This window comes from Candidatus Enterovibrio escicola (assembly GCF_002464935.1).
GTDB lineage: Bacteria > Pseudomonadota > Gammaproteobacteria > Enterobacterales > Vibrionaceae > Enterovibrio > Enterovibrio escicola.
On the sequence record NZ_NBYY01000031.1, the window covers coordinates 1 to 81,966 of the forward strand.

At 39.5% G+C, this 81,966-nt stretch carries 58 protein-coding genes, 2 tRNA genes, 1 other RNA gene and 24 pseudogenes; 33 read left to right on the top strand and 52 right to left on the bottom strand.

The window, feature by feature from the left end; all coding sequences use genetic code 11:
- Positions 1-1,126: 1,126 nt before the first annotated feature.
- From BTN49_RS14190 to BTN49_RS13360, 9 genes are all read right to left on the bottom strand, one after another.
- Complete coding sequence (locus tag BTN49_RS14190; protein ID WP_158523728.1) at positions 1,127-1,282, bottom strand: hypothetical protein; 156 nt, start codon at positions 1,280-1,282, stop codon at positions 1,127-1,129.
- Positions 1,260-1,859 carry a 5'-deoxynucleotidase gene (gene yfbR / locus BTN49_RS10000; RefSeq protein ID WP_097357063.1) on the bottom strand — a complete coding sequence of 200 codons (600 nt, stop codon included), beginning with the start codon at positions 1,857-1,859 and terminating at the stop codon, positions 1,260-1,262. Before yfbR ends, BTN49_RS14190 begins: the two co-directional genes overlap by 23 nt.
- A 507-nt stretch (positions 1,860-2,366) precedes the next feature.
- On the bottom strand, positions 2,367-4,259 hold the full coding sequence (locus BTN49_RS10005) for a SurA N-terminal domain-containing protein (RefSeq protein WP_097357064.1): 1,893 nt from the start codon (positions 4,257-4,259) through the stop codon (positions 2,367-2,369).
- Between the two features lie 206 nt (positions 4,260-4,465).
- Positions 4,466-4,651: an HU family DNA-binding protein gene (locus BTN49_RS10010; protein ID WP_146679365.1), complete on the bottom strand. Its 186-nt coding sequence runs from the start codon at positions 4,649-4,651 to the stop codon at positions 4,466-4,468.
- Positions 4,652-4,858: 207 nt separating this feature from the next.
- Positions 4,859-7,222: an endopeptidase La gene (lon, locus tag BTN49_RS10015; protein WP_097357066.1), complete on the bottom strand. Its 2,364-nt coding sequence runs from the start codon at positions 7,220-7,222 to the stop codon at positions 4,859-4,861.
- 200 nt (positions 7,223-7,422) lie between these two features.
- Positions 7,423-8,703, bottom strand: coding sequence for an ATP-dependent protease ATP-binding subunit ClpX (gene clpX / locus BTN49_RS10020; protein ID WP_097357067.1), 1,281 nt, complete (start codon positions 8,701-8,703; stop codon positions 7,423-7,425).
- Positions 8,704-8,841: 138 nt separating this feature from the next.
- Positions 8,842-9,465, bottom strand: coding sequence for an ATP-dependent Clp endopeptidase proteolytic subunit ClpP (gene clpP, locus BTN49_RS10025; protein ID WP_097357068.1), 624 nt, complete (start codon positions 9,463-9,465; stop codon positions 8,842-8,844).
- 108 nt (positions 9,466-9,573) lie between these two features.
- Entirely contained in the window at positions 9,574-10,875 is a 1,302-nt protein-coding gene (gene tig / locus BTN49_RS10030) for a trigger factor (RefSeq protein ID WP_097357069.1), read from the bottom strand.
- 925 nt (positions 10,876-11,800) lie between these two features.
- A complete protein-coding gene (locus BTN49_RS13360; RefSeq protein ID WP_146679367.1) occupies positions 11,801-11,992 on the bottom strand; it encodes a hypothetical protein in 192 nt (63 codons plus the stop codon).
- A 13-nt stretch (positions 11,993-12,005) separates the two neighbouring features.
- On the opposite strand from BTN49_RS13360, the pseudogene BTN49_RS10035 reads away from it, so the two are divergent.
- A pseudogene (locus tag BTN49_RS10035) lies at positions 12,006-12,888 on the top strand (IS982 family transposase).
- Positions 12,889-12,935: 47 nt separating this feature from the next.
- On the opposite strand, the pseudogene BTN49_RS10040 reads toward BTN49_RS10035, so the two are convergent.
- Positions 12,936-13,751: pseudogene (locus tag BTN49_RS10040) on the bottom strand (IS5 family transposase).
- A 278-nt stretch (positions 13,752-14,029) separates the two neighbouring features.
- Between BTN49_RS10040 and folD the strand changes: the two are divergent.
- Positions 14,030-14,884, top strand: a complete 855-nt coding sequence (folD, locus tag BTN49_RS10045; protein WP_097357070.1) for a bifunctional methylenetetrahydrofolate dehydrogenase/methenyltetrahydrofolate cyclohydrolase FolD — start codon at positions 14,030-14,032, stop codon at positions 14,882-14,884.
- 319 nt (positions 14,885-15,203) lie between these two features.
- Positions 15,204-16,087 (top strand): annotated as a pseudogene (locus BTN49_RS22565) (IS982 family transposase).
- Between the two features lie 113 nt (positions 16,088-16,200).
- On the opposite strand, the gene BTN49_RS10055 reads toward BTN49_RS22565, so the two are convergent.
- A complete protein-coding gene (locus tag BTN49_RS10055) occupies positions 16,201-16,452 on the bottom strand; it encodes a transposase (RefSeq protein WP_146679369.1) in 252 nt (83 codons plus the stop codon).
- A gap of 818 nt (positions 16,453-17,270) precedes the next feature.
- Here BTN49_RS10055 and BTN49_RS10060 point away from each other — a divergent pair.
- Positions 17,271-17,768: pseudogene (locus BTN49_RS10060) on the top strand (transposase); the annotation flags it as partial.
- 362 nt (positions 17,769-18,130) lie between these two features.
- On the opposite strand, the pseudogene BTN49_RS18310 reads toward BTN49_RS10060, so the two are convergent.
- Together BTN49_RS18310 and BTN49_RS10070 are read right to left on the bottom strand one after the other, a co-directional pair.
- Positions 18,131-18,448: pseudogene (locus BTN49_RS18310) on the bottom strand (transposase); the annotation flags it as partial.
- A gap of 116 nt (positions 18,449-18,564) precedes the next feature.
- Positions 18,565-19,731 carry a nucleotide sugar dehydrogenase gene (locus BTN49_RS10070; RefSeq protein WP_097357074.1) on the bottom strand — a complete coding sequence of 389 codons (1,167 nt, stop codon included), beginning with the start codon at positions 19,729-19,731 and terminating at the stop codon, positions 18,565-18,567.
- A gap of 537 nt (positions 19,732-20,268) precedes the next feature.
- Here BTN49_RS10070 and BTN49_RS22570 point away from each other — a divergent pair.
- Positions 20,269-20,904: pseudogene (locus BTN49_RS22570) on the top strand (IS982 family transposase); the annotation flags it as partial.
- Between the two features lie 149 nt (positions 20,905-21,053).
- Here BTN49_RS22570 and cspE read toward each other — a convergent pair.
- The gene (gene cspE, locus BTN49_RS10080) at positions 21,054-21,263 is read right to left on the bottom strand and encodes a transcription antiterminator/RNA stability regulator CspE (protein WP_097357075.1); all 210 of its coding nucleotides are present in this window, start codon (positions 21,261-21,263) and stop codon (positions 21,054-21,056) included.
- Between the two features lie 382 nt (positions 21,264-21,645).
- Between cspE and BTN49_RS21225 the strand changes: the two genes are divergently transcribed.
- Complete coding sequence (locus tag BTN49_RS21225) at positions 21,646-21,849, top strand: IS1-like element transposase (RefSeq protein ID WP_150139685.1); 204 nt, start codon at positions 21,646-21,648, stop codon at positions 21,847-21,849.
- A gap of 229 nt (positions 21,850-22,078) precedes the next feature.
- Here BTN49_RS21225 and BTN49_RS16195 read toward each other — a convergent pair whose 3' ends face one another.
- The 6 genes from BTN49_RS16195 to BTN49_RS16220 all read right to left on the bottom strand — a co-directional run bounded on the left by BTN49_RS16195 (position 22,079) and on the right by BTN49_RS16220 (position 24,219).
- The gene (locus BTN49_RS16195) at positions 22,079-22,786 is read right to left on the bottom strand and encodes a transposase (protein WP_199399538.1); all 708 of its coding nucleotides are present in this window, start codon (positions 22,784-22,786) and stop codon (positions 22,079-22,081) included.
- Positions 22,755-22,943 carry a transposase gene (locus BTN49_RS16200; protein WP_199399539.1) on the bottom strand — a complete coding sequence of 63 codons (189 nt, stop codon included), beginning with the start codon at positions 22,941-22,943 and terminating at the stop codon, positions 22,755-22,757. Before BTN49_RS16200 ends, BTN49_RS16195 begins: the two co-directional genes overlap by 32 nt.
- Positions 22,944-22,946: 3 nt before the next feature.
- Positions 22,947-23,147 carry a transposase family protein gene (locus tag BTN49_RS16205; RefSeq protein ID WP_199399540.1) on the bottom strand — a complete coding sequence of 67 codons (201 nt, stop codon included), beginning with the start codon at positions 23,145-23,147 and terminating at the stop codon, positions 22,947-22,949.
- Positions 23,144-23,425 carry a transposase family protein gene (locus BTN49_RS16210; RefSeq protein WP_199399541.1) on the bottom strand — a complete coding sequence of 94 codons (282 nt, stop codon included), beginning with the start codon at positions 23,423-23,425 and terminating at the stop codon, positions 23,144-23,146. The genes BTN49_RS16205 and BTN49_RS16210 overlap by 4 nt, the downstream gene beginning before the upstream one ends.
- Before the next feature lie 47 nt (positions 23,426-23,472).
- Positions 23,473-23,880, bottom strand: coding sequence for a hypothetical protein (locus BTN49_RS16215; RefSeq protein ID WP_199399542.1), 408 nt, complete (start codon positions 23,878-23,880; stop codon positions 23,473-23,475).
- A 141-nt stretch (positions 23,881-24,021) separates the two neighbouring features.
- Complete coding sequence (locus BTN49_RS16220) at positions 24,022-24,219, bottom strand: hypothetical protein (protein WP_199399543.1); 198 nt, start codon at positions 24,217-24,219, stop codon at positions 24,022-24,024.
- 209 nt (positions 24,220-24,428) lie between these two features.
- Here BTN49_RS16220 and BTN49_RS16225 point away from each other — a divergent pair, with 209 nt between their 5' ends.
- Positions 24,429-24,596: a hypothetical protein gene (locus BTN49_RS16225; protein WP_199399544.1), complete on the top strand. Its 168-nt coding sequence runs from the start codon at positions 24,429-24,431 to the stop codon at positions 24,594-24,596.
- Between the two features lie 63 nt (positions 24,597-24,659).
- A pseudogene (locus BTN49_RS18315) lies at positions 24,660-25,040 on the top strand (transposase).
- A 281-nt stretch (positions 25,041-25,321) separates the two neighbouring features.
- Here BTN49_RS18315 and BTN49_RS10100 read toward each other — a convergent pair.
- From BTN49_RS10100 to BTN49_RS10135, 7 genes and pseudogenes are all read right to left on the bottom strand, one after another.
- Positions 25,322-25,690, bottom strand: a pseudogene (locus BTN49_RS10100) (transposase); the annotation flags it as partial.
- 393 nt (positions 25,691-26,083) lie between these two features.
- Positions 26,084-26,332 carry a hypothetical protein gene (locus BTN49_RS10105; RefSeq protein ID WP_097357077.1) on the bottom strand — a complete coding sequence of 83 codons (249 nt, stop codon included), beginning with the start codon at positions 26,330-26,332 and terminating at the stop codon, positions 26,084-26,086.
- A 121-nt stretch (positions 26,333-26,453) separates the two neighbouring features.
- Positions 26,454-26,630 carry a transposase gene (locus tag BTN49_RS21230; RefSeq protein WP_097357108.1) on the bottom strand — a complete coding sequence of 59 codons (177 nt, stop codon included), beginning with the start codon at positions 26,628-26,630 and terminating at the stop codon, positions 26,454-26,456.
- On the bottom strand, positions 26,630-26,872 hold the full coding sequence (locus BTN49_RS10115) for a hypothetical protein (protein WP_097357078.1): 243 nt from the start codon (positions 26,870-26,872) through the stop codon (positions 26,630-26,632). The genes BTN49_RS21230 and BTN49_RS10115 overlap by 1 nt, the downstream gene beginning before the upstream one ends.
- A 1,051-nt stretch (positions 26,873-27,923) precedes the next feature.
- Positions 27,924-28,020, bottom strand: an RNA gene (ffs, locus tag BTN49_RS10125) — signal recognition particle sRNA small type.
- Positions 28,021-28,213: 193 nt separating this feature from the next.
- Positions 28,214-29,020, bottom strand: a complete 807-nt coding sequence (xthA, locus tag BTN49_RS10130) for an exodeoxyribonuclease III (RefSeq protein WP_097357080.1) — start codon at positions 29,018-29,020, stop codon at positions 28,214-28,216.
- A 203-nt stretch (positions 29,021-29,223) separates the two neighbouring features.
- Positions 29,224-30,060 (bottom strand): annotated as a pseudogene (locus BTN49_RS10135) (IS982 family transposase); the annotation flags it as partial.
- A gap of 16 nt (positions 30,061-30,076) precedes the next feature.
- On the opposite strand from BTN49_RS10135, the gene BTN49_RS13375 reads away from it, so the two are divergent.
- The 3 genes from BTN49_RS13375 (at position 30,077) to pflA (ending at position 34,018) form a co-directional block, all read left to right on the top strand.
- Positions 30,077-30,262, top strand: a complete 186-nt coding sequence (locus BTN49_RS13375; protein ID WP_146679376.1) for a hypothetical protein — start codon at positions 30,077-30,079, stop codon at positions 30,260-30,262.
- 548 nt (positions 30,263-30,810) lie between these two features.
- The gene (pflB, locus tag BTN49_RS10140; protein ID WP_097357081.1) at positions 30,811-33,087 is read left to right on the top strand and encodes a formate C-acetyltransferase; all 2,277 of its coding nucleotides are present in this window, start codon (positions 30,811-30,813) and stop codon (positions 33,085-33,087) included.
- Between the two features lie 190 nt (positions 33,088-33,277).
- Positions 33,278-34,018, top strand: a complete 741-nt coding sequence (gene pflA, locus BTN49_RS10145) for a pyruvate formate lyase 1-activating protein (protein WP_097357082.1) — start codon at positions 33,278-33,280, stop codon at positions 34,016-34,018.
- Between the two features lie 514 nt (positions 34,019-34,532).
- On the opposite strand, the gene BTN49_RS16735 is transcribed toward pflA, so the two are convergent.
- Positions 34,533-34,688: a hypothetical protein gene (locus BTN49_RS16735; RefSeq protein ID WP_206746264.1), complete on the bottom strand. Its 156-nt coding sequence runs from the start codon at positions 34,686-34,688 to the stop codon at positions 34,533-34,535.
- Positions 34,689-34,870: 182 nt separating this feature from the next.
- On the opposite strand from BTN49_RS16735, the pseudogene BTN49_RS18320 reads away from it, so the two are divergent.
- Positions 34,871-35,656 (top strand): annotated as a pseudogene (locus tag BTN49_RS18320) (IS5 family transposase); the annotation flags it as partial.
- A gap of 1,251 nt (positions 35,657-36,907) precedes the next feature.
- Here the strand turns inward: BTN49_RS18320 and BTN49_RS22575 are convergent.
- Positions 36,908-37,668, bottom strand: a pseudogene (locus BTN49_RS22575) (IS982 family transposase); the annotation flags it as partial.
- Between the two features lie 307 nt (positions 37,669-37,975).
- Here BTN49_RS22575 and BTN49_RS21240 point away from each other — a divergent pair.
- The 3 genes and pseudogenes from BTN49_RS21240 to BTN49_RS10185 all read left to right on the top strand — a co-directional run.
- A pseudogene (locus BTN49_RS21240) lies at positions 37,976-38,266 on the top strand (IS30 family transposase); the annotation flags it as partial.
- Between the two features lie 165 nt (positions 38,267-38,431).
- Positions 38,432-39,276 (top strand): annotated as a pseudogene (locus BTN49_RS10180) (IS5 family transposase).
- 188 nt (positions 39,277-39,464) lie between these two features.
- Entirely contained in the window at positions 39,465-40,304 is an 840-nt protein-coding gene (locus BTN49_RS10185) for an endonuclease/exonuclease/phosphatase family protein (RefSeq protein WP_097357086.1), read from the top strand.
- A gap of 67 nt (positions 40,305-40,371) precedes the next feature.
- Here BTN49_RS10185 and BTN49_RS19385 read toward each other — a convergent pair whose 3' ends face one another.
- On the bottom strand, positions 40,372-40,500 hold the full coding sequence (locus BTN49_RS19385; protein WP_263363911.1) for a hypothetical protein: 129 nt from the start codon (positions 40,498-40,500) through the stop codon (positions 40,372-40,374).
- 44 nt (positions 40,501-40,544) lie between these two features.
- Here BTN49_RS19385 and BTN49_RS22580 point away from each other — a divergent pair.
- Positions 40,545-41,263, top strand: a pseudogene (locus tag BTN49_RS22580) (IS982 family transposase).
- A gap of 604 nt (positions 41,264-41,867) precedes the next feature.
- Here BTN49_RS22580 and BTN49_RS10195 read toward each other — a convergent pair.
- A complete protein-coding gene (locus BTN49_RS10195; RefSeq protein WP_097357087.1) occupies positions 41,868-42,383 on the bottom strand; it encodes a VC2046/SO_2500 family protein in 516 nt (171 codons plus the stop codon).
- Between the two features lie 356 nt (positions 42,384-42,739).
- Positions 42,740-43,064 (bottom strand): annotated as a pseudogene (locus BTN49_RS18340) (IS5/IS1182 family transposase); the annotation flags it as partial.
- Positions 43,065-43,515: 451 nt separating this feature from the next.
- Here BTN49_RS18340 and purM point away from each other — a divergent pair.
- Positions 43,516-44,559: a phosphoribosylformylglycinamidine cyclo-ligase gene (purM, locus tag BTN49_RS10200; protein WP_097357088.1), complete on the top strand. Its 1,044-nt coding sequence runs from the start codon at positions 43,516-43,518 to the stop codon at positions 44,557-44,559.
- Between the two features lie 2 nt (positions 44,560-44,561).
- A complete protein-coding gene (gene purN, locus BTN49_RS10205; RefSeq protein ID WP_097357089.1) occupies positions 44,562-45,197 on the top strand; it encodes a phosphoribosylglycinamide formyltransferase in 636 nt (211 codons plus the stop codon).
- A gap of 81 nt (positions 45,198-45,278) precedes the next feature.
- Here purN and BTN49_RS10210 read toward each other — a convergent pair whose 3' ends face one another.
- The 5 genes and pseudogenes from BTN49_RS10210 to dnaQ form a co-directional block, all read right to left on the bottom strand.
- Positions 45,279-46,058, bottom strand: coding sequence for a class II glutamine amidotransferase (locus BTN49_RS10210; protein ID WP_097357090.1), 780 nt, complete (start codon positions 46,056-46,058; stop codon positions 45,279-45,281).
- Positions 46,051-46,665 (bottom strand): D-sedoheptulose 7-phosphate isomerase, encoded by a 615-nt coding sequence (gene lpcA / locus BTN49_RS10215; protein WP_097357091.1) that lies wholly within the window; start codon positions 46,663-46,665, stop codon positions 46,051-46,053. Before lpcA ends, BTN49_RS10210 begins: the two co-directional genes overlap by 8 nt.
- 417 nt (positions 46,666-47,082) lie before the next feature.
- Positions 47,083-47,929: pseudogene (locus BTN49_RS10220) on the bottom strand (IS982 family transposase).
- Positions 47,930-49,144: 1,215 nt separating this feature from the next.
- Complete coding sequence (locus BTN49_RS10225; RefSeq protein ID WP_241896503.1) at positions 49,145-50,398, bottom strand: TIGR03503 family protein; 1,254 nt, start codon at positions 50,396-50,398, stop codon at positions 49,145-49,147.
- 23 nt (positions 50,399-50,421) lie between these two features.
- Positions 50,422-51,144 carry a DNA polymerase III subunit epsilon gene (gene dnaQ, locus BTN49_RS10230; protein ID WP_097357092.1) on the bottom strand — a complete coding sequence of 241 codons (723 nt, stop codon included), beginning with the start codon at positions 51,142-51,144 and terminating at the stop codon, positions 50,422-50,424.
- Between the two features lie 51 nt (positions 51,145-51,195).
- On the opposite strand from dnaQ, the gene rnhA reads away from it, so the two are divergent.
- Positions 51,196-51,663, top strand: a complete 468-nt coding sequence (rnhA, locus tag BTN49_RS10235) for a ribonuclease HI (protein ID WP_097357093.1) — start codon at positions 51,196-51,198, stop codon at positions 51,661-51,663.
- Here the strand turns inward: rnhA and BTN49_RS10240 are convergent.
- On the bottom strand, positions 51,660-52,409 hold the full coding sequence (locus BTN49_RS10240; RefSeq protein ID WP_097357111.1) for a methyltransferase domain-containing protein: 750 nt from the start codon (positions 52,407-52,409) through the stop codon (positions 51,660-51,662). The two genes, rnhA and BTN49_RS10240, sit on opposite strands and share 4 nt — an antisense overlap.
- 29 nt (positions 52,410-52,438) lie before the next feature.
- Between BTN49_RS10240 and gloB the strand changes: the two genes are divergently transcribed.
- The 6 genes from gloB (at position 52,439) to glyA (ending at position 58,448) form a co-directional block, all read left to right on the top strand.
- The gene (gloB, locus tag BTN49_RS10245; protein WP_097357094.1) at positions 52,439-53,197 is read left to right on the top strand and encodes a hydroxyacylglutathione hydrolase; all 759 of its coding nucleotides are present in this window, start codon (positions 52,439-52,441) and stop codon (positions 53,195-53,197) included.
- 67 nt (positions 53,198-53,264) lie between these two features.
- Complete coding sequence (locus tag BTN49_RS10250) at positions 53,265-54,833, top strand: lytic transglycosylase (protein ID WP_097357095.1); 1,569 nt, start codon at positions 53,265-53,267, stop codon at positions 54,831-54,833.
- Between the two features lie 236 nt (positions 54,834-55,069).
- On the top strand, positions 55,070-55,432 hold the full coding sequence (locus BTN49_RS10255; RefSeq protein ID WP_097357096.1) for a transposase: 363 nt from the start codon (positions 55,070-55,072) through the stop codon (positions 55,430-55,432).
- Between the two features lie 407 nt (positions 55,433-55,839).
- On the top strand, positions 55,840-56,058 hold the full coding sequence (locus tag BTN49_RS10260) for a hypothetical protein (protein ID WP_097357097.1): 219 nt from the start codon (positions 55,840-55,842) through the stop codon (positions 56,056-56,058).
- Between the two features lie 509 nt (positions 56,059-56,567).
- Positions 56,568-56,714 (top strand): hypothetical protein, encoded by a 147-nt coding sequence (locus tag BTN49_RS14205; RefSeq protein ID WP_158523734.1) that lies wholly within the window; start codon positions 56,568-56,570, stop codon positions 56,712-56,714.
- Positions 56,715-57,197: 483 nt separating this feature from the next.
- Complete coding sequence (gene glyA, locus BTN49_RS10265; protein ID WP_097357098.1) at positions 57,198-58,448, top strand: serine hydroxymethyltransferase; 1,251 nt, start codon at positions 57,198-57,200, stop codon at positions 58,446-58,448.
- A 611-nt stretch (positions 58,449-59,059) separates the two neighbouring features.
- On the opposite strand, the pseudogene BTN49_RS22585 reads toward glyA, so the two are convergent.
- Both BTN49_RS22585 and BTN49_RS14210 read right to left on the bottom strand, forming a co-directional pair.
- Positions 59,060-59,855 (bottom strand): annotated as a pseudogene (locus BTN49_RS22585) (IS982 family transposase); the annotation flags it as partial.
- A gap of 215 nt (positions 59,856-60,070) precedes the next feature.
- Positions 60,071-60,226: a hypothetical protein gene (locus tag BTN49_RS14210; protein WP_158523735.1), complete on the bottom strand. Its 156-nt coding sequence runs from the start codon at positions 60,224-60,226 to the stop codon at positions 60,071-60,073.
- Positions 60,227-61,102: 876 nt separating this feature from the next.
- On the opposite strand from BTN49_RS14210, the gene BTN49_RS10275 reads away from it, so the two are divergent.
- Positions 61,103-62,188 carry a DUF2066 domain-containing protein gene (locus tag BTN49_RS10275; RefSeq protein ID WP_223823715.1) on the top strand — a complete coding sequence of 362 codons (1,086 nt, stop codon included), beginning with the start codon at positions 61,103-61,105 and terminating at the stop codon, positions 62,186-62,188.
- 294 nt (positions 62,189-62,482) lie between these two features.
- Here the strand turns inward: BTN49_RS10275 and BTN49_RS22590 are convergent.
- Positions 62,483-63,328 (bottom strand): annotated as a pseudogene (locus BTN49_RS22590) (IS982 family transposase).
- Between the two features lie 206 nt (positions 63,329-63,534).
- Here BTN49_RS22590 and BTN49_RS10285 point away from each other — a divergent pair.
- Positions 63,535-64,074 carry a transposase gene (locus BTN49_RS10285; RefSeq protein WP_097357100.1) on the top strand — a complete coding sequence of 180 codons (540 nt, stop codon included), beginning with the start codon at positions 63,535-63,537 and terminating at the stop codon, positions 64,072-64,074.
- Positions 64,075-64,422: 348 nt separating this feature from the next.
- On the opposite strand, the gene BTN49_RS10290 is transcribed toward BTN49_RS10285, so the two are convergent.
- Complete coding sequence (locus BTN49_RS10290; RefSeq protein WP_097357101.1) at positions 64,423-65,538, bottom strand: Rossmann-fold NAD(P)-binding domain-containing protein; 1,116 nt, start codon at positions 65,536-65,538, stop codon at positions 64,423-64,425.
- Positions 65,539-66,308: 770 nt separating this feature from the next.
- Between BTN49_RS10290 and BTN49_RS13395 the strand changes: the two genes are divergently transcribed.
- Complete coding sequence (locus BTN49_RS13395; RefSeq protein WP_146679382.1) at positions 66,309-66,617, top strand: transposase; 309 nt, start codon at positions 66,309-66,311, stop codon at positions 66,615-66,617.
- 16 nt (positions 66,618-66,633) lie between these two features.
- Here the strand turns inward: BTN49_RS13395 and BTN49_RS21255 are convergent.
- The 6 genes and pseudogenes from BTN49_RS21255 to BTN49_RS16280 all read right to left on the bottom strand — a co-directional run.
- Positions 66,634-66,968 (bottom strand): annotated as a pseudogene (locus BTN49_RS21255) (IS1-like element transposase); the annotation flags it as partial.
- A 531-nt stretch (positions 66,969-67,499) separates the two neighbouring features.
- A tRNA-Trp gene (locus BTN49_RS10300) sits at positions 67,500-67,576 on the bottom strand.
- Between the two features lie 1,062 nt (positions 67,577-68,638).
- Positions 68,639-68,714 (bottom strand) — tRNA-Ala (locus BTN49_RS10305).
- Between the two features lie 404 nt (positions 68,715-69,118).
- Positions 69,119-69,870: pseudogene (locus BTN49_RS21260) on the bottom strand (IS5/IS1182 family transposase).
- 421 nt (positions 69,871-70,291) lie between these two features.
- The gene (gene gmhB / locus BTN49_RS10310) at positions 70,292-70,846 is read right to left on the bottom strand and encodes a D-glycero-beta-D-manno-heptose 1,7-bisphosphate 7-phosphatase (protein ID WP_097357103.1); all 555 of its coding nucleotides are present in this window, start codon (positions 70,844-70,846) and stop codon (positions 70,292-70,294) included.
- Positions 70,847-71,276: 430 nt separating this feature from the next.
- Positions 71,277-71,663: a hypothetical protein gene (locus BTN49_RS16280; protein WP_199399552.1), complete on the bottom strand. Its 387-nt coding sequence runs from the start codon at positions 71,661-71,663 to the stop codon at positions 71,277-71,279.
- 385 nt (positions 71,664-72,048) lie between these two features.
- On the opposite strand from BTN49_RS16280, the pseudogene BTN49_RS21265 reads away from it, so the two are divergent.
- The 5 genes and pseudogenes from BTN49_RS21265 to BTN49_RS10340 all read left to right on the top strand — a co-directional run bounded on the left by BTN49_RS21265 (position 72,049) and on the right by BTN49_RS10340 (position 76,861).
- A pseudogene (locus BTN49_RS21265) lies at positions 72,049-72,809 on the top strand (IS982 family transposase).
- Positions 72,810-72,829: 20 nt separating this feature from the next.
- Positions 72,830-73,138, top strand: a pseudogene (locus BTN49_RS16300) (IMP dehydrogenase); the annotation flags it as partial.
- Positions 73,139-73,488: 350 nt separating this feature from the next.
- The gene (locus BTN49_RS22595) at positions 73,489-73,851 is read left to right on the top strand and encodes a hypothetical protein (protein ID WP_097357104.1); all 363 of its coding nucleotides are present in this window, start codon (positions 73,489-73,491) and stop codon (positions 73,849-73,851) included.
- Positions 73,852-74,078: 227 nt separating this feature from the next.
- A complete protein-coding gene (locus BTN49_RS10335; RefSeq protein WP_097357105.1) occupies positions 74,079-75,794 on the top strand; it encodes a proline--tRNA ligase in 1,716 nt (571 codons plus the stop codon).
- Positions 75,795-76,001: 207 nt separating this feature from the next.
- Positions 76,002-76,861, top strand: a pseudogene (locus BTN49_RS10340) (IS5 family transposase).
- Between the two features lie 191 nt (positions 76,862-77,052).
- Here the strand turns inward: BTN49_RS10340 and BTN49_RS18355 are convergent.
- From BTN49_RS18355 to dnaE, 4 genes and pseudogenes are all read right to left on the bottom strand, one after another.
- Positions 77,053-77,214, bottom strand: a pseudogene (locus BTN49_RS18355) (IS982 family transposase); the annotation flags it as partial.
- Between the two features lie 421 nt (positions 77,215-77,635).
- Positions 77,636-78,961, bottom strand: coding sequence for a tRNA lysidine(34) synthetase TilS (gene tilS, locus BTN49_RS10355; protein ID WP_097357106.1), 1,326 nt, complete (start codon positions 78,959-78,961; stop codon positions 77,636-77,638).
- Positions 78,962-79,056: 95 nt separating this feature from the next.
- Positions 79,057-80,019, bottom strand: a complete 963-nt coding sequence (accA, locus tag BTN49_RS10360; protein ID WP_097357107.1) for an acetyl-CoA carboxylase carboxyl transferase subunit alpha — start codon at positions 80,017-80,019, stop codon at positions 79,057-79,059.
- Positions 80,020-80,237: 218 nt separating this feature from the next.
- Positions 80,238-81,966, bottom strand: a 1,729-nt coding sequence (gene dnaE, locus BTN49_RS10365; protein WP_146679384.1) for a DNA polymerase III subunit alpha, incomplete at its 5' end; no start/stop codon positions are given.

Genomic DNA, 81,966 nt, shown 5'->3' on the forward strand with positions numbered 1-81,966 from the left:
GTCCCAAGCAAAAGCTACCGAGGGTTAATACGATACCTAACCAACTATTTGTCATCCCTGCCGATAGGCTTATCTAAGATAGTTGGATATGGCGGTCATCAAGTCAGGTATTATTATCAATAACATAAAATAAAGTTGAAAACGTATGAGACAGTGGATGCTCAGGTATTTGTTGGCAGGCTGGTTTAGCACATTCTGCCTAAAGGATTTTAACGAGTGAGATATTATTACCTTCAAGCGATAGCGAGCTTTAAGAAGTGGTATGAAGTGATAGTGAGGACAGCAGGAGTGGTGGATGAATGATGAGCTACACTAAACGTATCAGCTATCTAGAGCTTTTCGAAGAGGTAGCAGGTCGTAATCCCTTAAAATGTGTGTTTTGTGGGAGAGAGATAGATTTGATTATCTTCTCCCATCTAAAGCATGGTGTACTCTTCAATTTATTTGCTTCCAATAATAGTTAATTGATATAATTTTTGTTCTTGATATCCCCAATTAAAACCATTTTTCATCCACTTCTCAGATAATCGACACTGCCGTACTCATCTAGATGATGAGGGTTAGACACCTCGGTATGAGTTTCTTAAAGCCAGACAATCGAACAAATAATAACCTATAGTATTAAAAGGATCGCGGATACTGACATTGTTCATGGCAAGCTCAATAATTTATCTTTTACCCTCGCCTAACAAGCCCTGTATACTAGGTCGAAAGGTTCTGTCAATAGATGCCTAACCTTTCCGGTGCAGTATTTCTGAACAGTCCTTGTTTACTGATAAAACGACATTTAACGTCAAGGGACCCACCACAATCAGCCTAACACCTTAACAGGTAGGAGTTTTACACAAAAAAACGTATTGGATACATGAGCCTCCTTACCTCAGAAACTGTTATGGTCGTGCATCCAGTAGTTCAGCGTAATTTCACCACCGTAATCAATAACGTGATCGAAGCGAATTATCCATCAAATTGGAGAAAATAATACAAGAAGGTAATCATCTACCTTCCTTCAACTATATCATAATTTTCGTATCAATTTGTGATATGCCAGTCAAAGACGCTTGTCGTCTACGGTAAAGCTCATAGTATTCACCTTTCAACACTTGGATTTTAGCTCGTTTTCCCTTCAAGGTACTTCTGAGGACAGAATTACCCACATCTTGGCTGAAACATAGCTTGGCTGAAACATAGCAAACTTTTCATTACCTAACAGTTTATTTTCTACAACAAATCGAATGGCACAATCGAGTACTTTCAGATCAGGGTTCATCACTAATCTCATCAAGACTTAAGGAAAAACTGGTCGCAAACGTCGCCATGAAATAATCCGAAGCATAGGTTCTGCGATCTTCCATCGTCTTTTCAATTCGTCTTTTTGCTTGGAAAAATTCGTGATTTCCCGCTGAAAGCTCTTCTAAGCATTTAAGATAAGCACATATTGCATCCGCTTGTTTTACCAGTCTATATTCCTCTTGATCGATCTCATTGGTATCAATGAGTGGGCGGTAGTCCTCTCGAAACGCTTCAGGTAACATAGATACAAGCTTATCTTCAGCTATGCGCTCTATTTTTTTATATTCATCAGCAATGGCTAAATTGAAGTATTTAATGGGAGTAGGTAAATCTCCAGTTAAAACCTCACTACAATCATGAAACATAGCCAACAACGCAACACGCTCAGGAACACAGCAACCTCCAAACTTTTTATTCTCGATCAGAGATAACGCGTGTGCAACAAAAGCAACTTGTAAACTATGCTCGGAGATATTTTCGTTAATGACATTACGCATCAACGGCCAACGGTAAATGAGTTTCATCCTCGCTAGATAAGCAAAAAAGTGACTGACTTGCTGACTCATAACATTCTTGACCTAAATAAGAAAAATATCGAATAATCATTTTAATTGGACTAACGTAGTTCCTCGAGATTTTTGCTTAAAAATCATACTGAGTGAAAGAATAAAACGGAATAATCAACACCGTTATATAAAGCAGGAGCTTGAATGCCCTGCAAATAATTCTACGTAACAGTCATACGTTCCGTTGTACACAGTTTCTTGACCTGTTTCCAAACTTTATCAGAAAACAATTTACACCTTAGTTCCAAGGATGTATATACGAAGAAATCTTCTGGGAAATCTTTTTTTCTTATCTAATTCACAGCAGTTTTTCCGACCGATGAGTCAAAAAAATTAACATTTCTTAGTTGATATCCAGTAAACAAATTGTAAATTTAAAATAGGTGTCTGGTTGCCAGTGAAAGAAGTTTCATACGGAATTCTTCAGCTACAATTTATAAATTACATCCGTAAACTTGACTTGATCAAGTGTACGTGATTACCCCGTCCATAATTCTTTGTGAATTATTATTCCATCGTTTGAAGTGAGTAATTCACATTTGTGCTTGCCCTGAGTTGATCAAGCGTCGCGGTCAGTTCAGTATTTACCATGGTACTCACAACACGTTTAGCCATTTCACTGTCTAGGCTAATATCCATTTTGTCTGGATCTGTAACACTATCCAAAGCCACCAGAAGTACATCACCGTTAAGTAGATTCACCATATCAAATTTACTCGTGTCAACCTCTGGAATGGGAATTGTAAACGCCAGCGCCACCAATTCTCGATCTGTTGATATACGGCTAAGTACACTCGGTTTGCTGAACTGATAACCCAAATCATTAAAACGTGTATGATTTCCTGTATTTAGCTCTTCAACCAATAGACTCGCAAGAGTTTGGACTGCTTGCAACCCTTTTTGGTGCCTCAGTTGTATAGTCACCAAATCTTCAACTTCTTCAAAAGGAAGTATGACTTCAGGACGAACATCTCCTACACGTACAACAACAACGTGCTCTGGTGAAATATCAATTATATTTGAGTTCAAACCCTCTTCACGAACCTCAGGCAACTGTAACGCTTGCACTACACTGGGATTTGCTAAGGTTCCATTAAGTTCTGACAATGAAACGAAATCTGTATGCTGCACCCTACCATTTACAGCATTCGCTACATTTTCCAAGTCATTTAGCATTTCGAAAGATTTTTCTGCCAAGATCTTTGACAGTGAAGAGAAATTCTCAGTGGCTTGCTGCTGCTTTAAAAATCTAACTATCTGATCATGCACACTTTCAAACGATTCGGAATTTGAAACCTTTGTGTCATCTAGCTTTATGATGTGATAACCAGAACTTGATTTCACTATACTTGAAAGGCTACCTTTATTTTTCAAGGCAAATGCGGCTTCTTCGAACGTAGTGTCCATAACACCAGACTCGAACCAATCAAGTTGACCACCCAACCCTGCACTTAAGGTATCATCTGAGTGAATTTCCGCCAATTTAGAAAAGTCCACACCAGCGCGTAGCTCTGTCAGTATTGCTTCTGCTTTTTCTTTTGAAGCATCACCATGGCCTTTAATCATGATATGGCTAACTTTAACTTGCTGAATTGTACCCCCACCATAAGAAGCAAAATTCTCGTCATAGTAGGATCTCGCTTCATTTTCAGTAACATTCAGAATGTCACCCATGCTGTCTACGGAAAGCTCTATGTATGAGATTTTGAACTGCTCAGGGCGGATAAATTGAGAAAAATTTTGCTGATAGTATTCTTGCTTTTGTTTATTAGTGACCTCAGCTTTTTGAGAAAAATCAGCCAATGAAAGAAACAGTGTACGTACTGAACGGGTTTGCCCTTCCAGTTTATGCATTGCTTCAAGTTCACCTGTTAACGTAAATTCACTATTTTGAAGTGCATTCACCAACTGCTCACGCACCAAATATTTCCGCATATATTCTGCAAATTGGTCTGGTGTAAAGCCATTACGGCGGATCCCTGCCAAATACAGATCATTGCTAAACACACCCTTGGTTTGGAATGCTGTCATAGTACGGATCGAGTTTTTTATTTGCTCTTCACTAACACGGAGACCAAGAGAATCAGCTTGTTGATTCAATAGAGTTTGATTTACCATGCGATCAAGAACATTACGGCGGAATTGTGCTAGATAGTTTGCATCGCTTAACAGCGTTGAGAAACGGTTACCGACCTGTGTTTCCATATGTACACGCTCATTTTGGTAGGCATGTTCGAATTGATTTCGGCTAATTTTTTGATCACCAACCTCGACTGCAGGCTTTTCACCAGTAACCAAAAAGTAACTACTAACGCCAGCAAAAACAAAGGAAAATATAACAAGACTTAAGATGCTCTTAACCACAATGCTATTCACGCCATCCCGTAGTCGCTCCATCATAACTCCTACAAATTACTAATTGAACGTCACTTATGAAACTAAGTAACCTCATATCAAAATTCACTGTGAACCTTGGTTAAACCTAGGTATACGCCCATGCCGTAGATCTTACAGCTTTAAATTTAACCATGTTTTTCGTAATTTTACCATCTTTGAAGTTCGGTACTCTAGCAACATAGCAACCGGAATATCGATTTTTACACCTATTACGACCCACACGCGATAAGACGGTCACGAACAGAGAATGTACCGAAACAAATCACTGCTCCTAGACCGTCATCTTTTAAAGAATCAGAAATAAACTCAATCAGCATACCCAATGTGCAACTAGGTAATACCTTAGACAGGTCAATATCCGCTGAAATTTTATCAATTAACTGTAACTTGTTCACTTTTCCGTACCTTAGTACAAAACGAACGACAAATCCCATCTTCGCGATGTACAAGTGTGCGATAGTTACCATTGTTATTTATATAAAAGAACACAACCTTGATCTGTTATGAATTAAGGTCTAGCAGTATTTATTCCAAAATATCCCTCAATCAAAACACTGACAAACCTCTTACAGACTATCTGTATATTACATTACTTAATTTTACTACACGTCTCTGTTTTGTGGTGTTACACGCTCAATTCCATGCGGATTATTTTGCAGTGCAAGGCTTAATACCTCGTCTATCCAACGAACGGGATGGATGTCCAGATGCGCTTTGACATTGTCAAGGATCTCTTCTAAATCACGTTCATTCTCTTTTGGAATCACAACTGTCTTAATGCCTCCACGCTGCGCGGCTAATAGTTTTTCCTTCAAACCACCAATGGGGAGAACCTCACCCCGAAGAGTAATTTCACCAGTCATCGCAACATCAGCTCTCACTGGGTTACCCGTCAGGCTCGATACGAGCGCTGTACACATCGCAATACCGGCACTTGGACCATCTTTAGGCGTTGCACCTTCCGGTACGTGTACGTGAATATCACGTTTCTCATAGAAATCACTGTTGATACCCAGTTTATCAGCACGCGTTCGAACCACCGTCATAGCTGCTTTTATCGATTCTTGCATCACGTCACCCAGTGAACCTGTTTGCGTTAGTTTGCCCTTTCCTAACATCGATTCTGTTTCAATGGTCAGTAAATCACCGCCCACGGACGTCCAAGCAAGACCCGTAACCTGACCCACTCGATTACTCACATCCGCTTTACCGTAATCAAAACGCTGGACACCGAGATAATATCTAAGGTTATCTTGATTAATAGTGATCGATGTGATCTCTGTATTCAGGAGAATTGCCTTCACAGCTTTACGACAAAGCTTGGAAATTTCACGCTCAAGGTTACGTACACCCGCTTCACGCGTGTAATAACGTATAATGCCAACGATAGCTGAGTCTTCAATAGTCACTTCACTCGGCTTCAAACCATTGCGTTTTACTTGTTTATCCATCAAGTGTTGTTTGGCAATGTTCAGTTTTTCATCTTCGGTGTAACCGGAGAGACGAATAACTTCCATACGATCAAGCAGCGGTCCTGGGATGTTCATGGAGTTCGAGGTAGCCACAAACATCACATCCGACAAATCGTAATCCACTTCCATATAATGGTCGTTAAACGCGTTGTTCTGTTCTGGATCAAGTACTTCTAACAATGCAGATGCAGGGTCACCCCGCATATCAAAAGACATTTTGTCGATCTCATCCAACAGGAATAGGGGGTTCTTCACCCCTACCTTTGCCATTTTCTGAATCAGTCTTCCTGGAAGTGAACCAATGTAGGTACGACGGTGACCACGAATTTCTGCTTCGTCACGTACACCACCCAATGCCATGCGGGTATACTTACGTCCTGTAGCCCTAGCTATCGACTGTCCCAATGATGTTTTACCCACACCAGGAGGGCCAACCAAGCAAAGAATTGGTCCTCTTAACTTATTAACGCGATTTTGTACCGCGAGATACTCAAGAATACGTTCTTTAACACGTTCTAGGCCGTAATGGTCTTCATTCAGGACTTTTTCAGCCTTTGCCAAATCTTTCTTTACTTTCGTACGCTTCGACCACGGTACAGTAATCATCCAATCAATATAACTACGCACGACTGTCGCTTCTGCTGACATCGGTGACATCATTTTTAGTTTATGGAGCTCTTGCTCCGTCTTTTCTTTTGCTTCCTTAGGCATCTTAGATTCTTCAATCTTGATTTTCAGGCCTTCGAATTCATCTGGTGCATCATCCAGCTCACCCAACTCTTTCTGGATGGCCTTCATCTGTTCATTAAGATAGTACTCTCGCTGACTCTTTTCCATTTGCTTTTTCACGCGACTACGGATACGTTTCTCTACTTGCAGTAAATCAATCTCTGACTCCATCATGGTCATCAAAAATTCGAGTCGCTTAGAAATATCTATTATCTCAAGCGCTTGTTGTTTATCATGCAATTTAAGTGGCATGTGTGCCGCAATGGTATCCGCAAGGCGATCCGCGTTATCAATGCCATTCAACGACGTTAAAACTTCAGGTGGAATTTTTTTGTTCAGTTTTATGAAGCCTTCAAATTGACTGATCACCGTTCGAACTAGCACTTCTTGCTCACGCTCATCCACTTCTGGCGTTTGCATATACTGTGAATCTGCAATGAAGTAATCGTTTTCACTGAATTTCTTAATTTCCGCGCGATAAAGACCTTCCACTAGCACTTTGAGTGTACCATCTGGTAGTTTTAATAACTGAAGAATGGAAGCAACTGTACCCACCTCATAGAGGTCCTGAATAGAAGGGTCGTTTGTAGCGGCCTCTTTTTGAGCTACCAACAAAATCTGCTTATCATTATCCATCGCAGCTTCTAGGCAACGGATAGACTTATCCCTTCCTACAAACAGTGGAATAACCATATGCGGGTAGACAACCACGTCACGCAGAGGTAAGACCGGAATTCCAATGCGCTCGGAACGTTCCAAGTTCATATTATTTTCTCTTCCGTTGCGGATATTAATGACAAATTCATATTGTTCTCCCTTCCGTTTCGGATATTAATAAGTATATGGGGGTTGAATGACAGGATTCAACGGTATAGGCTTCAGATAATAGAAAAGGGAGCTATTGCCCCCTTTTTTTACATAATTTTCTTGTCACATAAAACGCTTATCCTTACGAAATTTTGGGGTCATTCAGCGCTAGCTGCTTGATTCTCCACCACTGCATAAATCAACATAGGATCAGATTCACCTTTGATCACTGATTCATCAATAACCACTTTAGTAATATCTTTACTTGATGGAAGGTCGTACATCGTATCGAGTAGCACTGCTTCCACGATGGAGCGAAGACCACGTGCTCCAGTATTGCGATCCATAGCTCTCTTTGCAATAGCAGTCAGCGCATCATCAAGAAACTCTAGCTCTACGCCATCGATTTCTAGTAATGCTGCATACTGTTTCGTCAGTGCATTTTTTGGCTCACGAAGAATTTGAACCAGTGCATTTTCATCAAGCTCACTCAATGTAGCTATCACAGGAAGACGACCTATAAACTCTGGTATCAACCCATACTTAACAAGATCTTCGGGTTCTACTTTGCTAAACAGATCGCTCAGTGTCGCTGCCTGATCTTTTGTGCAGATTTCAGCACCGAAACCAATACCACTCCTTTTTGCTACACGCTGATCAACAACTTTATCAAGGCCTGAAAATGCACCGCCACAGATAAATAGAATCTTAGAGGTATCTACCTGTAAGAACTCTTGCTGCGGATGCTTCCGCCCGCCCTGTGGTGGAACAGAAGCAATTGTACCTTCAACTAGTTTTAACAGTGCTTGCTGCACGCCCTCACCTGAAACGTCACGCGTGATGGATGGATTGTCTGATTTACGTGATATTTTGTCGATTTCATCGATATACACAATACCACACTCAGCTTTTGCAACATCATAGTCACACTTTTGAAGCAACTTTTGGATGATATTTTCAACGTCTTCACCCACATACCCAGCTTCGGTCAATGTGGTTGCATCCGCCATCGTGAACGGAACATCGAGAAAACGTGCCAATGTTTCAGCCAACAACGTTTTACCGCTACCGGTTGGACCAATTAGTAAAATGTTACTTTTACCCAGCTCAATGCCTCCAGTATTAATGTCACCATTTCTCAGACGTTTATAATGATTATACACCGCTACAGACAGTACTTTTTTAGCCTTATCCTGACCTATGACATAATCATCAAGGTGCGCACGAATTTCCCTGGGTTTAGGAGGATCGTTACTGCTACGGTTAGGCATGACCTTTTTTATTTCTTCACGAATAATGTCATTACACAAGTCAACACACTCATCGCAGATATACACAGAAGGTCCAGCGATTAACTTACGGACTTCATGCTGGCTTTTGCCGCAGAAAGAGCAGTAGAGCAACTTGCCGCTCCCACTGTCTTTTAGCTTATCTGTCATTCGCTAACCTCATTAGACGTACGCCTCTGTTTACCATAATTTGAGTTTACATCAACTCCATAGAAATTTCCGAAGTGATGCATCCTCAATTCAAAAACAGTCGGTGTTAAAAATCTAACCATCTCAGAATTAAAATAGTCAATCTCGCTTATTAAATATCTCATCAATCAAACCATACTCTACGGCATCTTGTGCGGACATGAAGTTATCGCGATCAGTGTCGCGCTCGATTACCTCAAATGGCTGTCCCGTATGCTTGGATAACAGCCTATTCAATCTATCTTTGATCATCAAAATTTCCTTTGCATGAATTTGGATATCTGATGCCTGACCTTGGAACCCCCCCAAGGGTTGATGTATCATCACTCGTGAATTTGGTAAGCAATAACGTTTATCCTTTGCGCCACCAGCCAACAGGAATGCACCCATTGAACACGCTTGCCCCATACATACCGTGCTGACATCGGGTCTGATATGTTGCATGGTATCATAAATTGACATGCCTGCAGTTACAGATCCTCCTGGTGAGTTAATATAAAGAAATATATCTTTTTCTAGATTTTCCGATTCGAGGAACAAAAGCTGTGCAACCACCAAATTTGCCGTGTAGTCTTCAACTTGGCCTGTCAAAAATATCACACGTTCCTTTAGCAATCTGGAATATATGTCATATGAACGTTCACCACGGGAGGTCTGCTCAACCACCATCGGAACCAACGCGTCCCTGATTGAAGGCATTTCGTTATTTACTTGAAAGCTCATAGTGTTATTTCCCTAAAATAAATAGCCAAAATGAATTACTCTCATACGAACCATTATCATCAGAAAAGTAAATTCTAAGTCAAATGTTCACTCAACAACCCTAAGTAGTTAAGCCTGAACTGAGTTCATTAAATCAAAGAAACTTTGTTTCTTATTAGAAACTTGTGCTTTAACCAGTAATACATCGATCGCTTGCTCTTCAAGAGCAAGGTTACGCATGTTTTCCATCATACGTTGATCTTTCTCATAATAAGCAACTACTTCAGATGGATCTTCATAGGCAGAAGCTATTTCAATGATCAGCTCTTTCACACGGGCTTCCTCTGCGTTCAAATTTTCAGATTTGATAACTTCACCGAGAAGAAGACCAACAACTACTCGGTATTTTGCTTGCTCTTCGACCAATTCATGTGACAATTCAGGTGTGTTCTTCATTTGTTCTCCGAAACGATTAACCACTTGCTCACACAAAATGTTAATTTCTTGATCGATCAGAGTAGAAGGTACATCAATACTGTTGTGCTTTACCAAACCATTGATCACTTGTTCTTTAATCAGAATCTTAATAGCTTGCTTCATTTCACGTTCCATATTTCTACGAACTTCAGTTTTAAGTACTTCAACACCACCCTCTTGAATACCGAAACGTGCAACAAATTCGTCAGTCAATTCTGGCAATTCCTGCATTTCAACTTTGCGCAATTTAACATAGAATTTCGCGGTTTTACCTTTCAAAGGTTCAGCCGGGTAATTTTCTGGTAAATTTACTTCAATTGTGAATTCATCACCCACTTTCTTACCAACAAGCTCATCCTCGAAATTTGGAATCATGCTGTTTTTACCCATAATCAGTACAAAGTTTTCTGCTTTACCCCCTTCGAATGTATCGCCATTGATAGAACCTGTGAAGTCGATAGTTACACGGCTATTTTCTTCCACAACAGAGTCAACATCTACCCATAAGGTTTGCTGTTTACGTAAAGTTTCAATCATATACACAACGTCTTCATCTGTTATCTCAGTGTGTGGTTTAACCACTTCAACTTTATCCAAATCTTTCAGATCTATAACTGGATAAATTTCAAAAGAGGCCTTAAAGACGAGGTCTTTACCATATTCAATTTCTATCGGGGTAAACGTTGGTCTACCGGCTGGTTTGATTTTTTCTTTGATGATAGCTTCCATGAAATGACGTTGCATCAATTCACCCAACACATCGCTATGTACTGCTTTGCGATACATACGTGAAACCATTTTAAAAGGTACTTTACCTTTACGGAAACCATCGAAACGACGATTCCTAGTAATATTACGTAACTCAGTAGTAACGATGTCTTCTATATTTGCTGTTAGAACAGTGATAGTCAGCTGGAGTTTCAATTTTTCTATGGTTTCAACCGTAACTTGCATTGTATTTTTAACCTCAAAACTAACTCAGAATAGCTGAGTGATGTTGTCCGTTTCTTCCAATAGCATCCTTTTATGCTGCAGCTATTTATTTGCCAGAGCACCTGAGAAACGGAATAAAAAGCGCCAAACCTCATGGTATCGACATGCCCCATAAGATAGAGGCTAAATGCTAGGACGAGTAATTGTACCGACACCGTCCTTATGAGTCGAGATAGAGCCTGTGAATCATAGTGTTTCTGTGAGATTGGGGCTATAATTTTGCTGTCAAGGGGATACTATTAGAAGAGCGACAGATGTGAGCACGTCACATATAAGAAATATAGGAAAATAAACAGGAGAAAAAAGGAGCAGGCAGTCAAAAGATTGTCTGATCCCTAAATTTTGTGGCGCGCCCTGCAGGATTCGAACCTGCGACCACATACTTCATCGCACTATAGCTTTCGCTACCACCCTTAGGCTTTGTGCGCTGGACTATCCCTTCACCATAACAATGTTATATATTGTCTTAGGTGGATGCCGTCTAGTCTCTACACCTTCCTAACTGTAAAATCAGGCTTGGCTCGGGATTACCGACCAACGGTAGGGTTTCCCCGAATTTGACATCTTACACCTTAAAAGTTTCCAAATAAGGGCCCAAACTAAAATGTAAATAACATGCTTCTAACTATTAGAAGGTACGTGCTCTATCCAACTGAGCTAAGGGCGCACTCTGCTTACACCAGTACAAGTGTAAGACTAAATTATAAGGCGAAGAAATACGCCGTCAACAAATTTTATTTACAGTTTGTATTGAATGGTAAATATATGGAGATATATCTTGTCTTTGGTTCATATTTCAGCCCTATTAACGAACAAATAATAGTCCCTATAACATCCAAATAAGTATTTATTATTTGCTCACTACAGCAGATCATAACAGGAATACTCACTCAACAAATGCATGCTTCATGGATTCTATGCTCCAATACTTTCTCATTACGTCACCTGTTTGCTCTGGTGTCAACGTGAGGTTGTTGATTGTGAGGTTGTTGCTTAAATCCACCTGAGCTGTGCATAAGAAATAAACTAAATCCCCAATTCTAGATCTGAATCGTTTGAACAAAACTATTGATTGCATAAAAACTTGGATATTGAATAACTTAGACGCTATTTTCGTCGATGTTGACGATTTCTACCAGATTTTCCTCCTTCCATGGAAAAATACCTAATTTCTTCAGGTGTCAAACAAAGAAACAAGATTTCTCGCCTCTCAGTTAGCGAAATCATGACGATAGTGATAGCTTTCCATCAATTTGGGTATCGCGACTTCAAAACCTATTACATCCACTTTGTTTACCGCTACCTCACCAACGAATTTCCTGAATTAGTCAGCTACATGCGAATACTTAAGCTCATGCAAGGTATTCTAGTTTCGCTTTATTCTTACCTCATTCACCGTAAGGCAAAGCTGACAGGGATTGCTTTCGTTGATTCCTCCAAGTTACAGGTTTATCACAACCTCCACATTCTCAGACATCAAGTTTTCAAAGGTATCGCTAAGCGAGGAAAAGGAATTATGAGGTGGTTCTACGGCTTCAAATTACACCTCATTATTAATGACCAAAGTGGCATTATTTCAGTCAAAGTAACGACGGCTAACGTGAATGATAGAAAGCCTGTGTCAGAAATGGCTGACGAGCTGTGGGGGATGTTTATACGGAGATAGAGGTTATATCTCTGATCCATTGGAGCGGAAACTTGCAGACACGGGAGTGACACTAATAACGGGTGAAAAAGAATATGCAATCCACAGTGATGAAACTATTGGACCGCCTGATACTCCGGAAACGATTTACTATTAAAACCATTTTTAATCAACTAAAAGACATATCCCAAAGCGAACATTTTTGGCACCGTAATTGTACCAGTTTTATGGTCAACTTGCTGGCGGGGCTCATCGCGTATTCATTCCAACCAAAAAAGCCGAGTATCAAGAGGACTTGGCTTGATAAGCAAGCACTTATGCAGATCTGAGGTTAAAGCAGGCTTATAACGTACTGATCTCAATATTTTTTACAGTTTTAACTTATCTGCTGGCGAACAGGTATACTGAGTCTTAGAACTTTGTTCATCGCTTTCATATTTGCCAGCGCTTCACTAACTTGAGCATTCTAATTACGAAGACTAAGTTTAGGGCTGAACAACTGTTGATAGCGAAACATTGCTGTTTCTGCTAATGAGCGTTTGTGATAACCCCTGTTCTTTCCCCATCCGCCAGTTTATCCTTTTTTAACGCCTTTACAGTTTCATTTTTAGGATGCCCTTTCTCCCAGTACTCTGCGTTGCTTCGAGGTGGAATAATGGGCGTTATTCTTTTGTTTTTCAGCACATGGTGACATATTTTTGTGTCATAGAGTCGGTTAACATTGAATTGCTATATCTTTCATCGTAATGGATTACGCAATGTAGGTAAAACCTCATTGTCACCCACAAAAATTAGGCTAACTTCTGCAGCAATTTTCTCATGAGTATAGACATCAACCGCGAGATGAAGTTTGCGCAAAATACGTCGCTTTTCCTTACCATGTTTACGTGTTCTCCGTTCGCCTTTGCCGTATATATTTAGGCTTGTGGCATCAATAACGACATAGACGACAGCTCCTCGACTCGGTAAATGATACTTAACTTCTACGGTCTTCGAACTCACGAAGTGGCAGTTTTGATATACCTTTCACCATCAGTACCATTTCAATTTCGGCATCGAAAAATATAAACCCACGGCCACGATAACCATAACGCTTTGGACAATACCATGCCCTAGTCGTAATATCGTCTATCCAAAGAATTGCTGAACCACAATTTACTAATGCTTGATTATATTATTTCCAGCTGCTGATCTTTTACTTAGTCTTTCCCATCATCACCTCCCGCTTAATTCCATGATGATCTGATCGTAGAAATTACGATTAGTTCAGATATTTTGGAAAACAACGACGTTTAACATGGTTACAGGTATGTGTTGTGTTGTAGGTTAAGTTGTTTTTCATGATGTGATTATAACGCTTCATCATACTGCTCGAAAAACACTTATCAAGGATTAACGACCCTAGCAATTTCATGTTTTTTTTGTCAAAATAAAACATCTTTTCAGTCTGTATCACACCAAAGGATCGCCATGGTCGCTCAACTCATTGATGGGAAAATAATTTCTCAAACTGTTCGCCAAGAAGTCACAGCTCGTGTAGAAATAAGAAGGGCCGCTGGCTTAAGAGTACCTGGGCTAGCTGTTGTTATGGTTGGAGACGATGCAGCTTCACAAGTATATGTGGATAGCAAACGCCGTGTGTGCAAAGAAGTTGGATTTATTTCAAAATCCTACGATCTACCTGCTGCTACACGTGAAGAAGAATTAATCGCATTAATTGACAAGTTGAACTCAGACATAGAGATCGACGGGGTTTTAGTACAGTTACCACTCCCTGCACAAATTAATCCGACCTCCGTGTTTGAACACATCGACCCCGAAAAAGACGTAGATGGTTTCCATCCCTACAATGTAGGCCGTTTGTGTCAACGGATACCAAGACTTCGTTCATGTACTCCGAAAGGTATCATTACCTTACTAGAGCGCTACAACATCCCAATTATCGGTATGCATGCAGTAATGGTTGGTGCATCCAATATCGTGGGTCGCCCAATGACTATGGAATTACTGCTAGCAGGCTGCACAACAACAACATGTCATCGCTTTACTACAGATCTGGAGAACCATGTCCGCCAAGCAAGTTTATTGATTGTTGCTATTGGTAAACCTAACTTTATTCAAGGTGATTGGATCAAACCTGGGGCAATTGTCATTGATGTAGGTATCAACCGCCTAGAAAATGGTAAATTAGTAGGTGACGTTGAGCATGATATAGCGATAAAGAAAGCCAGTCACATTACTCCAGTTCCAGGTGGGGTTGGTCCCATGACAGTTGCAACACTAATTGAAAATACGCTACTGGCTTGCGAGCAATTTCACTCGTAACCAAATGATAAAACCCACTATACCTCCACCCCCATTAAATTTCTCAATTTATCGGATATTTTAACAGTATAAAGGAAGGAGTTGTTGAGTAAATTAGGCCTATAACGTACTGCTCCCAAATTTTTTACAGGCTTAATTTGTCTGTTAGCAAACAGGCATACCGAGTCTTATAACTTTATTCATTGCTTTCATATTTGCTAGCCCTTCACCAACTTGAGCATTGTAATAACTAACCTGAGCTGCGCTCAAGAAATGAACTAAATGCTAAAGTCGCGATCTAATCGTTTGAAAAAACCATTAATTGCATAAGGACTTGGATATGAATAACTTAGACGCTGTTTTCGTCGATATCGACGACTCCTACCAGACTTTCCTCCCTGCATGGAAAAAACACCTCATTTTTTCCGGTATGAAACAAAGAAACAAGCCTTCTCACCTCTCCGTTAGCAAAGTGATGACGATAGTGATAGCTTTCTATCAATTGGGGTATTGAGATTTCAAAACCTATTACATCAAATTTGTTTGCCTCTGTCTCACCAACGAATTTCCTGAATTAGTCAGCTACACGCGAATGCTCAAGCTCATGCAAGGTATTTTAATTCCGCTTTGTTCTTACCTCACTTACCGTTAGGTAAGACCGACATGGATTGCTTTCGTTCATTTATCAAAGCTACAGGTTTGTCACAACATACGTATTCTCAGACTTCAGGTTTTTAAAGGTACCGTGATGCGAGGAAAAGGAACGATGGGGTGGTTCTACGGCTTCAAATTACACCTTATTATCAATGCCCAAGGTGGCATTATCTCAGTCAAAGTGACAACGGCTAACGTGGATGATAGAAAGCCTGTATCGGAAATGGTTGACGAGTTTTGGGGCTTTTATATTAGAGATTAAAGGTTATATCTATGGTCCATTGGAGCGGGAAATTGCAGACAAGGGAGTGACACTGATAACGGGTGTAAAAAAACATGAAATCCAAAGTGATAAAACTTTAAAACTGCCTGATAATCCGGAAACAATTTATTATTAAAACCATTCTTGACCAACTAAAAAACATATCCCAAATCAAGCATTCTCAGCACCGTAGTTATATCAGCTTTATGGTCAACTTGCTGGCGGGGCTTATCGCGTATTCATTTCAACCAAAGAAGATAAACATCAAGATAACTAGGTTTAATAAGCAAGCGCTTATGCAGATCTGAGATTAATTAGCCCATAAGGTTCTTATCACATATTGACGCGCCGGAAACTCAAGCTCCATTAACTTCAGTAAGTATTTTTGCCAAAATAATCATAACTGAGATAACGATAAATACTAAAACCCTTTCCAATCTTGGTTTGAAGGAAAGAATGCACCTTTAACCAGTATCACATGTAAATGCGGATTGTAGTTGTCATCACGGCTATGGGTATGGATGAAAACAATGACGTCAATTTCACGAACATCAGTCTTAAAGTGCGCCTGAATCAACTCTGATAAACAAGCTTCCACCAAAACCATAAATCCAGAATACAAACGCTTCTGATTGGAGTGATTATGGAAAGGAACACGAAGGTGTCTAGGCAATGTTCAGACAACTTGCCGATAGCTCACTCCAAGAAACAGGCGTACGCCTATTGTAACCATACTCTCCCGTGCATAACGCTTTCCACATTGTGGACAAGCTTTCCCCTTACAACTAAAATTAACCTTATATTTCCCCTTAACCACAACCCAATTATTGATAAGTGGCAAAGCCATTTTCTGCGCTTCCACACTTCATCATTTTAGTGATTTCTGAATAATAATCAGTGTGATAGCTGGGATAACTGGATACGAATATGGTCTAATTCGTAGTGAAAATACGTTTAAATCAAAACAGCTTCGATTTGATACCTTTGAAATTTATTCATGCCTTTTATTTGTTCAATCGTACTAAGTGTATTACAGATAGGGACATGCCTTAATCCCCACCATATATAGTTTTTAGGAGGAAATTCTTACGGTGAAATAACAGGGAGTGGAATCAAGTTTAACAGTACACTGGTTCCACCCTATTTCAATCAAAGCAAAAACATAGAAGAGCTTATCTCTTGGCTCTATCTGAGGGGGATTTTCACGGGCGATATGCAGCCAGTCTTGGGATCGCTCTTAGGTAAGAAAGCAAAGGGTTGTTAGTAAATAGTGTTTCTCGACTCAAGCAGCAGTGGGAAGCAGCATACTAGCAGTGGTGTAAGCGTGACCTAAGTTAATGGTGGTATGTCTACATTTAGACCTATGGTGTTTACTACAAAGATCGGATGGATGAAAAGCTTTGCCTGCTTGTTGTCATCGGCGTCGATGCGGCCAGCCGCAAGGAAGTGGTAACCGTTATCTATGGGTATAGATAGTCAGAGGTCAGTTGGCTTGAAGTTCTGTTAGAGTTAACGTACCAAGGTATCAGTATCACTCCCGAACGCGCCATTGGTGATGAAGCTTTCGGTTTTTGGAATGTAGTGATAAAGCATTGGTCAACGACTCGTCATCAGCGCTGCTGGGTATACAAACCGGTCAATATATTAAATAAACTCCAAAAATCTGTTCAACCAAGAAGGAAAGAAACGCTTCACGATATCTGGATGGCGTATAGACAACAAGAGGCACAGAAAGCTTTTGGACAATTCGGAATACGATATAATGCTACATATCCCAAAGCAGCGGAGTGCCTGACTAAAGAGAAAGTGGAAACGCTGGCATTTCACGATTTCCCCGCCGAGCACTGGACACATATGCGAACGACAAACCCCATTGAATTAATGTTTGCAACGGTGAAACTAAGAACAAACAAAACCAAGAATTATAAAAGCCGAAAAACGATACTGGCAATGGCCTGCAAACTGACGCAAACCACTGAGGTTAACTGATGTAGCCTGCGAGGCTTTAAATTACTCTCAGATATCATCAAAGGCGTGAAATTCAGAGGTGGGTGCATTCGTGAAACAAACCTCCATCATCAGGATACTGCACTGAAAATTGTATACCAGATTTGACCATAGCTCACATTATGGCCTTCAAGCGATAGCGAAGCCAGCAGGAGACTTGGTGGATGCAATGATGAGTTACACCAAACGTATCAACTATGTAGAACTTTTCTAAGAGGGGTAACAAGTCGTAATCCCTTAAAATATGTGTTTTGTGGGAGATAGATGGAGTTGGTTCGGCTCTCCCACCCAAAGCATGGTGTATTCTTCGAATTATTTGCTTCCGATAGTGGTTAACTTTTACTTGTCTTCAAACGTTTACTAATGCAGGTGTATGTAGGGGATTTAAGCGAGACATTCATCAACATAAAAACCGAATTGAGAAAACCCTCTAATCCACGAAGTGGGAGCTTAAAAAGACCTTTTACCATCAGTGCCGTTTCAATCGAGATATCCGAAAATATAAACCCACGGTTACGATGACCGTGATGCTTTAGACAATACTATGCCTTAATGGCAGCGGCATCTATCTAAACAATGACTGAATCTCGGTTTACTAATGCTTGATTATATCGTTCTCAGTTGCTGATCTTGTGCTTGTCTTTCCCATCACCAGCTCCCACTTAACTCCATGATGATCTGATCGTCGAAATTATAATTAGTTCAGATATTTGGGAAACAATGCCGTAAAGAAGTGGAAACTCCTGCTTTTTTGTTTAATGTAGATTATATTGATTGTTCAATCTTGCCAAAATAAATCTCGTGTATATACCTTATGCAAGGTATCTTCTAACGATTCATCTAAACGATTCGAGACAATCACATCAGCACGGTCTTTAAATACGCTTAGATCTGTCAGCACTTCAGAATTAAAAAACGTGTCTTTTTTAAGTGAAGGTTCATAAACAATAACATCAACACCTTTCTCCTTAATTCGCTTCATCACCCCCAAAATAGACGAAGCTCTAAAATTGTCAGATCCAGATTTCATGATTAGTCGATAGATCCCGACAACTTTAGGATTCCGCTTCAAAATTGCTTTAGCGATAAAATCTTTCCGCGTTCGATTAGCATCAACAATTGCACCGATAAGGTTATTGGGTATTTTTTTATAGTTTGCCCGTAGCTGTTTAGTATCTTTAGGTAAACAGTAACCTCCATAACCAAAAGAAGGATTGTTGTAATGATTACCAATCCTCGGATCTAAACATACGCCCTGTATGATTTCGCGCGTTTCCAAGCTTAGCGCTTCAGCATAGGAATCCAACTCATTGAAATAAGCTACACGCATCGCAAGGTAAGTATTAGAAAACAGTTTCACCGCTTCTGCTTCTGTAGAGTGAATAAAAAGAATAGGTACATCTTTACGTTCAGCCCCTTCAAGTAACAATTCTGCAAATATTTTTGCTTGCTTAGTTTTGGCACCTACGATAATTCGTGAGGGATGAAGATTATCATGCAAAGCTTTACCTTCACGTAGAAATTCAGGCGAAAAAATTACATTATCAGTGTTGAACTGCCGTTTAACCAATTCAGTGAAACCCACAGGAACAGTCGATTTAATCACAATTATTGCCATTGGGTTAATACTTACTACTTTTTTGATTACCATTTTTACGGACGATGTATCAAAGAAATTTTTTTTTGGATCATAATTAGTGGGTGTAGCAATGATAACAATACCTGCCCACTCATAAGCAGCAATACTATCCAAGGTGGCATAAAAGCGCAGATCCTTATGAGCGAGAAAATGCTCGATATCACTGTCAGTAATGGGTGACAGCCCTGCATTCAACATATCGACCTTCTCAGGAAGAATATCCACAGCAACCACATGATTGTGTTGAGCTAGGATCATTGCATTAGAAAGCCCGACGTAGCCAGTACCTACAACCGCTATCTTCATTTGATCACTCCATGTCCATAGTCAAAAACTCACCCATCCGACATAGCTCAACACCACTAAAGTATTTTTGATACATAGGAAGATCTATTTCCTCTTAAATATAGAACATGAAAGGAATTTGAAGGTATATTGATGGATTCGCTATCTATGTCTTCAGTCTTACTACCCAATTGCATTGATATTGAAAAGCAGAAGGGATAAGAACTGAAAGGAACGCCAATACTATCAACTAACACGTTACTGATAGTTGCATCGCGGTTAGGTAGATCGTACCAGAATTTAGGCATATCCTATACATTTATACAAGTGCATAAATTTTGCACTAGTGACGGGATAATACAATTCATTAGGCATTATTTTTATATACCGATGATTTCTATTAGATTTTCCTTTATATTGTGAGACACGTATTACTTCTTCATATCCAATATAATAAACAAGTCTACTTAACCTGAGCTGCGCATAAAAAATGAACTAAATACCCAAGTCGAGATCTGATTGTTTGAAATAAATTATTGACTGCACAAGGACTTGTGCATGCATAACTTAGACGCTGTTTTCATCGAAAATGACAACTTCTGATAGACTTTCCTCCCTGAATGGTAAAAACACCTAATTTCTTCCGGTATCAAACAAAGAAACAAACATTCTCTCCTCTCAATTAGCGAAGTGATGACGATAATGATAGCTTTCCATAAATCGGGGTATCGAGACTTTAAAACTTATTACATCCACTTTATTTGTCGCTCCCTCACCAATAAATTTCCTGAATTAGTTAGTTACACGAGGATGCTCAAACTCATGCTAGGTGTTCTGGTTCTGCTTTACTTTTACCTCACTCACCGTCAGGCAAGGCCGACAGAGATGGCCTTTGTTGATTCGTCTAAGTGACAGGTTTGTCACAACCTACGTATTCTCAAACATCGGGTTCTTAAAGGTACCGCGCAGGGAGGAAAAAGAACGATGGGGTGGTTCTACGGTTTCAAATTATACCTTATTATCAATAACCAAAGTGGCATTATCTCAGTCAAAACGACGACGGCTAACGTGAATGATAGAAAGCCTGTATCGGAAATGGTTGACGAGCTTTAGGAGTGTTTATACGGAGATAAAGGTTATATCTCTGATCCATTCAAGCGGGAACTTGCAGACAAGGGAGTGACACTGATAACGGGTGTGAAAATATCCCAAATCGCGTATTCATTTCAACTAAAGAAACCGAACATCAAGATGACTCGGTTTGATAAGAAAGTGCTTATGCAGATCTGAGGCTAATTAGGACGACATAAATGTTATTTAACCATTTATGCCGCATTTTTCAATTACATAGCTACTACGTTAGCTGCTTGTGGACCTTTCTGCCCTTGCTCGACTTCAAAAGACACTTTTTGTCCTTCCGCTAAAGTTTTAAAACCTTCAGAAGCTATTGCTCGGAAATGCACGAATACGTCAGCACCTCCGTTGTCTTGTGTGATGAATCCAAAACCTTTTTCTTCGTTAAACCACTTTACGATACCCGTTGTCTTAGACATGTTGTGTCCCTAATATATATAAATATGAATAATAAATTTTCGCGATAATGCGAGGCACTGGCGCTTGAATTATTGAATGTGACGATGAAGCTAAGGGAAACACTAAGGATAACGACAGTTACGAAGAAATCTTACGGTTTTACTTTGGCTTGAAGTTCCATTAATAAATCTGAACATACAGAGCAGTTACATACTACTCCCCTTACTAAATTAGTAAAGGGCTAATTTCACTTTTAATAAACCCTATCACCATCTACCTATTTTTCTATAGTGATCTTTAATAGCTACCGTTGACGTTAAATGTAGCTCTTACCAGCACACAAAAATGGTTAAAAACCGTAGTGTAGTCCGTGGTGGACACCCATAACTATCATTGCAAGTCATGTATCGAAACTTCCAGTTTGGATATATATACACGGTTTATCAGGTGAGGATAAAAGAGCAACTGGTTGAAGTTATTATGAAGAATGCGGATATCCGAAATTCCTCTCGAGAACTACACATCTGCATTAATGCGGTTGTCTGGGTTTTAAAAAGCTCACACCAAGTTGTATTACCACATTCACTTTTGATGTACCAAAAGTAGTGCTTATCGTCCAAGTAGATAAGAAATGGTCTTTAAGTGGGTAACATAAATAACCTGAGCTACGCATAAAAAATGAACTAAAGGCCAAAATCGAGATCTGATCATTTAAAAAACTATTGCCTGCATAAGGATTTTGGCATGAATAACTTAGACGATGTTTTCGTCGATATCGATGATTTCTGCCTGACTTTCCTCCCTACATGGTAAAAACACCTCATTTCTTCCGGTTTCAAATAAAGGGGTATGCGGATTTAGTGAGTGAAATTGGACTTCTAAAATCCCTTTCAAATTCTTTGATCAAAGTTGATATGCTCGAACCATAGTTCGTTACTATTTTCAGTTCCACAGCCATATCAAACAAGCTAATGGCATCATCAGGAATTGGATCTCGTTGATATAGTGGACGTTTCACTTTTTGGAATCCTTTAGTAAATAGCATTTTAGCCCTAAGAGCTTCAAAGCTATAACCTCGATCAGTACGGTTCATAACTTGAATGAGGTTGTTGAGACTTTCCGTATAAGCATTCGTTATTGGATGATCAAAGTACGCAAAAACTTCATTGTGCCAGTTCCCCATAGCTTTGATCAGCGGATCGAAATACCGCGTCATTTCAGGTGAAACCTGTCGTAGCCAAGCGGAGTAAGCTTGCTGAGCTTCATCACGCGTCTGACTGTTCCAAATGACAACGAAAGACTCTTTAAATTCGTAAGCTTTTCCCATTCTGGGATAGTTAAGTATCCAGCCAGAATAACGTAAGTATTCCGCATCTGAGAGTTCGTGCTTTCGCTTTAGCAGTACAAATCTATCCTTTAGTAGTCCACGGCGCTGTTGTGGCGTAAGTTGGCTACGTATTGCTTTTCTTGCACGCTCTAACGACTCGTTAGCCATTTTGACTACGTGAAACTTATCTATGACGATAGTGGCATTCGGTATCATGGTTTCTACCGTGTCCTTTATAAGGACACCACATGTCCATTGCGACAAATTCAATACGCTCTCTGTCTTCGCGTTTTGTAAAGTAGCGAAGTAGAGTTGATTTATTACGGTTGTTGAATATATCAATGACTGTTTGATGCTCAATATTGGTTAACACGCATCAAGGTTTCTTGATGATATGAATTTCATCAATTCCTAACCATTTTGGCATTTCAAATTTCAGTTGTTCTTCTTCACGCTCGCAGTAATCTTGAAATATGTTACGGATTGTTTTTTCATCCACACCTATATCATCTGCAATACTTAAAAATGTACGTTTCTGGCTCTCTCGCTCGATGTATTCAATAAGCCGTTTAGTCATCCTACGTTTTTATCTTTGCGCGATACAAGCTCGTAGAACGTCTTATTACAACTTTGGCACTTAAAACGTTTATGATTTAGGTGGATGCCGACACGCTTGCCGTGCATGGGTATATCCATAAGAATTTCGGTTCTTTTCCCAAAACCAACGAGATCAGATGTGTAGCAGTGGATGCAAAATGAAGGCGGGTATTTTAGTTCAGCGTAAACCTGATAATCATACTCAGATTCATGAACCTGACTAACATTGTAGTCAGAACAATTCAAAATATTTGTCATAGTCAAAAAGAAAGGGGCCGAAGCCCCTTGCTGTCACTCCACTTCTACTACATCATTAATGCTACCCTCAGCGTACAACTCTTTGGATAGCCAGCGGTGGCCAAAAAACTCTTTAACCTCTTCCAGCGTTTCACAGACCTTGCCGCTAAAACGGTCACGCTCATCTTGCCTTCTAGTGCGACCAACTTGATGACAGATAAATTTTCCGCTTTGGTCTTGTAAAGAGATAACTCTGTCCAACGACCAGTTTGACCGTTATAACTACTGCCAATAGCTTGATTATCAGAACTAGCCGCATTTGCTACCAGTTCACCAGTAAAGCGAACGTTTGGCGCGTTATCAATATCAAGTATAAATGTTTCCATGTCAGAGTCCTCGTCTACGTCAATTATTTGCTCTATCTCAAGTATGCTGTAATTAATGCTGCTGAAATCAGAATCCAGATAGTCAGCCAATTCGTGTGCATTCAGCTTGTCACAATCTTCATCAACAACCGTAACGCTTTCTACAGACCAAACAGCATCCTGTCCCTCGGTTCCTGTAAACAGAGAATCGGAGTCGCATTCGTCGTAGTTAAAGCCTTCGGTGTAAGTAATTTAGATACCATCTAAGGTTGAGGTTTTAGAAGCCAAACCAAAAACGTGAGGAATATCGTTCAGATCAAAAGATTCGTTTTCTTCGTTCCACTCTTCAACCTGACGATCAAGACGCTCTAAAACTTCGCAATCTTGTTCTCTCTGCCAGTCGTTGCGAGCTACCAGAGTTTCAAATTCAGCAATAGAGATAGTTTTCATGGTTAAATCCTTGTCTTCTCAGAGTCGCCGCTAAGTTCGGCTGTGGATGTCTCCACATTCTTAGTACAAGAGTATTTGGTTTATGATATCAATTATTAAATCCGATTTTAACCAATTAATACATCCTGTGAAAATCAATCACTAAATCCGCATACCAAAATAAAAGAAACAAACGTTCTCGCCTTTCAGTTAATAAAATAATAACGATAGTGATAGCTTTCCATCAATCGGAGTATCGAGACTTTAAAACTTATTACATCCACTTTGTTTGTCGCTACCTCACCAATAAATTTCCTGAATTAGTTAGTTACACGAGGATGCTAAAACTCATGCAAGGTGTTCTGGATCTGCTTTACTCTTACCTCACTCACCGTTAGGCAAGGCCGACAGCGATTGCCTTTGTTGATTCATCTAAGTGACAGGTTTGTCACAACTTACGTATTCTCAGACATCAGGTTTTTAAAGGTACCACGCAGCGAGGAAAAGGAATGATGGGGTGGTTCTACGGTTTCAAATTACACCTTATTATCAATAACCAAAGTGGCATTATCTCAGTCAAAATGACGACGGTTAACGTGAATGATAAAAAGCCTGTATCGTAAATGGTTGATGAGCTTTGGGGTGTTTATACTGAGATAAAGGTTATATCTCTGATCCATTGGAACGGGAACTTGCAGACAAGGGAGTGACACTGATAACGGGTGTGAAAAAATATGAAACCCAAAGTCATGAAACCTTGGAACCGCCTGATTCTCCGGAAAAGATTTATTATTGAAACCGTTTTTAACCAACTAAAAAATATTCCAAATCGAGCATTCTAGGCACCGTAGTTGTATCAGCTTTATGGTCAACTTGCTGGCGTTGCTTATTGCGTATTCATTTCAACCCAAGAAGCCGATCATTAAGATGACTAGGTTTGATAAGCAAGCGCTTATGCGGATCTGAGGTTAATTTAAATCCTCTCAGGCTACATCAGTTAACCTCAGTGGTTCGCCTCAGTTTGCAGGTCATTACCAGTATTGTTTTTCAGTTTCCATAATTCTTGGTGTTGTTCGTTCTTAAGCTTCACTGTTACAAACATTGATTCAATGGGGTTTGTTGTTTAAATATGTGTCCAGTGCTCGGCGGGGAAATCGTGAAATGCCCGCGTTTCCACTTTCTCTTTAGTCAGGCACTCCGCTGCTTTGGGATATGTAGCATTATATCGTATTCCCAATTGTCCAAAAGCTTTCTGTGCCTCTTGTTGTCTATACGCCATCCAGATATCGTGAAGCGTTTCTTTCCTTCTTGGTTGAACAGATTTTTGGAGTTTATTTAATATATTGACCGGTTTGTATACCCAGCAGCGCTGATGACGAGTCGTTGACCAATGCTTTATCACTACATTCCAAAAACCGAAAGCTTCATCACCAATGGCGCGTTTGGGAGTGATACTGATACCTTGGTACGTTAACTCTAACAGAACTTCAAGCCAACTGACCTCTGACTATCTATACCCATAGATAACGATTACCACTTCCTTGCAGCTGGCCGCATCGACGCCGATGACAACAAGCAGGCAAAGCTTTTCATCCATCCGAGCTTTGTAGTAAACACCATAGGTCTAAATGTAGACATACCACCATTTACTTAGGTCGCGCTTACACCACTGGTTGTATGCTACTTCCCACTGCTGCTTTAGTCGAGAAACACTGTTTACTGACAACCATTTGCTTTCTTACCTAAGAGCGATTCCAAGACTGGCTGCATATCGCCCGTAGAAATCCCCCTCAGACTAGAGCCAAGGGATAAGCTCTTTTATGTTTTTGGTTCGCTTGAGATAGGGCGGAACCAGTGACTTTTGAACTTGATCTAGCTCCCTGTTTTATATCCAATCTTTGGGACTTTGACGGTTAATGTCGCCGAGCCTAGTAAGTAGGTGCGGCTCAGGCAAATGACCATTGCGAACCACTCCCTGCCTTCCGTTAGCTTGGAGTGACATAAAATTATTGAGCAAGGATTTAACCTCGGCTTCTATAGCTTGAGACAACAACTGCTGTGCGCCTTGTTTCAGCAGTTCATTAAGTGGGTTTTTTAGTTTATGAAGCTTGATAACGTTATGATTATTGTCCATGCTGTGTATTCCTTATTAGTTGTTAATCTGGCGATATTAATCAACAGGTTACACCGCATTATTTCCTACCCACACACCAGGAATCACTATAGCTCCATAATATATAACTCGTTGAAATACTTTAGGAAAACTGTTCTGAACCAGCCTCCCATATAAATACCTGAGCATCCATTGTCTCATCCATTTTCAACTTAGTTTTATGTAATTGATAGTAATACCTGATTTCATGACCGTCATACCCAACTATCCTAGATAAGAATATCGGCGGAGATGATAAATATTTGGTTAGATATCGTATTAACCTTTGGTAGCTTTAATCCTTGGGACTTTATTTTTACGACCCTTGCCAAGATGGGCATAAAAATCCTCAGTATCATTAGCCCATAAGGTTATAATCACATATTGACGCGCCAAAAACTCAATCTCCATTAACTTCAGTAAGTGTTTTTGCCAAAGTAATCGTAGTTGAGATAACGATAAATACTGAAACCATTTCCAATCTTGGTTTGAAGAAAAGAATGAACCTTCAGCCAGTATCATTGGTAAATGTGGATGTAGTTACCATTACAATTATAGGTATGGATGAAAACAATGATGGCTATTTTATAGGCATCAGTCTTAAAGTTCGCCTGACTCAACCCTGATAATAAGGCTTCCACCAAGACCATAAGCCAAGAATATAAACACTTCTGATTGGAGTGACTATGGAAAGGAATACGAAGTTATTCAGACAATGTTAAGACAATTTACCGATAGCTCAATCTAGGAAACAAGCGGATTCCTATTTTGGACATACTCCCCCGTGCAGAATGTTTTCCACATTACGAATAAGTGTTCCCCTTACAACTAAAGTTAACTTTATGTTGCCCTTAAACGCAACCCAAGAATTGGTAAGTGGCAAAGCCATTTTCTGATCTTTTACACTTCAGCATCTTAGAGATTCCTTAATGATAATAATCGGTGTCATAGCGGGGATCACTGGATATAAATATGACCCAATTCATAGTGAAAACACGTTTAAAGCGAAGCAACTTAGATTTGATACCTTTGAAATTCATTCATGCCTTTTCTATGTTCAATCGTGCTAAATGTATCACAGAAAGGGACATGCCTGAAGCCCCACAACATATAGTTTCTGGAAGGAAATTCCTAGGTGAACGAACAAAGTTATAAGACTCAATATGCCTATTCGCCAAAAGACAAATTAAGACTGTAAAAAAATTGGGATCAGTGCGTTATAGGCCTGATTTAATCAACAACTCCGGTTCAAACAGCACCCTTTCAAGTTGTGGTGTATATGGAGCAGTAATTTAGCGTCATACTGCACAATCACGGGTATGCATATACTTAAATAACTTGAAGCTGTTCAATTCCAGAGGTCATCAGGATGTTCAATCCTAGGCAATTCCTCACAGGAATAATCAGTCTATGTCTTAATGCTGGGATCCAGCTATTTAATTTTATAGTTTGAAAGTTCTGAGAAAGGAGATACTAAACCGTATTGTACTTCAACCAAAAATGCCATTCGAATCTAAAAACCTACAGTAAAGTAAGAGGGTTAAAAATATAGAAAAAACATGTTGGGTGGAGGTCTCCCCAGCTACATCCCTACACACACAGAACTCACGCGAGCTGCTTCCTTCCAGATCTGACTCCGTTCATAAGTTAGCATTGCAGGAGAACCAAGGAAACCTCCAAGGATTTTATACACAATATCTTTCTATTGATGAAGGAAACTCTTTCACAATGAAATATTATGTGAAAATACCGCGACTAATGCAAGAGAGAATTTCATATTAGTTATTTTGGAAACAAGGCTGAAGGGAAAGATCGTTAAATTTCCTTTCTATTATACAAGAATCCCTCACTAGCATCTAGCCTTTATTTAAACTCCGCCCAAATCGGCGCATGGTCCGAGGGTTTCTCAATTCCACGGAGTTCATAATCAATACCCGTATCCACGCATTTATTAATCAAGGACGCCGTCACAAAAATTACGTCAATACGTAAACCTCGATTATCATCAAAGCCACGAGAACGGTAATCAAACCAAGAGTATTTGTCGTCTACATCGGGAAATTGTTGGCGGAAAGTATCACTAAAGCCCCAATTCATCAAGGTTTCCAGCATTTCACGTTCTTCTGGTTGGAAAGAGCACTTACCTGTTTTCAGCCATCGTTTTCGGTTTACATCACCGATACCAATATCACAGTCCAGCGGACTAATGTTAACATCTCCCATCATAATGACATGCTGATCATTACTGTGATAGTCATTTAAGTATATCATCAAATCTTTATAAAACTTACGTTTCGTCGGATATTTTATTTTGTGCTCGATGTTTTCACCTTGAGGGAAGTAACCGTTTAGTACGGTTACCTCACTTCCATCTGGTTGCTTAAACGTAACCATGATCATGCGTCGTTGTGCGTTTTCCTCATCGGTAGGGAACCCTTTTTGTATTTTTATCGGTTCTTCCTTGCACAGGATGGCGACACCATAGTGAGCTTTTTGCCCATAGGAATATACTTTATAACCCATAGATTCGACAGCTGCTAGGGGGAAAGCATCATCATGCACTTTGATTTCTTGTAGTCCAATGACCTCAGGCTGATGTTTGTCAATTAATGCTTGCAGTTGGTGAAGGCGAGCACGTAGTCCATTAATATTGAATGATATGACTTTCATGCGATTATTATTTTCTCTCTCGTGTGGAACGTAACAATGATATTAATCATATTATAGGGCGTCGTTTCCTAAATATCTGAACTAATCGCAATTCCTACGATCAGATCATCATGGAGTTAAACGGAAGGTGATAAGAGCTATAGTGATTTCTGGTGTATGGGTAGGAAAGAATTAGGTGTAACATGTTGTTTAATATCATAAATCTATATAATTTCTTGCTTATCCAACCTAGTTGTCTTGGTTTTCGGCTTTTTTGGTTGAAATGAATAAGCAATCATCCCCGCCAGCGTGTTGGCCATACAGGTGATACAACTACGGTGCCGAGAATGCTCAATTTGGGATATGTTTTTTAGTTGGTCAAAAACGATTTCAATAATAAATCGTTTCCGGAGCATCAGGCGGTTCCAAAGTTTCATCACTTTATGGTTCCATATTTTTTTGCACACCCATTATCAGTGTCACTCCCTTGTCTGCAAATTTCCGCTCCAATGGACCAGAGATATAACCTTTATCTCCGAATAAACACCCCAAATCTCGTCAACCATTTCCAACACTGGCTTTCTATCATCCATGTTAGCCATCGCCACTTTGGTCATTGATAATAAGGTGTAATTTTAAACCCTAGAACCACCACATAGTTCTTTTTCCTCGCTTCTAGATACCTTTAAAAACTTAATGTCTGAAAATACATAGGTTGTGACAAACCTGTAGCTTGTACGAATCAACGAAGGCAATCCCTATCGGCCTTGCCTTACTATGAGTGAGGTAAGAGCACAGCGGAACCAGAACACCTTGCATGAGCTTGAGCATTTGCGTGTAGCTAACTTAGTAAATTCATTGGTGAGGTAGCGACAAACACAGTGGATGTAATAGGTTTTGAAGTCTAGATACCCCGATTGATGGAAAGCTATCACTATCATCATAACCTCGCTAACTAAGAAGCGAAAAGGCTCATTTCTTTGTTTAACACCGGAAGAAATTAGGTGTTTTTTCCATTCAGGGAGGAAAGTCTAGTAGAAGTCGTCAACATCGACGAAAACACCATCTCAGTTATTCATGCCAAACTCCTTATGCAGACAAGAGTTTTTTCAAACGATCAGATCGCGACTTTGGCATTTAATTAATTTCTTATGCGCAGTTCAGGTTAATGACAATGCTCACGTTAGTGAAGAACCAGCAAAAGTGAAAGCGATGAATAAAGTTCTAAAACTCGGTATGCATGTTCACCAGCAGACAAATTAAGACTGTAAAAAAGATGGAGATCAGTGTGTTATAACCCTGCTTTAATCAACAACGCTTATGCCTGCCATTATTAAAAACTGGTAGGGTCAATGGTGACAAGCATTAAGGATTTACAGTCGGAAGGTTTTTGTATTTTCAAATTAATAGTGGTCGAATCTGTACTTGCTTTGCCACTGATAAAGCTTATTCAACAAGAATGACCATACTTGGCGACAAGAAATCCACGAAGCGACTTACCTTCATCAAATATATTCTGATGTCAACTTAGATGCTTAGCCATATGTTTCTTTGCCATGTTAGCAACATGGCATTAGGAATTTTAGGAAATCCAATTTATATCCCATATTTGCTGTAAATAATCTATAAACAGTCCTTCTCGCTGTTAATTTATGTCTAATAAAGCATACAATCAAACATGTTTATTTAAGGTAATCGATATTTGTTTTTACTTTTGCAATTTTCGATAATCAGGTATTACCAACTCACTGGTAGTGGGTGACATACCAATATTAACTAGTTGTTTCACTACTAAATAAGGTAGGTACATTATGTCTAAGAATTTTTCTAAAGCATGGAAAGGTTTCATTGAAGGCGAATGGCAAGAAGAAGTTAACCTTCGTAACTTCATCCAGAAAAACTACACTCCTTACGAGGGTGACGAATCGTTCCTACAAACTAAAGGTACTGAAGCGACTAACGCGCTTTGGGATAAAGTGATGGAAGGAGTTAAAATCGAAAACACTACTCACGCACCCGTTAACTTTGATACCTCACTTATCTCTACCATTACTGCTCACAACGCAGGCTATATCATCAAAGATCTGGAGAAAATAGTAGGTCTTCAAACTGATGAGCCTCTGAAACGCGCGCTTATCCCTAATGGAGGGGTACGCATGATCGAGAATTCTTGTAAGGCTTATGGCCGTACTCTAGACTCGATGGTTTCTAAAATTTACTCAGAATACCGAAAAACACACAACCAAGGTGTATTCGATATCTACACTCCAGATATCCTGAACTGTCGTAAATCAGGTGTTTTAACTGGTTTGCCCGATGCTTACGGCAGAGGACGCATTATAGGTGACTACCGGCGCGTTGCGCTGTACGGTATAAACTTCCTGATAAAGGATAAAGTCACTCAGTTCAATTCACTACAAGAAAAACTGGAAACTGGCGATGACCTGCAAATGACAATGCAACTGCGCGAGGAAATTCAAGAACAATCCCGTGCTCTAATACAGATAAAAGAAATGGCAGCAAAATACGGCTGTGACATTTCGGATCCTGCGACTAATGCACAAGAAGCAGTTCAATGGGTTTACTTCGGCTACCTTGCCGCAGTAAAATCCCAAAACGGTGCCGCAATGTCTCTAGGTCGAACTTCTACATTCCTAGACGTGTACATTGAACGTGACATTGCTGAAGGCAAGATTACTGAAGTTGAAGCACAGGAAATTATCGATCACTTCGTAATGAAACTACGTATCGTCCGTTTTCTACGTACTCCTGAATACGATGAGCTGTTCTCTGGCGACCCAATTTGGGCAACTGAATCAATAGGAGGTATGGGGGTTGACGGTCGTACTCTAGTTACCCGTACTAACTTCCGATTCCTGAACACCCTATACACCATGGGGCCAAGCCCAGAGCCAAACATCACTGTTTTGTGGTCTGAGCAACTACCGGTAGGCTTCAAAGAGTTTTGTGCTAAAGTATCTATCGACACATCTTCTATCCAGTACGAAAATGATGACTTGATGCGTCCAGATTTCAACAACGATGATTACGCTATCGCTTGTTGTGTATCACCAATGGTTATTGGTAAGCACATGCAATTCTTCGGTGCCAGAGCAAACTTAGCAAAAACCCTACTATATGTAATCAACGGTGGTGTTGACGAGAAGTTGAAACTACAAGTCGGTCCTAAACGAGCACCAATGATGGATGAAGTACTAGACTTTAAAAAGGTTTGGTCTGGTCTAGACATCTTCATGGATTGGTTGGCAACTCAATACATCACCGCACTGAACGCTATCCACTACTCTCACGACAAGTACAGCTACGAAGCATCAATGATGGCTCTGCACGATCGTGACGTTTTCCGTACCATGGCCTGTGGTATCGCAGGACTATCTGTTGCCACTGACTCTTTATCTGCTATAAAGTACGCAAAAGTTAAGCCAATCCGTGACGAAGACGGCATCGCCTTTGATTATGAAATTGAAGGTGACTATCCGAAATTCGGTAATAATGATTCACGCGTAGATGACATTGCGTGCGAACTAGTTGAAAAATTCATGACTAAGATCCGTAAGATGAAAACCTACCGTAATGCAGTACCCACGCAGTCTATCTTAACCATAACCTCAAACGTGGTCTACGGGAAGAAAACTGGGAATACCCCAGATGGTCGTCGTTCCGGAGCGCCCTTCGCACCCGGTGCAAACCCAATGCATGGTCGTGACGAAAAAGGTGCTATAGCATCTCTGACGTCTGTAGGTAAACTTCCATTCGCACATGCGAAAGATGGTATTTCTTACACCTTTTCTATCGTGCCTAACGCACTTGGTAAAGACATTGACACGCAGAAAGCAAATCTTGGTGGGCTGATGGACGGTTATTTCCACTACAAATCAGGCACCGAAAGTGGCCAACACCTGAACGTGAACGTTTTGAACCGTGAAACTTTGGAAGATGCAGTTAAGCACCCAGAAAAGTACCCACAGTTAACCATCCGAGTATCAGGTTATGCTGTGCGTTTTAATTCTCTAACTGCTGCACAGCAGCAAGATGTTATCACACGTACATTCACTGCTGTTCTATAATTCAAAGCTCTAATTGAACAAATAAACTCACGCTTTCACAAAAACACCTCTATTGGAGCGGTGTTTTTGTGTGTATTTAATTTTTCTTCAACAAAGTGCTGCTTAATTATATAAAAGACAATTGTTTGGTATACCTACCCGTCTGTAATAAAATAACACCTTACTCCTTTTCAATAATTCGGAGAATCTAATGTCTATCAATGGCCGTATCCACTCATTTGAGTCATGTGGTACCGTCGATGGTCCTGGTATTCGCTTTATCGTATTCCTTCAAGGATGCCTAATGCGCTGCAAATACTGTCATAACTGTGATACATGGGATCTTGATGGTGGGCGTGAAGTCAATGTCAAGGATATAATGAAGGAATTGGTCACCTACCGACACTTCATCGATGCATCAGGTGGCGGTCTTACCGCATCTGGCGGTGAGGCTATGCTACAACCTGAGTTTGTGTTTGATTTATTCCGTGCTGCACAGGCTGAGGGTATTCACACTTGCCTTGACACAAATGGTCATATCCGCAAATACACAGACATCGTTGACGATGTGCTAAGTGCAACCGATCTGGTGATGCTAGATCTAAAGCAAATGAATGATACTATGCATAAGAGTCTCGTTGGCGTATCAAACAAACGAACATTAGATTTTGCTCGCTACCTCCAACAACGCTGCCAAAAAACTTGGATTCGCTACGTTATTGTACCAGGTTACACGGATGATGAAGATTCAATACGTCAGCTAGGGGAATTTCTCAAAGGCATGGACAATGTTGAAAAAGTTGAAATGTTACCCCTCCACCAGCTAGGTGCCTATAAGTGGGAAATCCTAGGTTATGAATACGAACTCAAAGACATTAACCCACCAACAACAAGAACAATGGAAAACCTTAAATCAATTCTTGAAGATTACAACCTAAAAGTGATGTATTAAGTGCCTATTTTAATATATAATGCTCAACGTTGGGTTAGTTTATTTATATGTACTAAAAAGTATCAACTACATCTGTTCTTGCAAGTAAAATGCCCTCCACCCTGTGAGATTCACAAAAATTATATCTTAAGCCGCCATCAAATACTCTACAAAATATCGTTAGGAGAACGATACTAAAGACTCGCTCTACCACGTGTATTGAGTATATATCCTATCTTAAAATTTTCTTATTACTGACTCCGTTGAAGTTAGTTCCTTTGGCTAAGAATCTCCTTATCAGACCATTGGTCTGTTCATTCAGTCCCCAATCACTTGACCGAGAAGGTCTGGAAAAACAGAAATTAGCGTCTATGATTTTAGCAACTTCCTCATGAATGGCGAACTCTACACCCTTACTTAACGTGAGGGTTTTGAAGTCATAAAAGGGGAATTCATAATTTTAATAAACGTTCCCACTACAGTACCCACCTGTTTATTGAGCATCTTTCTGATGCAGTAGATCTTATTGGTGTTATCAACTACAGTAAGCAGAAAAAACTTGTCCCCAAGTCCCGACGATAGTGTCAATATTGAAATGACCTAACTCGGCCTTTTTATCAGCAATATCAGGGCATGTCTTAATGCCAACTCGGTTCTTTATCTTTAGTTTATCACCGCAGCGCAGCTTCATTTTATAGGGTTTATATTTTATAGGGTTTATATTTTATAGGGTTTATAATGATGGTGAAGATCCTTGTATAGGGAACCAAAATTATCCCTGTCATGCCATATATACCGACGTTGTTTTCTAAATATCTGAACTAATCTCCATTCCTACGATCAGATCATTATAGCGTTAAGCGGGAGGTTATAATAGGAAAGGGAAAGATCAGCAATTTGAAACAATATAATCAAGCATTAATAAACCCCTTTTGGATAAACGTCGCTGACATTAAGGCATACCATTGCCTAATGGCATCACGATCATCGTAGCCGTGGGTTTATATTTTCGGATATCGCGATTGAAATGGCACTGATGGCGAAAGGTATTTCTAAGCTCCCACTTCGTGGATTAGAAAGCTTTCTCAATTCGATTTTTACGTTGATGAATATCCCACTGAAATCCCCTAGATACACCTGCATTAGTAAGCGTTCGAAGACCGTAAAAGTTGAGTACCGTTTGCCACGTTTATAGGCGGTCGCACACGTCGTTATTGATACCACAGGCCTAAAAGTATACGACGAAGGTGAATGGAAAACGCGTAAACTCGGTAAGGAGAAGCGGTATATTTAGCGCAAGCGGCATCTTGCCGTTGATGTGTTTACTCATAAGGTTATTGCTGCAGAAATTAGCCTAGTTTCTATGGGTAACAATGAGATTTTACCTATATTGCTTAACCCATTACGACGAAAGATACAGCAAGTCAGTGCTGATGGAGCTTATGAAACAAGAACATCTGACCACGTACTGGAGAACAAAGGAATAACACCACTATTCCACATCGAAGCAACACGGGGGACTGGGAGTAATGGCATCCTATAAATTAAGCTGTAAAGGCGTTAAAGGAGGGCAAACTGGCGGAGTAGAAAAAGGACAGGGATTATCATAAACGCTCATTAGTAGAGACAGCACTGTTTCGCTATAAAAATCTCTCAGCCCTAAACTCACTCTTCGTAATTAACCTCAGAGGTTTGCATCAGTTTGCAAGCCATTGCTAGTATCGTTTTTTGGCTTCTACAATTCTTGGTTTTGTTCACTCTTAGCCTCACCGTTGCAAACATTAATTCAATGGGGTTTGTCATTCGAATATGTGTCTAGTGTTCGGCGTGGAAATCGTAAAATGCTGACATTTCCACTTTGTCTTTGGTCAGATACTCCGCTGCTTTGGAATATTTAGCACCCTATCGTATTTCGAACTGTCCGAAGGCTTTATGTGCCTCTTGTTGTGTCTCCAACATCTAGATATCGTGAAGAGCTTCTTTCATTTTTGGTTGAACAGCTTTTAGGACTTTATTTGATACATTGGCCGTTTTGTGTACCCAGAAGCGATGATGACACTTCATTGCCCAATGCTTTATCACTGCATTCCAAAAACCGAAAGCGCCATCACCAATGGCGAATTCAGGAGCAATACTGTTATCTTGGGACGTTAGTTATGAAAAAACTTCAAGTCAACTAATCTCTGACTCCCTATACCCATCGACAACGGCTAGCATTTCCTTGCGGCAGGTATCCATCGACACCTATGACAATAAGCAGGCAAAGATTGTCATCCATTCAAACTTTGCAGTAAATACCATCGGACTAAATGTAGACATACCGCCGTTTACTTAGGTCGCGCTTACGCCACTGGTTGCATTCTGCTTCCCATTGCTACTTGAGTTAAGAAACACTGTTTGCTGAAAAGCCCTTGGCTTACTTACCTAAGAGCGATTCCAAGTCTGGCTGCATATCGCCCGTGGAGATCTCACAAAGATAAAGCCAAGGGATAAGCTCTTCTATGTTTTTGGTTCGCTTGAGATAGGACGGAATCAGTGTGCTGTTGAACTTGATACCTCTCCCTATTCTATCTCGAACCTTTGGGATTTTGACGATAATGTCGACGAGCTCAGTTTGTAGGTGCTACTCAGGCAAATGACCATTGCGAACCACTCCCTGCGTTCCGTTATCTTGGAGTGCAGTAAAATTATCGAGCAAAGATTGGACCTTGACTTTTATAGCTTGAGCCAACAATTACTGTGTACCTTGTTTTAGCAGTTCATTAAGAGGATTTTATAGTTTATGAAGTTCAGTAACGTTATGATTATTATCCATGCGATATATTGCTTGTTGGTTGTTGATCTGGCGAGATCAATCAACAGGTTACACCGCATTATTTCCTACCCATATACCAGAAATCACTATAAGCTCCGCAAGTTCTTGATTTGGGATATATTTTTTAGTTGGTCAAAAATAGTTTTAATAATAAATCGTTTCCGGAGCATCAGGCGGGCCCAAAGTTTCATCACTTTAGGTTTCATATTCTTTTTTATACTCGTTATCAGTGTCACTCTCTTGTCTGGAAGTTCCCGCTGCAATGGACCAGAGATATAACCTTTTTCTCCGTATAAACACCCCCAAAGCTCGTCAGCAAGTTCCGACACAGGCTTTTTATCATCCACGCTAGCCGTCGTCACTTTAACTGATATAATGTACTCTACTCATTGATAATAAAGTGTAATTTTAAGCCGTAAAACCACCCCATCCTTCCTTTTTCTTTCTTCTCGGTACCTTTAAAAACCTGATGTCTGAGAATACGTAAGTTGTGACAAACCTGTCACTTAGATGAATCAACAAAGGCAATCGCTGTCGGCCTTGCCTGACGGTGAGTGAGGTAAGATTAAAGCAGAACCAGAACACCTTGCATGAGTTTGAGCGTCCTCGTGTAACTAACTAATCCAGGAAATTTATTGGTGAGGTAGCGATAAACAAAGTGGATGTAATAAGTTTTAAAGTCTCGATATCCCGATTTATGGGAAGCTATCACTATCGTCATCACTTCGCTAACTGAGAGGCGGAAAGGCTTTTTTCTTTGTTTGATACCGGAAGAAATTAGGTGTCTTTTCCATACAGGGAGGAAAGTTTGGCAGAAGTCGTCGACATCGACGAAAACAGCATCTAGGTTATTAATGCCAAAATCCTCGTGCAGTCAATAGTTTATTTCAAACGATAAGATCGCGACTTGGGCATTTAGTTCATTTCTTATGCGCAGTTCAGGTTAATTACAATGCTCAAGTTAGTTAAGCGCTGGCAAATTTGAAAACGATGGACAGGCCTTAAACCCTACCATATATAGTTTCTGAAAGAAAATTCCTAGGTAAAAGAACAAAGTTATAAGACTTGATATGCCTGTTCACCTGAAGATAAATTAGGACTATAAAGAAATTAGGATCAGTGCATTATAGGCCTGATTTTATCAATAATACCCCTTCCATTACTTTAAAATCCTCACGTCAGATAACGATACAGAGTTCGCCGAGCATAAAGATGTTGCTGAAATTACAGACGCTGATTTCTATTTTGCCAGACCTTATAGGTCAAGTGATCGGGGATTAAAGGAGCATACAAATGGTTTGATAAGACGCTTTTTATCCAAGGAAACTCTTTTCAATGAAGTCAGTAATGAGCAAATTGCCAAGATAAAACACATCCTCAATACACGTAATAAGGCGAGTCTTAGATATCGCTTTCCTAACGATATTTTTTTAGAGTATTTAATGACGACTTAAGATATAACACATGTACATTTCAAATTATGGTGGCGTTTAGGTTTAAGGAGCCTGCCATTATCTTCAATAGAATTACATTAACTGTTTTATTTGGCGTTGTTTCATAAATATCTGAACTAATCGCAATTCCTACGATCAGATCATAATGAAATTAAGCGTGAAGTGATGACAGTAAAGGCCAAGCATAAGATCAGCAACTGGAAACAATATAATCAAGCATTAGTAAACCGAGGATCAGTGACTTTCTGGATACCGCGATTGAAACTGAACTAATGGTAAAAGATATTTGCGAGCTTTCACTTCGTGGATTAAAAGGCTTTCTCAATTCGGTTTTTACGTTGATGAATGTCACGATAAAATTCTCTACATACACTTTTATTAGTGATACGTTCGAAGACCGTAGAAGTTAAGTACCGTTTGCCAAGTCGAGGAGCTGTCGACCACGTCGTTATTGATGCCACAGCTCTAAAAATATACGGTGAAGGTGGATGGGAAACGTATAAACACGGTAAGGCGAAGCGCCTATCTATCGCAAATCTCATCTTGCAGTTGATGTATTTACTCATGAGGTTATGGCTGCAAAAGTTAGCCTAGTTTCTGTAGGTGACAATGCGGTTTTACCTACATTTATTAACCTATTAAGACGAAGAATACAACAAGTCAGTGCTGATGGAGTCTATGACACAAAAGCAGGTCACCACGTACTGAAGAACAAAGTAATAACGCCCACTATTCCACCTCGAAGCAACACGGAGTACTGGGAGAAAAGGCATCCTAGAAATGAAGCTATCAAGGCGTTAAAAGAGGATAAACTGGCGGAGTGAAAAAAGGACAGGAGTTATCACAAACGGTCATTAGTAGAGACAGCAATGTTTTGCTATAAGCAGTTGCTCATTCCTAAACTCACTCTTCGTAATTACAATTCTCAAGTTAGTGAAGTGCTGGCACATGTGAAAACGATGAGCAAAGTTATAAAACTCGGTATGCCTATTTACCAGCAGATAAATTAAGAATGTAAAATAGATTGAAATCAGTGCGTTATAGGCCTGATTTAATTAACAATACCGTTTGATTGGAGAATGTTGGAGTACGGACTTGAATTCAGAGATAGGCATGAGGCATAAAAAGAACCATATATTGTAGTGACCATAACTATATTAGAATTCTTACCATACTAAAACAACAGGAAATTTTACTGATGAAAAAATTAAAAGTTTATTGTTTTATTCTTTGTATGATTTTAATCCTCTTAGGGGGGATTGGGGCAAACATGATTTTTGAGGTACCTAAGACATCTAAATTAGCTTCGGGTGACAATAATCTACGTTGTCTTGATTACAAACCCACAGCATCTATAGATGTTTCAGAGCCATTACATATTGGAGTTTGGAATATTTATAAACAGCGATTGGACGGTTGGAAACATGAACTTCTGACGCTTTCTCAGAAAGCGTCATTGATCTTGTTACAAGAAGCTCAATCTTCATCAAATTTATCAGACTTTGTCGCAGTACATGGCTGGCATAGTAACCAAGCTTTTGCTTTTGCAATGAATGGAAAAATTACTGGGGTAATGACATTGTCAGACCTAGTACCGCAGAGGGTATGCGCTTACACTATAATAGAGCCATATTTACGATTGCCAAAGAGTGCACTTTACAGTGAGTTTCTGCTTTCAAATGGACGGATACTTACTGTCATCAATATCCATAGTATCAATTTTACGTTTGGTATTGAAGAATATCTAGAACAGCTTCGTGCGTTGATTGAGGCTGTAAAAGTCCTTCAGGGGCCTCTTATCATTGCGGGAGATTTTAATACATGGAGTGAGCTAAGGCTGCAAACGATCAAAACAGAATTAAACACAATTGGCTTACAAGAAGCTAGTTTTTCTCCTGATATTCGTCTTAAATTTTTTGGTTTGCCTCTGGATCATGTTTTCTACCGAGAATTGATCCTAGAAAGGGCGAGCAGTAAAGAGACAGAATCCTCTGATCATAATATGATTGTAGCAACATTCTCATTTAATAATAAGTAGGATCTGTTGATTAAATTTGGCCTATAACATGCTGATCTCAATCTTTTTTATAGTCTTAATTTGTCTACTAGCAAACAGGCATACCAAGTCTTATAACTTGGCACATCGCTTTCATATTTGCTAGTGCTTCACCAACTTGATCATTGTAATCCACCTGAACTGCGCATAAGAAATGAACTAAATGCCCACGTCGCAATCTGATCGTTTGAAAAAAACTATTGCCTGCATAAGGACTTGGGCATGCATGACTTAGACGCTGTTTTCGTCGATGTCGACGACTTCTGCCAGACTTTCCTCCCTGTATGGAAAAAAGACCTCATTTCTTCCGGTGTCAAACAACAAAACAAGCCTTCTTGCCTCTCAGCTAGCGAAGTAATGCTGATAATGATAGCTTTCCATCAATCGAGATTTAAAAACCTATTATATCCACTTTGTTTACCACTACCTCTCTCACCGTCAGGATTCCCTTTGTTAATTCGTCCAAGCTACAGGTTTATAACAACCTACGCATTCTCAGACATCAGGTTTTTAAAGGTACCAAGAAGCGAGAAAAAGGAATGATGGGGTGGTTCTACGGCTTCAAATTACACCTCATTATCAATGACCAAGGTGGCATTATCTCAGTCAAAGTGATGACGACTAACGTGGATGATAGAATCCTGTGGCGGAAATGGCTGACGATATTTGGAGGTATTTATACGGAGACAAAGGTTATATCTCTGGTACATTGGAGCGGGAACTTGCAGACAAGGGAATGATACTGGTAACTAGTGTAAAAAAGAAACATGAAATCCAAAGTGATGAAACTTTGGAACCGCCTGATGCTCCGACAACGATTTATTATTAAAACCATTTTTGACCAACTAAAAGACATATTCTAAATCAAGCATTCTTGGCACCATAATTGTATCAGCTTTATGGTCAACTTACTGGCGGGGTTCATTGCGTATTTATTTTAACCAAAGAAGCTAAGCATCAAGATAACTCGGTTTGATAAGCAAGTGCTTATGCAGATCTGAGGTTAAATCACATTTCATACGTTCTAAAACCAAGAAACTAAGATTGATGAGAAGATACAATAATCTTCATAACTTGATTGATTACAAGGAGAGAGATTTTATCTCTTCTTTTGAAACCTAAAATTTAATATTTGTCCTGAGCAGGAAGGCAAAACTAATAGAAATAGTCTATATCGGTAAAAATAGCGTCTAAATTATTAATGCTAAAGTACCTTTATGACTTATTTTTAATCCAAACTATCAAAGCGTGAATTGGGCATTTAGTCCATTTTTTATGCACAACTCAGGTTGAATACATAACAAAATATCCTACCGTTATTTTTAAAGAAATGGCATTACCAACTTTTTTGGAAAATATCACACTTCCGACTTGGATTCAGGCCTATTCGAGCAGCTCAAAGCCACAAGTCCATGTTGAATCACCCACAACGGTGATGTTACGAACAATAAAAGTGCTTGGTATGGTTTTTAGTTGAATCAGAGATTCAACTAAAAAGTTGACCCGTAACGGTATACTAATAAGATTATATTTTAAATAAAAATATTATACTTGAGTTTGCCGTTCTTGAAATCTCTTTGCAAATGTTAACAGATTATGAGAATTCACTGGATCTAGTTCAGTTGTATTGATTACCCCAGCGTCAAGCTTTCTTCGTTGATGACCGCAAAGATTATAATACACATCTTCACCTAAGTTATGCGTCCTAAATGCAGGAAAGTACAGAGCTACCGGCGTTATACAATGATTTAGCCTCGTACTAGTAATTCCTGATTGATGAAAAGCATCTGCTTGTTTGCTACATAAGTCATAATCTCTTTCTTTTGCGGTAAGAAAAACAGGTTCCGGTATATTAAATTGCTTTCGCAGATTTACGTCTGAAATGTTTTCTAGATATGCTGGTACGATTTGGGTCGTTTCTACGGCATCGTTTGAAAGTAACGCGAGCATCAGCGCAAAATCAGACCGACGACCCTGCGTAACCGCGAGGTTTAAATCTCCTCCAAGTTGTGTATCAGAAATTAAATGGGTCTTATTTAGAGTATGAGTGTGAATTTGCATATTTATCTGCTATATGCTTAGTTAGTTCTTGTGTATCGACATAAATCATATCTGCTTTAGGTATCTTTTATATTTTTCTTCTTACTTACTAGTAAAACATTATTTCTCAGTCATTTTCCTGATAAGCATCACTTCCTTTATGTCTACAAGGAATGTGACTTTCCCGTAAAATGTGAGTATTTTAAATACTCATACAACATCACGAATGCTAATTCGTAGCCATAGGGAAGACTTGTGGATACAGGGAAAGATCACGAACATTTTTTAATCGATAAATGATCAGTTTGACAATGAGAACTAGTATTGATTGATTTAATCAGGCCTATAACGCACTGATCTCAATCTCTTTTACAGTCTTAATTTGTCTTATGGTGAACAGGCATACTGAGTCTTATAACTTTGTTCATCGCTTTCACTTTTGCTAGTGCTCCACTAACTTGATGATTGTAATTACGAAGAGTGAGTTTAGAGCTGAGAAACTCTTTATAACTAAACATTTCTGTCTCTGCTAAGGAGCATTTATGATAACCCCTGTCCTTTTTAAAGTCTTTACAGCTTCATTTCTAGAATGCCCTTCTTCCAAGTATCCCGTGTTGCTTCGAGGTGGAATAGTGGTATTATTCCTTTGTGATTCAGTACAGGGTAACATGCTCTTGTGTCATAAGCTCCATCAGGAGCTATGGTCAAACAAAACCCTTTCCATCATACCAAGACTTACACGAAGGATTGGTATAATTATTACCTTCCTACTTTTAATCTTATCCACTTCAATCAAATCCTTCCAACCTTAAATTATCAATTTTTCTATTTAAAAATTAGAGGCTGCTTCATAGATCAGTAGGTTACCAACTCTAGTCACCAACTCTCTGAAACATTTGATGCTAATATTACACTCTCGTATAAGACTTATTTTGTGTTTTACACAGCTGATGTATAACTTTAACGAAATTCATGACAGACTCCTGCAGAAATAAACTCACCGCATTTTACACAAGGAAATTCTATCAAATATAAAACGGTAAACTGCTTGTACTTTCTACCATAAAAACATTGCACAACTATTTTCCTCTTACAATATGGCTGTGAAAATGTCCAATTTTATTTCTTGTTCAGAACTTGGTAAGGATCACCTGTGATCGGTAATAAATATTCTCTTAGCTATAAAGATGCCGGTGTTGATATTGAAGCAGGAAATACTCTAGTTAAACGAATAAAAAGTGTTGTAAAACGAACTCTTCGTCCTGAAGTAATGGGTAGTATCGGTGGTTTTAGTGGGCTGTGTGAATTACCCACCAAATATAAACATCCTGTACTTGTGTCAAGTACAGATGGTGTAGGGACAAAGCTATACTTGGCAATAGACCTGAAAAAGCACGATACCATCGGTATTGATTTGGTTGCGATGTGTGTGAATGATTTGATCGTACAAGGTGCAGAACCCCTGTTTTTCCTCGATTACTACGCGACTGGGAAACTAAATGTGGATACTGCCGCAGCGGTGGTCAACAGTATTGGTGAAGGTTGCTTACTGTCAGGTTGTTCACTGATTGGGGGTGAAACTGCAGAGATGCCTAGTATGTTTGAAGGAGGATACTACGATATTGCAGGGTTCTGCGTGGGTGTTGTGGAAAAAGAAGACATCATTGATGGCACAAAAGTCAGTGTTGGTAATGCGCTTGTCGCCATCGCTTCATCAGGACCTCATTCAAATGGTTACAGCCTAATCCGTAAAATCATCGATGTGGTTAATGCTGATGTTGCAATGGAACTTGACGGTATATCCTTGGCTGATCACCTTCTTGAACCGACCCGTATTTACGTTAAACCGATGCTTAAAATGTTAGAAAGCTGTGATGTATATGCTATTTCTCATATCACAGGTGGTGGTTTCTTGGAAAACATCCCACGTGTATTACCGGAAGGTATGAAAGCAGTTGTCGACAGTATGAGCTGGGAATGGCCTGTCATTTTCAAATGGCTGCAAGAAAAGGGTAACATCACTCAACACGAAATGTACCGTACCTTTAACTGTGGTGTCGGTTTGGTTATTGCATTGCCTGCAGAGCAAGCTCAACCCGCGATCGATATTCTAAATCAAGAAGGCGAGAACGCTTGGTTATTAGGTTACATCGAAAATGCAGCCATCGACGGAGAGCAAATTGAAATCAAGGAGTGATCATGAAAAATATAGTGGTGCTGATTTCAGGAAATGGGTCTAATCTACAAGCTATCATCGATCGATGTCATCGACAGAACGGCATCAATATTGTTGCAGTCATCACCAATAAGGATAAGGTCTATGGCCTTATTCGTGCAAAAAAGGTCGGAATTGATACAGTTGTGGTGCCCTGCACTGTCACTACAAATCGAAGCACGTACGACGCTAGATTGATGACAATCATTGATAGCTATCAGCCAGACCTTGTTGTCCTCGCAGGATTCATGCGAATTTTAACACCACAATTTGTCCAGCATTACTACAGTAAGATGCTCAATATTCACCCCTCCTTGTTACCAAAACACTCAGGATTAAACACTCATCAACGCGCCATTGATGCCAGAGATGGGGTACACGGAGCGTCCGTGCACTTCGTTACCAAGGAGTTAGATAGTGGCCCTGTTATTCTTCAAGCCTGTGTTCCCATTTTTAAAGAGGATGATATGTACAGCGTTTTTAACCGTGTACAAGAACAAGAACATTGTATTTATCCACTTACTGTTGAATGGTTCTGTCAGGGGCGTTTAAAAATGGAAGAAGGAAAAGCGATCCTAGACGGCCAAACGCTTGGGACTTCAGGCTATAATATGGGTTAATTTCCCAATACTCAGCTGACAAGAGACAAGCCACTTCATTTATCAATCTTATTCATTGATAAATAAAGCTTTATACCAATTTCAATTGGAATTGCAGGTAAGCATTTCACCAAGATGAAAGACACAGTATTCACCTGGCTGCATTTTGCTCCATGTTTCATTATGGGTCAGGGGGTGGGTGGCGATCACCGTCACTACATCATTGGGTGTTGTTTCTTTTTGAAAATCAACCGTTACATCCTCATCAATTAAGCTAGCATGGCCAAACGGCGCACGTCGCGTGATCCAATGAAGATTGCTTGTACAATATGCCATGACATAATCACCATCGCTAAACAGCATATTAAACACACCTAGACTACGCAGTCTGTCACAACACCTAGCAATAAAACGGAATACTTCTGTCATATTCTCTTGCTTTTCAGCATAGTTCTGTTCGATTTCATGCAACAACCAACAAAACACATTTTCACTATCTGTTTCTCCGACAGGTTTAAAGTGCCCAGAAGATAAATTTTCATAACCTGATAGCTGACCGTTATGTGCATAGGTCCAATAACGTCCCCAAATTTCGCGTGTAAACGGATGGGTATTTTCCAAACTGATCCCTCCACGATTAGCTTGGCGAACATGGCTAATAACCGAACGGCTTTTAATCGGGTAATGTTGAACCAATTCAGCAATCTTTGATTTATAGCTAGGATCCGGATCTTTAAATGTTCGAAATCCCTTTCCCTCATAAAACGCAATGCCCCATCCATCTCGATGAGGGCCGGTGTTTCCCCCTCGCTGGATCAAACCAGTAAAACTAAAACAAATATCGGTCGGTACATTGGCACTCATACCAAGAAGTTCACACATAACTTGTCACGCTTTCCTTAGAGAATGCCTGATTTAGCATTTCTTTTTCGACTAGTTGGATCAAGATGTGAATAATTTTAATATGTACTTCCTGAATACGATCGGCGTAACCAAAATGTGGTACGCAAATTTCAATATCTGCTAGACCTGCTATTTTACCACCATCCTTACCTGTTAGAATAATAGATTCCATGCCTTTGGCTTTTGCTGCTTCAATCGCTCTCAAAATATTAACCGAATTACCTGATGTCGACAGACCTAACAGTACATCGCCTTTTATACCCACGGCTTCAAGGTAACGAGAAAATATAAATTCATAGCCAAAATCATTGCTCACACAAGAGATGTAGCTTGAATCAGAAATGGCAATCGCTGGATAACCAGGGCGATTTTCGCGATATCGTCCAGTCAATTCTTCAGCAAAGTGCATCGCATCACAGTGAGAACCACCGTTGCCACATGACAGCACCTTACCACCTGAATTGAAGGTATTTACCAACAGCATCGCCGCTGCTTCAATATCTGTGATGTTCTTATCGTCCTTAATAAACCTATCCAGTACATACACTGCTTCGTTTAGCTCTGAGCGAATGAGATCTTGGTACATGGTAACCCTCTATTTATCGTTGAAGGGCGTATACAAGCCGACAAAACAACTATTCAAGTAGTATACTACTATTAAACTGTAGATTATCGATATATACTGGCTACTTACCACTTAGCTGGTAAGTTAAGTAAAAGTAACTGGATAAAACACATTTCAGCCTAGTTTCTTGATTTACGCTATATAGCGTAAATCTTTAATATGACGGATCCTAATTTTATATTTCATTAATAATCCACTTATAATTATGTAATAAGACCTCGTATCAATTCAAGACAAATTGATGGAAAAGAAAACCAAACATGGAAACAAATCTGTACTTAGATTACGTATATATACCCAATCAACTTACAAATTCAGGTTTGAATACCTCATTTTGATGTTAAAACGCGGAGCTTATTTCATTGGGCTAATTCAAGATCAGATCTGCATACGCGCTTGCTTATCAAGCCGAATCATCTTGATGCTCAGTTTCTTTGATTGAAATGAATACGCGATAAGCCCCACCAGCAAGTTGACCATAAAGCTGATACAACTACGGTGCCGAGAATGCTCGATTTAGGATATATTTTTTAGTTAGTCAAAAACGGTTTTAATAATAAATCGTCTCCGACGCATCAGGCGGTTCCAAAGTTTCATCACTTTAGGTTTCTTTTTCACACCAGTTATCAGTGTCACTCCCTTGTCTGCAAGTTCCCGCTCCAATGGACTATTGATATAACCTTTATCTCCGTATAAATACCTCCGAATATCGTCAGCTATTTCCGCCACAGGCTTTCTATCATCCACGTTATTCGTCGTCACTTTGACTGAGATAATACCACCTTGGTCATGGATAATAATGTGTAATTTGAAACCGTAGAACCACCCCATAGTTCCTTTTCCTCGCTTCTCAGTACCTTTAAAAACCTGATATCTGAGAATGAACAGGTGTGAAAAACCTGTAGCTTAGACGAATCAACAAAGGCAATCTTTGACGATGAGTGAGGTAAGAGCAAAGCGAAACCAAAATACCTTGCATGAGCTTGAGCATCCTCGTGTAGCTAACTAATTCAGGAAATTTGTTGATGAGGTAGTGACAAATAAAGTGGATGTAATAGGTTTTAAAATCTCGATACCCCGATTGATGGAAAGCTATCACTATCGTCATCACTTCGCTAACTAAGAGGCGAGAAGGTTTGTTTCTTTGTTTGACACCGGAAGGCATTAGGTATGTTTCCCATGAAGGGAAGAACGTCTGGCAAAAGTCATCAACATCGACGAAAATAGCGTATAAGTTCTTCCTCCTCAACTCCTTATGCAGTTAATAGTTTTTTCAAACGATCAGATCGCAACTTTAGTATTTAGTTCATTTCTTATACGCAGCTCAGGTTACTTAGATGAAAGTAAATCTGCCAAGAATATACCTCGAACGTATGATCACTCTAAAAAAGGAAGTCCATGCTATGGAGTTCAGGATGGGCACTAGAAAGGAAAAGTCAACACCATTTGTACTATCATCAATCATATTTTTCTAACGTTTCGCTTAGTAATTGGAAGTCTCGATGCGGAGGCATTTCATGCATGGATCAAACAAGATTTACTTCCGAAAGTTCCAGATTAAGCTGTGATTGTTATGGATAATGCGAGTACTCATAAGAGTAGCGACACACTGAAAGCAATTAAATCTCGTGGTTGTACTTTAGAGTGGTTTCCTCCTTAACAGTCCCGATATTAACCAAATAGAACATAAATGGGCAAAAATGAAGTCTAAGTAAGAAGAAAAGAGCGCTGTTCCATTGACAAGCAGTTTTATAAGTATGTGGATTATACCTATTTATTGTGATCTAGCTATAGAGTTAATATTTTAAACGTTATCTGAGGAATTCTGTTTGAAATACACAAGAGCACAAAACGTCCTGTAAATCGCGCTATGCACGATTCTGAGATACTTAAGGATTTTTTGGGGTCAAAAAACCTGAGTTTTATTAGAAATACACGCTACATCGTAGCCTAAGCGCCTTAATGGTCATTTTAAAAGGACTAGATGCTAACTATTAGTTATGGAGGCTAAATTTCTGAAGAAATTTAATAATTTTACCGTAAACAATCACCCGACAGACAGGTGAGAATTCACTATGATTTATTGCATCACTCCTTGGATAGATAACGCTGACGTCTGGGGTTCTTATAACAACATGTAATATAGTCATAAGGACATGCCTTAAGCCCCACCACATATAGTTTCTAGGAGGGAATTTCTAGGTGAAAGAACAAAGTTATAAAATTCGGTATACCTGTTATCCAGCAGACAAATTAAGACTGTAAAAAAGATTAGGATCAGTGCGTTATAGGCCTAATTTAATTAACAACACCCGCATCGCAGGTACATTAAACTGCGAATTATACCGTGTAAACAACATTAAATAAATGAAAAGAGAAGAAGCACATATTCCTCATTTGTACCTATCTTGTTTCCTACACCTGCTGATTTATCAGCAAATTATTCTTGAGGAGGTTTATCCAGTTTGTCTTCCCTTGGATTAAACAATTTCCTCGCTTGAATTTTACGAATAATGAGCCAAGTTAAAATAGCCAACACCAGAAGCAATATATTGCCAACGATGATAGTAATCAGTGCGATCTTACTTTCTTCCTCGCGTTCCAATATATGCCGTTTCTTACTTTCAATATGCAGCCATCCGCCTTCGCTAACTTCACGCTCGATTTTCGCCTGCTCAATAGAGGCATAATCCACCACAGTGAAAGTTTGTTCTGGCAATTCAAATACCAAGGATCTCTCTGAGATCTTATCAGTAGCATAAAGCCAAGCATGCCACTTATGCCTGCCTGGCTCATTAGAATCATCAATATTGAAAGTTAGTCTTGTATATTCACCCGAAGCTTGTCCCTGATAAACCGATAATTTTCCATTACTATCTGTAAACTCGGCGTGTACAGCGATGGTTCCTGGTTCAATACTCGCTGTGTCTGATTCAACAAAAAAATGGTGTGGCAATTCTTTTTTACGGCTTTGTTTGAACATAGCTATTAATGGTGGAGGATACACTAACACTTCCTGCTCAAGTGTTCGAAAAAACACGCCGTTTCCTGAAGTAACTCTAGTTCGGTATTTACCTGGCATCACATTAACAGGCAATTCCACAGTGAATACACCATCACCAGCATATTCATCTAAACCAGAACCATCATCAATAAACCGTCCTAATATTCTTGTTTTTGGTTGTTGATCTACGGGAATCCCTTCAATGCTTTCAATGAATTCAGTAAATGTGACTGCAAGTTCAACACTATCGAGAAATTCACGAAGGTTCAGTGGATTACCATCCTGCATCAAACGTGCCGTAAATTTAACTTTTTCTCCTTGATACAACCGATCAGGAAAAATATCGACATTCATGCTCAGGTTTGAAAGGATACGAATTTTATTATCAGGAGTTACTTTACCAATAGCTTGCCAAGGACCTGGCATTGGGTTTAAGACAGATATGATATCCATATCATACTCTTGATGCCAAGAGACTGTATATGGATGACGCCACGCATACAATTTCAAACCGTCAGGCTGAATGAGAATAACTGATTTACTATGTTTCTCGCGATAAATGAGAAAGGTAACTTGTGTGATGGTAGCATCGATACGAAATCGGTTATTTAGTAAGCGAATATCACGATCTGATGTTTGTTCTGCCATGGCATTGAATATTATCAATAATACAAGCAGTAACCCAACCAAGTCTCCTCTCATAAACTCTTCTATTACCTCCATAAACATTTGCCATTTTTTTCAATGGTGTCTAGCCGCACATTATGCTTTTCTACATCATCGGCAGATGCATAGATGATCTTTAGCGATTTCATTCTATCTTCTACACGTCGAATATACTTTCCATCCTGATGGTGTTCATCGCTATCTCTAAACACTAGTACTGTCTGTCCACCGGTCATCAACAGATAAATATCCGCCAATATCTCAGCGTCTAGCAATGCTCCGTGCAGCGTACGGTGAGAATTATCGATGCCATACCGTTCGGTGAGTACATCCAAATTATTTCGCTTACCTGGAAAAATTTTCTTTGCCATGGCCAAAGAATCGGTGATCTTACAAAAATCTTGGGTTTTACCAATGCCTTTACCCAACATTTGGAATTCATGATCCATAAAACCAACGTCGAAGTTCACGTTATGCGCGACTATTTCAGCTCCTCTTATGAATTCTAAGAACTCCTGATGAACATCTGCATAAGTAGGTTTATCCACTAAAAATGCGTCGGTAATGCCATGAATGGCAATCGCTTCTGGATCAATTTCACGATCTGGCTTGATGTAAACATGGAAATTTTTACCTGTGAGCTTACGCTTGATAATCTCCACAACACCAATTTCAATAATCCTATGACCTTCATAATGAGGTCCACTATCACGGTTCATACCCGTAGTTTCTGTATCAAGAACTATTATTCTTTCGTAACTGGCTTTCATAGCGTCACTTATGTCAGACTTGATGATAAATTTACTTAAATAATAACAAATATGGTTAAGCAGGTAGAAATTTTTACGGACGGTTCTTGTCTCGGCAATCCAGGACCTGGCGGGTATGGGGTTGTCTTACGCTACAAACAGCATGAAAAAGAACTCAGTGAGGGCTTCAACCTTACGACTAATAATCGTATGGAGTTGCTAGCCGCCATTATTGGGCTCGCCAGTTTGAAAGAATCCTGCACAATAACGTTGACCACAGACAGTCAGTACGTCCTCCAAGGCATTACCAAATGGGTACACAATTGGAAGAAACATGGATGGAAAACAGCAGATAAAAGACCTGTTAAGAATGCAGATTTGTGGAAACGTCTCGACGAGGAAAGTCAGCGTCACAAGGTTAACTGGCAATGGGTGAAGAGCCATGTAGGTCATTTTGAAAATGAACGTTGCGATGAATTAGCTCGCCACGCTGCAGAAAAACCAATATATTCAGACGAGGGATACAAATCCAACAACTAATGACCCCTAGATATCACTAATGTATCATCAGTGCGATAATTTACCCTGACTGGGGACAATCGCTTACGCAATCTCCATTCTAGCCTGATTGGTTTCAACGGATAGGTTCGCTTCCTTGCCACAATGAAATACAACGAACCAATCATGGGAAGAAGGCCAGAAAATGCGTTCTCAATCCATGCACCACTGGTTCGATGTTTCGTAGCTGGGATCAAACCAAAGCACGACAGATCAATAATCTCGTAGTTAAGTACACCCAGCCAATCTCGCACTCTTAATGGTGTAAACATCCGTCCATTCCATGGAAGACAATGTTTACGCAAATGAATAAGCCGTTGAATTCCCATTAAACTACTCGGATTCACACCAGTAACAATAAGGTAACCATCATCTATCATGATCCTGTCTATTTCGCGTAAGAGTTGATGTGGATCATCAGTATAATCTAGTTGATTTGCAAGAATACAAACATCAAATGCTTTACTAACAAAAGGCAAATTATAGATTTCAGATTCGACATTACGTAGGGGATTTAACTTATCAATACAGACCTGATGCTGAATGTTACAATGTCTGCTCACCAATTCACAGCTCAAACCACCAAGCTTGAGCATGTGGTAACCGAACATACGTGGCAGCCACTCATCAAGTCTCGTTTGTATATGCAAGCCTGCCCATTCGCCATGTGCGAATTGAGCCCATGTATAGGGGTATTCTAAAGGGCGTTGGCTACATGCTAGTTTCATAATTAATGATGTCATAGCTGGAGAGTAAAATGCTATCTATATTAAACATACCTGCATTCAATGACAATTATATCTGGCTACTAGAAGCTAATGATAATCATTGTGCTATTATCGACCCAGGTAATGCCGTACCAGTATTGGAAGTCCTTGAAGAACGAGGCCTCCATCTCGACGCCATATTGATTACACATCATCATCATGATCATGTTGGTGGTGTCCCAAAGCTTAAGGCGTGTTTTCATGATCTTACAGTTTATGGCCCTACCACCACTCGTTTTCCTTATGTCACGCACCCGCTAAGCAACAACGGTAAGTTCGTATTGTTTAATTCCATTTTTACTGTTTTCCAAGTTCCTGGACATACACGGGACCACATCGCTTATTATGCTGATGGTATGTTGTTTTGTGGTGATACACTCTTTTCTGGTGGATGTGGACGCCTCTTTGAAGGTACTCCGGCACAGATGCTTGCATCACTTACAATTCTGACCTTGTTATCAGACAATACCAAGGTATATTGCGCACACGAGTATACTCAAGCCAATTTAAAGTTTGCTTTGGCTGTTGAGCCTAATAATTTTCTACTCAATCAGTATGCATCTGACGTCAATGTATTACGCACAAGTGGGATGAGTACCATACCAAGCTCCATAGGCAAAGAGAAATCCATTAACCCTTTTCTACGCACCCATTATGCGTCTGTAAAAGCAGGAGTGAAACACCGAGTTGAATGCACATCAGATCTTGACACTTTCACAACCCTAAGACGCTGGAAAGATGAATTTTGACATTCGCCCATTGTAAGTACTGCTACAGGCTGATCAGTATCAGACATTTTTTGAAAGGTCGTCACGTATGAAGTTACGATATGTTCTAACCTGTTCGATTCTCCTTATAGGATGTCAGCTCTCCAAGACAAATAACATCGAAACAATAAGGATGATACCAGAGAAAACAACCACCAATCAACAAATAGAAACCAATTCCATCGTGGTAAAAGAAGATCCAATTCCTCATGCCGTTACACCTCAAGCTCAAGAAAATATCTGGGATCGGATCACGATGCAATTGGAGTTAGCCGTTCCAGATAAGCAACGAATAAACTACTATCGCAACTGGTATCTCAAGCATCCACAACACTTGGAAACGGTCGCCAAACGTGCGGAACCCTTCTTATATCTGATAACAGAGAAAGTTGAAGCACGCGGTATTCCGCTTGAAATTGCATTACTTCCAATAGTTGAAAGCGCCTTCGACCAGTTTGCATACTCACACGAGCAAGCAGCTGGTCTTTGGCAATTTGTACCTGACACTGGACACCGTTTTGGTCTTAAACAAAATTGGTGGTATGACGGTAGACGTGATGTTATAGCGTCAACTGATGCTGCATTAGATTTACTTGAGTACCTTCACAAGAAATTTAATGGCAATTGGTTTCATGCTTTAGCAGCCTATAACACTGGTGAAAGACGAATATTTATGGCCATCCGTAAAAATAAATCTATGGGTAAACCAACTGATTTTTGGTCACTCGATTTGCCAAAAGAAACCAGTGAATATGTACCAAAGTTGATCGCAGTTGCAGATATCATCAAACACCAACACAAATATAAATTATCTCTGCTCCCCATTGTAAATAAGCCTGTAGTTGGGACTGTTGATCCTAACGTGCAAATGGACTTAGCACAGGCAGCAAACTACGCTGGATTATCTCTATCCGAACTTAAAAGCCTCAACCCTGGCTACAATCATTGGGTAACATCACCGAATGGCCCAACACATTTTCTTTTACCTCACAATAAAATTGACAGGTTTAAGCGAACGTTTTCGGATAATGGTAATAAAAGTATAAATATCACCCGCTACAAGGTAAAAACTGGCGATTCTTTGAGCCTCATTGCACAACGTCACCATACAACAATAAAAGTGATAAAACTTGCCAATAGCCTCGATAGCTCTAATATTCTCTCAGGTCAACACCTGATAATACCGAATGGATTAAAAGTCCAAACCAAATATTCATTGAATGATCTACGACGTTTTGCTAAATTTTCAAGCAAGAAAAATAGTGACTACAAGTTGAGTTACAGGGTTAAACAAGGTGACAGCTTCTGGAAAATTTCTCTCGAACAGGATATATCATACAAAGACTTGGCACGCTGGAATGGCATGAATCTGCAAGACCCACTACATATTGGACAAAAACTGACAATGTGGAAAAGAGCAGATGACAATGTACTCATTCGGACTATCCTTTATTCAATTCGTGAAGGAGATTCATTAAGTAGTATTGCTTTACAATATAACGTATCTGTATCCGAGTTAGTAAAATGGAATTCCCTAAAAAAGCATGAGTATCTCAAGTTGAGACAAAAACTTAAGATCTACATTGACATATCTGAAACTAACTCAAAAACACGATAAAAATCGACAAACCAATGGTATGCTATTTTCTAATTTCATGTTATCTACATAAAGTCATTGCTCATCTACTTCACAGATAAGCACCATTTCATATACATGTACATGCCTTTAAGCACCACACATATAGTTTCTGTGAGAAAATTTCTAGGTGAAAGAACAGGGGGCGGAATCAAGTACAACAGCATACTGGTTACGCCCTATATCAAGCAAACCCAAAATATAGAAGCGCTTATCCCTTGGCTCTGTCTGCGTGGGATCTCCACGGGCGGTGTCAGCCATCCCTGAAATCTCTCTTAGGTAAGCAAGCCAAGCGGTTGTCAGCAAACAGTGTTTCTCGACTCAAGCAACAGTGGGAAGTAGAATACGACCAGTCGCGCAAGCGCGACCTCAGTAAACGTCGGTATGTCTATATTTTGGCCGATGATATTTACTGCAAAGTTAGAATGGATGACAAACTTTACCTGCCTGTTGTCATAGGCGTCGATAATACCAGCTACAAGGAAGTACTCGCCGTTGTCGATGGGTACAGGGAGTCAGAGGTTAGTTGGCTTGAAGTTCTGTCACAGCTAACGTGCCAAGATATCAATATCTCTCCTTAACTCGCCATTGCTGATGGTGCTTTCGGTTTTTTAAATACAGTGATAAAGCATTGTCCAACGACGCGTCATCAGCGCTGCTGGGTATACAAAACGGCCAATGTATTAAACAAAGTCCCAAAATCCGTTTAACCAAGAATGAAAGAAGCGCTTCGTGATATTTGGATGACGGAGACATAACAAGAGGCACATAAAGCCTTCGGACAGTTCAAAATACGATATGGTGCTAAATATCCAAAAGTAGCGGAGTGCCTGACCAAAGACAAAGTAGAAATTCTGGCATTTTACGATTTCTCCACCGAGCACTGAATACATATTCGAACGACAAACCACATTAAATCAATATTTGCAACGGTGAGGCTAAAACGAACAACACCAAAAATTGTGGAAGCCTAAAAACGACATTGGCAATGGCCTGCAAACTAGTGCAAACCTCTGAGGTTAACTGGCATAGGTTGAGAGGCTTTAAATTGCTCTCAGATATCATCAAAGGCGTGAAATTCAAAAATGGCATTTGTGAAATAAACGTCAATCATCAGGACACTGCTCTGAAAGCTATACCCAGATTTGATTATAGCTCACTATTCCACTTCAAAGCAACGCGGGGTACTGAAGAAATGACATCCTAGAAATGAAGCTGTAAAGGCGTTGAAAGATGACAAACTGGCGTAGTTTAAATAGGACAGTGGTTATCACAAACGCTCATTAGCCGAAATAGAAATTTATAGCTATACTCAGTTATTCAGTCCTAAACTCACTCTTCGTTATTAAAATTATATAAGTTGCTGAGGCACTGTAAATGTGAAAGAAATAAACAAAGTAATAAAACTCGGGATACCTGTTCGCTAGCGGATAAATTAAAACTGGAAAGAAGATTTTTGTCAGTGCATTATAAGCCTGATTTAATCAACAACACCCCTTTAAATCACAATCAATTTATTGAATACATGATCGGAAAGGCACCCGATTCTAGATGCCAAAACAAGAAATAAATCTTTGCTCTTTTCAATCAGTGAAGTAATAATGACTATTATATTTTTATCATCAATCTGGATTTCTTGATTATAAAACGTCTTACACCTACATTGTATACCATCACCTAACAGATAAATTTCCTGATTTGGTCAGCTCTACGCGGATGCTTGTCTTGATGCAAAGTACTCTAGTTTCCCTTTATCCTTCTCTGAGTCATTGTCAGGCCAAACCTCCAGTCAATGTGTTCATTAATTCAACTAACCTACAGGTTTGTCATAATTTACGTATTCTACGGCATCGCGAATTTTAAGGGGATGTTAAACAAGGTAAGAGGTCATGAGATAGTTTTATGGCTTTACACTTCACCTTCTCATGAAAAATGAAGGCGGTATTATTTCAATAAATGAAGCAACAATCAATGTTGAGGACAAAGAATTGCTTGATATGGCCGATAATCTCTGAGGATTACTCATTGAATATATAACCAAGATCTAAGGTGAATTAAACCGTTGCCTGAATTAAGTCATAAAAAGAACGAAAAATAACCGGCTGTGATACAAAAAGAGGTATTATTATAACTACCTGTTGTACAACAAATTTTGTAAAATCTCGGTGTTTAAAATAACCACCACGAGAAAGTTTACTTTCGTATGAATACGGGTGTTACCAGTGCGGGGAAATAAACTTATTCCGAGGTTAAAACTAAATTGTAAAAATGTTTTGTGTTTACGAAACATTCAATCAACTAGTTGTAAATGTTAACTTAAGGGACAATTTAACTCAGGAGAGATAAATGTTAAAACCTGACATGAATATAGCTGATTACGATCCAAAGCTTTTTGCTGCGATCCAAGAAGAAACAGCACGGCAGGAAGAGCACATTGAACTTATCGCTTCAGAAAACTACACCAGCCCTCGTGTTATGGAAGCGCAAGGTTCCCAGTTAACCAATAAATACGCCGAAGGCTACCCAGGTAAGCGTTATTATGGGGGCTGTGAATTCGTAGATAAAATAGAAAGGTTGGCTATTGATAGGGCGTGTGAGTTGTTTGGGTGTGAATACGCGAATGTCCAACCACACTCAGGATCCCAAGCGAACAACGCGGTTTATATGGCGCTACTAAACTTAGGCGATACTGTATTAGGCATGAGCCTTGCGCATGGCGGTCACCTAACCCACGGCTCCCCTGTTAACTTCTCTGGTAAGTACTACAACATCATTCCGTATGGTATCGACGAAGCGGGTCAAATTAACTACGATGAAATGGAGGAGATGGCAGTTGAGCACAATCCGAAAATGATCATCGGTGGTTTCTCAGCTTACTCACAAGTTGTAGATTGGGGGCGTATGCGTCAAATCTCTGACAATGTTGGTGCTTACCTATTTGTTGATATGGCTCATGTTGCGGGTCTTATTGCAGCAGGTGTTTACCCAACACCAGTACCACACGCACACGTTGTAAGCACTACGACGCACAAAACTCTTGCGGGTCCTCGTGGTGGTCTGATCTTGTCTAATGCAGGTGAAGATATGTATAAAAAGCTAAATTCTGCGGTATTCCCAGGTGGTCAAGGTGGTCCTTTGATGCATATCATTGCTGCGAAAGCGGTAGCGTTTAAAGAAGCCATGGAGCCTGAGTTTGTAGAGTATCAACAACGGGTTGTCAATAATGCTAAAGCAATGGTGGTACAGTTCCAACAGCGCGGTTATAAAATCGTATCTAACAGCACGAAAAATCACTTATTCTTAGTTGATTTAATTGATAAAAATATCACTGGTAAAGAGGCAGATGCAGCATTGAGTTTGGTAAACATTACTGTGAATAAAAACAGCGTGCCGAATGATCCACGCAATCCATTTGTAACTTCTGGTATTCGTGTAGGTTCCCCTGCGATCACACGTCGTGGTTTCACAAAAGAAGACGCGAAAGAATTGGTAAACTGGATGTGTGATGTGTTAGATGATATTAAGGACAAGGACGTGAGTGACGTGATAAAAACCAAAGTGCTGGAGATTTGTAAGCGCCTGCCTGTTTATTCTTAAGATAGCATCCGCTAAGTAAAACATCTATGGGTATACAGATACTTAGATATAACAATCTGTTCTTATTATACATTATATTTATATTTTCCACCTACTAATTAGGTACAATAGCTAATCAACTTGGAAATGTAAGTTTCGGCGTACATTACTGATGTCATAATCAAAGCATTATTCTGTTGGTTGAAGCCCTATCAAAAAGGAATAACACCGAGTATAGCATCAGTAAACTCGCCCTACGGTAGGGAATCAGTATGTCAATTACGTCGTTACATTCCCCGTGAAATATACCTATCAAACTGAACTCTACATAAGAAATAAACTAAATGTCCAAATTGAGATCTGATCGTTTTAATCAGAGCACCAGTCGCAAAAGGATTTTTTGCATGGTGTTGTTGATTAAATCAGGCCTATAACGTATTGATCCTAATCTTTTTCATAGTATTAATTTGTCTGCTGGCAAATAGACATCACGAGTCTTATGACTGTGTTTATTGCTTTTACATTTACTAGGGTTTCACCAACTTGAGCATTGTAATTAACCTCAGATATAAATTAAGCGCTTGCTTATCAAACCTAGTCATCTTGATACTAGGCTTCTTTAGTTGAAATTAATACGCGATGAACCCCGCCAGCAAGTTGACCATAAAGCTGATATAACTACGGTGCCGAGAATGCTCGATTTGGGATATGTTTTTTGTTGGTCACAAACGGTTCCGATAATACATCGTTTCTGGAGTATTAGGCATCCCAACTTTTCATCACTTTGGGTTTCATATTCTTTTTTATACCCGTTATTAATGTCACTCCCTTGTTTGCAAATTCCCGTTCCAATGGACCATAGATATAACCTTTATCTCCGTATAAACACCCAAAGCTCGTCAGTTGTTTCTGACATAGGCTTTCTATCATCCACGTTAGCCGTCGTCACTTTGACTAAGATAATGCACCTTGATCATTGATCATAAGGTGTAGTTTGAAGCGGAGAACCAGCCTATCGTTCCTTTTCCTCGCTTTGAGGAACCTTTAAAAACCTGATATCTGAGAATGCGTAGGTTGTAACAAACCTGTAGCTTGGACCAATCAACAAAGGCAATCCCTAACGGTAAGTGAGGTAAGAACAAAAAAAACCAAAATACATTGCATGGACTTGAACATTTGCGTGTAGCTGACTAATTTAGGAAATTCGTTGGTGAGGTAGCGGCAAACAAAGTGGATGTAATAGGTTTTGAAGTTTCGATATCCAGATTGATGGAAAGCTATAACTATCGTCATTACTTCACCAACGGAGAGGCGAGAAGGCTTGTTTCTTTGTTTGACACCGGAAGAAATGAGATGTTTTTTCCATGCAGGGAGGAAAGTCTGGCAGAAATCGGCGTCATCGACGCAAACAGTGTCTGAATCAGACAATGCCCAAGTCCTTATGCAATCAATAGTTTTTTTCAAACGGTCAGATTGCGAATTTGGCATTTAGTTCATTGCTTATACGCAGCTTAGGTTAATTAGGAAGAGTAAGTTTAGGACTTAGTAACTGCTTATAGCGATGCATTGCTGTGTCGGCTAATGAGCATTTATGATAACCACTGTCCTCTTTACACTCCGCTAATTTAGCTTTTTTAACTCTTTTACCGCTTCATTTTTAAGATATCATTTTCGTAGTAACCTACGTTGCTTAGAGGTGGAATAATGGGTGTTATTCCTTTGTTATTCAGTACGTCTTCTGTGTCATAGGTTCCATCAGTACTGACTTGCGATATCTTTTGCCGTAATGGGTTAAGCAATATAGGTAAAACCTAATTATCCCCCATAAAAACTATGGTTAACCTCGGTGGAGATAACCGCATGAGTAGACACACCAACCGCAAGATGAAGTTTGTGCCAGATACACCCCTTCTCCTTACCGTATTTACGCGTTTTCCATTCACCTACACCGTATACCTTTCAACCTGTGGCATCAATAACGACGTGGGCGACAGCTATTCAACTCGACAAACTGTACTTAACTTATATGGTATTCGAACACTTACTAATGCAAGTGTATGTAGGGGATTTCAGCGGGACATTCATCAACGTGAAAATTGAATTGAGAAAGCCTTTTACATCCACGAAGGGGGATATTGAAAATACCTTTCACCATCAGTGCCGTTTCAATCTCGGTATCGGAAAATATAAACCCATGGCTAGGATGAACGTGATGCTTTAGACAATGCCATACCTTAATGGCAGTGGTGTCTATCTAAAAAGTGACTGAGCCTCGGTTTACTCATGCTTGATTATATTGTTTCCAGTTGCTGATCTTATGCGTAGCCTTCCCCATAATCACTTCCCGCTTAACTCCATGATGATCTAATCGTAGGAATTGCGATTAATTCACATATTTTGGAAACAACGCTCACTATCCTTAATGAAAAAGCTTGGATACCTTCACGTCAAAGATCCTGTTTCCCATAAAATTAGGTAGTATTCTCGATAAATCATACAGTAATGCAGCACGAAATGAATTGTCTAAAATTCGGTTTCATGAAATTCTCATGACTTTCTATTGCTACAGCATAGCCCTCCTCTTATCATGAATGTTTAGAATTTAGTTATCTGGCCAATATATGTTACGAGTTTTATTCTTACTTCTAAGCTTAGTCTTAAAGCAAGAAGATATCATGGCAGCATCAATCTTCAGTGCGGAAGTAGTATTAGATGACAGTAGTGAAACTACTGAGCAAATCGCGAAGGTAAAAGTGTTTGTTGACGTACTGATCAAAGCATCCGGACAATTAAATGTGAGTGAAAATCTAGTTATCCAAAAGGCATTTCCAACTGTGAATCAGTACATAACTCAGTTAGAGTACGGAAATATTAACGGGCAACGCAGCCTTATTGTTTGGTTTGACGATGCCAAAATACGGACTCTGTTGATGCAAGCGCAAACGACGTATTGGGGTTTGCCTCGTCCAGAAATATTGTTCTGGGTTGTCGAAAATACAGTTACTCGACGTAATGTTATTTGGGAGCAATCAGGTTTACATCTGATTGATGAGTTAAAGGTTCAGGGTGAACGCCGAGGTTTACCTGTTCTCATCCCTGTGGGTGACTTTGACGATGTAGTTACTATTTCGGTTTCTGATCTATGGGGTGGCTTTATGCAACCAATTCAGGATGCCAGCGCTCGCTATAATCCCTCTGGGGTGGCAGTGGTAAAAATATATGGTAATGAATTAAGCTGGCAACTATTTCCAAATATTACAACCATGGGACATGATGTACCCATTGAAGGTTATGCATTTGGGTCTCGCTTTCTTATGTTTTCTCAGATGATCAACGATATATCTGACTTCTATGCTCAGCACCTCGGTATAACTTTAGGGGAGGAAAATAGAAGTGAAAAACAGCTACAAATTTTTGGACTCGACTCTGCAGAAACATTCTTCATAGTTGAACGTATACTGAAAGGGCTGAATTCAGTGGCAACTGTGCATCTTGAATCCTTGATGGGGGGGGTTGCAATGTTTCGAGTGAACTTATTGGCATCAGAAAACGTATTCTACAATGAAATAATGCCAGAACATCGTCTTCGTCGTATTGAAACAACGGAGGACAGGATTGAACCACTGGTTGATAGGAATCCGGTCTCTGACTCTTTAGTCGTTGGTAGAAAAAGTAGTATTGGTGTCGATGCTGTCACATCTATTGATTCTGTACTACAAACACCAAATGAACCCATCCTTCGTTTCCAGTGGAATGGTTAATCTCGTTCCACGGGTAACACCAATTACTTTGAATGTATAATGATATAAGTAGGTGATCAAGAAAGAATGTAGTTTCTTATTTATTTTTCAAGCTCTGATTTTTCTTCTTTTACCTCTGTAGACAATTTTCAATTCTAATCCTAGTTTCTAATCCTCCCTTATTACCGTAGTAAATATTGTAGATAAAAGACACGGATATCAGTAGCAACTCAATCGATGGAAATATACAATCGTCTTCATCGAACTACAGTAAGGTAAAGATATGAACTAGGTCATGTATTCAATTAAGTAACCTCAGATCTGCATAAACGCCTGCTTATCAAGCTGAGTCATCTTGATACTCGGCTTTTTTGGTTTAAATTAATACACGATGAGCCCCGCCATAAAGCTGATACAACTACGGTGCTGAGAATACTCGATTTGGGATATATTTTTTAGTTGGTCAAAAACGGGTTAGATAATAAATAATTTCCGAAGCATCAAGCGATCCCAAAGTTTCATCACTTTGGGTTTCATGTTTTTTATACCCGTTCTAAGTGTCACTCCCCTGTCTGCAAGTTCCTGCTCCAATGGACCATAGATATAACCTTTATCTCCGCATAAACACCCCAAAATCTCGTTAGCCATTTCCGGCACAAGCTTCCTATCATTCACGTTAGTAGTCATCAATTTTACTGAGATAATACCACCTTGGTCATTGATAATCAGGTATGATTTGAGACTGTAGAACCACCTCCTCATTCATTTTCCTCGCTTCTCGGCACCTTTAAAAACCTGATGTCTGAGAATACGTAGGTTCTGATAAACCTGTAGCTTAGACGAATTAACGAAAGTAATCCCTGACGGTGAGTGAGGTAAGAGCACAATGTAACCAGAACATCTTGCATGAGCTTGAGCATTCGTGTATGGCTGATCAATTCGGAAAATTCGTTAGCGAGGTAGTGGCAAACAAAGTGGATGTAATAGGTTTTGAAATCTCGATACCAAGATTGATGGAAAGCTATCACCCTCGTCATCACTTCGCTAACTGAGAGGCGAAAAGGCTTGTTTTTTGTTTGATACCGGAAAAATGAGGTGTTTTTTCCATGCAGAGAGGAAAGTCTGGTAGAAATTGACGAAAACAGCGTCTAAGTTATTCAATGCCAAAGTCCTTATGCAGTCAATAGTTTTTTTCAAACGATCAGATTGCGAATTCGGCATTTAGTTCATTTCTTATGCGCAACTCAGGTTAATTACTGGAGGAACACTGTCCATAGCATGTTTTTATCCTTATTCCATAACTATGTAACAAGATAGGATTAGAGTGGGAGATATCAGGGCTTTACTGATTGAATTAAGCCGTAAAGATATACGGCGAAGGTGAATGGAAGATTCGTAAACACCGTAAGGAAAAGCGGCAGATCTGGTGCAAACTTCATATTGACTTTAATGTGTCTATTCATCAGGTTATCTCTGCAAAAGTTAGCTTAATTTCTGTGGGTGATAATGAGGTTTTACCTACATTGCTTAACCCATTACGACGAAAGAGACAACAAGTTAATGTTGATGGAGTTTCTAACACAAAAGCATGTCACCTCCTACTGAAAAATAAAGGAATATCGCCCAGTATTCCACCGCAAAGCAATTCGGAGTACTGGAAAGAACGGCATCCTAGGAATGAAGCTGTAAAAGAGTTAAAAGAAGATAAATTAGCGGAGTGGAAAAAGGACAGGGGTTATCATAAACTCTCATTGGCAGAGATAGCAATGTTTCGCTATAAACAATTACTCAACCATAAACTTACTCTTCGTGATGACAATGATCAAGTTAGTGAAACGTTAGCAAGTGTGAAAGAGATGGACAGCGTTATAAGACTAGGTGTGCCTGTTTACCAGCAAACAAATTAAGACTATAAAGGATATTTTGATCAATCTGTTATAGGCCTGATTTAATCAACAATGCCTCTCTAGACTAGTAAGAGTAAATCAGATTTTTTGAATATTTTCAAGTAACAAGAAATATTCTCATGTGCGAGTATTACATACTGGTGTGAAGCGTTACATAATGATACAAAGAGATTTTTTACCTACAACATTAAGTATAAAGACTCAAAAGAACCACAGTCTGTCAGCTACAGAGACCAAACAACAACCTATTCTTGTTATACTCCCCAGAAATAGCTGATTCCTTTAACCAAAAAATAATAAAAATTGACTTAAGTTACAATATATGAACAAGATTTACATCTTGGTAATCTATTCACAAATCTTATGTGGATATAATGTCGACCTATTTTGGGACTCTAAGATATTAACATTAACAATGTGTCCACATTCTATTTCTAGCGCAGACATCAACACTGAATTTTCTTTCCATTTATTTTCAACAAAATGTGGCAAAAAATCTATTATTGACTTGGTGATTTCATAAGACGCCGAGTCCCAATACAACGTAGGGGTGTGATCAACACTATAGTAATTTACTTTACTCTCCACTATAGAATTAGGATTATCGAAACCAGTAGGCTTAGCAAAGTAAAAACCCAGTCCATGGTCACAACTAACATCGATGATGTCGATAGGGGTTTTGAAGTTATCCAATTCCCCATTTCTAATAAACATAATTGGCTTTAGTATATTTTGTAACACACAGTTAACGATAATATCGTAAGATGATAACTCCTTAGCACAAGGAACTGGTTGCATATTACTGTTCTCTAGCATATTTTCACCAGACAAATTAATTATTCTTTTGTATTTCACACTTTCTATTGGTGCTTTTATTAGATAAACCGGTCTTTTGCTAAAAACGGTTATGTCCTTTATACCCAATGATTTTAAACTATTAATTGCACCTCGTGCAGTAGCACCAAAACCTAAAACTGCAGCCTTTATTTCCTTACCAAAATATCCGTTTTTTCCTGTCAGCATCATCATATGTTGTACAGATGCGTACCCCGCCAACTCATTATTTCTATGGAAAATATGAGTATCATCTTCCCCACCATACATAGCTTCCCATGCGATTAACGTCATTTTTTTGACTATCGCTGCTTCTGTTATATTTGTATCTTGTACACAATGGGGCCAACCCCACAATATTTTACCTTCTGAGAAATGAGTATAATCATTTTTAGAAGGTTTAGGTAAAAGCCATATATCTCCTACCTCAAATAAGTTGTCTCGCGTTTCTACACCACCAAACTCTTCAACCAAAAATGAATCATCAATTCCAAATCTATCACCATAGCCACTTTCAAAAATAAGGAAGGGTTTAATGTTATTGGGTATTAAATGGAACAGTGATGGATGAAGTGGAATCCGTTTTTCATGTCTTTTATTTGACGTACCAAACACAGATATTTTTTTCATTTTAATCTACTCCCTTCTAGGATTTGTTTCAAATCTTCATCTCAAGGCTTAGATATCAATGATAATCCATACGCCTAGTATATAATAAGGTCCTGCATTTGAAAACTCTTAAAGCACCTCGCTTTAGCATGGCTGATACGATTATGTATTCAATAAGTTGAATAGTTCGTCAGTATGAGTTGCACCCACGTTGTCTAATACTGCAGAAATCATGTGTCCTCACAGGATTTGTAACCATGAAAAAATTCATTTTCCAGAAAGAAACAAACTCATTGAACACACGATTCAATTTTGAGTATCCGAGATATATTTAAGGAGTAAATTCTTGCTATCGCGGGCAAGACAGTGCGAGGTTCTTTCGACAAGAGTGTCACGCCGTGATGTGTTTTTTAAAAAGGTTAAAATTGAAGAAAAATCAAATGAAATGCACAACCTCGCGAAGAGTCAGCGATATTAAAGTACACTACTGCATCTTCTTTTGGTTTAGAGATGTGTATGGCTCATACTTAACCTGAGTTGCGCATAAGAAATGAACTAAATTCCAAATTCGCGATCTGATCGTTGGAAAAAAACTATTGACTGCATATGACTGCATAAGGACGTTGGCATTTAGTTCATTTCTTATGCGCAACTCAGGTTAAGTAAATGGCGGTATGTCTACATTTTGGTCGATGGTATTTACTGCAAAGTTCGGATGGATGATAAACTGTACCTACTTGTTGTCATCGGCGTCGATGATGCCGGCCGCAAGCAAATTTTAGTCGTTATCGATGGGGTACAGGAGGTCAGAGAGCAGTTGGCTTGAAGATCTATCACAGCTAACGTCCCAAGATATCAGTATCGCTCCTGAACTCGCCATTGGTGATGGCGCTTTCTGTTTTTGGAATGCAGTGACAAAACAGTGGCCAACGACGCATCATCAACGCAGCTTGGTGCATAAAGCGACCAATGTATTAAACAAAAGTTCCAAAATCTATTCAACCCAGAATGAAAGAAGCGCTTCATGGTATCTGGATGGAGGAGACACAACAAGAGGCACAAAAATCCTTCGGACAGTTCGAAATACGATATGGTGCTAAATATCCCAAAGCAGAGGAATGCGTGAGAAATTATTTTTTAATCGAGGCTCCCTACCATACAAAGCCAGCGAGGGATCTTTTTGTTACCTACGAGATACCATTGCTCATCTACTTCGCAGATAAGAACCACTTTCTGTACATAAATAGGGAATGCGACGACACAGTCGTGGCATAAGTTTTTTTAAAACTCGGACAACCGCATTAAATGAGGTTGTATAACATTCCAAAGCAGTTAAGAATACCAGAATTATTCATAGCAAGTTCAACTTGTTGCTCTTCTCTCCCAGCCTGACAAGCCCTGTATGTATACTCAAGCTGTAAGGTTCAGCAACATGCTTGGCAACGATAGCGTTAGTGTCTACTTATGCAAAAGCTTGGCTTTTTATCCGAAGAAAAACCTATTGAATATATTAGTCAAAAAGTCACTGAGCCACGGTTTACTAATGCTTAATGATATTGTTTCCAGTTGTTGATCTTCTGCTTAGCCTTTACCCATCCATAAATTACCTCCCGCTTAACTCCATGATAATCTGATTGTAGGAATTGCGATTAGTTCAGGTATTTAAAAAATAATACCAGTGAGGAAGGTAAGGTTGTAGTTTTTTTACAGATATAGGGTTGCATATACCAGTTCAGTTCATTATTCTTTATCTTTAATTATCGCCTTCACTATTTTATTCTTTCTATTGCCTTCTCGCCTATTAAAAAATAACCGCCATACAAAATAGGCAAATAGAAAACCGAAAACAAGGATAATATCAAATCCTAAATTAACATCATCAATCCCACCTATCATATTCGTCCCTCACTTATTAATGACCTAAAAATGAACCAGGTAAACAAAACAAGTATACTTGTAAAGTGCATCAGTACATAAAAACATGGCAGGGGTGGAGAGATTCGAACTCCCAACACGCGGATTTGGAATCCGCTGCTCTACCAGTTGGAGCTACACCCCTGTGGTTATTTCAAAGGACTTAACTCTCTCTTACATAAAAGAGAGGAATGCACGGAACTAGAATTTGCGATCTACAATGTAAAAAGCTGACATTCAAGCCGAACGGAAACCTTCTTCACAGTAACATGGATTTTCTCACACCTCATGTGATTTTTATCATTCATCACACGGAAACTAAGCACTACAATTGTCACCATTAAATTTCATTTGCTGAATTCATCGCCTTCATTTTTACTTAGTCATATATTACGTCACTCTTCCCTAATGGGATATTCGCTCAAAACAGACTCTATCTACGCTATATTTATTATTGGGTATAGGCTTATAAATATCTAGAAAGCAGATATTCTATAAATACTATCAATGTCCTATTTTATTTAGTTATAACCCCTTGGTAATTGTAGAGTGAAGCAACACCGCTAAATACTCCCTTGCTGAATCAATACTTACAGACCTGATTATTTATCTCCTAGGATTCAATAAACCCGATTTCCTAGATTAAAGATGTAACTCCCCACCTCTGATGCTTTCAGAGGTTCAGATGTTCAGAGGTTCAGATCCCTGCTTTTATCACAACAAAAGCCCCTTCTCAATAAGCCAACCTCCTCGCTAGCCTGAAAATAAACTCACCCCATAATATTCTACATCCAACTCACGAGACACGTCAAATAGCTAATAACCTCTCCCATGCAATCAATTTCAGTACTAACCTGTACTCAGCCAATATCTAGGAGCGAAACACCGACATCGATACGGATTTTTGGATAGTATCCACCTGCCATCTTCATGAGTACCTTTTATCCATTTATATATGCCACTTCCGTCAGGAAGTGCCATGATCTACCTCCCGCACCTCGTCGAATTTTCATTCGAATCAGTCAACCCCACTTACTGCCAGACGCAGGGAAAAAACATGAGTTCTTTATGTTCACCTAGCGCTTCAAGTTTAGCCTGTATACCGGAAAAACTTTAAGAGGCAGCTTGACATATTTTTAAAGAACACCGTGGTCTGAATTTATTTCCTAAATACATTACGCCAATAATAACTTATACTTATAGTAAGTGGTGGAGCTAGACGGGATCGAACCGTCGACCTATTGCATGCCATGCAAGCGCTCTCCCATCTGAGCTATAGCCCCAAAAGTTAGGTGGTAGAGTACGACTCATAACCAGACAATCAACTAATTCAAAGTCTGCTTGACCTACCTAGTTAAGCTCACGAACCACGTTTCCATTAGAACGTGGGGAAAGAAAGACAGTGAATATAGAAAGCCTTTTAAGCAAGTAATACACTCTATTTTATAATGCCTAGATATTTCAACCTTTTTTTTATCTTTATATACCTATTGCAAATACTTACATTAACAGTGCCTATAACAAATAGCGCTTATCCTGCAAAAAACCTTACCGAAATATAAGTTATTCTCTTATGCTACCAATGAATCCCATAAAATGGTGATCTGTTTGCACTTTCCCTATCATACATGATGGTAACTGACCTGTGATTACTAGGGGCTGCCAATCTTTGCTGTACAGAACCCGCTCAACTATATAACGATAACGGCAACCACATGAACATAAATACCCGTGATACCACGCTGACGTAATTTCTTTCCGATTTTACATATGCAGTTGAAACTGAAAGATATTACTTAATTCTTCTCAAGGGATTTTCTACTAAATGACGATATTCACATAAAGATTATGTTTATACTACCTTTATTGATATCTCGCTTATCATTTCGCTTAACAATGACGGTCTTTCCATCTTTTATGCTCTATATCTTTATATGATATGCTCTACATGTTTCCTGAATGATGTACTCTCATACACCCTTATCAGAAACAATCGTATTGCATATTGACTTCGGCAAACCAGTTTACAAGACTTTCTACATGGAACAATATCGAGCATTTCTCATTTTTATAACTCAAAGTAGGAAGACAATATGATGCTTTATCTGTGATAAAGATAAATTTTTATTAAACTACCATGAAATATTTTTCTATTTTCTCATGGAGAGATCTCACTATCCAAGTACTGTATTGATGTGCTCGAACAATTGAACCCTCAATAAAGACCAATTCAAAGTCAAAAATCTTAGATAACAATATGAAATATTTCTATAAAATGATTTTTCTAGACTAAAAATTAAATCTTCGATATACACAGCTCCACTCTCCAAATAGATGTGATAAATCTCTCCACCGAATACTAGTTCACACTCGATAGAGAATACCTTAAAAAGTTATTATATCTTCTCGACTGTTATAAACACGACCCGTGCTCTTCATTAATTGGAGTAAAAGTTCCTAGCGATTATTACTTAACAGGCTTTCTACTAGGTTATATTATTCTTGGTGAAGTAATTATAACGCTTCATCCTTCTGTTTAAAAACACTAATTAACAACTCACCTTTAACAGTATATTTTCCACAAAGTCCTGAATTGTCTTTCACCTCAATTTCAAGAGAAAGTGATATTTCTTCAACTTTCCTAAATTGATAGTTAAAACGAACATACAGCACCCTTAATGTGGTTCCAAACAAAATTATTATTCAATATACTAAAAAATTACGACAACCCTTCCTAGTTTTAAATTGAGTACAGTATTTTTATACTCCTCATGCTTCACCAAAAACTTTGCCATATCAATAAGGAGTTATTACAACTAATGTGTTACCTCTGATAATATTTTCTACTTAGAAAGCAATCTTAGTTGACTTTTAAGTATGCTGGAACATCAGCAATGCTATCGAGAATAATCGTTGCCAAGGACACACCTTCTTCTGTCACTTTCTTTCCAGTACGTACAAGTATTTTTGTCGTGATACCTACCGATTCTGCTGCACGAATGTCACTTACCTTATCACCAATCATCACCGAATTTTCCATATCTATCTTTAGGGTACTACTAGCATCAATGAGCATACCTGGTTTGGGTTTACGACAATCACAGTCCTTTTTATACATTCCATAACCATACTTTGGGTGATGAGGGCAATAGTAAATACCATCAAAATTCACGCCTCTATTGGAAAACTCCCATTTCATCCATTCGGTCAAAGACAGAAAATCATCTTCTGTATAGTAACCACGAGCGATTCCTGACTGATTAGTTATGAGTACAAGCAAATAACCCATCATTTTCAATGAGCGACACGCATCAAATACACCATCGATATATTCAAAGTCATCAACCTTGTTGAGGTAACCATGATCGATGTTAATCACTCCATCTCTATCAATAAATACTGCTGGTTTGCCCAAAGTTTTACCCTATATATTCTTAGCAGCCAAATATTACACACAATTAATTTTTCATCTATATGACCTACCTCTACAAGCATCTAACTATAGTAGAGTCCATGTCAATAGTTTCAGATCAGAGTACAATGTTATGAATTATTCACTTATTCCTTTAAATCACATTCAGTTACCATTTCCAGAAAAGTTTTTTGTTCCTTCTCAACCTAGGACTAGAGTATCCGCATGAGTGTTCATTATTTGGTTACTGAGGCAAATACCACCAAATAATACTAGCTCTAAAAATATAGAGTTCATCATGATGTGCATTTATTTCATCTGAACGTTTATTTTAATCACCTCTGTTCTCAACAGAGAAAAGGCCATGTACCTCAGACCTGCCAGGTCTTTTGCGGCATCTTTATGATAAATCTGGTGAGCATTTTCTTGCTTACTAACATCCAAGATCCCGTGCATGAATTCCATGCACCATTTCCTCATTACTGACCTCATTGAAATCAGCGTCTGTGATTTCAGTAACCTCTTCATGACCGGCGAACTCTGTACCCTTGTCTGACGTGAGGGTTTTAAAGTTATGGAAGGTAGAATTTACAATATTAATAAACATCTCCACCACTATATCTGCTTGCTTATTTGGCATCTTTCTAATACAACGGAGTATATTGGCTTTATCCACCACGGTAAGAAGAAAATATTTGTTCCCAGTCCCGACGACAGTGTCAATTTCGAAAAGACCAAACTGGGTCTTATAGTCTTCTATATCAGACCGTTTCTCAATACCAACACGGTTATTTATCTTTGCCTTATCGCTGATGGTCATGAATGAACACCTTAAGCTCTCTCTGAAATACAGCCAACCAGCCCGTATGCAGCGTTGTAGCGGGTTTATTTAGCCTGTTTTGACACAAGGCAATGACAGTATACGTCGTGAAAATTATTTAGGATATGACGCTTTATTTCTCGACAGATAGTGGGCGTTTTTTCCAAAATATCTGAACTAAGCGCAAATCCTATGATCAGATCATCATGGAGTTAAGCGGAAAGTGATGATGGGAAAGGGAAAGGGAACGAGAAAGAGAAAGGACAAGATCAGCAACTGAAAACAATATAATCAACCTGAGCTACGCATAAGACATGAACTAAATGACAAAGTCATAATCTGATCGTTTAAAAAACTATTGACTGCATAAGGACATGGGCATTGAATAACTTATGACGCTGTTTTCGTCAATGTCAACGATTTCTGCCAGACTTGCCTACCTGCATTGGAAAAACACTTCATTTCTTCCGGTGTCAAAGAAAGAAACAAGCCTTCTCGCCTCTCAGTTAGCGAAGTGATGACGATAATAATCGCTTTCCATCAATCTAGGTATCGAGACTTCAAAACCTATTACATCCACTTTGTTTTCCATTACCTCACTGTCATGGGTTGCCTTCGTTGATTCGTCCAAGTTACAGGTTTATCACAACCGACGCATTCTCAGACATCATGTTTTGCATGGGTACCGCGAAGAGAGGAAAAGGAACGATGTGGCGGTTTTACGGTTTCAAATTACACCTTATTATCAATGACCAAGGTAGCATTACCTCCGTCAAAGTAACGACGGCTAACGTGGATGATAGGAAGCCTATATCGGAAATGGTTAACGCTATTTAGGGGTATTTATACGGAGATAAAGGTTATATATCTGGTCCATTGGAACGGGAACTTGCAGACAATAGAGTGACACTGATAACGGGTATAAAAAACATGAAACCCAAAGTGATGAAACATTGGAACCGTCTGATACTCCAGAAACAATTTATTATTGAAACCGTTTTTGAACAACTAAAAAATATATCCAAAATCGAGCATTCTCGGCACCATAGTTGTACCAACTTTATGGTCAACTTGCTGGCGTGGCTTCTCGCATATTCATTTCAACCAAGGAAGCTGAATATCAAGATGACTAGGTTTGATAAGTAAGTACTTATGCAGATCTGAGGTTAATTAAATATGTTGGTAAAGTACGTGAAGCATTTTCAGATAAAGTGATCAGCGCAGGTAACATTGTTACAGATGACATGGTTGAAGAACTTATCATTGCTGGTACAGACATCGTGAAAATTCGCATTAACTAGGGTTCTGCATATACGACACATGTTAAAACAGGTGTAGGCTATCCACAACTGTCAGCGATCATTTAGTGGGCTGACGCGGCTCACGGTCTAAGTGGTCGTATCATCGGTGATTATAGTGGCTGTTCATGTACGGACGACGTTGCTAAGGCATTCGGTATAGGCGCTGATTTCGTTTGTGCGTTGTTTCATCTAATATAAATAACAACAGATTATTTTACATGTTGATGTAGCGCTTAATGCAACAGCATTAACATACTACTGATTAGTCCTTGCGCTTAACTAATCAGTCAGATAGAAAAATGCGTACCGTATTGATCCATAAAAGGGCGCTTTATTTTACAGATACTCAGGGGATATTGGCAAAATAAAACGACAATATGGCTAAGCCGACGAGGATCTAACTGACCTGATGGGGGATCATCAGGCAAATTGGCTTGGACGGGATAGTTACAATGCCAGCACCAACCATGGAATAACTGATATTCAGTAATATACAACGATTTTTTAGGTAACTCAAAAACTTGATGACAATGGGTAAACTCCATGTTCGGAAAAATATTCCCAACGCATTGGGTGCAGTAAGTATCTGGCTGACAAAACACAATGGAATCGGTTTCTTTGAGATCGCTTACTGGTCTTTCGTATCCCTCATAGCTAGGTTGAGTGCCCACCTGATTTTGGCTGCGAGGGTGTTGAGATTTTTTCGATCGTCCCTTGCTGCGGAGGAGTTTGACGACGAAGAGCGTGATGAGTTCCATGAACTAGCAGACAACCTAGCTGCGTACTCACGAAGCGTGTTCCATAGTTCACGGATGAGTGCGTTGGCTTACTCAGAGCCCAATGCTTCCACCGTGGGTGGTTCATTTTCAAATGCTTCTTTTTCATGAATCCAGTTTGGCAGGCTGAGAAGATCACTCAATAGGCAATTATCGATCGGGAGATGATCATCACTTATTACTTTTACATGGGGGACTGGTGAACGATTACCAATTTACCTGCACAAACCTGTAATCACAGTAACGGTAACCAAAAACTTTGTCGATTAGGGTTGTCACTGGTAATATGGCGATTTTATACCTTCCAATTCTGTAACTTGATAAACGGATAGCATTAAATGCGTACCAGTAAATACCTTATCTGTACCCTGAAGGAAATACCAAATAACACAGAAGTCATTAGCCACCAACTAATGTTACGAGCCGGCATGATACGAAAACTGGCTTCAGGCCTGTACACTTGGTTGCCAAGCGGGTTGCGGGTTATTCAAAAGGTCGAAAACATTATTCGTGAAGAGATCAATAACGCAGGTGCTATTGAAATACTGATGCCCGTTGTTCAACCGTTAGAACTATGGGAAAAAACAGGTCGTTCTGAGAAAATGGGCCTTGAACTTCTTCGTTTTACTGACCGCCATACACGGTCGTTTATTCTAAGTCCAACAGCAGAAGAAGTAGTCACCAATCTGATTATAAGTGTGGTCAACTCGTATAAGCAACTACCACTGAACCTGTACCAAATCCAAATAAAATTCCGTGATGAAGTACGTCCACGTTTTGGTGTGATGCGAGCCCGTGAATTCACCATGATGGATGCATATAGCTTCGATTTGGATAAAAAAGGCTTGCAACAGTCTTATGAAGCAATGCACATAGCTTATTGTTCTGCATTCGATCGTATAGGCCTAGACTACCGTATAGTTCTGGCAGACACAGGTGCTATCGGTGGTTCAGCATCTCACGAGTTTCACGTACTAGCGAACAGCGGGGAAGATTTAATTGCGTTCTCAACTGCATCAGGCTACTCCGCCAACGTCGAAATGGCTGAAGCACTGACCCCTGCTGATAATCCCGCTGAACCGACGCAAGAAATGACACTTATTGACACTCAGAATACCAAAACTATCGCTGAACTAGTGAAGAAATTTAACCTACCCATTGAGAAAACAATCAAGACCATGTTCGTAAAAGCGTCTGATAAATCTAAAGGAAAGTTCGTTGCATTGTTGATTCGTGGTGACCATGAACTTAACAAAATTAAAGCCGAAAAACTACCTCAGATCGTAAACCCACTTGAGTTAGCAACAGAAGAAGAAATTCGTACAATTGTTGATGCAGGTCTAGGTTCGTTGGGTCCAGTTAACCTGAAAATGACTTTTATTGCAGACCGTAGCGTTGCAGCAATGAGCGATTTTTGTGCTGGTGCTAATATTGATGACAAACATTACTTTGGCATCAACTGGGGTCGTGACGTTCAACTAGGTGAGGTTGCAGATATTCGTAACGTTGTTGTAGGTGATCCTAGCCCTTGTGGTAAGGGTACTCTACAGCTTAAACGTGGTATCGAAATCGGTCACATTTTCCAGCTTGGTACTAATTATTCAGAAAAAATGAACGTTGGTATTCTTGGCCCTGATGGTAAAAATACCATTCTTGAGATGGGATGCTATGGTATTGGTATTTCTCGCATTGTTGCAGCGGCAGTCGAACAGAACCACGACAAAAACGGCATCATCTGGCCTGACTCCATTGCCCCTTTCTTAGTTGCCATCCTTCCAATGAACATGCACAAGTCTCATCGTGTTCGTGATGCTGCTGAAAAACTATATTCAGATCTAAAAAGAGCGGGTATCGAAGTATTGCTTGACGATCGCAAAGAGCGTTCCGGTGTGATGTTTTATGACATCGAACTAATTGGTATTCCCCATATTATCGTCATAGGCGAGCGCAGCATGAACAATGGTATGTTTGAATACAAACATCGGCGTGGTAGCGAAAAAGTGTCTGTTGTCATGGAAAATATGGTTGAATACGTGAAAGCAAAAATAACCTAACCATTCATAAATATATCCCTGCTTTAAGGGATATATTTATCTAACCTATATTCTCTGAGCACACAACCTTACTCTCAGGCGTTATTTTCCAAATATCAAAACTAATCGTAATTCCTACAATCAGATCATCTTGGAGTTAAACAGAAGGTGATGATGGGAAAGGCCAAGCACAATATCAGCAACTGGAAATAATATAATCAAGCATTAATAAACCGAAGCTCAGTCACTTTTTGTATATACATAGCTACCATTAAGGCATGGCATTGTCTAAAACATCACGGTTAACGTGGACGGGGTTTATATTTTCGGATACTGAAATTGAAATGCCACTGATGGTGAAAAGTATTTTCAAGCTCCTACTTCGTGGATTAGAAGGCTTTCTCACTTCGGTTTTTACGTTGATGAATGTCCCGCTGAAATCCCCTACATACACCTGCATTAGTAAGGGTTCTAAGAGCGTAAAAGTTAAGTACAGTTTGCCGAATCGAGGAACGGTCGACCACGTGTTATTGATGCCACAGGCCTAAAGGTATAAGACGAAGGTGAACTGAAAACGCGTTAACTAAGTAAAGAGGAATGGCGGATCTGGCGCAAACTTCATCTTGCCGTTGATGTGTCTACTCATGAGGTAATTGCTGCAGCAGTTAGCCTAGTTTATGTGGATGACAATGAGGTTTTACCTACATTTCTTAACCCATTACAACGCAAGCTACAGCAAGTCAGTGCTGATGGAGCCTATGATACAAGAACGTGTCACCACGTACTAAAAACAAAGGAATAACGCCCAGTATTCCGCCTCTAAGCAACGCGGGGTACTGGAAGTAGGTCATCCTAGAAATAAAGCTGTAAAGGCATTAAAAGAGGACAAACTAGCTGAGTGAAAAAATGACTTGGTTTATAACAAACACTCATTAGCAGAAACAGCAATGTTTCGCTATAAATAATTGCTCAGCCATAAACTCATGCTTCGTAATTACAATGCTCAAGTTAGTTAAGCGCTAGCAAATGTGAAAGCGATAAATAAAATTCTAAGACTCGGTATGCCTGTTCACCAGAAGACAAATTAAGACTGTAACAAATATTGGGATCAGTGCATTATAGGCCTGACTTAATCAACAACACCTAGTGCTGGCGACATTTATTGATATTGTAACTTCAACCTTCCATAATTTCTAAACCCTCACGTTAGACAACGGTACAGAATTCACTGATCATGAATAGGCTGCTAAAATTACAGACGCTGATTCCTATTTTAACCTCAAATCTGCATAAGCGCTTTCTTATTAAACCACGTTATCTGGATACTCGGTTTCTTTGGTTGAAATGAATACGCGAAAAGCCCTACCAGCAAGTTAACCATAAAACTGATACAACTACGGTGCTGAGAATGCTCGATTTGGGATATGTTTTTTAGTTGGTCAAACTGATTTCAGTCATAACCTGAGTTGCGCATAAGAAATGAACTAAACGCACAAAGACCTTGTGCAGTCAGTAGTTTATTTCTTATGCGCAACTCAGGTTATTTTACCAGACCGTATCGGTCAAGTGATCAGAGGCTAAATAAGTATACCAATGGTCTGATAAGGCGATTTTTACCCAAAGAAACTGACTTAAACCAAGTCAGTAATGAAGAAATTGACAAGATAGAACACCTACCTCAATAAACGAGGTAGAGCGAGTTTCAGATATCTCTCTCATAACGCTATTTTCTAGAGTGTTTGATGGCGGCTTAAGATATAATACCTCTGCCTTTCAGGTGACGTTAGTCCGTTTTATTTAGTCCGTTTTATTACTTCCTAAATTTTATCTAGTACTAGTTAATCTTTGCAAACGCAAATTGTTCATGCACTCAATACATGATGTTTATACCAAACTAGATCACACTCCTGACCTTCATACCCTTTACACACGAAGAGCTCAGCCACCGCAGCTAAGTGTTCTCCGTAGAAGACCAATGGTGTTCTACGTCTAGACCAACTCGGAATTCCATATTCTTGATACAGTTTCTTAAGCTTCCGCTTTCCTTGTCGACCAATAGGGTTTGCACTAATCCCTTCAGGATTAAACCTGACCCAAACGGGTTCATTCTCCATTGGTGTTCTAAGTGACCATCGACTTTTACCACCAAACATCAAACACAATTCACCTACACCATCAGGCAACTGCAATGATGTTCCCATCTCTAGTCGTGAATGCCACTCAGTGATGTCTTGACAGTCAGGAATAACATACAAACATTTTTGAAAACGTACAACTTTCCAGGAGCCTAACTGCAATTTTGGATTAGCATCACTGGATGCTGTAATAACCGACGAAAACACCTCTTGTAGCTGCGCTTTAGAAACTGATATATTCGATGTCTGTTTCAACCATCTCCGAACTAACGCAACTTGAATGCTCTTCGAGCATCCGTTAAGTGCAGATAAGGATAAAACATTAGACTCCAACATCACCTTACTATAATGCTCACTCAACAGCTCTTCAAGTAGTTGTTCTTGTTCTGCACATAAAACAGCCGAACGATTTATTGATTTGGTTAACCCAGGCCAACGCGTTTGAGCTGAAGGTAACCATGAATGACGAATAAAATTACGATCAAATCGACAATCTAAGTTACTTTCGTCATCGATCCAACTTAATCGTTCGTCGTAGGCATAGCGTTCAATTTCTTTGCGGGTAACTGATAATAACGGTCTGAGTAATTCCGCATGTCCTAAAGGCCGAATCAAGGGCATCGCTGATAAACCAGCAGGACCACTTCCACGCTTCAGCGCAAGCAAGAATGTTTCAGCTTGATCATCAGCATGTTGTCCAGTGACAATCAATGCATTCACTTCAGTATTATCTAAAAGTGCCTTATAACGTGCATCTCTCGCTACTTCTTCAATACTATTCCCATATCGTTCCACGGAAACATTTACACCTTTGAAAGGGAAGCCAATATCCTCGACCAACTCCTCACATTGTTGCATCCATTGATCCGACTCTTTACTAAGTCCATGATCAACATGAATCACCAGATAACGATGATTCGAATGCGTATCCCGATAGTTCGAAAGAAGGTCAAGCAATACACGTGAATCAATCCCTCCACTAAAGGCAAGTACTATTTGACGAGAACGTGACGTATAACTATCGAGGACATTTTCAAACAGAGAAAATAACATAAGCCCCTCAAGGGTATCGAATTAGCATTTTTATAGAGGAAATATATAAAAGAGTCATATAACATATAGACCCTTCCTTCATCTTATCTCCACTATTAACAGTAACCATAACTTAGAAGACGCTGATAACGACGTTCACACAACACCGATGCATCTAGTGGTACCAAATCACCAAGCTGCTGGATCAGGAGTGCTTTGATATTAGAAGCTATCTGAGCATAATTCCGATGTGCACCACCCATAGGTTCAGGAATAATGTTATCAATCAAGCCCAGCTCTTTCAGACGTAGTGACGTGATGCCCATAGCTTCTGCGGCTTGTGGCGCCTTACCAGAATCCCGCCAAAGAATAGAAGCACAACCTTCTGGGGATATCGTGGAGTAAGTCGAGTACTGCAGCATATTGACATAGTCGCCCACTCCAATCGCCAACGCACCCCCTGAACCACCTTCACCAATAACCGTGCAAATAATAGGTACAGTTAAACTAGACATTTCTTTCAGGTTGCGCGCAATTGCTTCAGACTGGCCACGCTCTTCTGCACCAACACCAGGGTAAGCTCCAGCAGTATCAATGAACGTAATAATTGGCATTTTAAAACGCTCCGCCATTTTCATCAGGCGCAAAGATTTGCGGTAACCCTCTGGTTTAGGCATGCCAAAATTGCGAATAACCTTATCGCGGGTTTCTCGACCTTTTTGGTGCCCAATAATCATGACTGGTCGACTACCAATCCGTGCCATGCCACCGACGATAGCTTTGTCATCTGCGTATGCACGATCACCTGCCAATTCTTCAAATTCAGTGAATATCAGATCAGTATAGTCTAAAGTGTAAGGGCGTCTTGGGTGACGAGCAAGCTGTACTACCTGCCATGCGCCTAAGTTACTGAATATCTTTCTTGTCAATTCAGCTCTTTTTATCTCCAATTGCTCGATTTCTTTATCAAGGTTAACAGCGTCTAGATCGTCACTGCACCTAGACACGAGACGCAGGGCTTCAATTTTTGCTTCTAGGTCAGCAATTGGCTGTTCAAATTCAAGAAAATTAAGACTCATAGAGAGAATCCTGTTCAGGTAATTAAATTGCCCATTATTCGGTTATTTATTCAATAAATTGGAAGTCATACCAACATAACTGGAAATTCAGTATTCATGGTTTCCACCACTTAGATATCATGATTTCTAACAGAAGTTATCATCCATGAAGACACGTTCTGCACGAACACTAACTTATTGAACCCATGACTCATTATCCAATTAACCAGCCAAAAGTATCAATTAAATTCTAACTCAACTTGTTTATCTCCGAGAAGGCTTTTTAATTCATCAATCAGTTTATCGTCTGGTGTGACAGACCACTCTGTTCCTAAGACCAATTTCGCGCGTACATCGTCACGCTGATAATACAGATTAATAGGAATGCTTCCATCTCGGTGAGGTGCAAGAACTTCACTGAATCGTGAGAAAAATGTGTTATCAATTTGCCTCTCGGTAATCGAGATAGCAATACTGCGTAAGTATTTCTTACGAGCCTGAGAAATATCCAGAACTTCACGCGCACACATTTTAATACTACTATTAAAGTCATCGAAACTAACCTGTCCAGATACCACCAGAATCCGATCTTTCTCGATAAGATCCCGATATTTTTCTAATTCATCTGAGAACAACATCACCTCCATACGACCGGAACGATCGTCTAATGTTAGAATACCAATACGAGAACCACGCTTGGTTGTCATCACTTTTGCAGCGATAACCAAACCCGCCACGGTCGACACTACTTTTCGTTTCGTCGCATGGGCATCTTTCAAACTCCAAGTGATGTAATGCTTTAATTCTTTAATATAGCGATTGATTGGGTGTCCTGTTAAATAGAGTCCCAGGGTTTCTCTTTCTCTTTCTAGCCAAACTTTTTCTGGCCAAGGTGGTACTTGTACTGGCTTCTGATTAGCCTCTTCCAGTCTATCCGTCAGTACACCAAACATGTCAACCTGACCAAAGACTTTTGCGTGATGAAGCTGGTTTGCTGATTTAATCGCATCACCCAATAAGGACATCATCGCCGCTCGATGTGAACCAAGTCTATCCAATGCACCAGACTGAATAAGCTTTTCAATGACTCGTTTATTCACTTTTTTAGTGTCAATTCGTGCACATAAATCAAATAAATCACAAAAAAACCCCCCTTCCTCCCTCGCCTCGATGATGTTTTCAATTGGGGCTTCACCTATCCCCTTGATCGCACCAACACCGTAAACTATTTCACCTTCTTTATTGACGTTAAATCGATATAAACCAACATTCACATCAGGTGGCAAGATGGTCAACTTCATACGACGACATTCTTCTACCAATCCGATGATTTTATCAGTATTATCCATATCTGCGGTCATTACCGCCGCCATGAACTCTGCTGGATAGTACGTTTTTAACCAAAGCGTCTGGTAAGACACCAACGCATAGGCTGCAGAATGCGATTTATTAAAGCCATAACCAGCAAATTTCTCAACTAGATCAAAGATCTTCATCGATAACTCGACATCGATGCCATTATTCAATGCACCACTTTCAAACGTGATACGTTGCTTAACCATTTCTTCTGGTTTCTTCTTGCCCATTGCGCGCCGAAGCATATCTGCCTCACCCAATGAATAACCAGCTAATATCTGCGCAATTTGCATCACCTGTTCTTGATACAAGATGATGCCATAGGTTGGTTCAAGAATGTGTCTCAGTGATTCATGTTGCCACTTTTCATCAGGATACGATACGGCTTCATGCCCACGCTTACGATTGATAAAGTTATCAACCATCCCTGATTGTAGGGGGCCAGGGCGGAATAAAGCAACCAGTGCAATCATGTCTTCGAAACAATCTGGTTGTAAACGCTTGATGAGATCTTTCATACCTCGTGATTCAAGTTGAAACACTGCAGTGGTTTCTGCCTTTTGTAAGATACTGAATGGCTCAGCGTCGTCCACAGAGATCTCTTCAATACGG

What these genes read in the sequence shown, in the direction of transcription:
- lon (WP_097357066.1), bottom strand. Translation starts at nt 7,222, where the DNA reads ATGAACTTGGAACGTTCCGAGCGCATTGGAATTCCGGTCTTACCTCTG.
- BTN49_RS10240 (WP_097357111.1), bottom strand. Translation starts at nt 52,409, where the DNA reads ATGAAACTAGCATGTAGCCAACGCCCTTTAGAATACCCCTATACATGG.
- dnaQ (WP_097357092.1), bottom strand. Translation starts at nt 51,144, where the DNA reads ATGAAAGCCAGTTACGAAAGAATAATAGTTCTTGATACAGAAACTACG.
- BTN49_RS10185 (WP_097357086.1), top strand. Translation starts at nt 39,465, where the DNA reads ATGAAAAAATTAAAAGTTTATTGTTTTATTCTTTGTATGATTTTAATC.
- tig (WP_097357069.1), bottom strand. Translation starts at nt 10,875, where the DNA reads ATGCAAGTTACGGTTGAAACCATAGAAAAATTGAAACTCCAGCTGACT.
- BTN49_RS10260 (WP_097357097.1), top strand. Translation starts at nt 55,840, where the DNA reads ATGGCCTGCAAACTAGTGCAAACCTCTGAGGTTAACTGGCATAGGTTG.
- pflB (WP_097357081.1), top strand. Translation starts at nt 30,811, where the DNA reads ATGTCTAAGAATTTTTCTAAAGCATGGAAAGGTTTCATTGAAGGCGAA.
- gloB (WP_097357094.1), top strand. Translation starts at nt 52,439, where the DNA reads ATGCTATCTATATTAAACATACCTGCATTCAATGACAATTATATCTGG.
- BTN49_RS10275 (WP_223823715.1), top strand. Translation starts at nt 61,103, where the DNA reads ATGGCAGCATCAATCTTCAGTGCGGAAGTAGTATTAGATGACAGTAGT.
- BTN49_RS16205 (WP_199399540.1), bottom strand. Translation starts at nt 23,147, where the DNA reads ATGACTAAACGGCTTATTGAATACATCGAGCGAGAGAGCCAGAAACGT.
- clpX (WP_097357067.1), bottom strand. Translation starts at nt 8,703, where the DNA reads ATGACAGATAAGCTAAAAGACAGTGGGAGCGGCAAGTTGCTCTACTGC.
- BTN49_RS10195 (WP_097357087.1), bottom strand. Translation starts at nt 42,383, where the DNA reads ATGCAAATTCACACTCATACTCTAAATAAGACCCATTTAATTTCTGAT.
- yfbR (WP_097357063.1), bottom strand. Translation starts at nt 1,859, where the DNA reads ATGAGTCAGCAAGTCAGTCACTTTTTTGCTTATCTAGCGAGGATGAAA.
- tilS (WP_097357106.1), bottom strand. Translation starts at nt 78,961, where the DNA reads ATGTTATTTTCTCTGTTTGAAAATGTCCTCGATAGTTATACGTCACGT.
- pflA (WP_097357082.1), top strand. Translation starts at nt 33,278, where the DNA reads ATGTCTATCAATGGCCGTATCCACTCATTTGAGTCATGTGGTACCGTC.
- glyA (WP_097357098.1), top strand. Translation starts at nt 57,198, where the DNA reads ATGTTAAAACCTGACATGAATATAGCTGATTACGATCCAAAGCTTTTT.
- BTN49_RS10250 (WP_097357095.1), top strand. Translation starts at nt 53,265, where the DNA reads ATGAAGTTACGATATGTTCTAACCTGTTCGATTCTCCTTATAGGATGT.
- BTN49_RS21225 (WP_150139685.1), top strand. Translation starts at nt 21,646, where the DNA reads ATGTATCGAAACTTCCAGTTTGGATATATATACACGGTTTATCAGGTG.
- BTN49_RS10210 (WP_097357090.1), bottom strand. Translation starts at nt 46,058, where the DNA reads ATGTGTGAACTTCTTGGTATGAGTGCCAATGTACCGACCGATATTTGT.
- BTN49_RS16735 (WP_206746264.1), bottom strand. Translation starts at nt 34,688, where the DNA reads ATGAAGCTGCGCTGCGGTGATAAACTAAAGATAAAGAACCGAGTTGGC.
- BTN49_RS10070 (WP_097357074.1), bottom strand. Translation starts at nt 19,731, where the DNA reads ATGAAGATAGCGGTTGTAGGTACTGGCTACGTCGGGCTTTCTAATGCA.
- folD (WP_097357070.1), top strand. Translation starts at nt 14,030, where the DNA reads ATGGTCGCTCAACTCATTGATGGGAAAATAATTTCTCAAACTGTTCGC.
- rnhA (WP_097357093.1), top strand. Translation starts at nt 51,196, where the DNA reads ATGGTTAAGCAGGTAGAAATTTTTACGGACGGTTCTTGTCTCGGCAAT.
- purN (WP_097357089.1), top strand. Translation starts at nt 44,562, where the DNA reads ATGAAAAATATAGTGGTGCTGATTTCAGGAAATGGGTCTAATCTACAA.
- BTN49_RS16195 (WP_199399538.1), bottom strand. Translation starts at nt 22,786, where the DNA reads ATGATACCGAATGCCACTATCGTCATAGATAAGTTTCACGTAGTCAAA.
- BTN49_RS13375 (WP_146679376.1), top strand. Translation starts at nt 30,077, where the DNA reads ATGCCAAACTCCTTATGCAGACAAGAGTTTTTTCAAACGATCAGATCG.
- BTN49_RS13360 (WP_146679367.1), bottom strand. Translation starts at nt 11,992, where the DNA reads ATGCAATCAATAGTTTTGTTCAAACGATTCAGATCTAGAATTGGGGAT.
- BTN49_RS10105 (WP_097357077.1), bottom strand. Translation starts at nt 26,332, where the DNA reads ATGGACAATAATCATAACGTTATCAAGCTTCATAAACTAAAAAACCCA.
- BTN49_RS14190 (WP_158523728.1), bottom strand. Translation starts at nt 1,282, where the DNA reads ATGAGATTAGTGATGAACCCTGATCTGAAAGTACTCGATTGTGCCATT.
- xthA (WP_097357080.1), bottom strand. Translation starts at nt 29,020, where the DNA reads ATGAAAGTCATATCATTCAATATTAATGGACTACGTGCTCGCCTTCAC.
- BTN49_RS13395 (WP_146679382.1), top strand. Translation starts at nt 66,309, where the DNA reads ATGGGGTACAGGAGGTCAGAGAGCAGTTGGCTTGAAGATCTATCACAG.
- BTN49_RS10115 (WP_097357078.1), bottom strand. Translation starts at nt 26,872, where the DNA reads ATGATACTGGCTGAAGGTTCATTCTTTTCTTCAAACCAAGATTGGAAA.
- BTN49_RS16220 (WP_199399543.1), bottom strand. Translation starts at nt 24,219, where the DNA reads ATGAAAACTATCTCTATTGCTGAATTTGAAACTCTGGTAGCTCGCAAC.
- BTN49_RS10335 (WP_097357105.1), top strand. Translation starts at nt 74,079, where the DNA reads ATGCGTACCAGTAAATACCTTATCTGTACCCTGAAGGAAATACCAAAT.
- clpP (WP_097357068.1), bottom strand. Translation starts at nt 9,465, where the DNA reads ATGAGCTTTCAAGTAAATAACGAAATGCCTTCAATCAGGGACGCGTTG.
- BTN49_RS16210 (WP_199399541.1), bottom strand. Translation starts at nt 23,425, where the DNA reads ATGACAAATATTTTGAATTGTTCTGACTACAATGTTAGTCAGGTTCAT.
- BTN49_RS14205 (WP_158523734.1), top strand. Translation starts at nt 56,568, where the DNA reads ATGCTTGTCTTGATGCAAAGTACTCTAGTTTCCCTTTATCCTTCTCTG.
- accA (WP_097357107.1), bottom strand. Translation starts at nt 80,019, where the DNA reads ATGAGTCTTAATTTTCTTGAATTTGAACAGCCAATTGCTGACCTAGAA.
- lpcA (WP_097357091.1), bottom strand. Translation starts at nt 46,665, where the DNA reads ATGTACCAAGATCTCATTCGCTCAGAGCTAAACGAAGCAGTGTATGTA.
- BTN49_RS16280 (WP_199399552.1), bottom strand. Translation starts at nt 71,663, where the DNA reads ATGACCATCAGCGATAAGGCAAAGATAAATAACCGTGTTGGTATTGAG.
- cspE (WP_097357075.1), bottom strand. Translation starts at nt 21,263, where the DNA reads ATGTCTAAGACAACGGGTATCGTAAAGTGGTTTAACGAAGAAAAAGGT.
- BTN49_RS10005 (WP_097357064.1), bottom strand. Translation starts at nt 4,259, where the DNA reads ATGATGGAGCGACTACGGGATGGCGTGAATAGCATTGTGGTTAAGAGC.
- BTN49_RS10290 (WP_097357101.1), bottom strand. Translation starts at nt 65,538, where the DNA reads ATGAAAAAAATATCTGTGTTTGGTACGTCAAATAAAAGACATGAAAAA.
- BTN49_RS22595 (WP_097357104.1), top strand. Translation starts at nt 73,489, where the DNA reads ATGACAATGGGTAAACTCCATGTTCGGAAAAATATTCCCAACGCATTG.